Annotated in this window: 99 protein-coding genes and 1 tRNA gene (2 of these 100 only partly in view); 58 read left to right on the forward strand and 42 right to left on the reverse strand. The window is 58.4% G+C overall.

Features of this window, described 5'->3' with window-relative positions; genetic code table 11:
• Together AB4N74_RS20835 and AB4N74_RS20840 are read left to right on the forward strand one after the other, a co-directional pair.
• On the forward strand, window positions 1–1,081 hold the 3' portion of the coding sequence (locus AB4N74_RS20835) for a peptidoglycan DD-metalloendopeptidase family protein (protein WP_460097080.1). 344 nt of this gene lie to the left of the window's left edge; only the last 1,081 of its 1,425 coding nucleotides appear in the window; its start codon lies off the left edge, out of view; its stop codon occupies window positions 1,079–1,081.
• A gap of 3 nt (window positions 1,082–1,084) precedes the next feature.
• Entirely contained in the window at window positions 1,085–2,176 is a 1,092-nt protein-coding gene (locus tag AB4N74_RS20840; protein ID WP_093441839.1) for an anhydro-N-acetylmuramic acid kinase, read from the forward strand.
• A gap of 71 nt (window positions 2,177–2,247) precedes the next feature.
• Here the strand turns inward: AB4N74_RS20840 and erpA are convergent, their stop codons facing one another.
• Window positions 2,248–2,598 carry an iron-sulfur cluster insertion protein ErpA gene (gene erpA / locus AB4N74_RS20845; RefSeq protein WP_008077999.1) on the reverse strand — a complete coding sequence of 117 codons (351 nt, stop codon included), beginning with the start codon at window positions 2,596–2,598 and terminating at the stop codon, window positions 2,248–2,250.
• A 168-nt stretch (window positions 2,599–2,766) separates the two neighbouring features.
• Window positions 2,767–3,801: an N-acetyl-gamma-glutamyl-phosphate reductase gene (gene argC, locus AB4N74_RS20850; RefSeq protein ID WP_034155112.1), complete on the reverse strand. Its 1,035-nt coding sequence runs from the start codon at window positions 3,799–3,801 to the stop codon at window positions 2,767–2,769.
• Between the two features lie 133 nt (window positions 3,802–3,934).
• Between argC and hemJ the strand changes: the two genes are divergently transcribed.
• The 6 genes from hemJ (at window position 3,935) to coq7 (ending at window position 8,484) form a co-directional block, all read left to right on the forward strand.
• Window positions 3,935–4,363, forward strand: coding sequence for a protoporphyrinogen oxidase HemJ (gene hemJ / locus AB4N74_RS20855; RefSeq protein WP_034155111.1), 429 nt, complete (start codon window positions 3,935–3,937; stop codon window positions 4,361–4,363).
• A 33-nt stretch (window positions 4,364–4,396) separates the two neighbouring features.
• Complete coding sequence (locus tag AB4N74_RS20860) at window positions 4,397–5,368, forward strand: NAD(P)H-dependent flavin oxidoreductase (RefSeq protein WP_460097083.1); 972 nt, start codon at window positions 4,397–4,399, stop codon at window positions 5,366–5,368.
• 75 nt (window positions 5,369–5,443) lie between these two features.
• A complete protein-coding gene (locus AB4N74_RS20865) occupies window positions 5,444–6,394 on the forward strand; it encodes a DUF805 domain-containing protein (RefSeq protein WP_093441849.1) in 951 nt (316 codons plus the stop codon).
• Window positions 6,395–6,455: 61 nt separating this feature from the next.
• Window positions 6,456–7,244, forward strand: a complete 789-nt coding sequence (locus AB4N74_RS20870; RefSeq protein ID WP_460097085.1) for an SDR family NAD(P)-dependent oxidoreductase — start codon at window positions 6,456–6,458, stop codon at window positions 7,242–7,244.
• Window positions 7,245–7,301: 57 nt separating this feature from the next.
• Window positions 7,302–7,640 (forward strand): histidine triad nucleotide-binding protein, encoded by a 339-nt coding sequence (locus AB4N74_RS20875; protein ID WP_003228789.1) that lies wholly within the window; start codon window positions 7,302–7,304, stop codon window positions 7,638–7,640.
• A 196-nt stretch (window positions 7,641–7,836) separates the two neighbouring features.
• Window positions 7,837–8,484 carry a 2-polyprenyl-3-methyl-6-methoxy-1,4-benzoquinone monooxygenase gene (gene coq7 / locus AB4N74_RS20880; protein ID WP_008077993.1) on the forward strand — a complete coding sequence of 216 codons (648 nt, stop codon included), beginning with the start codon at window positions 7,837–7,839 and terminating at the stop codon, window positions 8,482–8,484.
• Window positions 8,485–8,602: 118 nt separating this feature from the next.
• Here coq7 and speD read toward each other — a convergent pair whose 3' ends face one another.
• Together speD and AB4N74_RS20890 are read right to left on the reverse strand one after the other, a co-directional pair.
• Entirely contained in the window at window positions 8,603–9,397 is a 795-nt protein-coding gene (gene speD / locus AB4N74_RS20885; protein ID WP_194935305.1) for an adenosylmethionine decarboxylase, read from the reverse strand.
• 237 nt (window positions 9,398–9,634) lie between these two features.
• Complete coding sequence (locus AB4N74_RS20890; RefSeq protein ID WP_016772921.1) at window positions 9,635–10,057, reverse strand: OsmC family protein; 423 nt, start codon at window positions 10,055–10,057, stop codon at window positions 9,635–9,637.
• Window positions 10,058–10,295: 238 nt separating this feature from the next.
• Here AB4N74_RS20890 and crp point away from each other — a divergent pair, with 238 nt between their 5' ends.
• Complete coding sequence (gene crp / locus AB4N74_RS20895) at window positions 10,296–10,940, forward strand: cAMP-activated global transcriptional regulator CRP (protein WP_093441863.1); 645 nt, start codon at window positions 10,296–10,298, stop codon at window positions 10,938–10,940.
• 9 nt (window positions 10,941–10,949) lie between these two features.
• Here crp and AB4N74_RS20900 read toward each other — a convergent pair whose 3' ends face one another.
• The 4 genes from AB4N74_RS20900 to AB4N74_RS20915 form a co-directional block, all read right to left on the reverse strand.
• Window positions 10,950–11,651 carry a lipoate--protein ligase family protein gene (locus AB4N74_RS20900; protein WP_460097089.1) on the reverse strand — a complete coding sequence of 234 codons (702 nt, stop codon included), beginning with the start codon at window positions 11,649–11,651 and terminating at the stop codon, window positions 10,950–10,952.
• A 135-nt stretch (window positions 11,652–11,786) separates the two neighbouring features.
• Window positions 11,787–12,623, reverse strand: a complete 837-nt coding sequence (gene trpC / locus AB4N74_RS20905) for an indole-3-glycerol phosphate synthase TrpC (RefSeq protein WP_460097090.1) — start codon at window positions 12,621–12,623, stop codon at window positions 11,787–11,789.
• Entirely contained in the window at window positions 12,620–13,669 is a 1,050-nt protein-coding gene (trpD, locus tag AB4N74_RS20910; protein WP_095050325.1) for an anthranilate phosphoribosyltransferase, read from the reverse strand. Before trpD ends, trpC begins: the two co-directional genes overlap by 4 nt.
• A gap of 9 nt (window positions 13,670–13,678) precedes the next feature.
• Complete coding sequence (locus AB4N74_RS20915; RefSeq protein ID WP_186619856.1) at window positions 13,679–14,272, reverse strand: aminodeoxychorismate/anthranilate synthase component II; 594 nt, start codon at window positions 14,270–14,272, stop codon at window positions 13,679–13,681.
• Between the two features lie 408 nt (window positions 14,273–14,680).
• Here AB4N74_RS20915 and estP point away from each other — a divergent pair, with 408 nt between their 5' ends.
• A complete protein-coding gene (gene estP, locus AB4N74_RS20920) occupies window positions 14,681–16,588 on the forward strand; it encodes an esterase EstP (protein WP_460097092.1) in 1,908 nt (635 codons plus the stop codon).
• A 174-nt stretch (window positions 16,589–16,762) separates the two neighbouring features.
• Here estP and trpE read toward each other — a convergent pair whose 3' ends face one another.
• The 10 genes from trpE to AB4N74_RS20970 form a co-directional block, all read right to left on the reverse strand.
• On the reverse strand, window positions 16,763–18,244 hold the full coding sequence (gene trpE, locus AB4N74_RS20925) for an anthranilate synthase component I (protein ID WP_116254390.1): 1,482 nt from the start codon (window positions 18,242–18,244) through the stop codon (window positions 16,763–16,765).
• A 71-nt stretch (window positions 18,245–18,315) separates the two neighbouring features.
• The gene (locus tag AB4N74_RS20930; protein WP_034155098.1) at window positions 18,316–19,134 is read right to left on the reverse strand and encodes a phosphoglycolate phosphatase; all 819 of its coding nucleotides are present in this window, start codon (window positions 19,132–19,134) and stop codon (window positions 18,316–18,318) included.
• A complete protein-coding gene (gene rpe, locus AB4N74_RS20935; protein WP_007918813.1) occupies window positions 19,131–19,805 on the reverse strand; it encodes a ribulose-phosphate 3-epimerase in 675 nt (224 codons plus the stop codon). The genes AB4N74_RS20930 and rpe overlap by 4 nt, the downstream gene beginning before the upstream one ends.
• Before the next feature lie 114 nt (window positions 19,806–19,919).
• Window positions 19,920–21,068: an iron-containing alcohol dehydrogenase gene (locus AB4N74_RS20940; protein WP_460097094.1), complete on the reverse strand. Its 1,149-nt coding sequence runs from the start codon at window positions 21,066–21,068 to the stop codon at window positions 19,920–19,922.
• A 289-nt stretch (window positions 21,069–21,357) separates the two neighbouring features.
• The gene (locus tag AB4N74_RS20945; RefSeq protein WP_008084123.1) at window positions 21,358–22,182 is read right to left on the reverse strand and encodes an ABC transporter permease; all 825 of its coding nucleotides are present in this window, start codon (window positions 22,180–22,182) and stop codon (window positions 21,358–21,360) included.
• Between the two features lie 12 nt (window positions 22,183–22,194).
• Window positions 22,195–23,442, reverse strand: a complete 1,248-nt coding sequence (locus AB4N74_RS20950) for an ABC transporter permease (protein ID WP_093441896.1) — start codon at window positions 23,440–23,442, stop codon at window positions 22,195–22,197.
• 181 nt (window positions 23,443–23,623) lie between these two features.
• Entirely contained in the window at window positions 23,624–24,667 is a 1,044-nt protein-coding gene (locus tag AB4N74_RS20955; RefSeq protein ID WP_194935295.1) for an ABC transporter substrate-binding protein, read from the reverse strand.
• A 48-nt stretch (window positions 24,668–24,715) separates the two neighbouring features.
• Entirely contained in the window at window positions 24,716–25,840 is a 1,125-nt protein-coding gene (locus tag AB4N74_RS20960; RefSeq protein ID WP_194935294.1) for an ABC transporter ATP-binding protein, read from the reverse strand.
• A 347-nt stretch (window positions 25,841–26,187) separates the two neighbouring features.
• Window positions 26,188–26,817 (reverse strand): response regulator, encoded by a 630-nt coding sequence (locus tag AB4N74_RS20965; RefSeq protein ID WP_093441901.1) that lies wholly within the window; start codon window positions 26,815–26,817, stop codon window positions 26,188–26,190.
• 85 nt (window positions 26,818–26,902) lie between these two features.
• Complete coding sequence (locus AB4N74_RS20970) at window positions 26,903–29,299, reverse strand: PAS domain-containing sensor histidine kinase (RefSeq protein WP_460097097.1); 2,397 nt, start codon at window positions 29,297–29,299, stop codon at window positions 26,903–26,905.
• A 73-nt stretch (window positions 29,300–29,372) separates the two neighbouring features.
• Between AB4N74_RS20970 and AB4N74_RS20975 the strand changes: the two genes are divergently transcribed.
• Entirely contained in the window at window positions 29,373–30,356 is a 984-nt protein-coding gene (locus tag AB4N74_RS20975; RefSeq protein WP_093441912.1) for an alpha/beta hydrolase family protein, read from the forward strand.
• 126 nt (window positions 30,357–30,482) lie between these two features.
• Here the strand turns inward: AB4N74_RS20975 and AB4N74_RS20980 are convergent, their stop codons facing one another.
• Genes AB4N74_RS20980 through AB4N74_RS20990 form a run of 3 tightly spaced genes read right to left on the reverse strand, consistent with a single transcriptional unit; the run spans window position 30,483 to window position 32,939 of the window.
• Window positions 30,483–31,250: a TerB family tellurite resistance protein gene (locus AB4N74_RS20980; RefSeq protein ID WP_093441918.1), complete on the reverse strand. Its 768-nt coding sequence runs from the start codon at window positions 31,248–31,250 to the stop codon at window positions 30,483–30,485.
• A gap of 1 nt (window position 31,251) precedes the next feature.
• Entirely contained in the window at window positions 31,252–31,923 is a 672-nt protein-coding gene (gene murU, locus AB4N74_RS20985) for an N-acetylmuramate alpha-1-phosphate uridylyltransferase MurU (RefSeq protein WP_093441923.1), read from the reverse strand.
• Window positions 31,920–32,939: an aminoglycoside phosphotransferase family protein gene (locus tag AB4N74_RS20990; protein WP_099757323.1), complete on the reverse strand. Its 1,020-nt coding sequence runs from the start codon at window positions 32,937–32,939 to the stop codon at window positions 31,920–31,922. The genes murU and AB4N74_RS20990 overlap by 4 nt, the downstream gene beginning before the upstream one ends.
• Window positions 32,940–33,069: 130 nt before the next feature.
• On the opposite strand from AB4N74_RS20990, the gene AB4N74_RS20995 reads away from it, so the two are divergent.
• The 11 genes from AB4N74_RS20995 to AB4N74_RS21045 all read left to right on the forward strand — a co-directional run bounded on the left by AB4N74_RS20995 (window position 33,070) and on the right by AB4N74_RS21045 (window position 47,181).
• Complete coding sequence (locus tag AB4N74_RS20995; protein ID WP_460097100.1) at window positions 33,070–35,886, forward strand: LPS-assembly protein LptD; 2,817 nt, start codon at window positions 33,070–33,072, stop codon at window positions 35,884–35,886.
• The gene (gene surA / locus AB4N74_RS21000; protein WP_147307367.1) at window positions 35,867–37,183 is read left to right on the forward strand and encodes a peptidylprolyl isomerase SurA; all 1,317 of its coding nucleotides are present in this window, start codon (window positions 35,867–35,869) and stop codon (window positions 37,181–37,183) included. The genes AB4N74_RS20995 and surA overlap by 20 nt, the downstream gene beginning before the upstream one ends.
• Window positions 37,180–38,169: a 4-hydroxythreonine-4-phosphate dehydrogenase PdxA gene (gene pdxA / locus AB4N74_RS21005; RefSeq protein ID WP_093441935.1), complete on the forward strand. Its 990-nt coding sequence runs from the start codon at window positions 37,180–37,182 to the stop codon at window positions 38,167–38,169. Before surA ends, pdxA begins: the two co-directional genes overlap by 4 nt.
• Window positions 38,166–38,984, forward strand: a complete 819-nt coding sequence (gene rsmA, locus AB4N74_RS21010; protein ID WP_093441939.1) for a 16S rRNA (adenine(1518)-N(6)/adenine(1519)-N(6))-dimethyltransferase RsmA — start codon at window positions 38,166–38,168, stop codon at window positions 38,982–38,984. Before pdxA ends, rsmA begins: the two co-directional genes overlap by 4 nt.
• Window positions 38,985–39,097: 113 nt before the next feature.
• Window positions 39,098–39,478 (forward strand): Co2+/Mg2+ efflux protein ApaG, encoded by a 381-nt coding sequence (apaG, locus tag AB4N74_RS21015; RefSeq protein ID WP_099757326.1) that lies wholly within the window; start codon window positions 39,098–39,100, stop codon window positions 39,476–39,478.
• Window positions 39,478–40,359, forward strand: coding sequence for a symmetrical bis(5'-nucleosyl)-tetraphosphatase (locus AB4N74_RS21020; protein ID WP_460097103.1), 882 nt, complete (start codon window positions 39,478–39,480; stop codon window positions 40,357–40,359). Before apaG ends, AB4N74_RS21020 begins: the two co-directional genes overlap by 1 nt.
• Window positions 40,360–40,392: 33 nt before the next feature.
• On the forward strand, window positions 40,393–40,722 hold the full coding sequence (gene glpE / locus AB4N74_RS21025; RefSeq protein ID WP_016983139.1) for a thiosulfate sulfurtransferase GlpE: 330 nt from the start codon (window positions 40,393–40,395) through the stop codon (window positions 40,720–40,722).
• A gap of 297 nt (window positions 40,723–41,019) precedes the next feature.
• Window positions 41,020–42,942: a PrkA family serine protein kinase gene (locus AB4N74_RS21030; protein ID WP_007910115.1), complete on the forward strand. Its 1,923-nt coding sequence runs from the start codon at window positions 41,020–41,022 to the stop codon at window positions 42,940–42,942.
• Window positions 42,943–43,063: 121 nt separating this feature from the next.
• Window positions 43,064–44,335, forward strand: a complete 1,272-nt coding sequence (locus tag AB4N74_RS21035; protein WP_007910114.1) for a YeaH/YhbH family protein — start codon at window positions 43,064–43,066, stop codon at window positions 44,333–44,335.
• The gene (locus tag AB4N74_RS21040) at window positions 44,332–45,894 is read left to right on the forward strand and encodes a SpoVR family protein (RefSeq protein ID WP_093441957.1); all 1,563 of its coding nucleotides are present in this window, start codon (window positions 44,332–44,334) and stop codon (window positions 45,892–45,894) included. Before AB4N74_RS21035 ends, AB4N74_RS21040 begins: the two co-directional genes overlap by 4 nt.
• Before the next feature lie 63 nt (window positions 45,895–45,957).
• Window positions 45,958–47,181 carry a multifunctional CCA addition/repair protein gene (locus AB4N74_RS21045; RefSeq protein ID WP_460097106.1) on the forward strand — a complete coding sequence of 408 codons (1,224 nt, stop codon included), beginning with the start codon at window positions 45,958–45,960 and terminating at the stop codon, window positions 47,179–47,181.
• A gap of 91 nt (window positions 47,182–47,272) precedes the next feature.
• On the opposite strand, the gene folK is transcribed toward AB4N74_RS21045, so the two are convergent.
• Complete coding sequence (gene folK, locus AB4N74_RS21050; RefSeq protein ID WP_099757328.1) at window positions 47,273–47,788, reverse strand: 2-amino-4-hydroxy-6-hydroxymethyldihydropteridine diphosphokinase; 516 nt, start codon at window positions 47,786–47,788, stop codon at window positions 47,273–47,275.
• A complete protein-coding gene (gene folB / locus AB4N74_RS21055) occupies window positions 47,779–48,135 on the reverse strand; it encodes a dihydroneopterin aldolase (RefSeq protein WP_064390789.1) in 357 nt (118 codons plus the stop codon). The genes folK and folB overlap by 10 nt, the downstream gene beginning before the upstream one ends.
• A gap of 74 nt (window positions 48,136–48,209) precedes the next feature.
• Here folB and plsY point away from each other — a divergent pair, with 74 nt between their 5' ends.
• Window positions 48,210–48,779, forward strand: a complete 570-nt coding sequence (plsY, locus tag AB4N74_RS21060) for a glycerol-3-phosphate 1-O-acyltransferase PlsY (protein WP_093441972.1) — start codon at window positions 48,210–48,212, stop codon at window positions 48,777–48,779.
• 23 nt (window positions 48,780–48,802) lie between these two features.
• Here the strand turns inward: plsY and tsaD are convergent, their stop codons facing one another.
• Window positions 48,803–49,828, reverse strand: a complete 1,026-nt coding sequence (gene tsaD / locus AB4N74_RS21065; protein WP_093441977.1) for a tRNA (adenosine(37)-N6)-threonylcarbamoyltransferase complex transferase subunit TsaD — start codon at window positions 49,826–49,828, stop codon at window positions 48,803–48,805.
• Between the two features lie 199 nt (window positions 49,829–50,027).
• Here tsaD and rpsU point away from each other — a divergent pair, with 199 nt between their 5' ends.
• The 6 genes from rpsU (at window position 50,028) to AB4N74_RS21095 (ending at window position 59,766) form a co-directional block, all read left to right on the forward strand.
• Entirely contained in the window at window positions 50,028–50,243 is a 216-nt protein-coding gene (gene rpsU, locus AB4N74_RS21070) for a 30S ribosomal protein S21 (RefSeq protein WP_002551877.1), read from the forward strand.
• Window positions 50,244–50,728: 485 nt separating this feature from the next.
• Complete coding sequence (gene dnaG, locus AB4N74_RS21075; protein ID WP_093441982.1) at window positions 50,729–52,693, forward strand: DNA primase; 1,965 nt, start codon at window positions 50,729–50,731, stop codon at window positions 52,691–52,693.
• Between the two features lie 67 nt (window positions 52,694–52,760).
• Window positions 52,761–54,605 (forward strand): RNA polymerase sigma factor RpoD, encoded by a 1,845-nt coding sequence (gene rpoD / locus AB4N74_RS21080; protein WP_093441990.1) that lies wholly within the window; start codon window positions 52,761–52,763, stop codon window positions 54,603–54,605.
• A 126-nt stretch (window positions 54,606–54,731) separates the two neighbouring features.
• Entirely contained in the window at window positions 54,732–58,478 is a 3,747-nt protein-coding gene (locus tag AB4N74_RS21085; protein WP_460097109.1) for a bifunctional diguanylate cyclase/phosphodiesterase, read from the forward strand.
• A 15-nt stretch (window positions 58,479–58,493) separates the two neighbouring features.
• A tRNA-Ile gene (locus AB4N74_RS21090) sits at window positions 58,494–58,570 on the forward strand.
• A 128-nt stretch (window positions 58,571–58,698) separates the two neighbouring features.
• Window positions 58,699–59,766 (forward strand): tyrosine-type recombinase/integrase, encoded by a 1,068-nt coding sequence (locus AB4N74_RS21095; protein ID WP_460097111.1) that lies wholly within the window; start codon window positions 58,699–58,701, stop codon window positions 59,764–59,766.
• A gap of 92 nt (window positions 59,767–59,858) precedes the next feature.
• Here AB4N74_RS21095 and AB4N74_RS21100 read toward each other — a convergent pair whose 3' ends face one another.
• A complete protein-coding gene (locus AB4N74_RS21100; RefSeq protein ID WP_460097112.1) occupies window positions 59,859–61,274 on the reverse strand; it encodes a MarR family transcriptional regulator in 1,416 nt (471 codons plus the stop codon).
• A gap of 88 nt (window positions 61,275–61,362) precedes the next feature.
• Here AB4N74_RS21100 and AB4N74_RS21105 point away from each other — a divergent pair, with 88 nt between their 5' ends.
• The 11 genes from AB4N74_RS21105 (at window position 61,363) to AB4N74_RS21155 (ending at window position 73,546) form a co-directional block, all read left to right on the forward strand.
• Entirely contained in the window at window positions 61,363–61,581 is a 219-nt protein-coding gene (locus AB4N74_RS21105) for a DNA-binding protein (RefSeq protein WP_223541374.1), read from the forward strand.
• 9 nt (window positions 61,582–61,590) lie between these two features.
• Entirely contained in the window at window positions 61,591–62,520 is a 930-nt protein-coding gene (trfA, locus tag AB4N74_RS21110; RefSeq protein WP_460097114.1) for a plasmid replication initiator TrfA, read from the forward strand.
• Between the two features lie 152 nt (window positions 62,521–62,672).
• A complete protein-coding gene (locus AB4N74_RS21115) occupies window positions 62,673–62,936 on the forward strand; it encodes an XRE family transcriptional regulator (protein ID WP_460097115.1) in 264 nt (87 codons plus the stop codon).
• A 664-nt stretch (window positions 62,937–63,600) separates the two neighbouring features.
• Window positions 63,601–63,801 (forward strand): hypothetical protein, encoded by a 201-nt coding sequence (locus AB4N74_RS21120; RefSeq protein ID WP_460097117.1) that lies wholly within the window; start codon window positions 63,601–63,603, stop codon window positions 63,799–63,801.
• 381 nt (window positions 63,802–64,182) lie between these two features.
• Entirely contained in the window at window positions 64,183–65,718 is a 1,536-nt protein-coding gene (locus AB4N74_RS21125) for a site-specific DNA-methyltransferase (protein ID WP_460097118.1), read from the forward strand.
• Between the two features lie 10 nt (window positions 65,719–65,728).
• Window positions 65,729–68,476 (forward strand): DEAD/DEAH box helicase family protein, encoded by a 2,748-nt coding sequence (locus AB4N74_RS21130; protein ID WP_460097120.1) that lies wholly within the window; start codon window positions 65,729–65,731, stop codon window positions 68,474–68,476.
• A 427-nt stretch (window positions 68,477–68,903) separates the two neighbouring features.
• The gene (locus tag AB4N74_RS21135; protein WP_460097122.1) at window positions 68,904–69,794 is read left to right on the forward strand and encodes an esterase/lipase family protein; all 891 of its coding nucleotides are present in this window, start codon (window positions 68,904–68,906) and stop codon (window positions 69,792–69,794) included.
• A gap of 184 nt (window positions 69,795–69,978) precedes the next feature.
• Window positions 69,979–70,899 (forward strand): restriction endonuclease, encoded by a 921-nt coding sequence (locus tag AB4N74_RS21140; protein WP_460097124.1) that lies wholly within the window; start codon window positions 69,979–69,981, stop codon window positions 70,897–70,899.
• An 85-nt stretch (window positions 70,900–70,984) separates the two neighbouring features.
• Window positions 70,985–72,325 carry an AAA family ATPase gene (locus tag AB4N74_RS21145; RefSeq protein WP_460097126.1) on the forward strand — a complete coding sequence of 447 codons (1,341 nt, stop codon included), beginning with the start codon at window positions 70,985–70,987 and terminating at the stop codon, window positions 72,323–72,325.
• On the forward strand, window positions 72,312–72,848 hold the full coding sequence (locus tag AB4N74_RS21150) for a hypothetical protein (protein WP_460097128.1): 537 nt from the start codon (window positions 72,312–72,314) through the stop codon (window positions 72,846–72,848). The genes AB4N74_RS21145 and AB4N74_RS21150 overlap by 14 nt, the downstream gene beginning before the upstream one ends.
• Window positions 72,845–73,546: an RNA ligase family protein gene (locus AB4N74_RS21155; protein ID WP_460097130.1), complete on the forward strand. Its 702-nt coding sequence runs from the start codon at window positions 72,845–72,847 to the stop codon at window positions 73,544–73,546. The genes AB4N74_RS21150 and AB4N74_RS21155 overlap by 4 nt, the downstream gene beginning before the upstream one ends.
• A gap of 254 nt (window positions 73,547–73,800) precedes the next feature.
• Here AB4N74_RS21155 and AB4N74_RS21160 read toward each other — a convergent pair whose 3' ends face one another.
• Window positions 73,801–74,085: a type II toxin-antitoxin system RelE family toxin gene (locus AB4N74_RS21160; RefSeq protein WP_460097132.1), complete on the reverse strand. Its 285-nt coding sequence runs from the start codon at window positions 74,083–74,085 to the stop codon at window positions 73,801–73,803.
• Between the two features lie 9 nt (window positions 74,086–74,094).
• Window positions 74,095–74,328, reverse strand: coding sequence for a type II toxin-antitoxin system Phd/YefM family antitoxin (locus tag AB4N74_RS21165; RefSeq protein ID WP_460101198.1), 234 nt, complete (start codon window positions 74,326–74,328; stop codon window positions 74,095–74,097).
• A gap of 1,337 nt (window positions 74,329–75,665) precedes the next feature.
• Between AB4N74_RS21165 and AB4N74_RS21170 the strand changes: the two genes are divergently transcribed.
• The 10 genes from AB4N74_RS21170 to AB4N74_RS21215 all read left to right on the forward strand — a co-directional run bounded on the left by AB4N74_RS21170 (window position 75,666) and on the right by AB4N74_RS21215 (window position 86,586).
• Window positions 75,666–76,127: an Lrp/AsnC family transcriptional regulator gene (locus AB4N74_RS21170; RefSeq protein WP_093429958.1), complete on the forward strand. Its 462-nt coding sequence runs from the start codon at window positions 75,666–75,668 to the stop codon at window positions 76,125–76,127.
• A gap of 222 nt (window positions 76,128–76,349) precedes the next feature.
• On the forward strand, window positions 76,350–78,032 hold the full coding sequence (locus AB4N74_RS21175) for a flavin monoamine oxidase family protein (RefSeq protein WP_460097134.1): 1,683 nt from the start codon (window positions 76,350–76,352) through the stop codon (window positions 78,030–78,032).
• Window positions 78,033–78,044: 12 nt separating this feature from the next.
• Complete coding sequence (locus AB4N74_RS21180; RefSeq protein ID WP_460097136.1) at window positions 78,045–78,839, forward strand: carbon-nitrogen hydrolase family protein; 795 nt, start codon at window positions 78,045–78,047, stop codon at window positions 78,837–78,839.
• A gap of 38 nt (window positions 78,840–78,877) precedes the next feature.
• Window positions 78,878–81,292 (forward strand): pyrroloquinoline quinone biosynthesis protein PqqF, encoded by a 2,415-nt coding sequence (gene pqqF / locus AB4N74_RS21185; protein WP_460097138.1) that lies wholly within the window; start codon window positions 78,878–78,880, stop codon window positions 81,290–81,292.
• 156 nt (window positions 81,293–81,448) lie between these two features.
• Complete coding sequence (gene pqqA / locus AB4N74_RS21190; protein ID WP_003422658.1) at window positions 81,449–81,523, forward strand: pyrroloquinoline quinone precursor peptide PqqA; 75 nt, start codon at window positions 81,449–81,451, stop codon at window positions 81,521–81,523.
• Between the two features lie 81 nt (window positions 81,524–81,604).
• The gene (pqqB, locus tag AB4N74_RS21195) at window positions 81,605–82,516 is read left to right on the forward strand and encodes a pyrroloquinoline quinone biosynthesis protein PqqB (protein ID WP_460089108.1); all 912 of its coding nucleotides are present in this window, start codon (window positions 81,605–81,607) and stop codon (window positions 82,514–82,516) included.
• Window positions 82,517–82,652: 136 nt separating this feature from the next.
• Window positions 82,653–83,405 carry a pyrroloquinoline-quinone synthase PqqC gene (pqqC, locus tag AB4N74_RS21200; protein ID WP_093429953.1) on the forward strand — a complete coding sequence of 251 codons (753 nt, stop codon included), beginning with the start codon at window positions 82,653–82,655 and terminating at the stop codon, window positions 83,403–83,405.
• Complete coding sequence (pqqD, locus tag AB4N74_RS21205) at window positions 83,402–83,677, forward strand: pyrroloquinoline quinone biosynthesis peptide chaperone PqqD (RefSeq protein WP_007910068.1); 276 nt, start codon at window positions 83,402–83,404, stop codon at window positions 83,675–83,677. The genes pqqC and pqqD overlap by 4 nt, the downstream gene beginning before the upstream one ends.
• Window positions 83,670–84,809 carry a pyrroloquinoline quinone biosynthesis protein PqqE gene (pqqE, locus tag AB4N74_RS21210; RefSeq protein ID WP_016983158.1) on the forward strand — a complete coding sequence of 380 codons (1,140 nt, stop codon included), beginning with the start codon at window positions 83,670–83,672 and terminating at the stop codon, window positions 84,807–84,809. Before pqqD ends, pqqE begins: the two co-directional genes overlap by 8 nt.
• Window positions 84,775–86,586, forward strand: a complete 1,812-nt coding sequence (locus AB4N74_RS21215; protein ID WP_460097141.1) for a S9 family peptidase — start codon at window positions 84,775–84,777, stop codon at window positions 86,584–86,586. Before pqqE ends, AB4N74_RS21215 begins: the two co-directional genes overlap by 35 nt.
• 133 nt (window positions 86,587–86,719) lie before the next feature.
• On the opposite strand, the gene AB4N74_RS21220 is transcribed toward AB4N74_RS21215, so the two are convergent.
• Both AB4N74_RS21220 and AB4N74_RS21225 read right to left on the reverse strand, forming a co-directional pair.
• Window positions 86,720–86,878 carry a YqaE/Pmp3 family membrane protein gene (locus tag AB4N74_RS21220; RefSeq protein WP_003228885.1) on the reverse strand — a complete coding sequence of 53 codons (159 nt, stop codon included), beginning with the start codon at window positions 86,876–86,878 and terminating at the stop codon, window positions 86,720–86,722.
• A 194-nt stretch (window positions 86,879–87,072) separates the two neighbouring features.
• Window positions 87,073–88,356: an aspartate aminotransferase family protein gene (locus AB4N74_RS21225; RefSeq protein WP_257356409.1), complete on the reverse strand. Its 1,284-nt coding sequence runs from the start codon at window positions 88,354–88,356 to the stop codon at window positions 87,073–87,075.
• Window positions 88,357–88,525: 169 nt separating this feature from the next.
• On the opposite strand from AB4N74_RS21225, the gene AB4N74_RS21230 reads away from it, so the two are divergent.
• On the forward strand, window positions 88,526–89,440 hold the full coding sequence (locus AB4N74_RS21230; protein WP_460097143.1) for a LysR family transcriptional regulator: 915 nt from the start codon (window positions 88,526–88,528) through the stop codon (window positions 89,438–89,440).
• A gap of 227 nt (window positions 89,441–89,667) precedes the next feature.
• On the opposite strand, the gene AB4N74_RS21235 is transcribed toward AB4N74_RS21230, so the two are convergent.
• From AB4N74_RS21235 to bioB, 11 genes are all read right to left on the reverse strand, one after another.
• Window positions 89,668–91,446 carry an acyl-CoA dehydrogenase C-terminal domain-containing protein gene (locus AB4N74_RS21235; protein WP_460097145.1) on the reverse strand — a complete coding sequence of 593 codons (1,779 nt, stop codon included), beginning with the start codon at window positions 91,444–91,446 and terminating at the stop codon, window positions 89,668–89,670.
• Window positions 91,447–91,660: 214 nt separating this feature from the next.
• A complete protein-coding gene (locus AB4N74_RS21240; RefSeq protein WP_460097147.1) occupies window positions 91,661–93,457 on the reverse strand; it encodes an acyl-CoA dehydrogenase C-terminal domain-containing protein in 1,797 nt (598 codons plus the stop codon).
• A 90-nt stretch (window positions 93,458–93,547) separates the two neighbouring features.
• Complete coding sequence (locus tag AB4N74_RS21245; protein ID WP_093429947.1) at window positions 93,548–94,837, reverse strand: GGDEF domain-containing protein; 1,290 nt, start codon at window positions 94,835–94,837, stop codon at window positions 93,548–93,550.
• Between the two features lie 198 nt (window positions 94,838–95,035).
• Window positions 95,036–97,138: a cytochrome c peroxidase gene (locus AB4N74_RS21250; RefSeq protein ID WP_116254374.1), complete on the reverse strand. Its 2,103-nt coding sequence runs from the start codon at window positions 97,136–97,138 to the stop codon at window positions 95,036–95,038.
• Window positions 97,139–97,409: 271 nt separating this feature from the next.
• On the reverse strand, window positions 97,410–99,215 hold the full coding sequence (locus tag AB4N74_RS21255) for a phenylacyl-CoA dehydrogenase (protein ID WP_175555483.1): 1,806 nt from the start codon (window positions 99,213–99,215) through the stop codon (window positions 97,410–97,412).
• Between the two features lie 274 nt (window positions 99,216–99,489).
• Window positions 99,490–99,786: a pyrroloquinoline quinone biosynthesis protein PqqE gene (locus AB4N74_RS21260; RefSeq protein ID WP_093429944.1), complete on the reverse strand. Its 297-nt coding sequence runs from the start codon at window positions 99,784–99,786 to the stop codon at window positions 99,490–99,492.
• A 107-nt stretch (window positions 99,787–99,893) separates the two neighbouring features.
• Window positions 99,894–100,574: a dethiobiotin synthase gene (gene bioD / locus AB4N74_RS21265; protein ID WP_095050294.1), complete on the reverse strand. Its 681-nt coding sequence runs from the start codon at window positions 100,572–100,574 to the stop codon at window positions 99,894–99,896.
• Window positions 100,571–101,380 carry a malonyl-ACP O-methyltransferase BioC gene (gene bioC, locus AB4N74_RS21270; RefSeq protein WP_099757347.1) on the reverse strand — a complete coding sequence of 270 codons (810 nt, stop codon included), beginning with the start codon at window positions 101,378–101,380 and terminating at the stop codon, window positions 100,571–100,573. Before bioC ends, bioD begins: the two co-directional genes overlap by 4 nt.
• Window positions 101,373–102,104 carry an alpha/beta fold hydrolase gene (locus AB4N74_RS21275; RefSeq protein ID WP_460097151.1) on the reverse strand — a complete coding sequence of 244 codons (732 nt, stop codon included), beginning with the start codon at window positions 102,102–102,104 and terminating at the stop codon, window positions 101,373–101,375. The genes bioC and AB4N74_RS21275 overlap by 8 nt, the downstream gene beginning before the upstream one ends.
• Window positions 102,097–103,275 carry an 8-amino-7-oxononanoate synthase gene (gene bioF, locus AB4N74_RS21280; protein ID WP_093429979.1) on the reverse strand — a complete coding sequence of 393 codons (1,179 nt, stop codon included), beginning with the start codon at window positions 103,273–103,275 and terminating at the stop codon, window positions 102,097–102,099. The genes AB4N74_RS21275 and bioF overlap by 8 nt, the downstream gene beginning before the upstream one ends.
• 161 nt (window positions 103,276–103,436) lie before the next feature.
• A complete protein-coding gene (gene bioB / locus AB4N74_RS21285) occupies window positions 103,437–104,492 on the reverse strand; it encodes a biotin synthase BioB (RefSeq protein ID WP_007910031.1) in 1,056 nt (351 codons plus the stop codon).
• Between the two features lie 91 nt (window positions 104,493–104,583).
• On the opposite strand from bioB, the gene AB4N74_RS21290 reads away from it, so the two are divergent.
• From AB4N74_RS21290 to rarD, 5 genes are all read left to right on the forward strand, one after another.
• Window positions 104,584–105,318, forward strand: a complete 735-nt coding sequence (locus AB4N74_RS21290) for a double zinc ribbon domain-containing protein (RefSeq protein WP_460097153.1) — start codon at window positions 104,584–104,586, stop codon at window positions 105,316–105,318.
• Between the two features lie 187 nt (window positions 105,319–105,505).
• Window positions 105,506–106,270: a TOBE domain-containing protein gene (locus AB4N74_RS21295; RefSeq protein ID WP_099757351.1), complete on the forward strand. Its 765-nt coding sequence runs from the start codon at window positions 105,506–105,508 to the stop codon at window positions 106,268–106,270.
• 70 nt (window positions 106,271–106,340) lie between these two features.
• On the forward strand, window positions 106,341–108,242 hold the full coding sequence (locus AB4N74_RS21300; RefSeq protein ID WP_460097154.1) for a PhoX family protein: 1,902 nt from the start codon (window positions 106,341–106,343) through the stop codon (window positions 108,240–108,242).
• 166 nt (window positions 108,243–108,408) lie between these two features.
• Entirely contained in the window at window positions 108,409–109,383 is a 975-nt protein-coding gene (locus tag AB4N74_RS21305; protein ID WP_093429937.1) for a serine/threonine protein kinase, read from the forward strand.
• A gap of 206 nt (window positions 109,384–109,589) precedes the next feature.
• Window positions 109,590–110,477, forward strand: coding sequence for an EamA family transporter RarD (gene rarD, locus AB4N74_RS21310; protein WP_093429936.1), 888 nt, complete (start codon window positions 109,590–109,592; stop codon window positions 110,475–110,477).
• Window positions 110,478–110,700: 223 nt separating this feature from the next.
• On the opposite strand, the gene AB4N74_RS21315 is transcribed toward rarD, so the two are convergent.
• A complete protein-coding gene (locus AB4N74_RS21315; RefSeq protein ID WP_093429935.1) occupies window positions 110,701–111,219 on the reverse strand; it encodes a glycine cleavage system transcriptional repressor in 519 nt (172 codons plus the stop codon).
• 504 nt (window positions 111,220–111,723) lie between these two features.
• On the opposite strand from AB4N74_RS21315, the gene AB4N74_RS21320 reads away from it, so the two are divergent.
• Window positions 111,724–113,901 (forward strand): malate synthase G, encoded by a 2,178-nt coding sequence (locus AB4N74_RS21320; RefSeq protein WP_460097156.1) that lies wholly within the window; start codon window positions 111,724–111,726, stop codon window positions 113,899–113,901.
• 266 nt (window positions 113,902–114,167) lie between these two features.
• On the opposite strand, the gene AB4N74_RS21325 is transcribed toward AB4N74_RS21320, so the two are convergent.
• On the reverse strand, window positions 114,168–114,614 hold the full coding sequence (locus tag AB4N74_RS21325) for a response regulator (RefSeq protein ID WP_093429933.1): 447 nt from the start codon (window positions 114,612–114,614) through the stop codon (window positions 114,168–114,170).
• A 259-nt stretch (window positions 114,615–114,873) separates the two neighbouring features.
• Here AB4N74_RS21325 and AB4N74_RS21330 point away from each other — a divergent pair, with 259 nt between their 5' ends.
• On the forward strand, window positions 114,874–115,343 hold the 5' end (the start) of the coding sequence (locus tag AB4N74_RS21330; protein ID WP_460097157.1) for a putative nucleotidyltransferase substrate binding domain-containing protein. The gene runs 1,465 nt beyond the window's last position; only the first 470 of its 1,935 coding nucleotides appear in the window; the start codon lies at window positions 114,874–114,876; its stop codon lies off the right edge, out of view.

Raw genomic sequence — 115,343 nt, forward strand, 5'->3', positions numbered from 1 at the left:
TGCCAAGGGCGATACCCTGTCGACCCTGTTCGAAAAGGTCGGCCTGCCTGCCGCCTCCGTTCACGAAGTCCTGGCCAGCGACAAACAAGCCAAACAGTTCAGCCAACTCAAGCATGGCCAGAAGCTCGAATTCGAATTGACCCCTGACGGCCAACTGACCAGTTTGCACAGCAAGGTCAGTGACGTCGAAACCATTACCCTGACCAAGAATGACAAGGGTTATGCCTTCAACCGGGTTACCGCAAAACCAACCGTTCGAACTGCTTACGTCCATGGCGTAATCAATAGCTCGCTCTCACAATCAGCAGCCCGTGCCGGTCTCTCCCATAGTCTGACCATGGATATGGCCAGCGTCTTTGGCTACGACGTCGATTTCGCTCAAGACATCCGCCAGGGTGACGAATTCGATGTGATCTACGAGCAGAAAGTGGTCAACGGCAAAGCCGTCGGCACCGGACCTATCCTGTCCGCTCGCTTTACTAACCGCGGCAAGACCTACACCGCCGTGCGTTACACCAACAAGCAAGGCAACAGCAGCTACTACACCGCTGACGGCAACAGCATGCGCAAGGCGTTCATCCGTACTCCGGTGGATTTCGCCCGCATCAGTTCGAAGTTCTCAATGGGCCGCAAGCACCCGATCCTCAACAAGATTCGCGCCCACAAAGGTGTTGATTACGCTGCGCCGCGCGGCACGCCAATCAAGGCTGCCGGTGACGGTAAAGTGTTGCTGGCCGGACGTCGTGGTGGCTACGGCAACACGGTGATCATCCAGCACGGCAACACTTACCGCACGCTGTACGGCCACATGCAAGGCTTCGCCAAAGGCGTGAAGACTGGCGGTTCCGTTAAGCAAGGCCAAGTCATCGGCTACATCGGCACCACCGGCCTCTCGACCGGCCCGCACTTGCACTATGAGTTCCAGGTCAACGGCGTTCACGTCGATCCGCTGGGACAGAAGCTGCCAATGGCTGATCCAATTGCCAAAGCCGAACGCGCTCGCTTCCTTGCACAGAGCCAGCCGCTGATGGCGCGCATGGATCAAGAGAAAGCCACCATGCTGGCTTCGAGCAAGCGCTAAGTCATGGCCCTGTATATCGGCGTGATGTCCGGAACCAGCCTCGACGGTCTGGACATTGCCCTGATCGAACAGACTTCGGCGATCAAACTGGTCGCCACCCACTACATCCCCATGCCTGAATCCCTGCGCGCCGAGCTGCTTGGCTTGTGCGCCAGCGGTCCTGACGAAATCGCCCGCTCGGCGATTGCCCAGCAGAACTGGGTGACACTCGCGGCGCAGGGCATTCATACCCTCCTCGATCAGCAGCGACTCAAACCGCAAGACATTCGGGCGATAGGCAGCCACGGCCAGACCATTCGCCATGAGCCTGCACGCGGTTTCACCGTGCAGATCGGCAACCCCGCTCTGCTGACCGAACTGACCGGTATCACCGTAGTCAGCGATTTCCGCAGTCGCGATGTGGCGGCCGGAGGCCAAGGCGCTCCGCTGGTACCTGCATTTCATGAAGCGTTATTTGAAGAGCGTACCGGTAACCAGGCCGTCTTGAATGTCGGCGGCTTCAGCAATCTGAGTCTGATTGAGCCGACCAAACCTGTAGCCGGTTTCGACTGCGGCCCCGGGAATGTGCTGATGGACGCCTGGATTCACCAGCAGCGCGGCGAAAACTATGATCGCAATGGCGACTGGGCTAAAACAGGTTCAGTCGAGCCGACACTGCTAAACGCACTCCTCAGCGATCCGTTCTTCGTCACCAAGGGGCCGAAAAGTACCGGCCGAGAAGTGTTCAACCTGCCCTGGCTGGAACAACATCTCTCGCACCTGCCAACCTTTGCTGCCGAGAACGTGCAAGCGACGCTGCTTGAGCTGACCGCGTTGACGATCATTGAATCTTTGCAAAACGCTCAAACCGATACTCAGGAACTGTTGGTCTGCGGCGGCGGCGCGCACAACGCCACGCTGATGAAGCGTCTGGCCGAGCTGCTGCCGACCACCAAAGTCGCCAGCACTGCCACTCACGGCGTTGACCCGGACTGGGTCGAAGCCATGGCCTTCGCCTGGCTGGCCCATTGCTGCCTAGAAGGCATCGCCGCCAACCGCCCAAGCGTCACCGGCGCACGCGGGCTGCGGATACTTGGCGCTATCTACCCTGCTTAAAGATTAAGCACAGCAAAACGCCGCAGAACCGTGAGGCTCTGCGGCGTTTTGTTATCTGGAGCGAGGAGCGATCAGATCGAGAACGAAGACCCGCAACCACACGTCGTGGTGGCGTTCGGGTTCTTGATCACGAAACGCGAACCTTCCAGACCTTCCTGGTAGTCCACTTCAGCACCGGCCAGATACTGGAAGCTCATCGGATCCACCACCAGACTCACGCCTTCGCGCTCGACGATGGTGTCGTCCTCGGCCACATCTTCATCGAAGGTGAAACCGTATTGAAACCCTGAACAACCGCCGCCCGTAACGAATACGCGCAGCTTCAAGCGATCATTCCCCTCTTCATCGACCAGGCTCTTCACCTTGTGCGCGGCACCGTGGGTGAATTGCAAAGCCGTGGGGGTGAAGGATTCGACGCTCATGCTGACTATCTCCCGGCGTTACGCCGCCATAATGCGTGATGACGCGCATTATCCGCTTGTCCGAGAAAATCGGTCAACTATTGTTACGGTATATCAATAAACCCGACGAGCTGTTCAGAATGCAAAAAGGCCCGCTGAACGGGCCTTTTCGCTGTGCTGCTTAAAGTGTTACGGCAGCATACCGGCGTGGGACAGACCGAAACGCTCGTCCAGCCCGAACAGGATGTTCATGTTCTGCACCGCTTGACCCGACGCACCTTTGACCAGGTTGTCGATCACCGACAGCACCACCACCAGATCGCCATCCTGCGGACGATGAACGGCGATACGGCACACGTTGGCACCGCGCACGCTACGGGTTTCCGGATGGCTGCCGGCCGGCATTACATCGACGAACGGTTCGTTGGCATAGCGCTTTTCAAACAGCGCCTGCAGATCCACTGAGCGATCAACCACGGTCGCGTAGAGCGTCGAGTGAATGCCACGGATCATCGGAGTCAGGTGCGGAACGAATGTCAGACCGACATCCTTGCCCGCTGCGCGACGCAGGCCCTGGCGAATTTCCGGCAGGTGACGGTGACCTTTCACCGCATAGGCCTTCATGCTTTCTGACGTTTCGGAGTACAGCGAGCCGACAGCCGCACCGCGACCGGCACCGCTGACGCCGGATTTGCAGTCGGCGATCAAGCGCGAAGTATCCGCCAGACCAGCCTCGAGCAATGGCAGGAAACCCAGCTGCGTAGCGGTTGGGTAGCAACCCGGTACCGCGATCAGGCGAGCCTTCTTGATTTGCTCGCGATTGACTTCCGGCAGACCGTAAACCGCTTCGTCCAGCAACTCCGGTGCGCCGTGCGGCTGACCGTACCACTTGGCCCACTCTTCAGCGTCTTGTAGACGGAAGTCGGCCGACAGGTCGATCACCTTGGTGCCCGCCGCGAGCAATTCACCGGCCAATGCGTGAGCCACACCGTGCGGTGTAGCGAAGAACACTACGTCGCAAGCGCCGAGGGTCTTGATGTCTGGGACGCTGAAGGCCAGGCCGTCGTAGTGTCCGCGCAGGTTCGGGTACATGTCAGCCACGGCCAGACCGGCCTCGGATCGGGAAGTGATCACTACCACTTCTGCCTGCGGATGCTGCGCCAACAGACGCAGCAGTTCGACACCGGTGTAACCCGTGCCGCCGACGATACCGACCTTGACCATAACCTGCCCTCAAAGAACCCACTGGAAAGCCGTCGATAATAGGGGCCGCGCGGCCCTGCGACAACCGTCAAGGTGACGTGCGGACGCTCAAGCCTCTACTATCCGGCTTACCGTGAACCTGGAATAACTAAAAATGCTCTATCTATGGATCAAAGCTTTTCACATTGTCAGCATCGTTTGCTGGTTTGCCGGGCTGTTCTACTTGCCGCGTCTGTTCGTGTATCACGCGCAAAGCGAAGACACGATCAGCAAAGAGCGCTTCAGTGTCATGGAGCGCAAGCTGTATCGCGGCATCATGGGTCCGGCGATGATTGCGACGCTGATCTTCGGCGGCTGGCTGATTTACCTCAACCCGAGCATCTTCAGCATGGGCGGCTGGATTCACGCCAAACTGACCCTGGTCGTCTTGCTGATCGGCTACCACCACATGTGCGGCGCGCAGGTAAAACGTTTTGCCCGTGGCGAAAACACCCGCAGCCATGTCTTTTATCGCTGGTTCAATGAAGTGCCGGTTCTGATATTGCTGGCTATCGTAATTCTGGTCGTGGTCAAGCCGTTCTAACTTCAACAAGTACAGATCCTTGGGGTGTTCATAATGTCGCTGCCCGCTTTGCTCGAACAACGTCTGCGTCTGCCTGTAGTGGCGGCGCCGATGTTTCTGATTTCCAACCCTGAGCTGGTGCTCGCCTGCTGCCGTAATGGCGTGGTCGGCAGTTTTCCTGCGCTGAACCAACGCGAAAGCAGCGGATTCAAAGCCTGGCTGGAACAGATCGAAGCGGGCCTGGCGACACTGGACAACCCGGCGCCGTACGCGGTGAACCTGATCGTGCACAACAGCAACCCGCGCTTGCAGGCAGACCTGAACATCTGCGTCGAACACAATGTGCCGATCGTCATCACCAGCCTCGGCGCGGTGAAGGAGTTGGTCGACGCGGTACACAGTTATGGCGGCCTGGTCTTCCATGACGTCACCACTCGCCGACATGCCGAGAAAGCGGCCGAGGCGGGTGTCGACGGTTTGATCGCCGTGGCGGCCGGCGCCGGGGGGCATGCCGGGACCTGGAGTCCGTTTGCGCTGATTGCCGAGATCCGTCAGTTCTTCGATAAAACCCTGCTGCTTGCAGGATGTCTTAACCACGGGCATGAGATTCTCGCCGCACAGCTGCTCGGCGCGGATCTGGCCTACTTCGGTACGCGATTTATCGGCACCACGGAAAGTCATGCGCCCGACGCCTACAAGGAGATGCTGCTGACAGCCAAGGCGTCCGACATCATCCATACTCCAGCGGTCTCGGGAGTGCCGGCGAGCTTTATGCGACAGAGCCTGGAAGCGGCCGGGTTCGACATGGCCGCTCTGCAAGGCAAAGGCGAAGTGAATTTCGGTGACAAGCTCAAGCCAATCAATGATGAAGCCAAAGCCTGGAAGACGGTGTGGTCGGCCGGACAAGGCGTCGGACAGATCGATGACCTGCCGAGCGTAGATCAATTGATCGCACGGCTGGACGCTGAATACCGGAAAGCCCAGGAACACGCAGCACAATTGCCAAAACGCTGGCCGCGCGAATAAAACCGGGCCAGTCGACTCAAGACTGGCCTTACACTGACGACCTTTCAAACCATTCGCGACAAGGATGCCTCGGCCATGAGCGAACCCCGTTACAAGATCGTATTCGACGGTGCTTTGCAGCCCGGTGTCGATATCACTACCGCCAAGCTCAATCTGGCTGATCTTTTCAAAAGTGAAGTGGCCGCCATCGAACGCCTGTTCAATGGCCGCGCCGTAGCACTCAAACGCGACCTGTCCCACAACGATGCACAGGCTTATCTACAAGCTCTGAGCAAAACCGGGATTGATGCACGCATTGAAGCAGAGACGGCAATCGAACTGAATCTATCGGACGTCCAGGAACACTCCACTGTGGTGGCAGAACCGGACTCCCCGTATGCACCGCCTCGCGCCAATGTGGGGGAAAATCTTCCGGCGTTCGCCACGCTCAAGCCGTTCAGCGTCGAAGGGCGAATCGGCCGCCTGCGTTTTCTGGCATGGACGATGGTCCTGAGTCTGGTGACCCTGCCCATTGTCGGCGTGTTCGCCCTGCTGGCTCTGGGTCTGGTCAGCGGCGACTCCACCACCGGCCTGATCATCGGCGGAATTTTCGCGTTCTTCCTGTTTATCGCCTTCCTGATTGTCAGCATTCTGTTCAGCGTCCAGCGTCTGCACGACATTGGCTGGTCCGGCTGGCTCTGGCTGCTGAACCTGGTACCGTTCGTGGGCAGCTTCTTCCCGCTGGTGATCATGGTCGTACCGGGCAACACCGGCGCCAATCGCTACGGCCCTCCCCCGCCGCCAAACAGCACCGCCGTGAAAGTGCTGTGCTCCCTGTGGATCGTGTTCTTCGCACTGATTTTTGTCGGTGGAATGCTCGGCGGCATCTCAGCCATCCAGCAGGAATATGAAAGCAATCTGGAAAGCAGCTACGAAAGTGGCTCGGTGACCACTGACGAAGTCGAAGTAGAGGTCGAAACGCCTGCGGATTCCGCCGACGAGGCAGCCGAAGCGGCGCAGGCCCCTGTAGACTCTGCGAAAGAATGAACAGCGCTCCCCGCCGTGACACCCGCGTCGCCGGCGCGGAGCTGTTGCGATGGAGAATTGCATGACCCGTTACGCACTGATCACCGGCGCCTCCAGCGGCATCGGCCTGGCCATGGCCGAAGCTCTGGCCCGGCGTGGCCGCAGCCTGATTCTGGTGGCCCGACAGCGTGATCAGCTCGAAAGCATTGCGATCGAATTGACCCAGCGTTTTGGCGTCGAGGTACTGTTCCGCGCCTGCGATCTGGGCGAGCCATTGCGTCTGTCCGGCTTCCTGCTGGAACTGGAAGAAGGTGACCGACAGATCGACTTGCTGGTCAATTGCGCCGGCATCGGCACCTGCGGCCCGTTTCTCGCACAGGACTGGATGACCGAGCAGGATATGATCGAAGTGAACATCCTCGCCCTCACCCGTCTCTGCCACGCCATCGGCAACAGCATGGCGCTGCAGGGTGGCGGGCAGATTCTCAATGTCGCCTCGGTGGCCGCCTTCAATCCCGGCCCATGGATGAGCACTTACTACGCCAGCAAGGCGTATGTGCTGCACTTCTCCGAAGCCTTGCGGGTTGAACTGAAACAAAGTGCGGTGAAGGTCTCGGTACTCTGCCCCGGCCCGACACGCACGGCATTTTTCCGCACGGCGCAGTTGAACAGCGACAAACTCAAAGACGGCAAGTTAATGATGAGCCCAGAGGAAGTTGCGCTGTACACCGTACGCGCCCTCGACAAGAACCGCGCAATCATCATTCCCGGACGACGCAACCGCTGGTTCGCGTTCTTGCCGCGACTGGGCTCGCGCTGGCTCAATCGCACCATCGTCGGTATGGTCAATAAAGCTTACTGCCCGCGCTGAAGAAACCGGATTCAACGCGGTACACTCGATTCAGCCCAAACAGCGGAGAAAACAGCAGTGGATACTCTGTTCACCAAGATCATCAACCGGGAAATCCCGGCCAAGATCATTTACGAAGACGACCAGGTTCTGGCCTTCCATGACATCGCCCCTCAGGCACCGGTGCATTTCCTGGTGATCCCGAAAAAACCGGTGCGCACCCTCAATGACCTGACCGAAGATGACAAGGCACTGGCCGGGCACATCCTGTTCACTGCGCAGCGTCTGGCACTGGAACTGGGTTGCGAAGAAGGTTTCCGCGTGGTGATGAACTGCAATGAAAAAGGTGGGCAGACCGTCTATCACATTCATATGCACGTACTCGGTCAGCGTCAGATGAACTGGCCACCGGGCTGATTCACGACAAAAACTGTGGGAGCGAGCTTGCTCGCGAAGGCGTCGGCAGATTCAAAACCTCCATTGCCTGACACTCCGCTTTCGCGAGCAAGCTCACTCCCACAAAAAAGCATGACCGCGCAGCAAATGACCCAACGCAAACCTTCCCCGGCCGATTCGGTTAAACTGGCCGCCGAGATTCTTCCCGGAGGTCAGCATGACTACCCAACGTCACTACTCGCCGATTGACCGTCTTCTGCTGCAAGCCGATGCTGCAATGCGTACTCTGCTGCCCTTCAGTGGCCAGCCGTACCGTCCGTCGCCGGCGATTTTGCAGCCGGACACGCAGATGAGCGACGAAGACACCCGCCACGTCGCCGGCCTGATGCGTATCAACCATACCGGTGAAGTCTGCGCCCAAGCGCTGTATCAGGGGCAGGCGTTGACCGCCAAGCTGCCTCAGGTGCGCGAGGCCATGGAGCACGCCGCCGAAGAAGAGATTGATCATCTGGTCTGGTGCGAACAGCGTATTCATCAGTTGGGCAGCCATACCAGCGTTTTGAATCCACTGTTTTACGGGATGTCGTTCGGGATCGGCGCAGTGGCCGGGTTGATCAGCGACAAGGTCAGCCTTGGATTCGTCGCGGCGACCGAGCATCAGGTGTGCAAGCACTTGAATGAACACCTGGAGCAATTGCCGGCCGAGGACGAAAAGTCCCGGGCGATTCTGGAGCAGATGCGCATAGATGAAGAACATCATGCGGAAAGTGCGCTGGAGGCTGGGGGTTTTCGGTTTCCGGCGCCGGTGAAGTTCGGGATGAGTATTCTGGCCAAGGTGATGACCAAGAGCACTTATCGGATCTGAGATCTGTGTAGGTGCCGAAGGCCTTATCGCGAGCAGGCTCGCCCCCACAGGGTGCTTTGTTCCAGCAATAAAAAAGGCGACTGTCCTGAAACAGTCGCCTTTTTTGTGCCCGGGAATCTTAGGTCGGCATGTTGCGTGCGTAGAAGATTTCGAGCATTTCGTGTTTCACACGGTCGGTCACCTGAACGCGCTGCTCGGAGGACAGATTGCTGGTGGCGTCGCCGAACAGGTAGTTGTCCAGTTCGAAGTTCTTCAGCAGCATTTTGGTGTGGAACAGGTTTTCCTGGTACACGTTCACGTCAGTCATCTGGTACGCGTCGCGGGTGTCTTCGGAGAGGTAGTTCTGGATCGAATTGATCTCGTGGTCGATGAAGTGCTTGTTGCCTTCAACGTCACGGGTGAAGCCGCGCACACGGTAATCCACAGTCACGATGTCCGAATCGAACTGGTGAATGAGGAAATTGAGCGCTTTGAGCGGTGAAATGACACCACAAGTCGACACATCGATGTCCACACGGAAAGTTGCAATACCGTCATCCGGATGGATTTCCGGGTAGGTGTGCACCGTAATGTGACTCTTGTCGAGGTGGGCCAGGATAATTTCGGGCAACGGACCCGGCGACTCTTCGATCTGGCTTTCAGTCGGGGTTACCGGCTCTTCAGAAATCAGAATCGTGACGCTGGCGCCCTGGGGTTCATAGTCCTGACTGGCAATGTTCAGGATGTTGGCACCAATGATCTCGACAACTTCTGTGAGAATCTGCGTCAGGCGTTTCGCGTTGTACTCTTGATTGATGTACTCGACGTAAGCCTGCTGGTCTTGCGGGGTTTCCGCGTAGCAGATGTCATAGATATTGAAGCTCAAGGTCTTTGTCAGGTTATTGAACCCGTGGAGCTTGAGTTTGCTTTTCACCGTTAAAAACTCTCTATGTATGCGGCCCGGCCGCGTGATCAAGCATGCCCGTCAAGTGCGAACGACGCACCTGCGTAGGACGGTTAACACCTCTTCGCTATGGCGATTTTGGTTATCTGTTCAAGCGGCTGATCCGTCGGCTGACCGATCACTGCCCTGAAAAAAGTGGCGCATTATGCAGACGTCAACGAGTGATCGTCAGAGTCTGCACTGCGTTTATGATAGTTGAATGTCGGTTCAACCGAGTTCGACGATTTCGTAGTCGTGGGTGATCGCCACGCCTGCCGCGCCAAGCATGATCGAAGCGGAGCAGTATTTCTCGGCGGACAGTTCAATGGCGCGCTTGACCTGAGCTTCTTTCAAGCCACGGCCCTTGACCACGAAATGCATGTGGATCTTGGTGAACACCTTCGGATCTTCGGTCGCGCGCTCGGCGTCGAGAAAGGCCTCGCAGCTTTCAACGGCCTGACGAGATTTCTTCAGGATGCTGACCACGTCGAAGTTGCTGCAACCGCCGACACCCAGCAGAAGCATTTCCATCGGACGAACACCCAGATTACGACCACCGGCGTCCGGCGGACCGTCCATCACCACGACATGACCGCTACCGGATTCGCCGAGGAACATGGCTTCGCCAGCCCATTGGATGCGTGCCTTCATCGCCCAGACTCCACTGTAAAAAAAAGGGTCGCCAGCTTAGCACAGGGCTTTGCCCGGACAGCGAGCAACGTTCCTAGGACACGATGCCTCCGCGCTGTAGGTAATTTCTCGAATTTGCGACGAAGTGTCTGTTAAGCTGGCGCCAATTCGCTGGCGCCCATGCCAGCCCGTGTAGCGACCGCCTTCAGCGCCTCATAAAAAATCAAACATCACCGTGCAGTCTTTTCGGGATACAACCATGGTTGCTATTACCCCCACATCCAAAATCAAGAATCTCGACAAGCTGTTGATGCATTGCCAGCGCCGTCGCCATGCGGCCAAGAGCAACATCATCTGTGCGGGCGATCGCTCGGACACGCTGTACTTCATCATCAAGGGTTCTGTGACGATCCTGATCGAGGATGACGACGGTCGGGAGATGATCATCGCTTACCTCAACGCCGGGGATTTCTTTGGCGAACTGGGCCTGTTCGAGCAAGCGGGACAGGAACAGCAACGCAGCGCCTGGGTGCGGGCCAAGGTCGAATGCGAAACAGCGGAAATCAGCTACGCCAAGTTCCGCGAATTGTCGCAGCAGGATCCGGACATTCTTTACGTACTCAGCGGACAAATCGCACAACGTCTGCGCAACACCACGCGCAAGGTCGGCGATCTGGCATTCTTCGACGTGACCGGCCGAGTGGCGCGCTGCCTGCTGGAGTTGTGCAAGCAGCCGGACGCAATGACACACCCGGATGGCATGCAGATCAAGGTGACCCGTCAGGAAATCGGCCGGATTGTCGGTTGTTCGCGGGAGATGGTCGGTCGCGTGCTCAAGGATCTTGAGGAACGTAACCTGGTCGATGTGAAAGGCAAGACCATGGTGGTCTTCGGTACGCGCTAAGCCCGATAGTCAGGCGTTGTAGATCTGCGCCAGCATCAAACGAAACAGTTCATCGAGACGCGCCAAAGCCCCGGGCGCGTTGAACTTTTCATGCAGGCCAATGTGGCTCTCCGCCCGCACCCGCTGCTCCAGGCCGCACGCTCCATTGAAGCGATTGACCGCCGCGACCATCGAGTCGCGCTCGTTATCCATCAGCATCGCACCGTGCACCAGGCCCACCGGACGTTGCCCGCCCTGACTCTGGCGCCAGCGCTGGGCCGTGCCGACCATTTTGCGACCGTCGAGGTTGACGTTGAAACGGCCGTCGCAGAATGCACCGTCGATTTCGCCAAGTGATGACGTGCCGCCCAACTCCTCCAGCAACTGACAGATCGGGTCGCAGAGACGGTGGTAGCCGGTTTCGATGCGGTTCAGGTCGCCTTCGCTGCGTGGTGGTGCATAGACCAGGGCGATGTTGATCGTCGCCGCTGATTGCGGGACGGGTTCGCCACCGGTTTCGCGTAGCAGGACGGGCCAGCCAGCGGCGGCTGAGACTTCGCAGGCGTGGTCGAACGTGGCGAGGCGATTGAGGCGGCGAGGCATGACCAACGCACGATCGCTGGGTTGCCAGAATAGAAGGCCGAATTCTGCATCACCGGCGCAGACCGAGGCCAGCAAGTCTTGTTCGGCTTGCAGGCCGGTTTCGATGGTCAGGGAGGTTGGCAGCGACATAACAGGCTCCGGCAACATGGAAATCTTTAGCGGTTTCGATGGCCCCTTCGCGAGCAAGCTCGCTCCCACATTGGAATGCATTTCCCCTGTGGGAGTGAGCCTGCTCGCGATGGTCTCGACTCGGTCTAGAGCGAATCAGTCGAGGGTCGAACCGCTGATGGAAGTCCCGCGCTCCGGGAAGAACAGACGCTGCAATTCAGTGCCAGGATTCTCGGCGCGCATGAACGCTTCACCCACCAGGAACGAATACACTTCGCTGATTTCCATCAACTCGACATCGGCACGATTGAGAATACCGCTCTCAGTGATGACCAGACGATCGCGCGGAATGCGCGGCAGCAGGTCGAGGGTGGTTTCCAGGCTGACGTCGAAGGTGTGCAGGTTACGGTTGTTGACCCCGACCAGCGGCGTGTCGAGGGTTTTCAATGCACGTTCCAGCTCATCGCCGTCGTGCACTTCGACCAACACATCGAGACCGACGCCTTTGGCGACAGCGGCCAGCTCGGCCATTTTCACGTCATCCAGTGCGGAGACGATCAGCAGCACACAGTCAGCACCCAGCGCGCGGGCTTCGACGATCTGGTAAGGATCGATCATGAAGTCCTTGCGAATCACCGGCAGTTTGCACGCGTCCCGGGCCTGTTGCAGATAAGCATCGGCGCCCTGGAAGTAATCGATGTCGGTCAGCACGGACAGACAGGTCGCCCCGCCCTTCTCGTAGCTTTTGGCGATGTCGGCCGGAATGAAGTTCTCGCGGATCACACCTTTGCTCGGCGAGGCCTTTTTGATTTCGGCAATGACTGCGGGCTGCTTCTTCTTGGCTTGCGCCAGCAACGCTTGGGCAAAACCACGGGGTGCATCGGCCGCCTTGGCCAGACTTTCCAGCTCACTCAGGCTCACACGGGCGCTACGCTCGGCGACTTCCTGAACCTTGCGGGCCAGAATGTTTTCCAGAACCGTCGGTACACTCATCCCTCATTCTCCACTTTGAATACCGCGGTAAAGGCACCCAGCTCCTCGAGTTTTTCTCGAGCGAGGCCGGTGTGCAGGGCGTCGTGCGCAAGCTCCACACCCTGTTTCAAACTACTCGCCACGTCAGCGGCATACAGCGCCGCACCGGCATTGAGCACAATCATTTCGGCGGCTTTCTGGCCGTTTTCGGTCTTGCGCTTGCCGAGGGCATCGCGGATCAGCGCCAGCGACGCTTCCGGGCCTTCGACCGACAGACCGTGCAGGCTCTGGCTCTTCATGCCGAGATCTTCCGGCTCGACCCAATACTCGGTGATTTCGTTGTTCTTCAACTCGGCAACAAAAGTCGGCGCGGCAAGACTGAACTCGTCCAGGCCGTCCTTCGAATGCACCACCAGTACATGCTTGCTGCCCAGGCGCTGCAAGACTTCGGCCAATGGCCGGCACAATGCCTGAGTGAACACGCCCACCACCTGATGTTTCACACCGGCCGGATTCGTAAGCGGGCCGAGCATGTTGAACAGCGTACGCAAGCCAAGATCGCGGCGCGGGCCGGCGGCGTACTTCATGGCTTTATGGTGAGTCTGGGCAAACATGAAACCGATGCCGACGTTGTCGATGCAACGTGCGACTTGCACCGGCGTCAGGTTCAGATAGATGCCGGCGGCTTCCAGCAAGTCGGCGCTGCCGCTCTTGCCCGATACCGCGCGGTTGCCGTGCTTGGCCACGGTGCAACCGGCTGCCGCTACGACAAACGAAGAGGCCGTGGATACGTTGAAGATGTTCGCGCCGTCACCGCCGGTGCCGACCACATCGACCACGCCGTCGAGGGTCTTCAGTTCTACCTGATCGGCCAGCTCACGCATCACCGACACGGCGCCGACGATTTCGTCGATGCTCTCGCTCTTCATACGCATGGCCATCATGAACGCGCCGATCTGCGCGTCGGTGCATTGGCCGGTCATGATTTCGCGCATCACGTCGCGCATTTCATCGGTGCTGAGGTCGAGGTGATCGACGATACGGCTCAGGGCTGTCTTGATATTCATGGGAAGTCCTTAGCGCGTGCCGCCGGTTTGTTTGAGGAAGTTGGCAAACAGCTCATGGCCCTGCTCGGTCAGGATCGACTCGGGGTGAAACTGTACGCCCTCAATGTTCAGGGTCTTGTGACGCAGGCCCATGATTTCGTCGACGCTGCCGTCATCGTGTTGCGTCCATGCGGTCAGCTCCAGGCAATCGGGCAACGTCGCATGCTTGACGATCAGCGAGTGGTAACGGGTGACGGTCAGCGGATGGTTCAGGCCAGCGAAAACGCCCTTGTCCTCGTGGAATACCGGACTAGTCTTACCGTGCATCACCTGCCGCGCACGCACTACGTCGCCGCCAAAGGCCTGACCGATGGACTGGTGGCCGAGGCAGACGCCGAGGATCGGCAGCTTGCCGGCAAAGTGCTTGATCGCTTCGATGGAGATGCCGGCTTCGGTTGGCGTGCACGGGCCGGGGGAAACCACGATGCGCTCAGGCTTGAGTGCTTCGATTTCGGCGATGGTCAGCTCGTCGTTGCGCACCACTTTGACTTCGGCACCCAGCTCGCCGAGGTATTGCACAACGTTGTAAGTAAAGGAGTCGTAGTTGTCGATCATCAGCAACATGGCGTGTCGAACCTCTTGAATTCTGATTTGAAAACAGCCTTCAGATCACTTGCCCGCAGGGCGCTGCACGATGTCGGACGCAGAAAGATGCGTCGGCACAGCGGCATTTCAAACAGGCAAGGAAGGCAAAGCGATAAAGATCCGGCGGGGCCGGCAGAAAAGATTCAGGCGCGCCAACGCCAGCGGGCGTGTGCCTTGATGACTTGATCCAGAAGTTTGCTGGTGATCAACACGGGGAAGGTCTCGTTCATACGTTCCGGCACAGTAACTTAGCTGGGCGGAGCGTGCAATATGGCCGGGGCTGCGGCAGATAAAACCGGGGGAGGATTCGCGACCGATGGCAAAACGCCGGGAGTTTTTGGTACTGTCGTTTCGTTCACCCACAATAATAAATAAACGGACTTGCTCATGATCAAACAGACGTTGTTTGTACCGCTGGCTGGCTGCCTGCTCGCACTGGCCTGTGCTCAGGCCAATGCTGCACCCAACCCTTACTCCAGTTTCATTGTGTTTGGCGACAGCCTCAACGACGCAGGCACCTTCACCGACACTGGCGGACCAGCCGGCTCCACCGAGCGTTACACCAACCGGACCGGGCCGGTGTATCAGGATGGCAGCGGTGAACTGTATTCATTGAATTCCACGCAGTTGCTCGGCGGACGCCTTGGCTTTTCGCCAGACCAGACAGCCTCCTCCAGCTCCGCCGTGCGCGCCGAAAACGGCCAGCCGGACGGTAACAACTGGGCGGTCGGCGGTTATCGCACCGACCAGATCCTCGACTCGATCACCACGCAATCCGCAACCGGCGAACGCACCCGCGCCGGTTACCTGCCATCGAACGGCTTCCGCGCCGACCCGAAGGCGCTGTATTACATTTCCGGCGGCGGTAACGACTTCCTGCAAGGTCGCATTCTCAGCCTGCCGCAAGCCAACGCCGCCGCCGATCGACTGGCCGACAGCGTGCAGACCCTGCAAACCGCCGGCGCCAAGTACGTGATGGTCTGGCTGTTGCCTGACGTTGGCCTGACCCCGGCCATCAACGGTACACCGCTGCAAGCCTTCAGCAGCCAGCTCGCCACGCAGTTCAACAGCCAGTTGGTCACTCGCCTGCAAGGCATCAACGCTGAAATCATTCCGCTGAACATTCCGGTCCTGTTGTCGGAAGTGTTTGCCGATCCAGGACGTTTTGGCCTCGCAACCGATCAGAACCTCACTGCGACCTGCTTCAGTGGCAATAGCTGCACCGAAAACGCCCGTTACGGCATCAACAGCGCGACACCCGATCCGAGCAAGCTGATCTACAACGACGGCGTGCACCCGACCGAGGCCGGGCAAAAGCTGATCTCCGATTACGCCTATTCCCTGCTCGCCGCGCCGTGGGAGCTGACGCTGCTACCGGAAATGGCCCACGCCACCGTGCGTGCGCATCAGGATGAGCTGCGCAATCAATGGCAGGCGGACTGGGAGAACTGGCAAGCGGTAGGTCAATGGCGCGCCATTGTTTCGGCAGGCGGCCAACATCTTGATGTCGACAGCCAAAGCAGCGGCGCCAGCGCCGATGGCAGCGGTTACAACCTCAACGTCGGCGGCAGCTACCGCTTGAATGAAGCTTGGCGCGTCGGTGTGGCAGGCGGTTTCTACCGGCAGAATCTGGAGGCTGGGCATAACGACTCCGACTACAAACTCAACAGCTACATGGCCACGGCATTTGCCCAATATCAGCAAAATCGCTGGTGGGCTGACGCAGCGTTGACCGGCGGCAAGCTCGACTACGACAACCTCAAGCGCAAATTTGATCTGGGCGTCAGCGAAGGTGCAGAAAAAGGCGACACCGACGGTAGCCTCTGGGCCTTCAGCGCCCGCGTCGGTTACGACATTGGCCAGCCGGGCAGCGAGTGGCACCTGTCGCCATTCGTCAGCGCCGACTACGCCAGCGTCGATGTCGACGGCTACTCAGAGAAAAGCAACCGCGCCACGGCGCTGACTTTCGATGATCAGACTCGTGACTCGAAACGCCTGGGGTTGGGCTTGCAGGGCAAGTACAACATCACCCCGCAAACCCAGGTATTCGGCGAGTACGCTCACGAGCGTGAGTACGAAGACGACGTGCAGAAGGTCAACATCGCGCTCAATACCTTGCCGGCCAACGACTTCAAACTTGAGGGCTACACGCCGCAGAGTCATTTGAACCGTTTGAGCCTGGGCGTCAGCCACAAACTCACGGCGGATCTGGCGCTGCGCGGCGGCTACTCGCTGCGCAAGGATGATGACTTTACCCAGCAGGGTGTGAATGTCGGGGTTGTGCTCGACTTCTAAATCGCCGACACAAAAAAAGCGGCGCCCTCACAGGCGCCGCTTTTTTATGGCTGAACACAGATCAAAATGTAGGAGTGAGCCTGCTCGCGATTACGGTGGTTCAGACAACATATCCGTTGAATGTTAATCCGCTATCGCGAGCAGGCTCACTCCTACAGGGGGTTTTGCGTGAGTTCAGGCTTCCGGGGTTTGCTCGGCCAGGGCCACGGCGCGGAACATCGCGCGGCGCTTGTTCAGGGTTTCTTCCCATTCCAGTGCCGGCACCGAGTCGGCAACGATGCCGCCACCGGCCTGCACGTGCAGTTCGCCGTTCTTGATCACCGCCGTACGAATCGCAATCGCGGTGTCCATGTTGCCGTTCCAGGCGAAGTAACCCACCGCCCCACCGTAGACGCCACGCTTGACCGGCTCCAGTTCGTCGATGATTTCCATCGCGCGAATCTTCGGCGCGCCCGACAAGGTGCCCGCCGGCAGAATCGCTCGCAGCGCGTCCATTGCCGTCAGCCCGGCTTTCAACTGGCCGGTGACGTTGGAGACGATGTGCATCACGTTGGAATAGCGCTCGATGACCATCTTCTCGGTGAGCTTCACCGAGCCGATTTCCGAAACCCGGCCAGTGTCGTTACGACCCAGATCGATCAGCATCAAGTGCTCGGCGATCTCCTTGTCGTCTGACAGCAAGTCCTCTTCCAGCGCCACATCCGCTTCTTCCGTGGCGCCACGTGGGCGCGTGCCGGCAATCGGGCGCACGGTGATCAGGTTGTCTTCGACCCGCACCAGCACTTCCGGCGAACTGCCAACGACGTGGAAGTCGCCGAAGTTGAAAAAGTACATGTACGGCGTCGGGTTGAAGCAACGCAAAGCGCGGTAGAGATCGATCGGCGCAGCCTTGAAGTCGATCGACATGCGCTGCGACGGCACAACCTGCATGCAGTCACCGGCAAGGATGTATTCCTTGATGGTATCGACGGCTTTTTCGTAATCGTTCTGGGTGAAACTCGAACGGAACACCGGATCAGCCGACTGCTGCTTGCTGAAATCCAGGCCGCGGCGCGGGGTGATCGGCTGACGGAGCTTTTCCAACAATGCCTGCAACTGCGCCTGACCTTGTTCGAAGGCATCCGCCTGCGCGGGGTCGGCCAACACGATCGCGTGCATCTTGCCGGCGAGGTTGTCGAAGACCACGACGGCGTCGGAAACCATCAGCAGAATATCCGGTACGCCCAGCGGATCCGGGTTCGGGCACTTGCCCAAGCGCTTCTCGACATAACGCACGCAGTCGTAACCGAAGTAACCGACCAGACCACCGTTGAAGCGCGGCAGGCCGGCGATGGTCGGCACGTTGTAGCGCGCCTTGAAGGCCTCAACGAAGGCCAACGGGTCTTCCACATCGTGGCTTTCGGTCTCGACGCCATCAACGGTGATGCTCACGTGATGGTCGTGAACCCGCAACACGGTGCGGCACGGCAGACCGATGATCGAGTAACGGCCCCATTTCTCGCCGCCCTGTACCGATTCGAGCAGGTAGGAGTTGGGCTGGTCGGCCAGTTTCAGGTAGATCGACAGCGGGGTGTCGAAGTCGGCCAGGGTTTCGCAGGCCAACGGAATGCGGTTGTAGCCGTCAGCGGCCAAGCGCAGGAATTCTTCGCGGATCATAAGGTGCCTCGTGGTGTGAGGGGCAAATCAGTCAGGTATGCAAACGCGCCGGCAGGCCGGCCAGGAACAAGTCAGGCGCGCCAACGCCAGCGGGCCAGGGCCTTGATGACTTTCATCCAGAGTTTGCGAGTGACCACCACGATGGCGTTTCCAGAATGGGATTGAGCAGCGTCGGGCAACGTTATCTCAGCGGCCGAACCGAGGCAACCGGGAATTAGCTTGCGCAGATCGTCGATCACCAGCGCCGGGGATTCCTCGGCGATCGGCCTGCCGTGGTTGTAGCCATAACTCAGCGCCACGCATTTGACCCCCGCCGCTTTCGCCGCCAGCACGTCGCTGCGCGAGTCGCCGACGAACAACGATTGCGAGGCCGGGATGTTGGCCATTTTCATCACGAAAAACAGCGCGGCCGGATCAGGCTTTTTCTGCGGCAGGGTATCGCCACCGATGATCCACTTGAAGTAGCGACCGATCTTCATCTGATCCAGCAGCGGCGCGACGAAGCGCTCCGGTTTGTTGGTAATCAGCGCCATGGCCACGCCTTGCTTGTGCAGCCACTTGAGAGTGTCGCGCACGCCGGGATAGACCACGGTCAGCTCATGGCTGGCGCCGTAGGCGTCCATGAATACTTCCAGCGCGTGCTCGGCTTCGACGTCATCCACCGCCGAATGATCGATACCACCGGCCAACGCACGGCGCACCAGTACTGGCGCGCCGTTGCCCACCCACTCGCGCACCGAATCGATGCCCGCCGGTTGCCGGCCGAGAGAGAGCAGCATGGTGTCCACGGCGGCTGCCAGGTCCGGAACCGAGTCGATCAGTGTGCCATCCAGATCGAACATCACCAGCCGTGGCAGTTTCCCCGGGAACAGCTGCTCAAACCCGCTCATGGGCGAGCCAGCGCCAGTTCGGAACGCATCTTGTCGATGACTTCCTGATAGTTCGGCGCATTGAAGATTGCCGAGCCGGCAACAAAGGTGTCAGCGCCAGCAGCGGCGATTTCGCGGATGTTGTTGACGTTGACGCCGCCATCGATTTCCAGGCGGATGTCACGGCCCGAAGCATCGATGATCGCCCGCGCTTCGCGCAGTTTATCGAGGGTGCCAGGAATGAACTTCTGCCCGCCGAAGCCCGGGTTGACGCTCATCAGCAAGACCATGTCGACCTTGTCGATCACATACTTGAGCACGTCCAGTGGGGTCGCCGGGTTGAACACCAGACCGGATTTGCAGCCACCTTCACGGATCAGCTGCAGCGAGCGATCGACGTGCAGCGTGGCTTCCGGGTGGAAGGTGATGTAGGTGGCGCCAGCTTCGATGAAGTCGCCGACAATGCGATCCACCGGGCTGACCATCAGGTGCGCGTCGATCGGCGCGGTAACGCCGTACTTGCGCAATGCCGCGCAGACCATCGGACCGATGGTCAGGTTTGGCACGTAGTGGTTGTCCATGACGTCGAAGTGGACGAAGTCGGCGCCAGCGGCGAGAACGTTGTCTACTTCCTCGCCGAGGCGGGCGAAGTCGGCGGAGAGAATCGACGGAGCAATTACGAAGGGCTGCATGACGCACCTTTTCTGAGCTAAATCACGATGGCGCGCATTGTATACCTCAAGTTTCCAAGCGCGCACCGTGACCGCGATGATTGGGTTATGCCATGACGGATGACCGGCGCTGACTCAATACGCCGCGCGGTAGATCTTCTCGATATCGACAGCACTGAGTTTGCGCGGGTTATTGCGCATCAGCCGCTCAATGCCCGCGGCTTCCACGGCCATCGCCGGGATCGCCTCTTCCGGCACGCCGAAACTACGCAGCCCGGCCGGGATGTCCACGGCCGCGCACAGATCGGTCATCGCCTGCACGGCTTTGTCCGCCGCCTCGGCTGCACTCAGATGAGCAGTCTTCATCCCCATGGCTTCGGCAATATCCTGCATGCGTTCGACGCAGGCCATCTTGTTCCAGGTCATGACATACGGCAGCAGCAAGGCATTGCTCACGCCATGGGCGATATTGAAACGCCCGCCCAGTGGATACGCCAGCGCATGCACCGCGCCAACCCCGGCATTGCCGAACGCCATGCCGGCCATCAGGCTGGCGGTGGCCATGTCTTCGCGAGCCTGCAGGTTGGCGCCGTTGGCATAGGCCTTGGGCAACGCTTTGGCGATCAGCTTGATGGCGCCGATGGCCAGCGAATCGGTGATCGGCGAGGCATTCACCGACAGATAGGATTCGATGGCGTGCACCAACGCGTCGACACCACTGGCGGCGGTGACACTGCGTGGGCAGGTCAGGGTCATTTGCGGGCTGACCAGCGCCACGTCCGGTAACAGAAAGTCGCTGACGATGCCTTTCTTCAACTGCGCGACTTTGTCCGAGAGAATCGCAACATTGGTCACTTCAGAGCCAGTGCCGGCGGTGGTCGGGATGGCAATCAGCGGTGGGCCTTTGCGTGGCACCTGATCGACGCCGAACAGATCTTCCAACGCGCCGTGGTAACCGGCGTAGGCGGCGACGCTTTTGGCGATGTCGATGGCACTGCCGCCACCGAGGCCGATCAAGCCGTCATGCCCGCCTTCGCGGTACACGCGCATGCAGTCTTCGACGATGGCGATTTCCGGATCGGGCAGCACGCGGTCGAAAATCTCGTAGTCGCGCCCACCGAGTTGCACCAGCGCCAGCTCGACGGTGCCGGATTTGACCAGCGCGGCGTCGGTGACGATCAGTGGATTGTCGATGTCCAGGCGCGTGAGCTCAGCGGCCAGTTGTTCGATGGCGGCGGCGCCGGTGATCAGTTTGTGGGCGATTTTGAACTGGGACAGACTCATCGTGCGCAGCCTCTTATAGATGTGGGAGCTGGGCACAAGATTAGCTGGGGATTTGGGGTTGTCTGCTATTCAGGTGGTGAATGGTTGATCGGTTAGAAGATCAAGAGCCCCTCACCCTAGCCCTCTCCCGGAGGGAGAGGGGACTGACCGAGTTGTACTCTCGAAGTACATCGACCTGAAATACCGAGTCGAGCTCCAGCCTTGAAAAGCACGAATATCTGCTCCCTTTCCCCCTCGCCCCCCTTGGGGGAGAGGGCTGGGGTGAGGGGGTAAGCTTTTGATCTGGCCCTTAAACCTGAGCCGTACGCAGTTTTTCGCTACGCCCGCGCAGCCATTCCAGGGTCAGCAGCAAAATGACGGAGAAGGCGATCAGCAACGTGGCAGCAGCGGCAATCGTCGGACTGAGGTTCTCGCGAATCCCGCTGAACATCTGCCGTGGCAACGTCGCCTGCTCAGGCCCGGCAAGAAACAACGTCACCACCACCTCATCAAACGAAGTCGCAAACGCAAACAACGCCCCGGAAATCACCCCCGGCGCAATCAGCGGCAAGGTCACCCGGCGGAACGCCGTCAGTGGCGATGCACCGAGACTCGCCGCCGCCCGCACCAGGTTGTGGTTAAACCCCTGCAATGTCGCCGACACGGTGATGATCACAAACGGCACACCCAACACCGCATGCACCACAATCAGCGAGAAAAAGCTGTTGCCCAAACCCAACGGCGCGAAGAACAGATAACTCGCCACGCCGATGATCACCACCGGCACCACCATCGGCGAAATCACCAGCGCCATCACCAGCGCTTTGCCGGGGAAGTCACCGCGAGTCAGACCAATCGCCGCCAGCGTACCGAATATCATCGCCAGCACCGTCGCCGCTGGGGCAACAATGATGCTGTTCTTCAGTGCCCGCATCCATTCCGCCGAGGCGAAGAAGTCGTGGTACCACTGCAGCGAGAAACCCTGCAGCGGATAGACCAGAAAACTCCCCGAGTTAAATGACAGCGGAATAATCACCAGCACCGGCAGAATCAGGAACAACAGAATCAGGCCGCAGAGGATCCGCAGGCTGTAGAACCACACCCGTTCAATGGGCGACATGTAAGGACTCAGCATTTCGAATTCCCCTTAGCTCAGGCGCAGGCGACTGGCGCCGACCAGCCAGCTGTAAATCAGATAAAGCACCACAGTCGCCAGCAGCAACAGCCCGCCCAGCGCGGTGGCCATGCCCCAGTTGATGCTGGTGTTGGTGTAGAAAGCGACGAAGTAGCTGACCATTTGATCGTTCGGGCTGCCGAGCAGCGCCGGGGTGATGTAGTAGCCGATAGCGAGGATGAACACCAACAGGCAACCGGCGCCAACACCGGCGTAGGTCTGCGGGAAGTACACCCGCCAGAAACTGGCGAACGGGTGGCAGCCGAGGGAAATCGCCGCGCGCATGTAGGTCGGCGAGATGCCTTTCATAACGCTGTAGATCGGCAGGATCATGAACGGCAGCAGAATGTGCACCATCGAGATGTACACGCCGGTGCGGTTGAACACCAGTTCCAGCGGTTTATCGATGATGCCCATGGCCATCAGCCCACTGTTGATCAGACCGCCCGATTGCAGCAGTACGATCCACGCGGCGACGCGCACCAGGATCGATGTCCAGAACGGCAGCAGCACGAGGATCATCAGTAGGTTGCTTTGCCGCGACGGCAGATTGGCCAGCAGGTACGCCAGCGGATAAGCCAGCAGCAGGCAGATCACGGTGATGACCAGGCCCATCCAGAAGGTGCGGGCGAAGATGTCGAGGTAGATCGCCTGATCCGGGGTGGCCGGGGCGATTTCGCCGAGGTCGTCGATACGGTGATCGACCGCTGCCAGCAAGTAGTAAGGCGTGATACTGCTGGTGTTGCGTTTGACCGCTTGCCAGTAGGCCGGGTCGCCCCAACGTTCGTCGAGACCTTCGAGGGCTTCTTTATAAGAGGCCGGTTCGCTGGCAAACGGCAGCGCCCGGGCGGTTTTGGTCAACAGGCTGCGATAGCCGGCCAACTCCATGTTCAAGCGCTTGGACAGATCGCCCAGCGTCTGGTTTTTGCGTGCTTCGGCAAGGTCTTCGCCGGCAGCTTTGTAGACCGGTTCAGCGGGCAGGCCACGGCCGTCCCAACTGGCGATGGCCGCCACGGTGCGCGGCATGCCGCCGACCACTTCGGGGTTGCCGACGCTTTTGTAGAGCAGCGCCACGATCGGCACCAGAAACACCAGCAACAGAAACAGCACCAGCGGCGCAATCAGCGCTTGAGCCTTCCAGCGGTTGACCCGCTCGGCGCGCTTGAGCTTCTGCTTCAAGGTGGGGCTGGTGCCCTCGTTCAGGGGAACGGCGATGGCCATGACGTACTCCGCAAATCTTTGATCGTTACAGAGGTGGCGAACCACCTCGATCGATTGATGCACACAGATCCAAATGTGGGAGCGAGCTTGCTCGCGAAGGCGGCGCATCAGTCGACATCAATGTTCAATGTACTGGCGCTTTCGCGAGCAAGCTCGCTCCCACAGGAGAGCGAGCCCTCGGTTATTTCGCAGCCCAGGAGTTGAAGCGCTGCTCCAGTTGCTCGCCGTTGTCAGCCCAGAAGCTGACGTCGATCTGCACCTGGTTGGCGATGTTTTCCGGGGTGGTCGGCATGTCTTTCAGAACATCCTTGGCCAGCAGCGGTACGGCTTGGGTATTGGCCGGGCCGTAGGCGATGTTTTCCGAGTAGGTTTTCTGCTGCTGCGGCTGTACCGAGTAAGCGATGAATTTCTTCGCCGCTTCGGCGCGCTTGGCGTCCAGACCTTTCGGGATGGCCCAGGCGTCGAAGTCGTAGATGCCGCCGTTCCACACCACTTTCAGGTTGGATTCCTTCTGCACGGCAGCGATGCGACCGTTGTAGGCCGAGCTCATCACTACGTCACCGGAAGCGAGGTATTGCGGCGGTTGCGCGCCGGCTTCCCACCACTGAATGCTTGGCTTCAGCTCATCAAGCTTCTTGAACGCACGATCCTGGCCACCCTTGCTCGCCAGCTCTTTGTAGACGTCTTTCGGCGCCACACCGTCGGCCATCAGCGCGAATTCGAGGGTGTACTTGGCGCCTTTGCGCAGGCCACGCTTGCCCGGGAATTTCTTGGTGTCCCAGAAATCGGCCCAACTGGTTGGCGCGGTTTTCAGCTTGTCGGCGTTGTAAGCCAGTACGGTCGACCACACGAAGAAGCCCACGCCGCACGGCTGAATCGCGCCTTTGACGTAGTCTTCAGCCTTGCCGAACAGTGCCGGGTCGAGTTGTTCGAACATGTCTTCGTCGCAGCCACGGGACAGCTCTGGCGATTCAACTTCCACCAGATCCCACGACACGCTCTTGGTGTCGACCATGGCTTTGACCTTGGCCATTTCGCCGTTGTATTCGCCGGCGACGATCTTGCCGTTGCCCGCCGCTTCCCACGGTGCATAGAAGGCTTTGACTTGCGCCGCCTTGTTCGCCCCGCCAAACGACACCACGGTCAAATCCGGGCCGGCGGCCATCGCGCTGGCCGCACCCATCAGGCCCAGGGTCAGGGCGGTGAACTTCAGGGATCTCAACATTTATTGTTCTCTCCACGTGCAGGGTTGGTGTTGGTATTGCCGGGGCGATCAGTTCGCCTCTAAAAGCGGATCAAGCGCGCGTACGTGCTCGACCTGCCAGCCAAGCGGTACCACGTCACCGACGGCGAGCGCAGGATCGAGCTCGGCAATCGGTTGTTTCACGAAGAAGTCGGTCTTGCCGCAGACTTCCAGGCGCACCCGGACGTGGTCGCCCAGATAGATGAATTCCGCCACCCTCCCTGAGAAGCGGTTAACGCATTGATCACTCGAACCGTTGAGGCTGACGCGCTCCGGACGGATCGACAGGGTCACCGGTTCGCCGGTCTGGCCGACGTTGACCGCCAGCGCCTCGACCTTTTCGCCACGGCCCAACTCGACCACGCAACGCTCACCGGTCTGGCTGAGCAGGCGGCCGTTGAGGCGGTTGTTCTCGCCGATGAAGTTGGCGACGAAGGTGTTTTTTGGCTCTTCGTAAAGGGTGCGGGGCGGGGCGATCTGCTGGATTTCGCCTTGATGGAATACCGCCACGCGGTCGGACATGGTCAGCGCTTCACCCTGATCGTGGGTCACATAGACCACGGTCACACCGAGGCGCTGGTGCAGGTGTTTGATTTCCATCTGCATGTGTTCACGCAGTTGCTTGTCGAGGGCGCCAAGAGGCTCGTCCATCAGCACCAGTTGCGGTTCGAACACCAGCGCACGGGCCAATGCCACACGTTGTTGCTGACCGCCGGACAGTTGCGCCGGATAACGCGAGGCGAACGCGTCGAGCTGAACCATGCTGAGGACTTTTTTCACGCGGTCGCTGACGTCGCTTTTGTTCAGGCCACGGACGGTCAGTGGAAACGCGAGGTTTTCCGCCACGGTCATGTGCGGGAACAGCGCGTAGTTCTGGAACACCATGCCGATGTCGCGCTTGTGCGGCGGCACGTTGTTGATCGAGCGCCCGGCCAGCAGAATTTCGCCGGCGGTCGGTGTTTCGAAGCCAGCGAGCATCATCAGGCTAGTGGTCTTGCCGGAACCGGATGGCCCTAGCAGGGTGAGAAATTCGCCTTTGCGGATGTCCAGGTTGAGGTCTTTGACGATCAGGTTCTCGCCGTCGTAGCTCTTCTGCACTCCACGAAAGCTGACCAGCACATCACTGGCCCCTGCGTTTGTTTCGACCTGGCTCATACCCACACCTTTGTTGTTGATGACTGCTTGTGGATTAAGCCTAGTGGTTGCTGACAGGCACGCAAATCGGGGCGCAGGAGAGAATCGCCTCAGCCGGATGGAAGGTTGGGGGTAGGGATTGCCCTACAAGGATGGCGCTAATGGATAAGGCAGTGGCGAGGGTTGAGTTGCAGGCTGCAAGAACAAGCAAAAGCGCCTGTCGTTAATGGATATGCGCACATCGAGAGCTGAACAAAGAACCCTGTGGGAGCGAGCTTGCTCGCGAAAGCGGTGGGTCATTCAACTCATTCTGTGACTGATACACCGCATTCGCGAGCAGGCTCGCTCCCACAGGGGAACAGTGCTGATCAGAGGAGTTTGTGTTCCATCGCGTACTTGACCAGTTCGGCCAGCGAGGTGATGTTGAGTTTCTGCATCAAACGCGCCTTGTGGGTGCTGATGGTTTTGCTGCTCAGCGCCAGTTGCTGGGCGATGTCATTGACGTTGGCGCCTTGGGCCAAGCGTTCGAACACCGAGAACTCGCGTTCGGACAACAAAGAATGCAGCGGCCGCGCATCGGTCAGGCCGACTTCGAAGACCATGCGATCCGCCAGATCCGGATCAATGTAACGCCCACCGGCCGCGACCTTGCGAATGGCGGTGAGCAACAACGCCGGATCACTGTCCTTGGTCGCATACCCGGCCGCGCCCACCTTCAGCGCGCGTGCGGCCATTTGCGCTTCGTCGTGCATCGACAGCACCAGAATCGCTGGCGGATTGTTCAGAGCACGGATGCGCGGGATCGCTTCGAGGCCATTGACCCCGGGCATGGAGATGTCGAGCAGCACCACTTCGCACGGCACATTGCGCAGGGTTTCGAGCAGTTGCTCACCATTGCTCGCCTCGCCCACCACTTGCAGATCCTTGGCCAGGCCAATCAATTGCTTGATGCCTTCGCGGACAATGGTGTGGTCTTCGGCTACCAGTACACGGATCAAATCTTTTCTCCAGATTTCAGGTACACACCAATCCCTGTGGGAGCGAGCCTGCTCGCGATAGCGTCAGCCCAAACACCACAAATTTTCAAACCTCACTCACCGGCACCCGCACCACCAGGCTGGTGCCCTCCCCCGGCTCAGTCTCCAGCGTCAACCTCCCGCCCATGATCAGCACCCGTTCGCGCATGCCCACCAGACCAAACGAAGTCGGCCGACCGCCAGCGGGGGCAAATCCTACGCCATCATCACTGACCGTCAGGCACAATTCGTCGCCCTCCAGTGCCAGCGTCAGTTCCACAGTATGCGCCTGGGCATGGCGCATCACATTGGTCAGCGCCTCCTGCAAGATCCGGAACAGGCCAATCGCCTTGGCATCACTGAGCGCCGGCAGATTGTCCGGCACCTGCACCAGACACGGAATCTGCGTACGCGCCTCGAAGCGCCGCGCCTGCCACTCGATTGCCGACGCAATCCCGGCATCGAGAATCGGTGGTCGCAGCGCCGTCGCCACATCACGCACCAATTGAAATAACTGGGCGATCAGGCGCTTCATGCTGTTCAACCGTTCGTTCAGACCGGGATCGAGTTGCGCGTAGGCCAGTTCGCACATCGATGTTTCCAGTTTCAGCACCGTCAACATCTGCCCCAATTCATCGTGAACCTCGCGGGCAATTCGCGCCTTCTCTTCTTCACGCACGCTTTCAAGGTGCGCCGACAGTTCACGCAATTGCTCGCGGGAGGCCGCCAGTTCCAGCTCGATACGCTTGCTCTCGCTGATGTCCCAGACGATGCCGTCCCAGACATATGCGCCGTCCTCCAGTTGCCGGGTGATCGCTTTGATCTCGGCCCAGCGCTGCTCGCCCTGGCGCGTGAGGATCCGGCCTTGCCATGACCAGTCACTGTCGGTGTCCAGCGCCTGATCCTGAGTGCGGTGATAACTCGCCTTATCGTCGGGATGCACCAGGCTGCGCAGGCCCATGTCGCGATGGGCAATGGCGGCCGGGGCATAGCCGACCAGACTTTCGCTGCCCTCGCTGATATAGGCAAAGTCGATCTGCCCGGTCACCGGCGCCCGCTCCAGACGGAACACCAGCCCCGGCACATTCGCCGCAATGCCTTGCAGACGCGCCTCGCTTTCCTGCAACGCCGCCAGAGCCCGGCGGCGCTCGGTGACATCGGTGAGGTAAACCACCAGGTATTCGCTGTCGCGAAAGCGCAGGAAACTCAGCGACACGTCCGCGGGCAAAACACTGCCGTCGGCGCGCACGCAACTGGTTTCGAAACTCAGCGGCCCTTCTTCGCTGGCCCGCGCGCGCTTCCACAGATTGAGCCAGCGATCCATGTGCAGCCCCGGCTCGAAGTCGATCAGGGGACGCTCGATCAACCCGCCTGAGGGGTAACCGAGCATGTTTTCCGCCGCGCGATTGGCGTAGCGCACATGGCTGTCCCAGTTGACCCAGAGGATGCCGACGGTGCTTTGATCGATGGAGAACTGCGTCAACCGCAGCGCTTCTTCGCTGGCCGCGCGCAAGGCGATGTCTTCCCGGGCGGCCAGCAATCGCTGCTCCAGGCTATGCTGTTGGCGGCGCTGCCAGAACACGATCGCGACACAACTGAGCAGCATCACCGCAAACAACAGACTGAGGTTCTGCCAGAAGCCGGGCGACTCCGACAGTCGCGGGTATTTCGGTTGCAGCCATTGGTTGTGCAGTTGCTCCAGATCTTTGGCCGGAATCGCGCGCAAAGCACTTTGCACAATACCGGCCAGCTCCGGCCAATCACGGCGCGAACCGACTCGCAGCAGTTGCGGCAGGCCGATATCGCCGACCACCACCAGTTCGGCGAACTCCGGCTCTACCGACAACCGCCCGAGTTGTGCCTCGTCGACCACGGCGTAGGCAGCCTGCTGCGTCAACAGCAACTGCAAGGCTTGACGCTCCAGCGGCACGCCTTGCAGGTTCAGATGTGGATAGTTGCTGCGCAGGTAATCGGCAGTACTGCTGGGCATGCGCACGGCGACGCGGACCTGGCTGTCGAGTTTCTCCAGATCGATCACGCCACTGGCCTTCTGATCACTGACCACCAGTTGCGGCACGCGCATGTAGGGATCGGAGAACTGCCACAGACGCAACGCACTCGGGGTTTGACTCAGGCCCGGAGCGATATCGATCTCGCCCTCGCGCACGGCGGTTTCCAGTTGTGCGAGATCCTGAAAGTTACGCCAGCTCAGTTCGACATTGAGCGTCTTGGCCAACAACTTCATCAGTTCGACATTGGCCCCGGACAGCCGCTGCAAACGCCGGTCGTATTGCGCATACGGTGCTTGCAGGACCAGACCCACGCGCAGTTCATTGTGCTGCGCCAGCCATTGCTGCTGGCCCGCCGACAATTGCGCAACGTGGGCCGGGGGCGCAGGCGCCGCCCAGCCCATCAAGGGAAACCACAAACAGCCGATAACCCACAGGCAGCAAAATCGCTTCATTGAAGTCTCATACACTGACAAATTCTGACCAACCCATTAGGCTGCCGGGATACTTTCTGGCCTGGAATAACCGATGCCCTCTGTTTACCGCCTGGCAATGCCAGCATTGTGCCTGTCGCTGATCCTGCCCTGTGCGTTTTCCGTCAACGCCGCCGACCCCACTCCTGCGGCGGAAAAACCGGCAGAAGAAAAACCGGCCGAACGCCAGCCACTGCTAGAGCGTAGTCAGGAAGAGGCCGCCGCACTGGAACGTAAAGTCCCGGCGCAAGAACAGCAACAATTGCAGGCCGGCAGCGACAGCTTCCTCGCCCTGTGGAAACCGGCCAACACCGCCGAGCCCAAAGGCGCGGTGATCATCATCCCTGGCGCCGGCGAAACCGCTGACTGGCCGCAGGCAATCGGCCCATTGCGGCGCAAACTGCCGGATGCAAAATGGAGCAGCCTGAGTATCACCCTGCCCGACCTGCAAAGCGACGCCATCGCACCGCGCGTGGTTGAAGCGCCGGTTGCGCCGAAAGCACCGGAGTCGGGTAGCAAGGACTCCACCACCGCGCAGCCAATTGAACAAGCCGCTGGCGGTGAAGCCGAAGTGGCGGATCAAGTGGTCGCCGAAACCACTGAAGAACAATCCAAGGCTGACGCCGAACGCATCTTCGCGCGCATCGACGCCGCGATTGCCTACGCCGAACAGCAGAGCGCACGCAGCATTGTCGTGCTCGGACACGGCACTGGCGCCTATTGGGCCGCGCGATACCTGGGCGAGAAACAAACCGCGCAGGTAGAGAAGTTCGTCATGGTCGATGCGCAGATGCCAGCCAAGGCCAAACCGCCACTGGCCGAGCTGACGCCAACGCTGAAGCTGCCGACCGCAGATATTTTCTACATGGACAAGCCGTTGGATCGCAACGCCGCGCTGGAGCGCATGCAGGCGAGCAAGCGCTTGAAGACTTCGGCGTTCAGCCAAGTGGCGCTCAGAGCTTTGCCAGACAGCAAGGCTGAGCAGGAACAGTTGTTCCGTCGGGTGCGTGGCTGGTTGAATCCGCAGAACATGGACTGACCGAATAAGACCGAGTCGCCCGCATTCGCGAGCAAGCTCGCTCCCACAATGGATTGTGTGCACAGATCCAATGTGGGAGCGAGCCTGCTCGCGAAGGTGCCATCACCGCCAACACAGCTCTAACGACTAGCGAAAATCCCGCCGCTCACGAATCAACGTGTAAGCATTGTGCAGCTCCCGGGTTCTATCAGTCGCTTCACGCACCTGCGCTGGCGTCGCCCCCGTTCCGGCAATCTTGTCCGGATGATGACGACTGAGCAGGCGCCGATAGGCCCGTTTGATCTGCGCCGGTTCACTGGAGGCCGACACGCCCAATAAACGCATCGCCTCCTGATAGCTCACTGCAGCACTGACGATCGGACGCTTGCCCGGTTCGTAATCACTGGCCAGCGCCTGCACCTGATGCGTTGTCCAGCCCAGCCATTTGCCCCACTGCGCCAACAATTCACGCTCGCTGACGCCAGCACGACCATCGGCCCAGACCATCCGCCAGCACGCACGCAAGACACCCTCGGCCGCATGGGGCTGCGCGCTCAAGCGCCGCAGATAACCGCGCAGATTGTCATTTTCAGACTTGCCACGGTTGAATGCCGCGATGGCGCGGCGCGTTGCCGGCTCACTCATCTCCAGCGCACGCATCTCGTTGCGCGCCTGCTGGATATGCCCGTCGGTAACCCGACCATCACTCTTGGCCAGACGCCCGAGCAACACAAACAACAGTTCGTCGTTGCGCAGCATCGGCCGACCGCCGAGTTTTTCCCGCAAGTGTCCCCAGCTCTGCAAGTGCAGACGCCGATCCAGCGCCTGCCCCAACAATGCCCCAAGCATGGCCCCCGGAATGCTGGCGATTGCAAATCCCGCTCCGGCTCCAATCAGAGTCCCTGGCCACAACATGTCAGCGACTCGCTTCTATCAATGTTTCAGCTTCAGCCAGACGCTCATGCGTACCGACATCGACCCAGTGCCCTTTCAGGCGCTCGCCACTCACTTCGCCAGCCGCCATGGCTTTGCGCAGCAGCGGTGCCAGCTTGAACGCGCCGTCGACGCAGCCATCGAACAGTTGCGGATGCAGCACAGCGATGCCGCTGTAGGTCAGGGTTGCAGCATCAGGCTGGCCATCGATCACCTGGCCGTCGGCCAACGTGAAATCACCGTTCGGGTGATGCGTCGGGTTGTCCGCAAGGACCAGATGCGCGAGTCCGTTGATCGGCTGGTGCAGGACGCTGAAGTCATAATCGGTCCAGATATCACCGTTGACCACCAGGAACGCATCATCGCCAAGCATCGGCAGCGCCCGGAAAATCCCGCCGCCGGTTTCCAGTGGCTCGCCTTCGGGCGAGTACTGAATGCTCACACCAAATCGCGAACCGTCACCCAGATAATCCTCGATCTGCTGACCGAGCCAGGCGTGGTTGATCACGATCTCGTTGAATCCTGCGGCCGCGAGGGCGCGCAGGTGATATTCGATCAAGGGAACACCGCCGGCACGCACCAGTGGTTTCGGCGTGGTCAGGGTCAGCGGACGCATCCGCTCGCCTTTGCCTGCCGCCAGAATCATTGCCTTCATGCTGTTGCTCCACCCCGCAGGCTGGTGAACAGCGCTTGCAGTTCGGCCAATTCAGGACGACGCGCAATCACCGCTTCTATATAGGAGAAGAAACGTGGCACGTCGGCCAGGTAACGCGGCTTGCCATCACGATGACAAATGCGCGCGAAGATGCCGATAACTTTCAAATGACGCTGCACGCCCATCAGATCGCTGGCGCGCAGGAAGTCTTCGAAGTCCGGCTGCACTGGAATGTTCAACGCCAAAGCTTGCTGCCAGTAATTTTCCAGCCAGCCGCGCACGCGCTCTTCGGGCCAGCTGAGGAAGGCGTCCTTGAACAGGCAGGTCACGTCGTAGGTCACCGGGCCATAAACCGCATCCTGGAAATCCAGCACGCCGGGATTCGGTTCGCTGAGCATCAGGTTGCGTGGCATGTAGTCGCGGTGTACCAGCACTTTGGGTTGAGCGAGTGCGCTGTCGATCAGCAGATCACTAACCTGCTGCCACTGCTGTTGCTGAGTCGAATCAAATTCGACACCGAGTTCACGCGTCACATACCACTCGGGGAACAGTTCCAGCTCACGGCGCAGCAAGGCAACGTCGTAGCTCGGCAACGGTGCAACCATCGGCAATTGCTGAAAAGCCAGCAGCGCTTGCAGGGCATCGGCGAACAATGCGTCGGCATTTTCGCCATCGATCACGTCGAGATAGGTCTGGTTGCCCAGGTCATTGAGCAAAAGAAATCCGCGCTCGAGGTCCTCGGCATAAATTTTCGGCACATTTATTCCGGATTTCGCCAGCAAAAAAGCGATATCCACGAACGGTTTGCAGTTTTCCTGGGGCGGCGGTGCGTCCATCACGACGAAGCTGCGCCCCTCGCCTTCCCAGCGGAAGTAACGGCGGAAACTCGCGTCGCTGCTGGCCGCAGTCAACGTGGCCGGGGGCACGGTGCCCCAGCCCTGATCTGCAAACAGGATTGCCAACTGCTCATCGAGCCAAACTTTCAGGTGTTGCAAGCGTACATCTTGGTCAGGCATTGCAAGGGTCTCCGACGGCGCTAGCCGTCAAGCGGGTCATGCTTTATTATCCAGCATCTTTTTCAGACCATCGAGAGGCGTGCGGCCCACACCGCGGGCAGATGGCACGCAGGAAGCCCGGACTAATAAGATGGCATTGAAATCCCCCGCGTTTCGTAAAAAATTTCCGTTGTTGGTAACCGGCAGTCTGCTGGCTATGCAACCTCTGGCCAGTCAATTCGTTGTTGCCGCCGAGCAGTATGACTGCTCCGTCTCGGCTTCGGGTGGTTGGGCCTGTGCGCCCAAATCAACCGCTGCTGCGTTGCCGCCGCGTCCAGTGCATGACGGCAGTGCCGTCAGTGCTACGGGCGAAGCGGCGACCGAGAACGGTTCGGCTGCCGACACAGCGCCTAAAACGGCGCTGGTCACCGAAGCCAAGGGCCGCGGTTTGAAATCCCGTAGCGAAGACTTCAGTCACCTCGACTGGGTTCCGCGCGAGAAGCTCACCGCCGCTCAATTGGCCGAGACCGGGCCTTACTGCTCTGGTGCCTACATCGAACCGGTTCGTCCTGGCATGAATGACAAGACGAACAAAAGCGATGCTCCGACCTTTATCGGCGCAAAAGCCTCGCGCTATAACACCGATGATCAAGTCGGTACGCTGGCCGGTGATGTTGTCCTGCGTCAGGGCAGCATGCAGGTCGAATCCGACGAGGCCAGCCTGTATCAGGCCGAGAGCCGCGCCGAACTCAATGGCGATGTACGTATCCGCGACAACGGCGCGCTGATCGTCGGCGACCACGCCGATGTGCAGCTCGACACCGGTGAAGCCAAGGTCGACAACGCCGAATACGTGATGCACAAATCGCGTATCCGCGGTAACGCGCTGTACGCCAAGCGTGCCGAGAACGCGATCATCCGTTTGAAGGACGGCACGTACACCACGTGCGAACCGAACAGCAACGCCTGGCAGCTCAAGGGCAACAACATCACCTTGAACCCGGCCACCGGCTTCGGTACCGCGACCAACGTGACGCTGCGCGTTAAAGACATTCCGATTCTGTACACGCCGTACATCTACTTCCCGATCGACGACCGTCGCCAGTCGGGCTTCCTGCCGCCGACCATTGGCAGCGGCAGCGATACCGGCTTCATGCTGGTCACCCCGTACTACTTCAACCTGGCGCCGAACTACGATGCCACGTTGTACCCGCGCTACATGAGCAAGCGTGGCATGTTGGTGGAAGGCGAATTCCGTTACCTGACCAAGTCGAGTGAAGGTCAGTTTGGTGCGGCGTATCTGAACGATGACGATACCGAGCGCAGCAAGCAGACCGACTACGAAAAAACCCGTTACATGTACAACTGGCAGCACAAGGGCGGTCTCGACTCCCGCGTGCTCACCGAAGTCGACTACACCAAGATCAGCGATCCTTATTACTTCCAGGATCTGCAGACTGATCAGATTGGCGTGAAAAGCAGTGACTACGTGAACCAGCAGGGCGCGATCACTTACCGTGGCGACAGCTACACCGCCCGCCTGAATGCGCAGCAGTACCAGTTGGCAACCGTTTCCAACATCACGCCGTATGGCCGTCTGCCGCAGATCACCTTCAATGGTCAGCTGCCATATCACCCGGAAGGTCTGAACTTCGACTACGAGACCGAGCTTGTCCGGTTTGATCGTGATCTGAAAACCGGCACTTTCACTCAGGAAGACGGTATTACGACTGAGTCTAGACTGGACAACAACGTTCAAGGCCTTGCACGCGCTAACGGCGACCGTCTGAACCTGAAGCCTGGTGTCAGTCTGCCAATGAACTGGACTTATGGCTTCCTGAAGCCGTCGCTCAAGTACCAGTACACCCAGTATCAATTGGATCTGGACGGTACCGGCAAATCCCAAATCGTTGATCAGCAAAATGCCGCAGCTGCGGCAGGTACTGATTACGTAGGCGGCAAGTTCGGCAGTAACCAGAACCGTGGCGTACCAATTGCCAGCATCGACAGCGGTCTGTACTTCGACCGCAATACGTCTTTCTTCGGCAAGAACTACCGTCAGACACTGGAACCGCGACTGTTCTACCTCTATGTACCTGAGGAGAATCAGGAAGATATTCCAGTATTCGACACCAGCGAATACACCTTCAACTACGCCTCGCTATTCCGCGACAACCGTTTCTCCGGCTCCGACCGTGTCGGCGACGAGAACAAGCTGTCGCTGGGCGTGACCAGCCGCTGGATCGAAGACGACGGTTTCGAACGTCAACGCATCAGTGTCGGCCAGGCTCTGTACTTCAAGGATCGCGAAGTTCAACTGCCAGGTATCGACGCCAAAACCCGTGACGATGCGAAGTCCAACGTTTCGCCATATGCACTGGAATACGAATACCGCTGGAACCGCGACTGGCGCACCACGGCCGACTACAACTGGGATCCGGACAGCCGCAGCCCACGTTCCGGCAGCGCGATGTTCCACTACCAGCCTGAAGACAACCCGAACAAGGTTATCAACGCCGGCTATCGCTATCGCAATGACCAGGTTCGTTACGACCAGAACACCGGTAAATGGTCGGTGGGCGGTGGTGACTACGGCACCCCTGGCCAGCCTGGCTACGTGAAGGACTACTACAAGATCCAGCAGCATGACTTCTCGGTCATCTGGCCGATCGTTCCACAGTGGAACGCGATCAGCCGCTGGCAGTATGACTACAACCGTAACCGTACCCTGGAAGCCTTCGGTGGTTTCGAGTACGACAACTGCTGCTGGAAACTGCGCCTGATCAACCGTTACTGGGTTTCCTATGACGAGTTCAGCCAGGAAGCTCCGCAAAACGAAAAAGGCGACCATGGCGTCTTCCTCCAAATTGTTCTGAAGGGACTCGGCGGCCTCACTGGCGCCAAGGTAGAGAGCTTCCTCGACAAAGGCATTCAAGGTTATCGTGAACGTGAAGACCAAGCTTTCTGATTGTCTGCGCCCGCTGATGCTGGGCGCGCTGTTCCTGGGTACTGCGGCGAACGCCGCAGTTCAATCCATCGACAAAGTGGTAGCGATCGTCGACAACGATGTGGTCATGCAGAGCCAACTGGACCAGCGCGTCCACGAAGTGCAGCAGACCATCGCCAAGCGTGGTGGCGGCCTGCCGCCTCCTGGCGTACTGGATCAACAGGTGCTTGAGCGCCTGATCGTCGAAAACCTGCAACTGCAGATCGGCGAACGCTCCGGCATCCGCATCACCGATGAAGAACTGAACCAGGCGGTCGGCACCATTGCCCAGCGCAATAACATGTCGGTTGAGCAGTTCCGTGCTGCTCTGGCTCGCGACGGCCTGTCCTACGACGACGCCCGTGACCAGATCAAACGCGAAATGGTCATCAGCCGCGTACGTCAACGCCGCGTGGCAGAACGCATTCAGGTCTCCGAGCAGGAAGTGAAGAACTTCCTCGCCTCCGACCTGGGCAAGATGCAACTGTCCGAAGAGCTGCACCTGGCCAACATCCTGATCCCGACGCCGGAAAGCGCCAACTCTGAAGCGATTCAGAACGCTGCCCGTCAGGCCATGGAGGTTTACCAGCAACTCAAGCAAGGCGCTGACTTCGGCCAGATGGCCGTTGCCAAGTCCGGCAGCGACAACGCACTGGAAGGCGGCGACATGGGCTGGCGTAAAGCCGCGCAACTGCCTCCGCCGTTCGACCGCGAGTTGAGCAGCATGGCTGTTGGCGACATCACGCAACCTGCACGCACGCCGGGTGGTTTCATCATCCTCAAGCTGCTGGCAAAACGTGGTGGCGAAGCGCAGATGCGCGATGAAGTGCATGTACGTCACATTCTGGTTAAGCCGAGCCCGATTCGCGATGAAGCGAAGACCAAGGCACTGGTTCAATCCTTGTACGAGCGCATTCTGGCCGGTGAAGATTTTGCCACTCTGGCGAAAAGCTATTCCGAAGACCCGGGTTCGGCGCTCAACGGCGGCGACCTGAACTGGATCGACCCGAACGCACTGGTACCGGAATTCCGCGAAGTGATGGCCAAGACCCCACAAGGTCAGCTGTCCAAGCCATTCCAGACTCAATATGGCTGGCACGTTCTGGAAGTCCTTGGCCGTCGCGCCACTGACAGCACTGAACAGGCCCGCGAGCAGCAAGCCATGACCGTACTGCGTAACCGCAAATACGACGAAGAGCTGCAAACCTGGCTGCGTCAGATCCGTGACGAAGCGTACGTAGAGATCAAACTCCCTGGTGCAGACCAGGCAGCGCAGTGAAACCCAAGCGTTTCGCGCTGACACCCGGCGAACCAGCCGGCATCGGTCCCGACCTGTGCCTGCTGCTCGCCTCGCAAGCCCAGCCACATCCCCTGATTGCCATCACCAGCCGCGACTTGCTCCTTGAGCGGGCCGCGCAGCTGGGGCTGGCCGTCACTTTGCTGGATGTTGCGCCTGATCACTGGCCGGACGCTCCGGCGCCCGCAGGCAGCCTGTATGTCTGGGATACGCCGCTCAGCGCCCCCGTGGTTGCCGGGCAACTGGACAAAGCCAACGCCGCATTCGTCCTCGAGACCTTGACCCGCGCCGGCAATGGCTGCCTGAACGGTGATTTCGCCGGAATGATCACCGCGCCTGTGCACAAAGGCGTGATCAACGAGTCCGGCATCGCCTTTTCCGGGCACACAGAATTCCTCGCCGACCTGACTCATACCGCCCAAGTGGTGATGATGCTCGCCACGCGTGGTTTGCGCGTGGCACTGGTCACCACTCACCTGCCCCTGCGCGAGATTGCCGACGCAATCACACCAGAACGGCTGGAGCGCGTGACGCGGATTCTGCACAGCGACCTGCAACACAAATTCGGCATCGCCCAGCCACGCATCCTGGTCTGCGGACTCAACCCGCACGCCGGTGAAGGCGGCCACCTGGGCCATGAAGAAATCGACATCATTGAACCGACATTAGAGCGCCTGCGCGGCGAGGGCATGGACCTTCGTGGCCCGCTGCCTGCCGACACTCTGTTTACCCCCAAATATCTGGAGCACTGCGACGCAGTGCTGGCGATGTACCACGACCAGGGTTTGCCTGTGCTTAAGTACAAAGGCTTCGGCGCTGCCGTCAACGTGACCCTGGGTCTGCCGATCATCCGCACGTCGGTCGATCACGGCACCGCCCTCGATCTGGCCGGCAGCGGCAAGATCGACACCGGCAGCCTGCAAGTCGCCCTGGAAACCGCCTACCAGATGGCCGAGACCCGTTTATGACCGAGCAATACCAACACAAGGCGCGCAAACGCTTTGGCCAGAACTTCCTGCACGATGCCGGCGTTATCGACCGCATCCTGCGCTCCATCAGCGCCAAGTCTGAAGACCGCCTGCTGGAAATCGGCCCGGGCCAGGGCGCACTGACCGCCGGCCTGCTGTCCTCCGGCGCACAACTCGACGTGGTGGAACTGGACAAGGATCTGATCCCGATCCTCAACCAGCAGTTTGCCGGCAAGGACAACTTCAATCTGCATCAGGGCGATGCACTGAAGTTCGACTTCAACACGCTCAACGCCGCGCCAAACAGCCTGCGTGTGGTTGGCAACCTGCCGTACAACATCTCCACGCCGCTGATTTTTCACCTGCTGAACAATGCCGGCATCATTCGCGACATGCACTTCATGCTGCAGAAAGAAGTGGTCGAGCGTCTGGCCGCAGGTCCTGGCGGTGGTGACTGGGGTCGCCTGTCGATCATGGTTCAGTACCATTGCCGTGTGGAACACCTGTTCAACGTTGGCCCGGGCGCGTTCAACCCGCCGCCGAAGGTCGACTCGGCCATCGTCCGCTTGGTGCCGCACGCCGTACTGCCGCACCCGGCCAAGGATCACAAGCTGCTGGAGCGCGTTGTGCGCGAAGCGTTCAACCAACGCCGCAAGACCTTGCGCAATACCCTCAAGCAACTGCTCAGCAATGCCGAGATTGAAGCCGCCGGCGTCGATGGCAGCTTGCGTCCGGAGCAACTGGATCTGGCCGCGTTCGTACGTCTGGCCGACCAGCTCGCGGTACAAGTCCCGGCCTCCCCCGCCGCCGACTGATAAACGATGAACGCTATCGGGCAGGACGCCACTCTGGTTTACTGCCCGATACTTGCCTAGACTGAATCCCCATCAGCTACGCCCCGCGTTCCGCTTCGTTTAAGGCCTCTTGCATGTCCGATTCCCGTTACCAGGTCGATGTCAGCGTCGTCACCCGCTATCTGGCAGACCAATCGCAACCCGAGCACGACCGCTTCGCCTTCGCCTACACCATCACTGTGCAGAACAATGGCGCCATCCCGGCCAAGCTACTTTCGCGGCACTGGGTGATCACCGACGGTGATGGCCATGTAGAGGAGGTGCGCGGCGCTGGCGTGGTCGGCAAACAACCGCTGATCGAGGCCGGCGAAAGCCACACCTACAGCAGCGGTACAGTGATGACCACCAAGGTCGGCACCATGCAAGGCACTTACCAAATGGTTGCCGACGACGGCAAACATTTCGACGCCATCATCAAACCTTTCCGCCTGGCGGTGCCCGGAGCCCTGCACTGATGGCGACGTATGCCGTCGGCGACCTGCAAGGCTGCCTTGAGCCGCTCAAGTGCCTGCTCAAGCAAGTAGCGTTCGACACGAAACTCGATCGGCTATGGCTGGTGGGTGATCTGGTCAACCGTGGCCCGCAATCACTGGAAACTCTGCGCTTTTTGTATGGCATGCGTGAATCGCTGGTCTGCGTGCTGGGCAACCACGATCTGCACCTGCTGGCTGCGGCCAAGAACATTGAGCGTTTAAAGAAGTCCGACACCCTGCGCGAGATTCTCGATGCGCCAGACAGCGCCGAACTGCTGGAGTGGGTTCGCCAGCAGAAACTGATGCATTACGACGAGACACGCGATATCGCCATGGTGCATGCCGGCATACCACCACAATGGTCGCTGAGCCGCGCACTGAAGTGCGCCGCCGAAGTCGAAACGGCCCTGCGAGACGACAACATGCTGCTCGCCTACCTCGACGGCATGTACGGCAACGATCCGGCGAAATGGGACAACGATCTCAAAGGCGTGACTCGCTTGCGCGTCATCACCAACTACTTCACCCGCATGCGCTTCTGCACCACCGAAGGCAAACTCGACCTCAAGAGCAAGGAAGGCCTCGACACAGCACCCGCCGGATATAAACCGTGGTTTCAGCACAAGGATCGCAAGACCAAAGGCCTGCGCATCATCTTCGGCCACTGGGCGGCACTCGAAGGCAATATCCATGAGCCAGGTATCTCGGCGCTCGACACCGGTTGTGTCTGGGGCGGCAGCCTGACCCTGATGAATATCGACAGCGGCGAACGGCTGTCGTGCAAATGCGACGAACACGGCGGACTCGCACCAACTGTCGCACCACTTATCCCCGAAACTTCGCCAGTCAGCGCACCGCGTTAGACTGCGCTTTCAGCCGAGCAACAGGAACCCGCCATGAGCGAATTCAAACGAATCCCCCCGGAACAGGCCCAGGCCCTGCGTGAACAAGGTGCTGTCGTCGTCGACGTGCGCGACCCGGCGACTTTCGCCGCCCTGCACATCAGCGGCTCGAAGCATCTGGACAACCATTCCCTGCACGCTTTCATTCAAGGCGCTGACCTTGATGCGCCGACCGTCGTCGTCTGCTATCACGGCAACTCCAGCCAGGGTGCTGCGGCCTACCTGATCAGCCAAGGCTTCTCCGACGTCTACAGCATGGACGGCGGCTTCGAGCTGTGGCGTACGACTTATCCTGCGGAAACTGCGCAAGGCACCGCCGAATAATTTTTTTGTCACGCGCAGGCCCCGGCTGCCGTGGGCCCGCGCTGGCAGACGAACGGTCTTGCCACAACTAATTACGTATCTCGCCTTTACCTCCCGAATTCCCAACTATCCTTAAGCCCAGGCCATCCAAAACAGGGGAGAGCCGGTACACCGGCGCACGGGTCATCGGGAGTGACTTTCACGATTGTCGATCGTGAAAGTGTTCTGGGGGGTAAACAAACAGCTGCCTAAACGGTTGTTTGCCAGCATCGACTGAGTGATCCGGCGTCGGCTCCACGTATCGAGCGAGGTGACGTCATGAGTATCTTTAGCCACTTCCAACAACGCTTCGAGTCCACACGCCAGGAAGAACTCTCGCTGCAAGAGTACCTGGAGCTGTGCAAAAAAGACCGGAGCGCCTACGTTTCTGCCGCCGAGCGTCTATTACTGGCCATCGGTGAACCGGAACTGCTCGACACCTCGACCAATTCGAGGCTGTCACGCATCTTCTCCAACAAGGTGATCCGTCGCTATCCGGCCTTTGAAGACTTCCACGGGATGGAAGAATGCATCGACCAGATCGTCTCGTATTTCCGCCATGCCGCCCAAGGCCTGGAAGAGAAGAAACAGATCCTTTATCTGCTCGGTCCCGTCGGTGGCGGTAAATCGTCCCTGGCCGAGAAGCTGAAACAACTGATTGAAAAAGTGCCCTTCTACGCCATCAAGGGCTCGCCAGTATTCGAATCGCCTCTGGGTCTGTTCAACGCCACCGAAGATGGCGCGATCCTCGAGGAAGACTTCGGCATTCCACGGCGCTACCTGAACACCATCATGTCGCCTTGGGCGACCAAGCGCTTGGCCGAATTCGGCGGCGACATCAGCCAGTTCCGCGTGGTCAAACTGTACCCGTCGATCCTCAACCAGATCGCCGTAGCCAAGACCGAACCGGGCGACGAGAACAACCAGGACATCTCCGCACTGGTCGGCAAGGTCGACATCCGCAAACTCGAGGAATACCCACAGAACGACGCCGACGCCTACAGCTACTCCGGTGCGCTGTGCCGGGCCAACCAAGGCCTGATGGAATTCGTCGAAATGTTCAAGGCACCCATCAAGGTGCTGCACCCATTGCTGACTGCGACGCAAGAAGGCAACTACAACAGTACCGAAGGCCTCGGCGCGATTCCGTTCACCGGGATCCTGCTCGCCCACTCCAACGAATCGGAATGGCACACTTTCCGCAACAACAAGAACAACGAAGCGTTCATCGACCGGATCTATATCGTCAAAGTGCCGTACTGCCTGCGCGTCAGTGACGAAGTGAAGATCTATGACAAACTGCTGTTCAACAGCTCTCTGGCCAAAGCGCATTGCGCGCCTGACACCCTGAAGATGCTCGCGCAGTTCACTGTGCTGTCGCGCCTCAAGGAGCCGGAGAACTCCAACATCTATTCGAAGATGCGCGTCTACGACGGCGAAAACCTCAAGGACACCGATCCGAAGGCCAAGTCGATCCAGGAATACCGCGACTCGGCAGGCGTCGACGAAGGCATGAACGGTCTGTCGACCCGGTTTGCCTTCAAGATCCTGTCCAAGGTCTTCAACTTCGATCCGCATGAAATCGCTGCCAACCCGGTGCACCTGCTCTACGTGCTGGAACAGCAGATCGAACAGGAACAATTCCAGGCCGAAACCCGCGAGCGCTACCTGCGCTACCTGAAGGAATATCTGGCGCCGCGTTATATCGAATTCATCGGCAAGGAGATCCAGACCGCGTACCTCGAGTCTTACAGCGAGTACGGCCAGAACATCTTCGACCGCTACGTGCTGTATGCGGACTTCTGGATTCAGGACCAGGAATACCGCGATCCGGAAACCGGCGAGATTCTCAACCGCGTCGCGCTGAACGAAGAACTGGAGAAAATCGAAAAACCGGCCGGCATCAGCAATCCGAAGGATTTCCGCAACGAGATCGTCAACTTCGTACTGCGCGCACGCGCCAACAACAACGGCAAGAATCCGACCTGGCTCAGCTACGAGAAACTGCGGGTGGTCATCGAGAAGAAAATGTTCTCCAACACCGAGGACCTGCTGCCAGTCATCAGCTTCAACGCCAAGGCCAGCAAGGAGGATCAGCAAAAGCACAACGACTTCGTCACTCGAATGGTCGAACGCGGCTACACCGACAAACAGGTACGGCTTCTTTCCGAATGGTACCTACGGGTACGGAAGTCGCAGTGAAGCAGCTGCAAGCTTCTAGCTACGAGCTGCAAGAACAAAGCGCGTAACCCACTGATGCCCGGGAACCTGCTTTTACTTGCAGCTTGAAGCTCACAACTTGAAGCTGCCCGGAGGGCTTCCTATGAGTTATGTGATCGACCGACGTCTCAATGGCAAGAACAAGAGCACGGTGAACCGCCAGCGTTTTCTGCGGCGTTACCGTGACCACATCAAAAAGGCCGTCGAAGAGGCGGTCAGCCGCCGTTCCATTACCGATATGGAACACGGCGAACAGATCAGCATTCCCGGTCGCGACATCGACGAACCGGTGCTTCACCATGGCCGCGGCGGCAAGCAGACCGTGGTGCATCCGGGCAACAAGGAGTTCACCGCCGGCGAACACATCGCCCGCCCGCCGGGAGGCGGTGGCGGACGCGGCCCGGGCAAGGCCGGCAACTCCGGCGAGGGCATGGACGAATTCGTCTTCCAGATCACTCAGGAAGAATTCCTCGAATTCATGTTCGAAGACCTCGAACTGCCGAACCTGGTCAAACGCAACCTGAGCGGCACCGACACCTTCAAAACCGTACGCGCCGGGATCAGCAACGAGGGCAACCCGTCACGGATCAACATCATCCGCACCCTGCGCTCGGCCCACGCACGGCGCATCGCGCTGTCTGGCAGCAGTCGCGCGAAACTGCGTGAAGTCAAAGAAGAACTTGAGCGACTGAGGCGCGAAGAGCCGGACAACTTCGGCGATATTCAGGAACTCGAGGCCGAAATCGAAAAACTCAGCGCGCGCATCCATCGCGTGCCGTTCCTCGATACCTTCGACTTGAAGTACAACCTGCTGATCAAACAGCCCAACCCCAGTTCGAAAGCCGTGATGTTCTGCCTGATGGACGTCTCCGGCTCCATGACCCAGGCGACCAAGGACATCGCCAAACGCTTTTTCATCCTCTTGTACCTGTTCCTGAAACGGAACTACGACAAGATCGACGTGGTGTTCATCCGCCACCACACCAGTGCCCGGGAAGTCGACGAAGAAGAGTTTTTCTATTCACGGGAAACCGGCGGCACCATCGTATCCAGCGCCTTGAAGCTGATGCAGGAAATCATGGCCGAGCGTTACCCGAGCAACGAGTGGAACATCTACGCGGCGCAGGCTTCCGACGGCGACAATTGGAACGACGACTCGCCGATCTGCCGCGACATCCTGATCAACCAGATCATGCCGTTTGTGCAGTACTACACTTACGTGGAGATCACCCCGCGCGAACATCAGGCCTTGTGGTACGAGTACGAACGCATCGCCGAAGCCTTCTCTGACACTTTTGCCCAACAGCAACTGGTCTCGGCCGGGGATATCTATCCGGTCTTCCGTGAACTCTTCCAGCGCAGGTTAGTGACATGACCGCCAAAGAGCAGAAGCGCCAACCCATTTCCACCGGCTCCGAATGGACGTTCGAGCTGATCCAGACCTACGACCGCGAAATAGCCCGGATCGCGGCCCGCTATGCGCTGGATACCTACCCCAACCAGATTGAAGTGATCACCGCCGAGCAGATGATGGATGCGTATGCCTCGGTGGGCATGCCACTGGGCTACCACCACTGGTCCTACGGCAAACACTTCCTCAGCACGGAAAAGTCGTACAGCCGTGGGCAGATGGGCCTCGCCTACGAAATCGTGATCAACTCTGACCCGTGCATTGCCTATCTGATGGAGGAAAACACCATCTGCATGCAGGCGCTGGTAGTGGCGCATGCCTGTTACGGGCATAACAGTTTCTTCAAGGGCAATTACCTGTTCCGCACCTGGACCGACGCCAGCTCGATCATCGATTACCTGGTGTTTGCCAAGCAGTACATCATGCAGTGCGAGGAGCGTCACGGCATCGATGCAGTAGAAGACCTGCTCGACTCCTGCCATGCGTTGATGAACTACGGCGTCGACCGCTACAAACGTCCTTACCCGATTTCCGCCGAAGAAGAACGGCGTCGGCAGAAGGATCGTGAAGAGCACATGCAAAAGCAGATCAACGATTTGTGGCGCACCATTCCCAAAGGCGCGGATAAATACAGCGACAAGGACAACGCACGCTTCCCGGCCGAGCCGCAGGAAAACATCCTGTACTTCATCGAAAAACACGCGCCGTTACTGGAACCGTGGCAGCGCGAGATCGTGCGGATCGTGCGCAAGATCGCCCAGTACTTCTACCCGCAACGCCAGACCCAAGTGATGAACGAGGGCTGGGCAACATTCTGGCACTACACGCTGATGAACGACCTGTATGACGAAGGGCTGGTTACCGACGGCTTCATGATGGAATTTCTCACCTCGCACACCAGCGTGGTGTTTCAGCCAGGTTTCGATAGCCCTTACTACAACGGCATCAACCCCTACGCGCTGGGTTTCGCCATGTATCGCGACATCCGGCGCATGTGTGAAGAACCTACCGAAGAGGATCGTCACTGGTTCCCGGAAATTGCCGGGAGCGACTGGCTGTCGACCATCAAATTCGCCATGAGCAGCTTCAAGGATGAGAGTTTCATCCTGCAGTATCTGTCGCCCAAGGTGATCCGTGACCTGAAACTGTTCAGCATCATGGATGACGATCAGAAGGACGACTTGTTGGTGCCTGCGATTCATGACGAACCCGGCTACCGGATCATCCGCGAAACACTGGCCGCGCAATACAACCTCGGCAATCGTGAACCGAACGTGCAGATTTACAGCATCGATCGGCGCGGCGACCGCTCACTGACCTTGCGCCACCAGCAGCATGACCGCAAACCACTGGGTGATTCCACCGACGAGGTGCTTAAACACCTGCATCGCTTGTGGGGCTTCGATATCCATCTGGAAACCCTGCAAGGCGACCAGATCATGAAAACCCACCACGTACCGCCACGCAGTGAACACAGCGAAGGGGATTACGGTCGACTTGACCTTGCCGTCATTCATCTTTGATCCGGTTTCGGCCTCCGAAAGTCTGACGCAAGGGTTATTCTGTCGGGCTAACGGAGGTTTTTTATGCAGATTTTCAAGGTTGGCGGTGCCGTACGTGATCGCTTGCTGGGCAAACCAGTCACCGACATCGATTGGGTCGTGGTCGGTGCCAGCACGGAAGAAATGCTCGCCCAGGGTTATCGCCCGGTTGGCGCGGATTTCCCCGTATTTCTTCATCCCAAAAGCGGCGAGGAGTACGCCCTCGCCCGCACCGAACGCAAGAGCGGGCGCGGTTATGGCGGTTTCACTTTTCACGCCAGCCCCGAAGTGACGCTTGAAGAAGACCTGATTCGTCGCGACCTTACCATCAACGCCATGGCCGAGGACAATGAGCAAAATCTGACCGATCCCTACCATGGCCAGCGCGATCTTGAAGCACGGATTCTGCGCCACGTTTCTCCGGCGTTCGCCGAAGATCCCCTCCGTGTATTGCGCGTTGCCCGCTTCGCAGCGCGCTATGCCGGGCTGGGTTTTACTGTCGCACCGGAGACGCTGGAATTGATGCGTCAGCTCAGCGAGTCCGGTGAGCTGGAGGCGTTGACCGCTGAACGTAGCTGGAAAGAAATCTCCCGGGCACTGATGGAAGATCAGCCGCAAGTGTTCATTCAGGTGCTGCGCGACTGCGGCGCACTGAAAGTACTGATGCCAGAAGTCGACGCGCTTTTCGGTGTGCCACAACCGGAAGCGCATCACCCGGAAATCGATACCGGCCTGCACACCCTCAGCGTCCTGGAGCAATCGGCGCGGCACAAACAACCGCTGACGGTACGCTGGGCTTGCCTGCTGCACGACCTCGGCAAAGGTCTGACCCCAGAGGAAGAGTGGCCGCGACACATCGCCCATGAGCACACGGGGTTGAAGCTGATCAAAGCGGTCAACGAACGCTTTAAGGCACCAAAGGATTGTCAGGAGTTGGCCTTGTTGGTCGGCAAGTACCACACCCACAGCCACCGGGCGCTGGAGTTGAAGGCCTCGACGCTGCTTGAGCTGTTGCAGAACTTTGATGTGTATCGCCGACCGCAGCGGTTTGAAGAGTTTATCGCGGCATGCGAAATGGACGCCCGAGGCCGTAAAGGGCTGGAACAGAGAAGTTATCCACAGGCGGATTATTTGCGCGGTGCGGCGAAGGCTGCGCGAGAGGTTGCGGTGCAGCCGTTACTGGAGAAGGGATTCAAGGGCCCGGAACTGGGCGAAGCGCTGAAACGTGAGCGACTGAAGGCGTTGAAGGCTTACAAAGAGAACGCCTGACGCAAGATCAGAAGATCGCAGCCTGCGGCAGCTCCTACAGAGAAACGCATATTCCCGTGTAGGAGCTGCCGCAGGCTGCGATCTTTTGCTTTTAAAGATTCGGCGGGGTCAATTGCGCACCACGCCACTCGAACGCAACTGGCGCTAAAACCTGGTCAATCTGCGCCTCTGCCCACAACGTCGCGAAGCTTTTTCCCACACCCGGATGCATGCGATCCGGCGCAATCAGCGACAACGGCCACAACACAAAGGCATTTTTCAGAATTTCCGCACGCGGCAGAACCAAACCGTCAAAGTTGCCCGCCAGATCGCCATACAGCAGCACGTCAATATCCAACGGCAAGCCCTTGCGATCCGGTGCGTAGCGACCGTTATCCGCCTCAATGAATTTCAAGCGGCGATCCAGTTCCATCAACGGCAGGTCGGTATACGCCGACACCACGAAATTGAAGAACGGCCCGCTCTTGATGCCCACAGGCGCGCTTTCGAACACCGCCGAACAGCGGACATCCACCAGAAACGTCGCCAAAGCGTCGAGTCCAGCGCGCAAATGAGTTTCGCGCTCGATATTGCTACCGAGCCCGAGGTAGACCTGAGTCAGCGACATCCGCGCTCGATCTCCACACCCACGCCGCCCTTGGCAGCCGGAACGGCGCCGGGTTTGGTCAGCTTCAGGCGCACCCAAGTGATCTTGAATTCGCTCATCAGCACTTCAACCAGACGTTCGGCGAAGGTCTCGACCAGTTGAAACTGCGCTTGCTCGGCAAACGCCTGAATTCGCGTGGACACGCTGGCGTAGTCGAGCGCCAGGGTCAGGTCATCACCGGCGGCGGCCGGGCGATTGTCCCAGGCGAAGCTCAGATCAAGGCGCAGGCACTGGCGGATGCCGCGCTCCCAGTCGTAGGCACCAATCACGGTGTCGACTTCCAGGCCTTCGATAAACACTCTGTCCAAGCACTTCTCTCCGCTGCACGACAAGGGCGCAATGCGCCGTTAGAATCAGGGCGTCCTCGCCCGGAATAGTTAGCATGTTTTGGTTACTGGCGACTCTCGCCTACCTGCTCGGCTCGCTGTCCTTCGCCATTTTGCTCAGCCGCCTGACCGGAAACCCGGATCCGCGAATGAGTGGCTCGGGTAATGCCGGTGCCACCAACATGCTGCGCCTGGCCGGTCGCAAACTGGCGATCCTGACCCTGCTGGGTGATCTGTGCAAAGGCCTGGTGCCGGTGCTGATCGCTTCGACTGCCGGCCTTTCGCTGCAGGATCAGGCGTGGATCGGCGTGTGCGCCGTGATCGGTCACCTGTTCCCGCTGTACTTTCGCTTTCGTGGCGGCAAAGGTGTCGCCACCGCTGCCGGCATGCTGCTGGGCCTGTATCCGCCCGCCGCGCTGCTGGCAGTATGCGCCTGGTTACTGACGTTTTACCTGACCCGCACCAGCTCGCTCGCAGCACTGATCGCAACCCCCTTAACCCTGCCTTTGCTGGCCTGGCAGGAACCGGAAGCGCTGCTGCCGATGAGCGCGCTGACACTGCTGATCGTCTGGCGCCACCGCGGCAATCTACGCGACCTGTTTGCCGGGCGCGAACGGCATTTTTAGATACCGGCCATGAGCGCCACTCATCACAACGCCGACAATTGCTCCATCGGCCAGCGCGCCTGCACGCTGATCGCCAGACTTTCCTGCTGACCGGCCTGCAAACGCTGGCAACCGGCAAAGGCGATCATCGCGCCATTGTCGGTACAGAACTCCGGGCGTGCATAAAACACATCGCCCTTCATGTCGCCGAGCATCTTTTCCAGCGAAACACGCAACGCCTTATTGGCGCTGACGCCGCCCGCAATCACCAGACGCTTCATGCCGGCCTGCTTCAGGGCACGCTTGCACTTGATGGTCAAAGTCTCCACCACGGCCTGCTGGAACGCCAGCGCGATGTCGCAACGGGCTTGCTCGCTGTCGTCCCCGGCGTTGACGCACTGCTGCCAGGCGTTGAGCGCAGAGGTTTTCAGACCACTGAAGCTGAATTGCAGACCCGGGCGATCACACATCGGACGCGGGAAGGTAAAACGTCCTGCGACGCCCTTCTCGGCCAGCTTGGCGATTTCCGGCCCACCCGGATAATTGAGACCCATCATCTTCGCGGTTTTGTCGAATGCCTCACCGGCGGCATCATCCAGCGTCTCGCCGAGCAAACTGTATTGGCCAATGCCATCGACCTGAACCAGCTGCGTATGACCGCCGGAGACCAACAAAGCGACGAACGGGAATTCGGGCGGTTTCGGCTCCAGCATCGGCGCCAGCAAGTGGCCTTCCATGTGGTGCACGCCGAGCGCCGGAATGCCCCAGGCAAACGCCAGTGCCTGAGCGCAGGAAGCGCCGACCAGCAATGCGCCAACCAGGCCAGGACCCGCGGTATAGGCGATTGCATCGATCTCGGTCGGTACGCAGTCAGCCTCGGCCAACACCTGACGGATCAAGGGCAGCATGCGTTTGACGTGGTCACGCGAGGCCAGCTCCGGCACCACGCCGCCATAAGCGCGGTGCAGGTCGATCTGGCTGAACAGTGCGTCGGCCAGCAGGCCGCGTTCGCTGTCATATAATGCGACGCCGGTTTCGTCGCAGGAGGTTTCTAATCCCAGTACTAGCATGGGTTTGCGCCTTGTTTAGGCTGAATTCGAAGGCGCGCATAATAGTCGCCGCGTGATGCCCCGACCAGCGGTTTTCGATCAGAGGCTTTGCATTCCGAGCGATGAGGGGTTAACATCCGCAACCCTTAAAAACCGACGTCTTCAAGTGCTCTTTTGCCGCGAGGATGTTGACCCCGGTAATGAATGAAGGTAGCTCTGGATGCCAGCCGTCAAAGTTAAAGAGAACGAACCCTTCGACGTAGCTCTGCGTCGTTTCAAGCGCTCCTGCGAAAAAGCCGGTGTACTGGCTGAAGTTCGTAGCCGCGAATTTTACGAGAAGCCAACTTCTGAGCGTAAGCGCAAAGCAGCAGCCGCTGTTAAGCGTCACGCCAAGAAAGTTCAGCGCGAACAGCGCCGCGCCGTTCGTCTGTACTAATACACAGACGTTCGTAGCAAGCTTCTTGCCTAAGCCCGGCTCTCAGCCGGGCTAATGGCATTTGCGTAAAACGCTTGATGCTTCACCGTCGAAGCCGCACACGCGACCAAGACGAATCTGCTTCACACGTCAGACCTGGCTCTTTTGCCAGCGGTGCACGTCTTTTCTGACGAGCCTTTCAAGGCTACTGACGAGCACACCCACTGATTCCTCTTACGACGATCAGCCCAAGGCACCTGCATGCGTGCCCGCTTTATTGAGCGATCCGAGGCCCTGAACCGGCCGTCAGCGGATTCAGCGCAACACTTTCAAATAGTCGACGACTGATGAGTACTAACGTCAGTGGATTTTCGGCAGATACACTTCCCGACAGCGATTACGCAGACGACACCGGTCGAGCCGCACATTTTGCGTGCTTCAAACAATGACCCGCGTCCGGCAGCCTTTCGCATCGGACTTATTACAGCGCAGACGACGAGAACGCCATGGCCGGGCTGATTCCCCAGAGCTTCATTGACGACCTGCTGAACCGCACCGACATCGTCGATGTGGTCAGTTCGCGCGTGCAATTGAAGAAGGCCGGCAAGAACTACACCGCCTGTTGCCCGTTTCACAAAGAGAAAACGCCGTCTTTCAGCGTCAGCCCCGACAAGCAGTTCTATTACTGTTTCGGCTGCGGCGCCGGCGGCAATGCCCTCGGCTTTCTCATGGATCACGACAACCTGGATTTCCCCCAGGCTGTCGAAGATCTGGCCAAAGCCGCCGGCATGGAAATCCCCCGCGAAGAAAGCGGCCGCGAGCGCAAGCCACGGCAGCCGACCGATTCGCCGCTGTATCCACTGCTCACCGCCGCCGCCGACTTTTACCGGCAGGCGCTCAAGAGCCATCCGGCACGCAAAGCTGCAGTGGATTACCTCAAGGGACGCGGCCTGACTGGCGAGATCGCCCGGGATTTCGGCCTCGGTTTCGCGCCGCCGGGCTGGGACAATCTGTTCAAGCACTTGAGCAGCGATACATTGCAGCAGAAGGCCATGATCGACGCAGGCCTGCTGATCGAGAACGCCGAAACCGGCAAACGCTATGACCGCTTCCGCGATCGCGTAATGTTCCCGATCCGCGACACCCGCGGGCGGATCATCGCTTTCGGCGGCCGCGTACTCGGCGACGACAAGCCGAAATACCTGAACTCACCGGAAACCCCGGTATTCCATAAAGGCCAGGAACTCTATGGCCTCTATGAAGCACGCAAGAACAACCGCAACCTCGACGAAATCATCGTCGTCGAAGGTTACATGGACGTCATCGCCCTCGCACAGCAGGGGCTGAAGAATGCCGTCGCGACGCTGGGCACCGCGACCAGCGAAGAACATTTGAAGCGCCTGTTCCGCGTCGTACCGAACGTGTTGTTCTGTTTCGACGGCGACCAGGCCGGCCGCAACGCCGCGTGGCGCGCCCTGGAAGCAACGCTTTCAAGCCTGCAAGACGGCCGCCGGGCGCGCTTTTTGTTTCTGCCCGAAGGCGAAGACCCGGATACCCTGGTGCGCGCCGAAGGCACTGACGCCTTCAAGGCCCGGATCAATCAGCACGCTCAGCCACTGGCGGATTATTTCTTCCAGCAATTGACCGAAGAAGCCGATCCGCGCTCGCTCGAAGGCAAGGCCCACATGGCCACCCTCGCCGCACCGCTGATCGACAAAGTGCCGGGCGCCAACCTGCGTATTCTGATGCGTCAGCGCCTGACCGAAATCACCGGCCTGAGCAGCGAAACCGTCAGTCAGCTGGCACAAAGCGCGCCACAGGAAGCGCCGCCCGCCTACGATCCGGGCATCGATTACGATGCGATGCCGGACTACAGCGACTACCATCAGCCGCAAGCACAGGATATGTATGTGCCGCAGCAGGAGTGGACGCCGAAAAAGCCCGGCGCTGGCGGCAAGAAGTGGGACAAAAAACCCTGGGACAAGAACGGCAAACGTGGCGGTGATCGCGATCAGCAGCGCCCGCGCACACCGATTGGCGTCGAGTCGCCAACCCTGACCGCCCTGCGCACACTGCTTCATCACCCACAATTGGCCAAGCGCGTCGAAGATGCCGGGCACATTGCGGACGAGAATCAGACCAACGCCCAGTTACTTGTGGCCCTGCTCGAAGCTGTACAGAAGAATCCCAAGCTAAACTCATTTCAGTTGATCGCGCGATGGCACGGCACTGAACAGGGACGCTTGCTCAAGGCTTTGGCAGAAAAGGAGTGGCTGATTGACGGCGATAACCTTGAACAACAGTTTTTCGACACCATTACTAGCTTGTCAGCCCGCCAACGCGAGCGAAATCTGGAACAGTTGCTCAGGAAAGCGCGTCAAAGCGAACTGAGCGTTGAAGAGAAAAACCAACTGCGCGACCTACTAAGTCGCAATGTTTCCGCATCAAACCCGACCTCAACTGGCGCGTGAGGTCATAGCTCAGGTATAATCCTCGGCTTGTTTTTTGCCCGCCAAGACCTTCAGTGGATAGGGTGTTATGTCCGGAAAAGCGCAACAGCAGTCTCGTATTATTGAGTTGATCAAACTGGGTCGTGAGCAGAAGTATCTGACTTACGCCGAGGTCAACGACCACCTGCCCGAGGATATTTCAGATCCTGAGCAGGTGGAAGACATCATCCGCATGATTAACGACATGGGGATCCCCGTACACGAGAGTGCTCCGGATGCGGACGCCCTTATGTTGGCCGACGCCGATACCGACGAGGCCGCTGCGGAAGAAGCAGCCGCTGCGTTGGCAGCGGTGGAGACCGATATCGGTCGCACCACTGACCCTGTGCGCATGTACATGCGTGAAATGGGTACGGTCGAGCTTCTGACTCGTGAAGGCGAAATCGAAATCGCCAAGCGTATCGAAGAGGGCATCCGTGAAGTGATGAGCGCAATCGCGCACTTCCCTGGCACGGTTGACCACATTCTCTCCGAGTACACCCGCGTCACCACCGAAGGTGGTCGCCTGTCCGACGTTCTGAGCGGTTATATCGACCCGGACGACGGCATTGCGCCGCCTGCCGAAGTGCCGCCGCCTGTCGAAGCTAAAGTGGCGAAAGCCGACGACGACACCGACGACGATGAAGCCGAATCTTCCGATGACGAAGAAGAAGCCGAAAGCGGTCCGGATCCGGTCATCGCTGCCCAGCGTTTCGGCGCCGTGGCTGACCAGATGGAAATCACCCGCAAGGCCCTGAAAAAGCACGGTCGCAACAACAAGGCAGCGATTGCCGAGTTGCTCGCACTGGCCGAGCTGTTCATGCCGATCAAACTGGTGCCGAAGCAATTCGAAGGCCTGGTCGAGCGTGTCCGCAGTGCCCTGGATCGTCTGCGTCAGCAAGAGCGCGCGATCATGCAACTGTGCGTACGTGATGCACGTATGCCACGCGCCGATTTCCTGCGTCAGTTCCCGAGCAACGAAGTCGACGAAAGCTGGTCCGACGCCCTGGCCAAAGGCAAAAGCAAATACGCCGAAGCCATTGGTCGCGTGCAACCGGACATCATTCGTTGCCAGCAGAAACTGATCGCGCTGGAAACCGAAACCGGTCTGACCATCGCAGAAATCAAGGACATCAACCGTCGCATGTCGATCGGTGAGGCCAAGGCCCGCCGCGCGAAGAAAGAGATGGTTGAAGCCAACCTGCGTCTGGTGATCTCGATCGCCAAGAAGTACACCAACCGTGGCCTGCAATTCCTCGATCTGATCCAGGAAGGCAACATCGGTCTGATGAAAGCGGTAGACAAGTTCGAATACCGTCGTGGTTACAAGTTCTCGACTTATGCCACCTGGTGGATCCGTCAGGCGATCACTCGCTCGATCGCCGACCAGGCCCGCACCATCCGTATTCCGGTGCACATGATCGAGACGATCAACAAGCTCAACCGCATTTCCCGGCAGATGTTGCAGGAAATGGGTCGCGAACCGACCCCGGAAGAGCTGGGCGAACGCATGGAAATGCCTGAGGACAAGATCCGTAAGGTATTGAAGATCGCTAAAGAGCCGATCTCCATGGAAACCCCGATCGGTGATGACGAAGACTCCCATCTGGGTGACTTCATCGAAGACTCGACCATGCAGTCGCCAATCGATGTCGCCACTGTCGAGAGCCTGAAAGAAGCGACTCGCGAAGTGCTGTCCGGCCTCACTGCCCGTGAAGCCAAAGTACTGCGCATGCGTTTCGGTATCGACATGAACACCGACCACACACTCGAAGAAGTGGGCAAACAGTTTGACGTAACGCGTGAGCGGATCCGTCAGATCGAAGCCAAGGCGCTGCGCAAGCTACGCCATCCGACGCGAAGCGAGCATCTGCGCTCCTTCCTCGACGAGTGATACCAGAACCCCCGGCCCAGGCCGGGGGTTTTGTTTATATGGCAGATTAAATCCCTCGCAACACCCCTCCCCCGCATACCCCGTCTACACTCGAAACAATCATCCCCGAGCCATAACGAGAGCGTTATGCCCAGATTGGCGTCCGTGCTTTTTTTGCTGTCACTGATGATCTGGACCGCAACGGCTGACGCGCTGACTCTGACCGATGAAGAACGTAGCTGGCTGGCGGCTCACCCGGACTTGCGCCTGGGTGTCGATGCGTCGTGGCCGCCCTTTGAGTTTCGCGACGATCAGAGCCGCTATCAGGGCCTGGCTGCCGACTATATCGACGTGATTCGCCAACGCCTGGCAATTAAATTGACGCCCATCGAACCGGTGAGCTGGACGGTGGTGCTCGAACAGGTCAAATCGGGCAAGATCGACCTCCTACCCGGCATCATGTCCACCCCCGAGCGCCAGACCTACCTGTCGTTCACCCGCCCGTATCTTGATTTTCCGATCGTCATTCTCGCCCACATCGGCGGCGCGCAACCGCGCAAGCTCGACGACCTGTACGGTTTGAAGATCGCCGTGGTGGAAAACTACGCGCCCCACGAACTGCTGCGCACCCACCACCCCGATCTGAACCTGGTGGCCATGCCCAATGTCAGTTCGGCATTGCAGGCGTTGGCGACCGACGAAGTGGACGCCGTCGTCGGTGACCTCGCGTCCAGCGTCTGGAGCCTGCGCCAGCTCAAGCTCGACGGTCTGTACGTCAGCGGCGAAACCCCTTATCGCTACCAACTGGCGATGGCCGTCCCCCGCGATAACAAGATGCTGGTGGGGATTCTCGACAAAGTCCTCGCAGACATGAGCCCTGATGAAATCAGCAGCATTCAGGAGCACTGGGTCGGCAACGTCCTTGATCATCGGACATTCTGGTCAGACCTGCTGATCTACGGTTTACCGGGTCTGTTGCTGTTGGTGACGATTCTCGCCGTGGTGATCCGCATCAACCGCCGCCTGAGTTCGGAAATCGCCCGACGTATCGACCTCGAACAGGAACTGCGCAGCAGCGAATACCACTATCGTGGCCTGGTCGAGAGCCTGTCGGCCATCGCCTGGGAAGCGCGGATGAGCGACTTCACCTACAGCTATGTGTCGCCCCACGCCGAAGACTTGCTTGGCTATCCACAATCGCACTGGCTGATTCCCGGTTTCTGGCACAACATCATTCACCCGGCCGATCTGACCCGTACACAAAGTTACTGCAAAGAAGCGCTTCGCCAGGGTCGCGATCACATCGTCGACTATCGGGTGATAACCGCTGATGGCCGCTGCCTGTGGGTGCGCGACATCGTCAGCCTGATCGAGCATGGCCATGAGCCGGTGATGCGCGGCCTGATGATCGACATCAGCGAAATCAAGCGCACCGAAGAGGCGCTGCGACTCTCGGAGCAAAAGTTCGCCTCGGTGTTTCAGCAATGCCCGGACATTCTGGTGATTGCACGACTGTCCGATGGCTGCCTGCTGGAGGTCAACGAAGCGTTTGAAGAACAGATCGGACTGAAAGCCGAAGAAGTGCTGGGCCAAACGGCGACCGAGCTGAATATCTGGGGGATTCCCGGCGTCGGTCCCGGATTGCTGCAGCGCCTGCAGGCAGGCAGCATTCGTAATCTGGAGATGCCGTTTCGCCGCAACAATGGCCAACTCTTTACCGGCCTGATTTCCGCCGAGCCGTTTGATCTGGACACTACACCCGCGCTTGTCGTCGTAGTACGAGACATTACCCAACTCAAGGAAACCCAACAGCAACTGCAAACCTCCGAAGAGAAATTTGCCAAAGCCTTCCATGCTTCGCCGGACGGTTTGCTGCTGTCACGCCAGAGCGACGGCCTGCTGCTGGAGGTCAACGAAGGATTCAGCCGTATCACCGGTTTCAATAGCGCCATGTCGGTGGATCGCTCGGCACTGGATCTGGGAATCTGGGTCAACCTCAACGAACGCAAACAGATGCTCGATCTGTTGCATCGCGACGGCTTCGTCCGTGACTTCACCTGCCATATCCGCCGCAGTGACGGGCAGATCCGCCTCTGTGAAGTATCTAGCCGTCCACTGCCGATTGGCGAAGATGACTGCATGCTGACCATCGCCCGCGACATTACCGAGCGGCATCTGATGCAGGAAAAACTGCAACAGGCCGCCACCGTGTTCGAAAGTACCGCTGAAGGCGTATTGATCACCGACACCCAACAACACATCAGTGCGGTCAATCGCGCTTTCACCGAAATCACTGGTTACAGCGAAAGCGAAGCGCTCGGGCATACGCCGCGCCTGCTCGCCTCCGGCCTGCATGACAGCGCGTTCTACGCGGCAATGTGGCACCAGTTGACCGACGAAGGTCACTGGCAAGGCGAGATCTCCAACCGACGCAAGAACGGCGAGCTGTACCCGAGCTGGCTGACCATCAGCGCCGTGCGCAATCGAGACAGGTTTATTACCCACTTTGTCGCGGTGTTTGCCGACATCTCCAGCCTCAAACATGCACAAGCCAAACTCGACTATCAGGCGCACCACGACCCGCTTACCGGTCTGCCAAACCGCACGCTGTTCGAAAACCGCTTGCTGATGGCACTGAACAGCCAGCAGGAAAACGGCAGTCAGGGCGCCGTGCTGTTTCTCGATCTCGACCGCTTCAAACACATCAATGACAGCCTCGGCCACCCGGTCGGCGATCTGCTGCTCAAGGGCATCGCCGTGCGCCTGAAGGAGCAATTGCGAGACATCGATACCGTGGCGCGTCTGGGCGGTGACGAATTCATCATTCTGTTACCCGGCCTGCAACAGGCCAGCGACGCCGACAACATCGCCACCAAACTGCTCAACTGCTTCGGTGCGCCATTCCAGGCCGGTGAGCATGAGTTCTTCATCAGTGCCAGCATCGGCACCAGCCTCTATCCTCGAGACGGTTGCGACGTCGCCACGCTGGTGAAAAACGCCGACGCGGCGATGTACCGCTCCAAGGCCAAGGGTCGCAACCGCGTCGAGAGCTACACCCGCGACCTCACCGCCCAGGCCAGCGAGCGCATTGCGCTTGAGCATGAACTGCGTCGGGCCATTGAACGTGATGAACTGTTTCTCTACTACCAACCAAAAATCAGCCTCGACGATCATCGTCTGGTCGGTGCCGAAGCGCTGATCCGCTGGCGTCACCCGACCTTCGGCGACGTGCCACCAGAACACTTCATTCCGCTGGCCGAAGAGAACGGCATGATCCTGCAGATTGGTGACTGGGTGCTCGAGACGGCGTGCCGGCAAATGTTCGAATGGAGTCAGGTCTACGACAGCCTCGGCCCGCTGTCGGTGAACCTCGCCGGTGCGCAATTGCGTCAGCCGAATCTGCTCGGACGCATCGAACAGCTGCTCAACGACAACCGCCTGCAACCGGATTTACTGCAACTGGAAATTACCGAGAACTTCATCATGAGTCAGGCCGAAGAGGCGTTGGCGGTGTTACACCAGCTCAAACACCTCGGCGTTCAATTGGCGATTGATGACTTCGGCACCGGATATTCTTCGCTCAGTTACCTCAAACGGCTGCCGCTGGACATCCTCAAAATCGACCAGTCGTTTGTCCGCGGACTGCCCGATGACCCCCACGATGCGGCCATCGTCCGGGCGATCATCGCACTGGGCCGGAGCATGCAGTTCACGGTTATCGCTGAAGGTGTGGAAACCCAGGCACAACAACAATTTCTCGCCGCCGAAGGCTGTGAACAGATCCAGGGCTACATCGTCAGCCTGCCGCTGCCGCCGGAAGAATTCGCAGCAACGTTTCTTCGTGTAACCGTATCGGATTTTTCGGATAGCACAGCCGAGAAACCGTCGCTATAATCCGCGACCTACTGAGGGCCTATAGCTCAGTTGGTTAGAGCAGAGGACTCATAATCCTTTGGTCCACGGTTCAAGTCCGTGTGGGCCCACCATACTCAAAGCCGCGCATTGCGCGGCTTTTTAATGCCTGCAACAAAAACCGCTAGACCAGTCCTATAGTCCAAAGGTACAAATTCGGTACAGTGCCGGCACAGCGGCATGCCTTTGGAGTAGAAAAATCATGGCCACCCTCGTCAAAACAGCTGCCGGCACCTGGAAAGCTCTGGTGCGCAAAACAGGCTGGCCGACCAACACCAAAACGTTCCGTACAAAACGCGACGCCGAAGACTGGGCACGCCGCACCGAAGACGAAATGGTCAGAGGCGTCTACATCCAACGTAGCGGCTCCGAGCGCATGACCTTGGAAATGGCACTGAAACGCTACCTGAAGGAAATCAGTCCAACCAAGAAGCCAACCACCCAACGCGCCGAAGCGACTAAAGCTCAACAGCTGATTAGCCATCTGGGTAAATACTCCATGGCTGCTCTCTCCGCTGAAATTATCGCCGGCTACCGCGATACCCGCTTGGCATCGATCACCAATCGCGGCAAGCCCACCAGCAACAACACTGTGCGCCTGGAGCTGGCCCTGCTCAGCCACCTGTTCACTGTGTCGATTCAGGAGTGGGGCTTGGGACTCAGCTTCAACCCTGTGCTGAATATCCGCAAACCAAGCCCCGGCGAAGGCCGCGACCGCCGCCTATCTGCAGAAGAAGAGCGTCGCCTTCTGACGGCCGTAAACAATCACAGCAACCCCATGCTTGGCTGGATCGTTCGCATCGCCCTGGAAACCGGCATGCGTTCATCTGAGATCACATCGCTACACAGAAATCAGGTCGACATGAAAAAGCGTGTGGTGCGCCTTTCAGACACCAAGAATGACAGCGCACGCACTGTCCCACTCAGCAAGTGGGCCACAGAGACCTTCCAGATAGCACTGAACAACCCTGTACGCCCCATCGACTGCGACCTGGTGTTCTTTGGCGAGCGAGGTAAAAACGGCAAGCGTAGCCCCTACGCATTCACCAAGACATGGGGATTGCTGAAGGCCAAGCTAGGCATGCCCGACCTGCGCTTCCACGATCTGCGCCACGAAGCGGTCAGTCGGCTGGTCGAGGGTGGCCTATCCGACCAGGAGGTGTCAGCCATCAGCGGCCACAAATCAATGCAGATGCTCAAGCGCTACACGCACTTGCGGGCCGAGGATCTAGTAAGCAAGTTGGATAAGCTGGACGCCAGGAATTCCTGACTTCATCGTCAGTCATTAGAAGCTCTAGCCACTTTTCCCCCGGCTGAGAATCCGCCGGGTGAAAAGCGGCTCACACTAGACGCCATTTTGGACTAACGCATGCCCATCAGACGAACCAATCCATCTACTGTGCCTTTGCTAAGTCCCACCTCTTTAGCGATAGCTGCGACCGGCAGTCCACGCCGCAGTGCGCTCCGAATATCGTCCCTAACGCGCTCAGGCACCTGCGCTTCGCCTATTCGCGGGTCAATGTAACTACCAGCATGGTGAGCGTTAACCAGCTCCACTAGGCTTTTCTTGGCTTTTGATATTGCCTGGCGCGAAACACCCAAGCGCTTTGCCATATCAGACTGACGGAGCCCCTCACCATGCATAAGCCAGACTTTCTCACGCAGCCCCATAGCAGCACCGCTGCTTGACGCTATTGCATGCAGGCCTGAATGCACCTGGTCATAGGCTGTCTTTCGCACTTCTTGCATATCAGCGGCCTCGGGAGGCCGAAAATTAACCGCAAAATCAGACCTAGCTAACCCCATCAGCACAGAAAGGTGGCGTTGAAACGCTGCCTTGTAACGGAGATCCGCATGATATTTAGATGAGCCAGGTTTATGGATCGAGCAATATCGATTGCTTAAATTCCCAGCAATCATTCTCTCGGCGCGCAACCTTTCAAATACACGACCAAGCTTTGTAGCCTCTGCTGTCGAGATCAAAGTGGCTGCAGGAGGAAGTTGCCGGTTTGTTTTCAGCATCAGAGCCTGTGCCCACCTTACGTCCTGCTCATCCTCAGCGAGACTGCTAGAACGAAACACCGCGCCAATCTCCTGCCGCTCTTGAGCATCAATCTCCTGCAGCCTTTTAGACCTGATGCTTTCTCGCCAACAGAGTTCGCAGAACACCGTACCCTGCGGACGGGTACGGTCATCTACAAGTGCATCAAAATCCCTCAGCGCCTTAGTGAGCTTGGGCCTGAAGTGCCTCAACAATCGAAACAACTCACGCACCGACTCGAGAGCACCGAGTAAAACACTAGCGTCGGGAAGCGGAGCACCCGACGGATCAAGCAAGCTGCGAATGGCAAACCTCAAGTTTGAATCCCACCGCTCCAAGTTCAAAAGCTGCCAGTCGATCTCAGGCATGCTTTCTGGCTTAGCACCGACAAAATCACTCACAACAATCTCTATAGCCAGCGTGGTATCGCCATTTCCAGCTGGCGTCATGTAGGGGATCACTCCGAAAAGCGGTGGCCGCTGCGCCACCTCCGACAAACGAATTCCCGCCAGCAACGCCCTTGCCCACTCGCCTTTGTAGCTCTCGATGCAGTCGTCAACGACTCCATCGAGGTGCTCCCGAATTAAAGACCAGATTGGGTAGCGCCTGGAGGTAAGACTTGAAGATGCAGAAAGGCTCGAAAGAACCTCCTTGAAGCCCGAAGCGAAATCAGGCGAGCAGCGGGGATCGCTAGCGAAGCTAGTCAACAGGTGATCGAGGTAATCAGCGCGCGCCATGTCAACCTATAAGTTAAAAATACTCACCTCATTCTAGGAGTAATTACTCGTAATGTTCCACCTACATTACTCAAGTAGGTGCAGGGACATGACAACCGAAGAACTAATTCTTTCCAGCAATGGCGGGTCTCCACTTCTCTCGTTATCGCAGGTAGCTGAGATCCTTCACCGCAGCCCTGAGGGCCTGCGCATTACGCTGTCCGGGGATAATGAAATCGCCCGAAACCTAAAGCCATGCAGAATAAAAATTGGTCGCCGCGTTTACTTCCGCGTCACGGGCATCGCTCGTTTTATTGACGAAGCGTGAGGCGAGCCCGTGTCTGCGTTGGCCGCACTGACGCGATTGGGAGAGTCGTTTTCCAACCGATCGCCCAACCTGCCGGCAATACAACAGGATGCGCCTCAGACTGAAATCCTGCTGACTAGCTGGCCAGATGAAGTCCGGGGCATACCCAATATCACACTCCGCTCAGCGCTCTTTGGCTCCAGTCGATCCAGTAGCCAGGCGTACCTCCAACGCGCCGAAATTTACACTCAAAGGCCTACGCAGATGCGATACACCGGTCCGCGACTAGATCAAGGCGACTTGGATGTCTGGATTACACTACTGCATATCGCACGCCGGAAAGCGATGGGGAAAGCCTTCAAAACCAGCGCGTATGAGCTACTGAAACAGCAAGGGAAGACAGACGCCGGCAACAATCGGAAGACGCTCTACAAACGCCTTTTCCGCCTCGCAGCGGCCACGCTTGAGATACGCGCCTCTCGACACTCCTACACCGGCGGCCTGATTGACTCAATGTACAGGGACGAGATTACACATGAGCTCGTCATCACGCTAAACCATGAGCTTTGCAAACTGTTTGGGCCAAATGACTTTACTCACATTGACTGGTCCGTTCGCCGGAGCCTGAACTCAAAACCCCTCGCGCAATGGTTGCATGGCTATTTATCGAGTCATGCCGAGCCCATACCAGTATCAGTTAACACGCTCATGCTGATGGCCGGCAGCCTGGACGAATCAGCATCCAGCCGAGAACAGAATCTCCGAAGAGCATTGGACTCTCTGCAACGAGCCAGCGATCTTCATGGACAGCCGTTCAGCTATGAGATCCGAGGCGGCAACGTACACATTAGGAAAACACCAAGCAGTAGCCAATCCAGGCACCTAGGAAGGAAAGGCAGTGGCTCCAAACGGAAAATAGATACCGTACCGTTGGCTAGGCAGTCCCGTACTCTCGACTAGGAATTACCGTGCCGTCGGCTAGAAAATGCCGTACCGTTGGCTAAATTACCCACAACCGAAATCCTCTACACCCCCCGGATCTGCTGGGCTCTACAAAAAGCGTGCGCGCCCTTAATCCTTTCTAATCATTTTAATCCGGCTCGGTGATTACTATGAGCAAGGTCGAAACAAGCAGCGGGAACGTCTATGACGATCTTGGCGTCCCCGAAGCCGAGGCCATGCAGGCCAAAGCACAGATAGTGGCGTTGATGTGCCAGGCAATTGAGGCAAAGCGGATGTCGCTCGATCATGCAGCCAGGGCGCTAGGAACCACCAAGAATGAGCTGGATAGACTACTGGCCGGTCACTTTCAGGCTTCCTCAATCGACGAACTGAAACGCATGCAAAAGGAGATCCAGGAGTTCACGAAGACTTGACTAGCGTGTCCGTCGATCAGCCCTGCTACTGGTGCCCCGCTGAACGCCCAACGCACTTCACCCGCAGCGAAAAAGGGAAAGATTCCGGCTAGTCCAGGATGAGCCAATAAAACCAACGGTTTCAGGGCCGATTATGAGGGAAGGATTCCGGCTCAATCGCTTAACGTTCTGAAGCCTGGATTTAGATACACCGGCCCAGTCAGATGACATCGGCAGCGGGGACAGTTCGGATCGATTGTCACATTGGTGATAATTAGTAATCAGCCCTGAGAGCTCGGTAGTCACCACTATCAACTGATAAATGGCCCTACTATCCCCATTGACCTGCGCGCCTTCTCCACTCAGCACGTGCCAAGAGATAGCCGGAATCTTTCCCCCTTTCCATGATCCGCGCATCAAGCATACTTTGGCTCTTAAATTTAGCTAAGAATGACAAACACATGACAATGTCCCCACAAATGCCTGACAAATGCCTGACAGCGCATTCGATTCCTGACAAATGTCCTGCAAAGGCCTGACAAACACATGACAGCCAGACAAAAGCAACAACTCAATAAAAAATACAGGCACGCCATGGATGTATACACATCCCGTACCAAAGGGGTTCCCTTTGAAACCCTGGCTCTACGAGCCAAAATCAGCACCAGCGTCGACGGAGACCGCCATGGGCGACATGGAGATAAGCGTGGGCAATGGGAGTTTTTATCGAGACATAGGCTTAGCCGCATCTGAAACCCACTTACTCAAAACAGGGCTGGCCACAGCCTTAATGCATTACCTGAAAGTGAAGGGCTGGGATGCTTCCAAAGCAGCAACGAGCGCTGTGTTTTTACTGCTCGATTCTCAACAAGCTCGCCCCGAATGAGCAATCCCCTGAGTAAAACCGCATCGCAAACTGTACTCAGCTACTCAGATTTACGATGCCATACCCTAGACCTGACCTCTCCGTTAAAATGCCAGCCTTTCTCGCAGTCGGAGCAATGCAGTGATGGAACACTCGGACACCTTCCTCACAAAACCGACGGTACTGAACGCGCCAATTACCAGCTGCTCCTCACCGAGCTATGCAGTCCACTTCATCCCGCCGCCGATCACTGAAAAAGCATCGAAACGTGCGACACAAAGCGCCATTGGTTGCGTACCATGCTTTGCCTAATCAGCATGAGCTAAGAATCTACCAAAGCCTTGCACCGACTAAAAACGTCGAGACAGATTGTCCGGCATAGCTTGAATAGAAGGGGGCTTAATGCCGTTTCTCGATTGGGTCAACAAGAACCAGGCCAAAGGCACGCCGCGCGAGGTGCCATATCACCTCCTCAGACGTCAGAGCACTTACGGCGATAACGCCGACGCGACTGAAAGCCTTATTATCCAGGGCGACAACCTGCTGGCTCTAAAAGCGCTACTGCCCTTTTATGCCGGCCAGGTGAAGTGCATCTTCATTGACCCACCGTACAACACAAAAAGTGCTTTCGAGCATTACGACGATAACCTGGAACACAGTCAGTGGTTGTCTATGATCTATCCGCGTTTAGTGCTACTACGCGAGCTACTGGCCGAGGACGGCAGTATCTGGGTGTCGATTGATGACAACGAAGCTCATTATCTCAAAGTCGTCATGGATGAAGTATTTGGCCGATCCAATTTCGTCACTACTGTAGTTTGGGAAAAAACGACAAGCGCCAGAAACGATGCTCAGCTCTTTTCTGCCGATCAAGACTACATCTTGGTGTATTCCAAAAACCCAACTCAGTTTTCTCTAAATCGACTAGAAAGAACTGAAAGCTCTAACAAAGCTTATAAAAATCCTGATAACGACCCTCGCGGGCCTTGGCGCGAAATCGATTACAAATGCGCAAAAACTGCTGATGAGCGCCCAAATTTGTACTATCCGATAACCCACCCAGTAACTGGGGAGGATGTTTGGCCAAGGCGAAGTCGCGTATGGGCATACGGGCAGCCAGAGCATCAGCGCCACCTACAGGAAGAACTATTATGGTGGGGAAAAACTGGCAACTACACCCTGCCGAAGCTCAAAAAATTCCATACGGATGCTCCCGCTGGACTTGTACCACGAACTCTTTGGTTCGCCGCTGACGTAGATCAGACTCGTACAGCCAAAAAAGAAATGAAAGACCTATTCCCAGATGATCCTTTTACGACCCCCAAACCTGAGCGCCTACTTCAACGAGTTATCCACCTTGCCACAAATCCGGGTGACCTAGTTCTGGATTCCTTCCTTGGCTCAGGTACAACAATTGCTACCGCCCACAAAATGGGTCGCCGTTTTATTGGCATCGAGATGGGGGAGCATGCCAAAACCCATTGCGTTCCTCGCTTGGAAAAAGTCGTCGCAGGCGAGCAAGGTGGAATCAGCCAAGCAGTCAACTGGCAGGGTGGTGGTGGATTTTCTTTTTACACTTTAGGCGACCCTGCCTTCGATGAAGATGGCCGGCTCAACACAGCGGTGAAGTTCGCCACCCTAGCGGCCTATGTCTGGCATGTTGAGACTGGGATTCCCGGTCAACAGACTTTTAATAGTCCGTTATTAGGCGTACATGATGGAGTTGCCTACTTCTTGCTCTACAACGGTATTCTGGGTGACCGGCGACCGAGCGGCGGTAATGTGCTGACCAGCGCCATCCTTACTTACCTTCGCGATATATGCCCGGCTGACCTTCCCTTTATGGTGTATGGCGAAACCTCACGCATTGGCCCTGCACGACTAGCAGCAGAGAACATCCGCTTCAAACAAATCCCTTACGACGTGTCGATGCGCTGAGACCAAGTCCATGTTGCAGCTGAAAAAATATCAAAATGATGCGTTGACGGCTTTGGTCAACTTCCTCAAGCGTTGCCGTAATATTCCTGTTGCCGAGGCGTACCAAGAGGCGATGCAGTCGCAAAAGCGCGCTGGCGAGGCTTATCACGAAATCTTCCCCGAGATCCCCTGCGTCTGCTTGCGTGTGCCCACGGGCGGCGGCAAAACACTACTCGCTGCGCACTCGGTAGCTTTGGTCGGCAAAGCTATCAAGGACAGCGATGCACCGATTGCCCTCTGGCTAACGCCCTCAGACACGATTCGCTCACAGACACTGGAGGCACTATCCAACGCTAAGCACCCTTACCGGCAGGCACTGGCACATTACTTCGGTGATCGAGTGCAGGTATGCGACCTGGATAGCCTGCAAAGAGTCAGTAGCCACGATATTGGCAAAGCCTGCATCATCGTAGTAGCTACCATCCAGTCTCTCAACGTATCAGACACCAGCAAACGCAACGTCTACTCATTCTTTGAGGAACTAGGCGAGCACTTTCGCGACCTCCCCCCTGCACTCTCGACAGGATTGGAGAAAGTAACCGAAGCCGATCTGACCAATCAGACTTTTCTGACCGAAAAAGATCTCGGCCGGGTGAAGTGGTCGGTAGCGAACTGGATTCACCTACACAGACCGTTGGTTGTAGTAGATGAGGCCCACAACAACCGTACTGACCGCTTCTTCAAAACCCTGGGCCGGCTTAATCCGAGCTGCGTGGTCGAGATGACCGCTACCCCGGTGGCCGGTAACAACGTCCTCTATCACGTATCTGCGCAGGAGCTGCGGGCCGAGCAGATGATCAAACTGCCCATCGTGCTAGCTGAACACCCTGAGGGTTGGCGCGAGTGCCTGCGCGACGCCATTTTGACCCGCAATGGCCTGGAAATAGTTGCCCAGAAGGAAGAGGACTACATCCGACCTATCGTACTGATTCAAGCCATGCCGAAGGGCGGCGAAGCGACAGTTGATGTAGTTAAGCAACACCTGGTTGAGCAGGAAGGTATTCCGGCAGAACAGATTGCGATTGCCACCGGTTCACAAAAAGAACTGGATGGGATAAATCTGTTCGACCGCGCTTGCGTTGTGCGCTACGTCATCACTATCGAGGCATTAAAAGAGGGCTGGGACTGCTCCTTCGCCTATGTACTCTCCAGTCTGCAGTCCGTCGAATCAGCCAAGGATGTGGAACAGCTACTGGGCCGGGTATTGCGCATGCCTTATGCCAAAGACCGCAGCCAGGCACCTTTGAATAAAGCCTATGCCCATATTGTGGCCACCAATTTTGCCCAGGCAGCCAGCAACTTGAGAGATCGCCTTGTCCAGAACATGGGCTTTGAGCGCCTGGACACTGCCAGCATCCTGATTCCCCAACAACCGCTCGCACTGACTGGTGGCTCGGGCGGAACAGCGCCAACAACTGGCCAACACGCGCAATCCTCAGTCCTCCCGGACTGCCATGTTGAATTACCTGCCATCCCACAGACCTCACATTGGCCGGAGGAGCTGAAAACCCTAGTTGAGATTCATCCAACGTCACAGGGGGCCACCCTAGTACTCAAAGGGGATGTGGATAGCGAAACACTGAAGCAGGCCGAAGCATTTATCAGCGCAACACTAACTGCCAAGGCTAAAGCCAAGGTTGCCCAGCAATTTGCTGACCACCGCGCGATACGCCAAGCGATGCGCGCCCCTGCGCAACTGGGTATCCAGTTTCAACCGATTCCACAACTTTGCCTGAACTTGGAAGGCTACCTGGAGGTGATTGAGAGAGACACCCTAGCCGAGCTAGGTGACTGGAGCTTGCTGGACTACCCGGTGCAGCTAGCCAATTTTGCTATTCACGAGACCGTCAACTCGTTCGAGATCGATGTAAACGGCGAGAAGGTCAAGTTCAAGCATGTCGACACTCAGCAGCTCAAACTTAATGAGGTAGCCAGCCATATTAGCGAGCAGGACTTGATCCGCTGGCTGGATATCCAGGTTCGACAATCTTATGTATCGCAGCTTCAGCTCCAGGCTTACCTAGTAAAGATGGTTAGCCACCTTATCCACGAACAACACCTGAGCCTCACCTCACTGGTGCGCGCCCGCTTCCAGTTGGCGGACGCTATCAAGTCCGAAATTGAACGTCTGCGCCAGTTGGCAATGCGCAAAGGATTTCAGGGGCGCTTATTTGAGATGGCCGTTCCAACGCTGGAGGAAATGGCGCAGTACAGTTTTACGTTCGACCCTGGTAAGTACCCAGCCCGGAACCTGTATCAGGGCAGCTATGAGTTCGACAAGCATTTCTATCCAGTCATCCACGATCTGCGGGAGAAGACTGGTGCAGGCAAGCCTGCCGAGGAATACCGCTGCGCAATGGCCATTGATGCCCACCCCAAAGTTAGGCATTGGGTACGCAACATCGAACGGCAGCAGCAATGCTCATTCTGGCTACCAACCTCGACTGACTACTTCTACCCTGACTTCGTGGCCGAATTGGATGATGGCCGCGTTCTGGTAGTAGAGTACAAAGGCGAGCCCTATAAAACCAACGATGATTCCAAGGAAAAAATTCAGGTTGGTCAGCAATGGGAAAAGTCTAGCAACGGACGCTGCCTATTTTTGTTTGCAGTTGAGGTCGACGATAAAGGTCGGGATGTATTCAAGCAGGTTTCAGACAAAATCTCAGATAAAGGTCATAAGGTACCCTCACAGACCAAGTCCCCCCCAAAAAACTGAGCACCACAACCCCGAAAGCGACAGCTTTATCTGAATCTGACGCAGACTCCAAACTTTTTTCGTTTCCTGAATGGGCCATCGAACAACAACGAACAAAAATATTTAGAGTTGATGTCCCTATTGAGGGTATCGAGTCCGCTAGCGAACTAGTAAACATCTTGGCGGAGCATCCTATCCCAACCATTCTGTTGCCAAACGCATCCCTCTCTGCAACATGGTTAGAGGGGGCTAAATACACTGCACTTGGAAGATTCCCAAGTGGAGCCGTTCGCACAGTCGGCAGTATTACCACTGCCAGCGGGGGGGTAGCATTCCTAGAACCATTTGGACTTTGGAGCCTAATAGACCCTGAAGCCGGCGATCTGCCTCAAGGCAAGATCTTGGGTTTTACCCTTACCCTTGATGTCTTCGCAGTGGAGGTGCCCTGATGACTACGTACAGAATTGCATCGCAGGCCAAGGCTGCGAAGGTAGGAGCTGCTTTGCTCAAACTCTCGGGGCTAAGCGGAGCAGATTTCGAAACAGCAACGTCAGATGATTTCTTGCCCCAAAAGGTGGCGCTGTTCATACACGGCTTCACGGCGGATGCTTCGTATATGCGTCCCCTAATGGAGGAGTTTGTGAAAAACGGGTATAGCGCAATAGCTTTCAACTACCCCTGCTACAACGGGATCGACTATGCCGCCAGCAGCCTGTTTCAACTCCTTGCGGAGTTCGATGCATTGACTAACTCAAGAATCTCTAACAATCGTATAGTAGTTGTGGCGCACAGTATGGGCGGTCTTGTTGCTCGAGCGCTAGTAGGTCCAGAGGGTGGGCATAAGTACGTTCGCAAGGTTTTCACTCTAGGGAGCCCTCACGCTGGCACGCTGCAAGATAGTCGAATGATTCAGTGGCTAGTCGCTCAATACGAAAGTATTTCAGGGCTAGTGCATGGGGGCTTTTCGATGTCTTCTAGGTCAGCCTTACAGCTGATGAAAGCTGATGGGCCGACACCATTTCTCAGTAAACTACAACTAACCCCTATACCAGCGCACACAGTTGAATTCCATAGCTTTTCAGGAGGGAAGAACTATCTGACCTTCAATGGAGGGCTACTCGAGCGAGTGCTAAACATTGTCATCCAACGACAATTAAATAACCCTGAGAATGATGGGCTCGTGCTGGAGACAAGCACTGATCTATCGAATCCTCAGCTTGCGTCTTGCGTGGGAGAATGCACTCATCACAACAGCTATGCTGACCACAAGATACTGAACCATAGCCATCTCTGCGAGAGCCAGATACTGAACCTTAAGATCCTCTCTCTCGCCGACTAACTGGCTAGACATACTGAACCGCCCCAGAATAAATGCGCCATTTTCCGGTCCTTTGGTTAAGACCTGCCAACCCTAAGAGCGAAAGCGGGACAGCAACTCTGGAGCTGCTCCGCTTACCCAAGTGCCGAACCATGCAGGGCCTTTAACACGCAGACATACCAACCACCCTTCGCCTGGAGTCGCAATGTCAGTCCCAACCTACGACCAGTTCATTGAGCCGATCCTGCGCTACCTGGCGGCCACACCTGAAGGCGCGACAGCACGTGACGCCCATGAAGCAGCTGCCGATGCATTGAACCTTTCGGAAGCACAGCGCCAAGAGCTGATTGCCAGCGGCCAGGCCACGTACAAGAACCGTGCTGGCTGGGCACATGACCGACTCAAGCGCGCGGGCCTGTCCAGCAGCGCCAAGCGCGGATACTGGAAGTTGACTGACGCTGGCATTACCTATGCTGCACAGCACCCCTGCCCTCTAGCGGCAGACAAAGTCGAACAGCTAGCGATCGCTTTTATGAATGTTAAACTCAAGAGCCCAACTGACGCTGTCCCTCTCGATGGGCAAGAGCAGCCTGCGCTTGCAGCCAACTCAGCCACTGTCAGTCCTGACGACCGCCTAGATCAGGCTTTGCGTGAACTGCGAGAAGCAACGGCTGCAGACTTACTGGATAGCCTTCTGCAAGTTAGCCCCAACCGCTTTGAAGTGATTGTCCTGGACATGCTGCATAGCCTTGGCTATGGCGCTAGCCGCAACGATCTTCAGCGCATCGGTGGCAGCGGTGATGGCGGAATCGACGGAGTGATCTCGCTCGACAAACTTGGCCTAGAAAAAGTCTACGTCCAAGCCAAGCGCTGGCAGGGCACGGTTGGCAGGCCAGAGTTGCAAGCTTTCTATGGGGCTCTCGCTGGGCAGAAGGCCAAACGCGGAGTGTTTATAACCACCTCAGGCTTCACCGCGCAGGCCATAGACTTTGCCCGTTCAGTGGAAGGCATAGTGCTGGTTGATGGCAGTCGACTGGTGAACTTGATGATGGATCACGAGGTAGGCGTGACTTCACGCCTACTTAAGCTACCAAAGCTAGATAGCGACTACTTCGATGAGGAATAACCATGCAGAGAAATAACTCTGTCTCCTTTTTCAGCGAAAATGGAAAATACGGCGAACTTCGCACGCAGCGGCCTGTGCTGAATACGTGGAAGCAATTAAAAAATGGGGTTGTGTGCTGATGTTTACTCGTCTAAAGCTTTCTAATTTCAAAGCGTGGCAAGACACAGGTGACATTGACCTGAAGCCCGTCACTATGTTGCTTGGTACCAACTCTTCAGGTAAGTCTTCACTAATCCAAAGTCTGCTTCTCCTCAAGCAAACGATACAGTCGCCTGATCGCAGCATCCATTTGAATTTGGGTGGTGATGAAATAAACGATCTCTTTAATTTCGGCGATTTTGACAATATTTTGCACCAAGGCTTTGTTGGCACGAGGGAATTTTCACTTAGCTTTGACTTTCAGTCACTCGCTCCCGCTCGTGTTAATCACGGTGAATTTTCTTCCAGCTATCGCCAGAACTCGGCAGGTGGAGTGGTGATTCAGGATTGGCTTGTTAAAACCGATAATCGCCAATTCAGATCCATTCGACGCGAAAGAGGTGCGTACTCAATAATGGTTGATGACGAGAGTCAGCCGAGAGATAAAGGGCGCCATCTATTACCTGAGCGCTCCGTATCGTTATCGGCAGAAGCGATTGTCATGCTGGGACAGGATGGGAATTTGCTGGAGGATTTAAGTCTATCCATTCGCCGCGAGCTGGAAAATATTGTTTATCTAGGCCCTCTACGCCGAAAGCCGGAGCGCGACTATGTTTGGAATAAGTCAAAGCCCGGCGAGTTGGGAAGCGATGGCCATCGTGCCATTGATGTACTTCTAGCTAGTACCTTGATGAGGGGTGAGGATCAAAACCGCATCATCGAAGGCGTCTCCAGGTGGTTGGTACGCATGAAGGTGGCCGACAAGTTGGAAGTCAAACAACTAGGGCGTTCAACACGCTACGAATTGGTGGTGCATCGCGATGGCGTGGAAGCAAACTTGCGCGATGTTGGTATCGGTATTTCACAAGTCTTGCCAGTGTTGACCATCGCCTACTTCGCACCGCGGGGAAGCACAATCATGTTGGAAGAGCCGGAAATCCACCTTCATCCTCTGGCACAGTCGGTATTAGCTGAGCTATTCGTAGAAGTCAGCAAAGAGCGTAACGTACAGTTCATCATCGAGACTCACTCCGAACACCTGTTCCGGCGCATGCAAACTCTAATTGCTAGGCAGCAGATCACTACTAATGAAGCGGCTATGTATTTCGTCGAACGAGAAGGCAAAGCGGCAAATATGCGGGTTTTGGAGTTAGATGATTTCGGTCGCGTGAAAAATTGGCCAGAGGGCTTCTTTGGCGATGCGCTGGGAGAGACTCGAGAACAAACAGCGCTGGTCATTAAGCGCGCAAAAGAGTTAAGGTCGAGGGATAGCAATGTATCTGGTTGATACCAATGTGATGCTGGCGGCAAGTGCACTGCAGGATCTTTCGAACCTGGCTATACGGGCCATGCCACAGGAAATTGAGCTTCGTGAAATTGTCTATGAGTGGCTTGCCGGCTTTGACCAGTCGGATGCTCGAATCATTCTCGATGAAGAAGGCTTAGTACGTGCCGAGTACGAACGAAACATGCCGTTCAACCAATACCACCAGGAATACGGCTTGCAGGTTTTACAAAGCAAGCTCGACAGAAATCTTGTGGAGTATGTACCCATCGATTCGATTGAGGCCAATGGTGAGCACATCGCTGTGCTTGAGCCAGACCACGAAGTGCTAGTCACGGATCGAGAGGACCGAAAATGGGTTGCGTGCGCACTGGCTACGAAGATACTTTTCGATCAAATGCCGCCCATTGTTTACGGTGCTGAATCTGACTGGTTTATTGCGGAGGAACAGTTGAAAGCAATTGGACTCAGCTTCCGGCGATTGTTACCCGATGATTGGTATAACGTAAGGGTTGCTGCCAAATGACTGTTGAGTTTTTCCGCTTTCCTCACACGCCGCACCTTGCCTGGTTAGGCGAAGGCGCTCCGCGCGATGACAAGGTGTTGTCATCCACTGAAGTGTCAGCACTGCTTGCCGGCAAGGTGGTGGTTGAAGAAAAGCTGGATGGCGCGAATATGGGAATATCACTAGCGCCAAACGGCAGTCTGCGCGCACAAAACCGAGGTCAATACCTAGTTGAGCCCCACTCTGGTCAGTTCGCGCGTATGCCCGCCTGGCTGGCGCAACACGAGGAAGACTTACGTAAAGTGCTCACGCCAAACCTAATCCTCTTTGGCGAGTGGTGTGCCGCGCGCCATTCGCTGGACTACGTTGCGCTTCCGGACTGGTTCCTGCTTTTTGATGTATATGACCGCAGCTTAGGCCGCTTTTGGAGTACGCCGAGACGCCACGCATTGGCCAGCTCAGGAGGTTTGGCTACAGTTCCGCTTGTCCTACAAGGTGTCACAACAGTTGCTGCACTGAAACAACTTGTCACCGCCACTTCCAGCAACTATCGCACTGGTGCGCTGGAAGGAATTGTCATTCGCCACGAGTCACCCGAGTGGTGCGAAGCACGCGCCAAGCTGGTCCGCCCTGACTTTACCCAGGCCATCGACACTCACTGGCGAAAGCGAGCGATAGAGTGGAACCGCGTTGATTACTCGGCAGATGTACCTGAATGAATCCGATGCAGCGCACCTATAGGAGCTCAGCGAAGCTGTCTATTTTCTCGATAAGTTGTCTTCAGTAGCGCTCGATCAAAGACCAACGTCCCCTGGGGCTGGCCTTTTTTCGCTCAAAATTGGACATTGGAGATCGGCTGGTTACCGGCCTACCTGTACTTGCGAACATGCTCCACTCTCCCCCTGTTAATGATTAACCGTTTTCCCGCAGGCTTCGGATGGAATGAAAAAACCCCGCCGAAGCGGGGTGTAAGTCAGACTCGCCGAGTTGCGGTGACATAAACTTCATCGTCGCGCCTGGCACCAACACACAGGACAAGAACGATCTCGGTGCCGTCAAAACGGTAGACGATGCGTACATCGCCTATCCGTATCCGGCGGTAACCGGCGAGAGCTCCACGAAGGGGCTTGCCGATCTTATCTGGCTCTCCTTCAGCGATACGATCGCGTATCACTTTAAGGACTCTCCTCGCTTCAGCCGTTCCCAGCTGCCTGAGGTCTTGCTCTACTTCGGGGTGAAACCGGACGCTCAAATTCATTGCTGTTGCCTACCTGAAGCGAGCCTCCATGTCCTCAAGGCTCACCATATTCTGCTCGTCCAGGGTCGACAGGCGCTCAATGGCCAAGCGTTCGGCGCGAAGGTCTTCAAGCTCATCCTGCAGGGCTTGATAGGCATCTACACCTACCAGCACAGCAGCCGGCTCGTTGTCCTTGAAAATCACCAAGTGGGTTACCTCACCGCTGGTGACTTCCTTCAACTTCGCACTGAAGCCGCGGACCATTGCTGTAGCGGACACTGCCTGCTCAGCCCGGTCTAGGAGTGCACTCATGCGCTTGATGCCTCGATTCAGTAGTCAGATTCAGTAGTCAGATTCAGTAGTCAGATTCAGTAGTCAGATTCAGTAGTCAGATTCAGTAGTCGGATTCAGTAGTCAGATTCATTGTGTGGCAGCGCCCTTTTATCATACGCAAAATAATGCGTAATACAATACGCACATAAGGATGGTGACGAACGGTGGCGGCAAACCCTGCGTATCTCATGCGCTAGAACCATCCCCCCTCCCCTCCGGCAAATATGCCGAGGCTCAAGGCATCCTAGTGCCACCATTTCCCTACAGCGTGAGTAAAAGCGTCGCGCACCGACTCAGCCATGTGAGGCTGGATACTTTTTTGACTCGGTGGGGAATCCAATCAATTTTGAGAGATCGGCTCCGGCAAGCCCGATTTTTTTGGTCACTGCCTGATATTTTGGAGGCTTGAGCCCACATAGCTAAAACCTGTCTGTCCCGCGGTCAGATAGGTACACCAGCAGTACAGCTGCTAGCTTCTGCCATTTTTACCAAATTACGCTCAACGCCAGTAACCATGTGACTTTCAGCTCACTGTACCTGCGCTAAGCTACGTACGATTTCTCTAAGCTTGCAGCGTTTCTAGGCAACTCATAATCCTTTGGTCCACGGTTCAAGTCCGTGTGGGCCCACCAAATTGAAAGCCGCGCTAAATGCGCGGCTTTTTCTTGGGCGATGGATTAGGGTTCGACGTCTTGGCGAGCGCAATGTACGAAGGGCATTGTTAGGAATACAACCGCAAGATCTGTAGGAATGTTCCCAAACTAGGTTTTCTCCCCTCTCCGCGCGTTGTTGACCGTTTCTCCAGACGAGTAATCTCCGGACGCCTCAGCCCGTCCAGGATCGATTTCATGCTCGTGAATGCTGCGCCACTGATAAAGGAAGCAGCCGACCAGCAAACCTGGATCGACCTCGCCTTACCCGATCTCTGAAGACAAAGAAAAGGGCAGCCATTTGGCTGCCCTTAATATTTGAATCCTGATATTTGCATCCTCAGGAAATGGGATGAAGAGGTCTCACCTTACACCGATGTTGCAGCATCGCTGAGGTACCTACGTCCACTAATGCCCTGCAAGGCAGCGGATTTCGCGCTCTTGCTGGCATTCTTGATAAATAGGCCAACCAAGTCAAATCAAATATCCGATGTATTGTTTCAGCGCAACGATGGCATCGATTCTTGGGTGAACAATTCAAACATCGCCTGCAAGCGTGTTGCTGACAGTGTCTGTAACATGCGTACTCACCGCCCCCACACCCATGGAGCCGCCCCCTTGCCCGACACCCGCACGCCCGTGCTTGATGAAATCGACCGCCAGTTGATCGCCGCCCTGCAGATCAACGCCCGCGAAAGCGTGGCCATGCTCGCCCGGCAGTTGGGCATCGCGCGCACCACCGTGACTTCACGCTTGGCGCGGTTGGAAAAGGCCAAAGTGATTACCGGTTATGGCGTGCGCCTGGGTCAGCGCGTGGTCGATGGCGGGTTGCAGGCGTACGTCGGGATCAAGGTGCAGCCGCGTTCCGGAAAAGAGGTGTTGCGCCGCCTGAGTGCGATGGCGCAGGTGCAGCAGTTGTGTGCGGTGAGTGGCGAGTTTGATTATGTGGCGTGGTTGCGCACCGATTCGCCGGAGCAGCTGGACCAGTTGCTGGATCAGATCGGGAGTGTAGATGGGGTCGAGAAGACCACGACTTCGATCATCTTGAGCAGCAAGATTGATCGGGGGCAGCCGGTTTAAGGTCTTGATCGGGCTTCTCGGCTGGATTTCAGGGCCTCTTCGCGAGCAGGCCCCTCCTAAACCTTGGTCAATATGCAGCCTTTGATCGTCATATTGATCTGCTAACTGGCAAAACGACGACACTTTGCGTCTTATTAACGTGTTCTACGCTCCCTAGAATGGCAGGCATCTTTTCCCATACTCAGACGCGCATCCTGCGTCGGGTCGCCAGCAAGGTCAGCCATGAACAAGAACAATCGCCATCCTGCAGACGGTAAGAAACCAGTCACCATTTTCGGCCCGGACTTTCCGTTCGCGTTCGACGACTGGATCGTGCACCCGGCCGGTCTCGGCACTATTCCTGAACATCATCATGGCGCTGAAGTGGCGATCGTCGGCGCTGGCATCGCCGGCCTGGTAGCGGCTTACGAGCTGATGAAGCTCGGCCTGAAACCGGTGGTCTACGAGGCTTCGAAGCTCGGCGGACGTCTGCGCTCGCAAGCGTTCAACGGCACTGACGGCATCGTCGCGGAACTGGGCGGCATGCGCTTCCCGGTGTCCTCCACCGCGTTCTATCACTACGTCGACAAGCTCGGCCTGGAAACCAAACCTTTCCCGAACCCGCTGACGCCGGCCTCCGGCAGTACCGTGATCGACCTGGAAGGCAAAACCCATTACGCACAAAAACTGGCGGATCTTCCTGCACTGTTTCAGGAAGTGGCTGACGCCTGGGCGGACGCACTGGAAGCCGGCTCGCAGTTCGCCGATATCCAGCAAGCCATCCGCGATCGCGATGTGCCCCGGCTGAAAGAGCTGTGGAACACGCTGGTGCCGTTGTGGGACGACCGCACCTTCTACGACTTCGTCGCCACCTCAGAGGCCTTCGCCAAACTGTCGTTCCATCACCGCGAAGTGTTCGGTCAGGTCGGTTTCGGCACTGGCGGCTGGGACTCGGATTTCCCCAACTCGATGCTGGAAATCTTTCGTGTGGTGATGACCAACTGCGACGATCACCAGCACCTGGTGGTCGGTGGCGTCGAGCAAGTCCCACAAGGCATCTGGCGGCATGTGCCGGAGCGTTGCGTGCACTGGCCGGAAGGCACCAGCCTGAAATCCCTGCACCGTGGTGCGCCACGCTCGGGGGTGAAGAAAATCGCTCACGCGCCCGATGGCCGTTTCGCGGTCACCGACAATAATGGCGACACTCGCGAATACACCGCTGTGCTGACCACTTGCCAGAGCTGGCTGCTGACCACCCAGATCGAATGCGACGAAACCCTGTTCTCGCAGAAGATGTGGATGGCCCTCGACCGCACCCGTTATATGCAATCGTCGAAGACTTTCGTGATGGTCGACCGGCCATTCTGGAAAGACAAAGACCCGGAAACCGGCCGCGACCTGATGAGCATGACCCTCACCGATCGCCTGACCCGTGGCACTTATCTGTTCGACAACGGCGACGACAAACCGGGGGTGATCTGCCTGTCGTACTCGTGGATGAGCGACGCCTTGAAGATGCTTCCGCACCCAGTGGAAAAACGCGTTGAGCTGGCGTTGAACGCGCTGAAAAAGATCTACCCGAAAGTCGACATCGCCGCGCGCATCATCGGCGATCCGATCACCGTATCGTGGGAAGCCGATCCGTACTTTCTCGGTGCGTTCAAGGGCGCCCTGCCCGGCCACTATCGCTACAACCAGCGCATGTACGCGCACTTCATGCAGGACGAGATGCCCGCCGAGCAGCGCGGGATTTTCATCGCTGGCGACGATGTGTCGTGGACACCGGCGTGGGTTGAAGGCGCAGTGCAGACATCGCTCAACGCGGTGTGGGGGATCATGAAGCATTTCGGCGGTTCGACACATAAAGCGAACCCGGGCCCGGGTGATGTGTTCAAAGACATCGGCCCTATCGCCCTGCCCGAGTAAGAGGAATCCCTGATGCGTGTAGCCCTTTACCAATGTCCACCGCTGCCCCTGGACCCCGCCGCCAACCTGCAACGCCTGCATCAAGTGGCGATGGAGGCCAAAGGCGCCGATCTGCTGGTGCTGCCGGAGATGTTCATGACCGGCTACAACATTGGCGCCGAAGCGGTCGGCACCCTAGCCGAGGTCTACAACGGGGAATGGGCGCAACAGATCAGCCGCATTGCCAAGTCGGCCGGTTTGGCGATTCTCTACGGTTACCCCGAGCGCACGGCGGACGGGCAGATCTACAACGCCGTGCAGTTGATAGACGCCAACGGTGAGCGCCTGTGCAATTACCGCAAGACGCACCTGTTCGGTGACCTTGATCGCTCGATGTTCAGCCCCGGTGAAGGCGATTTTCCGGTGGTTGAACTGAACGGCTGGAAACTCGGTTTCCTGATCTGCTACGACCTGGAATTCCCGGAAAACGCCCGACGCCTGGCCCTCGACGGCGCCGAGCTGATTCTGGTGCCGACGGCGAACATGATTCCGTTCGATTTTATCGCCGATGTCTCCGTACGCGCCCGCGCCTTCGAAAACCAATGCTACGTGGCCTACGCCAACTACTGCGGCCATGAAGGCGATATCCATTATTGCGGGCAAAGCAGCATCGCCGCGCCTGACGGCAGCCGTATCGCTCAGGCCGGTCTGGACGAAGCGTTGATCGTCGGCGAACTGGATCGGCAGTTGATGGTCGATTCCCGCGCGGCCAATCGCTACCTCAGCGACCGCCGCCCGGAGCTTTACGGCGCGCTGAACAAGCGCTAATCCGCTAGCATGGGCACTTCACTGTTCTGGAAGTGCCCATGCCTGCGCCGACTCACCCCCGCCCCCACACCGAAACCCTGGCCAACGGCTTGCGCGTGACCCTGCGTCATGTGCCAGGCCTCAAGCGCAGTGCCGCTGCCCTGCGGGTGGCTGCCGGTAGTCATGACGCGCCATTGGCGTGGCCCGGGCTGGCGCATTTCCTCGAGCATTTGCTGTTTCTCGGCACTGAGCGTTTTCCGGCGGACGAAGGGTTGATGGCCTACGTGCAGCGCCACGGTGGCCAAGTGAATGCCAGCACTGGCGAACGCACCACTGACTTTTTCTTTGAGCTGCCGACGCGCTCGTTCAGCGAGGGGTTGGAGCGTCTGTCAGACATGCTCGCCAAGCCGCGTATGAATCTGGACGATCAGCTGCGGGAACGAGAAGTGTTGCAGGCGGAATTTGTCGCCTGGTCGCAAGATCCTGCGGCTCAGCAGCAGTTTGCGTTGTATGAGGGTTTACCGGCAGAGCATCCGTTGCGCGGATTTCATGCGGGGAATCGGGATAGCCTGAAAGTGGAATTGCCAGCGTTTCAACAAGCGTTGAAGGATTTCCACCAGCAGTTCTATCGCACCGGACAAATGAGCTTGAGCCTGGTGGGGCCGCAGAGCCTTGAAGAGCTGCGTGCACTGGCCGAGCAGTTCGCAGCGGCTTTACCGGCTGGGGATAAAATTGTGCAGGCTGCGCCCCTGCAACTGGCGGTGAAAAGTTATCAACAGGCCGCTGAGCGACGCGCCAATCTGCTGTTTGCGTTCGATGATTTGCCGGAGTCTTCCGCCGAGGCAATGGCATTCCTCTGCCACTGGCTGAACAGTGCCAAGCCCGGTGGGTTGCTGGCGCATCTGCAGGAGCAGAATCTGGCGGATGATCTGAAAGCCGCACCACTGTACTGCTTTGCCGGGCAAGCCTTGCTGCATCTGGCATTCATCGCACCAGCCGAATCGATGAACGTCATTAGCGAACGCGCAAAGGATTGGCTGAGCTTCTTCGCGCAACAGGATTGGACGCCGCTGCGGGCGGAATACATGGCCCTGGTTCAGCGCCAGCAACAAGTCAGCGGTGCGCTGCAACTGGCACGAGTCGACAGCGAGCGACAAGAGAGTGGGCTGTCCGACAGCGGCATCAGCGCCCTCAAACACCTGCTCCGTGAAATCGGTGTTGTGGATAACTTCAGCGCTCACTGGCGATTACCTGCTGCCAATCCATTTCTGCGCGCCAGCGAACCGCTCGCCAATGCGGGCCTGATTCGCGGCCAGACCAGCGCCCACCGTGGCCTTCGTACATTTGCTCAGGATCGCTCGCGCGGCCGTCGCGAACGCTCGCCGATGCAGTTCAGCCAGGTCTTGCCGGACAGCGGCGATGAAGGCGCGATTTATCTGCGTTGGCAGGTTGAGTCTGCCGCCAGCCCTGATCTGCACTCGAGATTGCAACGCAGTCTCCGGCAAACTCAGCAAGACGCGCGCGAGGCTGGAGTCGAGTTGTCTTTCAGCACCACAGGGCATCAATGGTTGCTCAAGCTCAATGGCCTGCAGGAGCCAATGCCCAGCGTCCTGGAGCATGCGCTGAAATGTCTGACGCAAGTTGACGCCGATTCGTTGCGTAGTGAGGCGGAAACGCCGCTGATCCCCATTCGCGAGTTGCTGAAAGCGCTGCCGGAACAGGCGCTGGAATCAGCTGAAACCGGCGACGACGCCCCACAGCTGTGGACAACTTCGCATTGGGACGGCCTCGCATTGGGACTGAGCCAACAGACCCAGTCCGCCATGGGCCTGGCCCTGAGCCGGGTTCCCGGCATCCCGGACAACCATCTGGCAGCGCCGGCGGCAATCACCGCGCAAAAACACTGGCGCCATGTCGATACCGCCTCCAGCGAACACGCCGTGCTGTTGTTCTGCCCCGGCGCCAGCCGCGACATCGTCGAGGACGCCGCGTGGCGACTGTTGGCGCAGGTGTGCCAGACGCCGTTCTACCAGCGCCTGCGCGTCGAATTGCAATTGGGCTACGCGGTGTTCAGTGCGCTTCGCGAGATGAATGGCCAAACCGCCCTGCTGTTCGGCGTGCAATCTCCGAGCGCCAGACCTGCGGAGTTGCTCGAGCACATTCAACAGTTCCTCAAAGGTATGCCCGCGCTGATCGAACAACTTGATGAGGTCAGCCTCAACCAGCGGCGGCAAAACCTCGCGGATCAATTCGACGACGCCAATCTATCCAGCAAAGATGCTGCCGAGTTGCTCTGGCAGGCCAGACTCGCAGGCCACTCGTCGGATTATCTTGGGCAATTGCTCGCCGCCATTGGCCAACTCGATCGCCAGGCGTTGTTTAACGCAGCACAGCGCTTGATCAACGCCGAAGGCGGCTGGCTCTGTCTCGCCAGCGACCCCGCACCCGGTAACCCATGGCAAACGACAAACTGATCATTACCGAGGCTGCAAGGAGCTTTCTCGAATATTCACGGGCAAACCCGGTGAAATTTTGAGTAACATAGCCGCCTAACTATTTGGAACATCTTTGCGCTGCCGTGGACTATACCTATGGACAGCGCTATCCCACCCACCCTGAAGGAGACACCCATGTCCTGGACAAAACCTGCTTACACCGACCTGCGTATCGGCTTCGAAGTCACCATGTACTTCGCCAGCCGCTGAGTTCTGCTTACGTAGAATTGCAGTGCAACGCCTCGGCTCGCCGGGGCGTTTTATTTTCCGCGTAGAAATGATGGAGCGTTCATGTTCGTCCAGATTCTGGGTTCGGCCGCCGGTGGCGGTTTTCCGCAGTGGAACTGCAACTGCGTCAACTGCGCAGGCTTTCGCGACGGCAGCCTGAATGCCAAGGCCCGCACCCAATCGTCCATCGCGATTTCCGATGACGGCGTGAACTGGGTGCTGTGCAACGCCTCGCCGGACATCCGCGCGCAGCTGCAAAGCTTCGCCCCGATGCAACCGGGCCGCGCCCTGCGTGACACCGGCATCAGCGCGATCATCCTGATGGACAGCCAGATCGACCACACCACCGGCCTGCTCAGCCTGCGCGAAGGCTGCCCGCATCAGGTCTGGTGCACGGACATGGTTCACGAAGACCTCAGCACCGGTTTCCCGTTGTTCAAGATGCTTACCCACTGGAACGGCGGCTTGAACTGGAACCGCATCGAACTCGACCAGAGCTTCACCGTGGCGGCGTGCCCAAACCTGCGTTTCACCCCGCTGCCGTTGCGCAGCGCCGCGCCGCCGTACTCCCCGCATCGCTTTGATCCGCACCCGGGCGACAACATCGGTTTGATCGTTGAAGACCTGACCACCGGCGGCAAATTGTTCTACGCGCCGGGTCTGGGCAAAGTCGATGCGCCGTTGCTGGAGATCATGGCCGGCAGCGATTGCCTGCTGGTGGACGGCACGATGTGGGATGACGATGAAATGCAGCGCCGTGGCGTCGGCACCCGCACCGGTCGCGAGATGGGCCATCTGGCGCAGAACGGCCCTGGCGGCATGCTCGAAGTGCTGGAGCAGTTGCCTGAGCAGCGCAAAGTGCTTATCCACATCAACAACACCAACCCGATTCTCGACGAAGATTCGCCGGAGCGTGCCGAGTTGGCCCGGCGTAATGTTGAAGTGGCGTTCGATGGCATGAGTATTGTGCTGTAGCCACCGGCCTCTTCGCGAGCAAGCTCGCTCCCACATTGGATCTGTGGCGTTCACAAACCCTGTGGGAGCGAGCTTGCTCGCGAAAGCGTCCGAATAAACACCCAGGATTCCAACGGTTGTTCCCCGGAGAACCGCAATGACCGACACCCCGCTGTCCCCCGCCGAATTCGAAGCGGCCCTGCGCGCCAAAGGCGCCTACTACCACATCCACCACCCCTACCACGTGGCGATGTACCAAGGCCGCGCCACCCGCGAACAGATTCAGGGCTGGGTCGCCAACCGCTTCTACTATCAGGTGAACATCCCCCTGAAGGACGCGGCGATCCTCGCCAACTGCCCCGATAGGGAAATCCGCCGCGAGTGGATTCAACGTCTGCTCGACCATGACGGCGCCCCAGGCGAAGACGGCGGCATCGAAGCCTGGCTGCGACTCGGTCAAGCGGTCGGCCTCGACCCGGATCAATTGCGCTCCCAGGAACTGGTACTGCCCGGCGTACGTTTCGCCGTCGATGCCTACGTCAACTTCGCCCGCAGGGCCAGTTGGCAGGAAGCCGCCAGCAGCTCGCTGACTGAACTGTTCGCGCCGCAGATCCATCAGTCGCGCCTCGACAGCTGGCCACAGCATTACCCGTGGATCGATCCGGCCGGTTACGAATACTTCCGCACCCGCCTCGGTCAGGCCCGGCGTGATGTCGAGCACGGTCTGGCGATCACGCTCGAGCACTACAAGACCCGCGAAGGCCAGGAACGCATGCTGGAAATTCTCCAGTTCAAACTCGACATTCTTTGGAGCATGCTCGATGCCATGAGCATGGCCTACGAACTGAACCGCCCGCCGTATCACAGCGTCACCGAACAACGCGTCTGGCATAAAGGAATCACCTTATGAGTTTCGACCGCAGCAAAGTCCCGACCTGGCGTCCCGGCTACCGCTTCCAGTACGAGCCGGCGCAGAAAGGTCACGTGCTGCTCTACCCCGAAGGCATGATCAAACTCAACGACAGCGCCGCGCTGATCGGCGGCTTGATCGACGGCGAACGCGACGTTGCGGCGATTATTGCCAAACTCGATGAGCAGTTCCCCGGCGTGCCCGAGCTCGGTGACGACATCGAGCAATTCATGGAGGTTGCCCGTGCGCAGCACTGGATCGAACTTGCCTGATCTGCCGCCCAAGCCTGAAGTCGGCCTGCCGCTGTGGCTGCTCGCCGAGCTGACCTACCGCTGCCCGCTGCAATGCCCGTACTGCTCCAATCCGCTGGATTTCGCCGAGCAGGGCAAAGAGCTGAGCACCGAACAGTGGATCAAAGTGTTCCGCGAAGCGCGGGAGATGGGCGCGGCGCAACTGGGCTTTTCCGGCGGCGAGCCGCTGGTGCGTCAGGATCTCGCCGAGCTGATTCATGAGGCGCGGCAGTTGGGTTTCTACACCAACCTGATCACCTCCGGCATCGGCCTGACCGAGCAGAAAATCAGCGACTTCAAAAAGGCTGGCCTGGATCACATCCAGATCAGTTTCCAGGCCAGCGATGAGCAAGTGAACAACCTGCTGGCCGGCTCGAAAAAGGCTTTCGCGCAGAAGCTGGAAATGGCTCGGGCGGTGAAGGCCCACGGCTATCCGATGGTGCTGAACTTCGTCACCCATCGGCACAACATCGACAAGATCGACCGCATCATCGAGCTGTGCATTGCACTTGAGGCCGACTTTGTCGAACTCGCCACCTGCCAGTTTTACGGTTGGGCGCAGCTCAATCGTGTCGGCCTGTTGCCGACCAAAGAGCAACTGGTCCGTGCCGAGCGCATCACCAACGAATACCGCGCGAAACTGGAAGCCGAAGGGCATCCGTGCAAGTTGATTTTCGTCACCCCGGATTACTACGAAGAACGCCCGAAAGCCTGCATGAACGGCTGGGGCAGTATTTTTCTGACAGTCACACCGGACGGCACCGCCCTGCCTTGTCATGGCGCCCGACAGCTGCCGGTGCAATTTCCCAATGTGCGCGATCACAGCATGCAGCACATCTGGTACGACTCGTTCGGCTTCAACCGCTTCCGTGGTTACGACTGGATGCCCGAGCCGTGCCGCTCGTGCGACGAGAAAGAAAAAGACTTCGGCGGCTGCCGCTGTCAGGCGTTCATGCTCACCGGTGATGCGAGCAATGCCGACCCGGTGTGCAGCAAGTCCGAACATCACGGCGTGATTCTCAAGGCCCGCGAAGAAGCCGAGACTGCCACTCAAACCATCGAACAACTGGCCTTCCGCAATGAACGAAACTCGCGCCTCATCGCCAAAGGCTGAGCCTTTCAGCGCCTCGCAAGCCGTCGCTGCCGGGATGGACTTTGCCGAACTGCAGCTCGGTGCCAACGGGCTGTTCTGGAATGAATATCGTCCTGAGGATGCCGCCTGCCGGATCTGGCATTGGCGCGATGGATTGGCGAAATGTCTGACGCCGAATGGTTTTAGCGTGCGCAGTCGGGTGTACGAATATGGCGGCGGTGCGTTTTGTCTGACACCCGATGGGGTGGTTTTCGTTGCTGAGGCGGATCAGCAGTTGTATCGCCAGACGCTGGGTGGTGAGCCAGAGGCGCTGACGTCGGGCGAATGCCGTTACGGCGATGTGCATTTTGCCTACGGCCAGGTTCTGGCAGTTGAAGAACAGCTGGATCAGCATCGGCTGGTGGCGATTGATCTGGCTGATGGCCGTCGACATTTGTTGGCTGAGGGCGCGGATTTTTATGCGGCACCAATCATCAGTGTGGATGGCCAGCGTTTGGCCTGGATCGAGTGGAGTCGGCCGCATCAGCCGTGGACGTCGACCCGGTTGATGGTGGCTGAGCGTTCGACCAATAGCGCTTTTGGTTCGCCGCGATGCGTTGCCGGCGCCGAGTTTGAAGAGTCCATCCAACAACCACGATTCGATGCCGACAATCGCCTTTATTGCCTGACCGATCGTGGTGGATTCTGGCAGCCGTGGGCTGAGACTTCCGACGGTTTGGAGCCATTGCCTGCTGCGCAAGCCGATCACGCGCCGGCACCGTGGCAACTGGGCGGCTGCACTTGGCTGCCTGTTGAGAATGCGTTTTTGGCGAGCTGGAGCGAAGGTGGTTTTGGTCGCCTGACGCTCGGTGACGAAGATTTCACTGGTGACTACAGCCGCTTCCGTCATCTCGCTGTGGATGAGCGATTTATCTACTGCATCGCCGCCTCACCGATCAGTCCTTCGGCGGTCATCGCCGTTGATCGAACCACGCGAGAAGTGAACGTGCTGGTGGGTGGCGTAGCGCCCTTGCCTGCTGAGCGCATCAGTCGTCCGCAAACACTGCGCTACCCAAGTGGTTCGGGCCAAGCACATGGTTTCTTTTATCCGGCCATGAGCGGCGAGACAAACCCGCCGCTGATGGTGCTCATCCACGGCGGCCCGACATCGGCCTGCTACCCGATGCTTGATCCGCGCATTCAATACTGGACGCAACGCGGCTTCGCCGTGGCCGATCTCAACTATCGCGGCAGCAGTGGTTATGGCCGCGAATATCGGCAGGCCTTGCATCTGAGCTGGGGTGAGGTGGATGTCGAGGATGCTTGTGCGGTGGTGAGTCATCTCGCCGGCCAGGGTTTGATCGACGGTGATCGCGCATTCATTCGTGGCGGCAGCGCAGGTGGCTACACCACGTTATGTGCGCTGGCGTTCAAGCAAGTCTTCCGCGCTGGAGCGAGTTTGTACGGCGTCAGCGATCCGGTTGCATTGGCTCGAGCTACGCACAAATTTGAAGGTGATTATCTGGACTGGCTGATCGGCGATCCCGAGCAAGACGCCGAACGCTACGCCGCCCGCACGCCGTTGTTGCACGCAAACAATATCCGCGTACCGGTGATTTTCTTTCAGGGTGAGCTGGATGCCGTGGTCGTGCCACAACAGACCCGCGACATGGTCACGGCGCTGGAGCAGAACGACATCCCCGTCGAAGCGCATTACTACCCCGACGAACGCCACGGCTTCCGCCGCGCGGCCAATCAGGCGCATGCGCTGGAGCAGGAGTGGAAGTTCTATCGGCGGGTGATGGGATTGGCGGACTGAGCACCGCGCCCCGTTCAAAACCGAATTGCCCCATTCGCGAGCAGGCTCGCTCCCACATTGGATCTGTGTTGTTCACAAATCCCCTGTGGGAGCGAGCCTGCTCGCGAAAGCTATCTATCAGGCGCAGCAGTACTCAACGCTTGGCGATGATGTACACCGCATGCACGATCCCTGGAATATACCCGCACAACGTCAGCAGAATGTTCAACCAGAACGCCCCGCCAAACCCGACCTGCAGAAACACACCCAGTGGCGGCAACAGAATGGCGATGATGATGCGAATGAAGTCCATGGGTCAGCTCCTGAATGGGGGTTGGCTCACATGAGCCATACAAGCTAATCGACCTGCGCCGTTCGTCAGGGTTCAGTGCAACTGCCATTTGATCGCCATCACCTCACAAAAAAACGCCCCACGCCAAAAGAATCAGGCGTGGGGCGTGCGTTATACCGCGAGACGGTTCTGGAAATCGGGTAGGAAAGTTCAGCTCAGACGGCAATCCCCTTGCGGCATTGCAGTTGTGCGGTTCGCACTCGCGAGAAGGCGCGGCCCAGGCGCAGGAGCATTTCGTCGATGTTGGTTTTGCTGACGGTAAGGGCCGGGGTGAAGCGCAAACAGTTGGCTTGCGGGGCGTTGAGCAGCAGGCCTTCGTGCAGGGCTGCATGGACCACAGCATCGGCGGAATCGTCCGACAGGGTCAGACCATAGAACAGGCCTTGGCCGCGCAATTCGCCGTGGTCGTAGCGGTGCGCCAATCGGGCCAGGCCTTCGCGCAGATGCTGGCCATTATCGTTGACCTGCTGCAGGAAGCTGCGGTCGTACACGCTGTCGAGCACCACGAGACCAGCCGCTGTCATCAGCGCATTGCCGTGATGCGTGCCGCCCAGTTCACCCGCGTCGAAACAACACGCCTTGCCTCGCGCCAGCAGCGCCGCCAAGGGCACACCGCCGCCAAGGCCTTTGCCGAGCACGACGATATCGGCGCGTACGCCATAGGACTGTTCGGCAAGCAAGGTGCCGCAGCGACCGATGCCGGTTTGTACTTCGTCGAGGATCAGCAGAATGCCCAGCTCTCGGCACAGACGTTCAACACCTTTTAGATAATGCCCGGTCGCCGGCACCACCCCCGCATCGCTCTGGATCGGTTCAAGCATGATCGCCACGGTTTGCGCATCGACCGCCGCGTGCAGGGCCGGCAAGTCGTTGAACGGCACCAGATCGAAACCCGGCAGCAACGGCGCGAAACGGTTGTGCAGGTTGCAGCTGTCGGAGGCAGAAATCGTCGCCAGACTGCGGCCATGGCAACCCTGCTTCGCGACAATGATTCGCGAGGCGCCGCCACGACGCAGTTGGCCCCACTTGCGCGCGAGTTTGATCGCCGCTTCACAGGCTTCGCTGCCGCTGTTGAGTAGATAGGCCTGATCGCTACCGGTGCTGGCGCACAGACGTTCGGCGAGGCTGAGCATGCCGCGATTGTGCAGATTGAAGCCGGGATTGATCAGTGCCTGCGCCTGACTGCTGATGGCTTTGACCAATGCCGAAGGACTGTGACCAAGACTATTCGCGCCACCGGCCTGGGAAAAGTCGAGGTACGCACGATCGTTGCTGTCCCACAACCAGGAACCCTGACCACGAACGAACACCTGTTGCGGCCGTTCGACGCTGGGCATCAGGCGTTCGGTGCTCAGATTTTCGTTGATATCAGAAGGATCAACCTCAAAGGCGAGGTCATCAAGACTCGGCGTCTGGCGCCGCAAACTGAACAGATTCATTGAAAAACACCGCGTTTAAGGTGTTTTGAACTGCCTATGCAAACACTGTCGAAGCGAACGCTATTCATCGCGCTTTCTGGCCCTGTAAGCCTTGTGAATGCGGTTAGACTAGGCTCACTGAGGCCTGCAGGCCATTTCGATTTACCAGCATTTTCGATAAGCATTACTTATGGATTTTAAACAACTGCGTTATTTCGTCGCGGTCTACGAAGAAGGCCATGTCGGTCGCGCCGCCGAACGCCTGTCGATCTCGCAACCGGCACTGTCGCAGCAGATCCGCCAGCTCGAACAGAACCTCGACGTTACCCTGTTCGAGCGCAGCAGCAAGCGTCTGCTGCCAACCCTCGCCGCGCACACGTTGTACAACCACGCCTTGCCGCTGCTCGACGGATTGCAGCGGGCGCGTGAGGCATTGGGCAACTTCAAGGGCCAGGCCTTGCGCACGCTGGCAATCGGCGTGCTGCAAACGGTTCACACCAGTCTCGTTCCGCAAATGCTTGAGCGGGTGCGCAAGGCACAGCCACATCTGGTGGTGCAGATCTATGAATTGACCGGACTTGAGATCGAGCGGCGGCTGCTCAACGGCTCTTTGGACATCGGCATCAGTTACCTGCCGCCGCGCCAACCCGGCCTGCACGGCGTGATGCTCTACGAAGATGAGCTGACGCTGGTCATCCCGGCGGATCATCCGCTGCGTGAATTCAAGAAAGTTTCGATGCGCCAGGCGGCTGAACTGCCGATGTTGCTGCTGGGCGAAGAGTTTCAAATCCGCCAGATCTGGCAGGCGCAACTGACCAACCTCGGACGACGCCCGCAGGTGCAGGCCGAACTGAACAATATGGTGGGGATACTCGACAGTCTGCCGCACACCAAACTGGCGACGGTGCTGCCGGGGCGTTCGCAAAAGGAGTACGACGATCAGGATCTGCTCTGGAAACCGCTGAGCGAACCGCGCGTGCCGCTGAAAGTTGGGTTGGTCTGTCGCGATGTGCAGCGCCAGCAGGCACCTTTGGCGCTATTGCAGACATTGCTGGAGAAAGTGATGGAGCGTGAAGTGCGGCCAGAGAGAGATCCTCTGGTCTGAGCACTTTTCTTCAGGCAAAAGAAAACCCCGCCGAAGCGGGGCTTTGCAGACTGTTTCCCTGACATCCATTTCACTCCGCCACCCTGGCAGAATCCTACGTGTCCGTGTTGTTGCTTTGCGCTTCCTGCGCGACGTCCATGAAATGTAGATTAGCCGTGGATCCAATCTACGCATATGGGAGAACAGCAGCACGTCATGTAAGAGAATGCTTACATGACGTCATCGCATCAGAATTGCGCCGCATCCAGCAGGAACAGCGACTCGCTACCGGCCTTCACCGACGCACTCAACGAGTGGATACGCGGCAGCAAACGGGCGAAGTAGAAGCGCGCGGTGCCCAGTTTGCTGGCATAGAAATCGTCTTGCGCTTCTTTGCCCAGCGAAGCTTTGGCCATCAATGCCCACATGTAGGCGTACGCTGTGTATCCGAATGCTTGCAAATATTCGACCGAAGCCGCGCCGATTTCGTTCGGATTGGTTTTCGCCCGGTCCAGCAGCCACGAGGTCAGCTCGTCGAGAGTGTCGACGGCATCGTTCAGCGGCTTGGTGAATTCACCCAGATCGGCGCTGGCCGTCGCGGTGAAATGGCGGATCTCGTCAGCGAACAGCTTGTAGAAAGCGCCACCGCTGCCGACGATCTTGCGCCCGACCAGGTCCAGCGCCTGAATGCCGTTGGTGCCTTCATAGATCTGGGTGATGCGCACGTCACGTACCAGTTGCTCCTGACCCCACTCGCGGATGTAGCCGTGGCCGCCGAAAATCTGCTGGCCGTGCACGGTGGTTTCCAGACCCAGGTCGGTGAGGAATGCCTTGGCCACCGGCGTCAGCAACGCGACCAGATCTTCCGCACGTTTGCGGGTGGTGGCGTCTTCGCTGAACTTGGCGGTGTCGAGCTGCATCGCTACGTAGGTGGAGAACGCACGGCCGCCCTCGTTCGAGGCTTTCATGGTCAGCAACATGCGCCGCACGTCCGGATGGACGATGATCGGGTCAGCGACTTTTTCTTTGTTCTGCGCGCCAGTCGGCGAACGGCTTTGCAGACGGTCGCGGGCGTATTCGACGGCGTTCTGATAGGAGCGCTCGCCGGTGGCCAGACCTTGGATGCCCACGCCCAAACGCTCGTAGTTCATCATGGTGAACATCGCGGCCAGACCTTTATTCGGCTCACCGACCAGATAGCCCACGGCTTCATCGAAGTTCATCACACAGGTCGCGGACGCCTGGATGCCCATTTTGTGTTCGATCGAACCGCAGTTCGCCGGGTTGCGCGCGCCCAGGCTGCCGTCGGCGTTGACCATGAACTTCGGCACCAGGAACAGCGAGATGCCCTTAGGACCGGCCGGGGCGTCCGGCAGCTTGGCCAGCACCAGGTGAATGATGTTTTCGGTGAGGTCGTGTTCGCCACCGGTGATGAAGATCTTGGTGCCGCTGACTTTGTACGAACCCTCGGCCTGAGGCTCGGCCTTGGTGCGAATAATCCCCAGGTCGGTGCCGGCGTGCGGCTCGGTCAGGCACATCGAGCCGGCCCAGACGCCAGCGTACATGTTCGGCAGGTACGCGGCTTTCAGCTCTTCGCTGGCGTGAGCGTTGATCGACAGGCAGGCGCCGGCGGTCAGCATCGGGTACAGACCGAACGACAGGCTGGCGGAGTTGACCATTTCTTCGACTTGCGCCGACACGGCTTTGGGCATGCCCATGCCGCCGTATTGCGGATCGCCACCGACGCCAACCCAGCCGCCTTCAGCGTACGTCTGATAAGCCTGTGGGAAACCGGCCGGCGTGGTGACGGCACCGTCCTTCCAGTGGCAGCCTTCTTCGTCGGCAGCGCGGCTCAGAGGTGCGATGCTTTTGCTGGTGACTTTGCCGGCCTCTTCGAGAATGGCTTCAACGGTTTCGGCGTCGACAGTCTCGGCCAGGGCCGGCAGTTCGGCCCAGAGCTTGGCGACCTCGAACACTTCATTGAGGACGAAGCGCATATCGCGCAGCGGCGCTTTGTAGTCAGCCATGGCAAACCTCGCAAGATCTAAACAGGTGATTCGTGGAATGATGTTTTCGTTGAGCCCGAGTGTACCTCAACAACTTTTTCGACACATAGGGTCAACCCGTGACCGTTTTGTTATTTTTAGTCATCACAAAAAAGATCGCAGCCTGCGGCAGCTCCTACAGATAAAACTCGGTCCCATGTAGGAGCTGCCGCAGGCTGCGATCTTTTGATCTTCCTTAAAGCGCAAACATTTCAGCCGGCAACTTCATCAAGCAATCACTGCCCGCCTCGATCGCCGCACGATGCGCCGCCGTACGCGGCAACAAGCGCTTGAAGTAAAACTCGCAGGTCGCCAATTTCCCGCGCAGGTAATCCCCCTCGCCCTCGCCCGCCTCCAGTTGCGCCTGCGCCACCAGGCCCATGCGCAACCACAGATAGCCAAGGATGATGTAACCGCTGTACATCAGGTAGTCCACCGACGCCGCGCCCACTTCATCCGGGTTCTTCATCGCCGCCATCCCGACCTTCACGGTCAGGTCGCCCCACTGCTGGTTCAGCTGATTGAGCTGCGCAACGAAACTGCCCAGCTGCGGGTGCTCAGCGTTGGCTGAGCAGAACTTATGGACGATTTTGGTGAAACCGCGCAGCAACTTGCCCTGACTGCCCAGCACCTTGCGTCCGAGCAGGTCCAGCGCCTGAATGCCGTTGGTGCCTTCATAGATCGGTGCAATCCGGCAATCGCGCACCAGTTGCTCCATGCCCCATTCGCGAATGAAACCGTGGCCGCCGAACACCTGCATGCCGTGGTTGGTCACCTCCAGGCCAGTGTCGGTCATGAAGGCCTTGCAGATCGGCGTGAGAAACGCCAACAAATCCTCGGCCTCCTGCCGTGCTTCGGCATCACCGCTCAGATGCGCGACATCGAGCAACTGCGCGGTGAAGTAGGTCAGCGCCCGATTGCCTTCGTTAAAGGCTTTCATGGTCAGCAGCATGCGCCGCACGTCCGGGTGGACAATGATCGGGTCGGCAGGTTTATCCGGGGCTTTGGCGCCGGTCAGCGCGCGCATCTGCAAGCGGTCGTTAGCGTATTTGACCGCGCCCTGGAAGCTTGCTTCGCCCAGACACAAACCCTGCATACCGGTGCCTAGCCGCGCGTGATTCATCATGGTGAACATGCAGTTCAGGCCCTTGTTCGGCTCACCGATCAGATAGCCCTTGGCGCTATCGAAGTTCAGCACACAAGTGGCTGAAGCCTTGATGCCCATCTTGTGTTCGATCGAACCACAGGAAACACCGTTGCGCTCGCCCGCTTCACCCGCCGTATCCGGCAAGAACTTCGGCACGATAAACAGCGAAATCCCTTTGGTTCCGGCTGGAGCGTCGGGCAATTTGGCCAACACCAGATGGATGATGTTGTCGCTCATGTCGTGCTCGCCGGCAGAGATGAAAATCTTGCTGCCGGTGACCGCGTAACTGCCGTCAGCCTGGGGCACAGCGCGGGTCTTGATGATCCCCAGGTCGGTGCCGCAGTGGGCTTCGGTCAGGCACATGGTGCCGGTCCATTGCCCGGCGGTGAGTTTGCTCAGGTAGGTGTCTTTCTGCTCGGCGCTGCCATGGGCATGGATCGCCGACATCGCGCCGTGGGTCAGGCCCGGGTACATGCCCCAGGAAGTGTTGCTGGAGCCGACCATCTCGCTGATCACCAGCCCAAGCGAACTCGGCAAACCCTGGCCGCCGTAAGCCGGATCCGCCGCCAGACCGTGCCAGCCGCCTTCCACGTATTGTGCGAAGGCTTGCTTGAAGCCTGCAGGCGTTGTCACCACGCCGTTGTCGAAATGGCAGCCCTCTTCATCACCGCTGCGATTGAGCGGCGCCAGAACGTTCTCACAGAACTTCGCGCCCTCTTCGAGGATCGCGTTGATCATGTCCGGGCTGGCGTCGTGCGCGCCAAGGGCAGCGTAATTGCTGTGGAAGTCGAAGACGTGATCGATCAGAAAGCGCATGTCGCGCAGGGGGGCTTTGTACTCAGGCATGGTGGCTTCTCCGTCAGCAGATTTCTCCAACCTACTGCTGGCCACCACACCCCACAATCACTGTGCAGACGCTGAATGCGCCGTCATCACTCAACCTGCGGCCGTGTCCATGCGCACCGCGCCACGGCGGTTTTGTCCGTATGCCATCACGCAGTTACGCCCCGCGCCTTTTGCGGCATAGAGCGCCTCGTCGGCGGACTTCAGCACTTGTTCCGGGTTGCGCTGCTCCACTCGTTCGGCAACGCCGATGCTGACCGTGACCGAAACGCTGGAAGCACCAGAGCCGGCGCGGCGCTGACGACCTTGCTGATCATCCTGCGGGCGGTTTTCCTGATTGCGCAGTTGAATGTTGTAGGACGCAATCGACTCGCGGATCACCTCAAGGTGCGGCATGCACTCCTCAAGGGTTTTGCCTGCAAACACCAGGGCGAATTCCTCACCGCCATAGCGATACGCCCTACCGCCACCGCTGATTTTCGACAGCTTGCTGGCGACCAGACGCAAAACCTGGTCACCAACATCGTGGCCGTGGGTGTCGTTGAATTTCTTGAAGTGATCGACGTCGCTCATCGCCAATACGTAGTTGCGACCGAGGCGTTGCATGCGTTCGTTGAGCGCGCGGCGGCCCGGCAGACCGGTGAGTTCGTCGCGGAAGGCCATCTGATAAGCCTCGTGCGCAACCGCGGCGGCGATCATCAACATCACCTGACTGCACATGATGTTCAGGGTAAACGGCAGGATGAACGTTTTCGGCAGCATCCAGAACACGCCGAGCAGGCCAACCAATTGCGCCGCATGCAGCGGACGTGGATTGCGCCAGTATTGCCAGGCCAATAGCAGGAACGCCGAGATGAACACTGGATACGAGAGCTGGATCAAACTCATCCACGCGCCGTGCAGCGCCGGCCAGCGAATTTCCGAGAGCCACATCAGCAATGCCTGGGGATAACTTTGCTCAAGCCCCAATGCCACGCTGCCAAAGGCCAGTAACACGGCGAAACGCGCGACCATGTCCTGGAATAGGTGTGTACGTTCCTGCCATGCGGCGAACAAGCCGAACAACAACGGCAACAGCAGGCAGACGAGGTGGAAGACCACCGCAGCGTCTTCGCGGACCTTGCCGTTGTCGCGGTAATAGTCGGTCTGGGTGTCGAGCAGAAAGTAGGCGATGTACACCGTGAGCATCAGAAACAGCTCGCGCTGACGACGATAAACCGCGCAATACGCGCCGCCCAGCAACAGCACCAACGTCGGCAACACATTGAACAGCGACGTGAAGAACACGCTGAGGTCTTTGACGTACGCAGCCGCCAACCCCGCTAGTAACAACAGCAGTGATGGCAGGAAATGACTGAAACGTACAGCGGAAGAACGCGGCAAGGGTAAAGCTCCGACCCGTCATAGCAAATAGATGGCATTGTGCCTGCAATGCGTGCAGTTAAGCACACACAATGTGATCCAGATCACACGCAGTCTCTTTAACGGCAGAAAACCTGACTATCTGAGCGATTTGCCAAGTTTTTTGCCCGATTTGCCGTGCTGGCCACCATCACTGATGGCCAGGCTTGAAAATATCCCTCACAGATCGTTGTAGAACGGCAACAACGGCCCCTCCGCCGAACTCCGGCCCTCGGCCCCGTATGGCTTGAGCGAGAACAAAGCGTCGGTCGCTTGCCGGGTGGTGACTTTCGGACTGGCCGGCCGCTGGGTCACGGCGTTTTCATCGCCGATCTCGCCCTGCGGAAGAACCAGCGACGGATGATCGAACGGTGCGCGCTCCCAAGCTACGCGCGGATCGGTGAGGCCGACTTCCATGAATTTCACCAGTGCGTCGATCTCATCCGGCGTCAGGTTGAGATTGGTCATGTCCGGATCGAGATTTGAGGTGTTGTGCTGATTTGCCGAAGGATGCTCGAAACCGCTGGTGTTGTTGGCGTCTTCGCCACGACGGTCGCCGCCACGGTTGTAGAACTCCATCACCTGTTTAAGCGTGGCGCGGCTGCCGTTGTGGAAGTACGGCCCGGTCAGCGCGATGTTGCGCAAGGTCGGCGTCTTGAAGGCGCCGTCGACCGAATCACGGAAGTTGACGTTGGGCTTGAGCGTGGCGTCGCACGGAATCGCTGCGCTCAGCGGCGCCTCGAAGGTGCAGACATCGACGTCCAGCGGATCGGGGATGCTGCCGCCTTGCAACAGCTTGTTGTACTGGCGGCTGAACGACCATGGGTTACCCCAGGCATCCGAGCCACCGAGCGCGAGGTCTTCTGAGGTCGGACGCACACCGGTGTTGTAGAAGCCGTTGTCGTAAAGGGTGATCAGGTTATCGGCCATGACCATGCGTTCGATGCGTTCACGCGGGTGCATCAGCAGGCGGCTGGCCGCGTTGGTCAGCTCCGCGCCGCCGTGGCAATTGACGCATTTGCCCTTGCCGAGGAACAGATTCATGCCCTGAACCTGCTGCGCGTTCATCGCGGCTGAATCGCCTTGCAGATAGGCATCAATCGGCGCCTGGTCAGAGATCAGGGTGGATTCGTACATCTGAATCGCCAACCCGAAGAACAGCGGGAAGTTGGCTTCCATCTGTGTATACGGTGCACCGCCCACCAGCACATTTTGCGTGGCGTTCCACAGGCGTGGCTGGAAGGCATTTTTGATCAATTCGCGATAAGTCGGACGCCGCGCGCCGGATACCGAAGCGAGCACGGAGTCGTTGGAAGAAATCCGCTGTTGCTTGAGCATCAACTGATCAAGCATGCGCCGGCCGATGTCGGCGAAAGTGCGGCCACCGCAGGACATTTCCACCCCGCTCCCGGGCGGACCTACTGCTTGCGACGCCGCAGAAGCATCGTTAAGCGCCAGCCGGACTTTGCTTGCCACGGTGCTGCGCTCGCTGGTCACGTAAATCGCCGCATCAGGGTCGCGATTGCCGAACGGCGAGAAGCCGTTAAACACGTTATTCGCCCGTCCGTCCCAAAAGTTGCGCACATTGAACGCTGCGTTGATCACCGACGGCGCGTTGCGCCCGGTGCTGCGGCGCACGTTGATGCCGCCGACCTGGAAGATGCCGTCAGGCTGCTGGGTGCATTTGTCGAAACGTGGCTGGTTGGGTTTGACGAAATTGGCGTCGAACACGCCTTGGGAGCCGATCACGTCGTCCGTCGAGTAAACAATCGGCGAGTTGCGCTCCAGTGGATTACTCAGCACATGGGTCGGAAAGTCGTTTTTCTTCAGTGTGTAGTTCGGCCCGCCCTTGCCGCCGGACAGCGTCGCGTAGGACGCCACATCGCCGGGAATATCCGACGCTACAAAGGGTTTGTTGAAGATCGAAGCGACGTTGGCATTGGTGTGCGCCTGGCCGGGGTTGAGCTGGTTGGTGATGCGGTGATCGACGCCGGCGTGGTAATGGCAGGACGCACACGCCGTGGCGCCGTCGCTGCCGACTTCCATGTCCCAGAACAGCGCTTTGCCCAGCAGGATTGCGGCGGACCGGTTGAGCACGTAGTCGGTCATCAGGTCGACTTTACGGCCACCCTCGGTTCCTGAGGGATCGGGCGGAACCATGCCTCGCAGTGATTGCAGGCTCGGCACTTGCGGCACCGGCGGATCCACTTCCACAGGATCAGCCGCCATGGCGCCGCAGGCACTTAGCGTGAGGGTTAACCCGACAAGTCGACAGATGTTCATATGCTTCACCCTGACGTTGTTGTTATGAGTTCGCCGGGCGAGAGGCGTCGTGAAACAGGACAGGATTTCTCGTGAGCGCCGGTTAATCTGCGCAGTGCAATTAATTGGCCACCCTTCCGAGAAACATTTTGAATCAATAAACGCTCGGGCTGCGCGCTGTCAGCTCACCGTTTCTGCTGGGGAAACGTCCCCAGTGTTGGGGGTAAATCCAGCGCAAAAAAAACCGCTGCCCCCGAAAGAGCAGCGGTTTTTCAAAAGACCGCGTTAAGGCTTAGTAGCCCAGTGCGAAGTCTTCTTCTTTCATGTCCATCAGGTTGTTGGCGCCCGACAGCATGGTGGCCACGTGAGTACGGGTGCGTGGCAGGATGCGCTGGAAGTAGAAGCGCGCGGTTTGCAGCTTGGCGGTGTAGAACGCCGCGTCACCACTGCCTTCTGCCAGCTTCTCGGCTGCTACACGCGCCATGTCGGCCCAGAAGTAAGCCAGGCAGGCATAACCGGAGTACATCAGGTAATCCACGGAGGCCGCGCCGACTTCTTCGCGATCTTTCATGGCAGCCATACCGACCTTCATGGTCAGCTCGCCCCATTCCTTGTTGATCGCGGCCAGCGGTGCGACGAACTCTGCAACGGCTTCGTTGCCTTCGTTGTTCTGGCAGAACTTGTGGACGATCTTGGTGAAGCCTTTCAGGGCCTCGCCTTGCGTCATCAGCACTTTACGGCCCAGCAGATCGAGTGCCTGGATACCGGTGGTGCCTTCGTACAGCATCGAAATGCGGCTGTCGCGAACGTTCTGCTCCATGCCCCACTCGGCGATGAAGCCGTGGCCGCCGTAGATCTGTACGCCGTGGTTGGCGGATTCAAAACCGACTTCGGTCATGAACGCCTTGGCGATCGGGGTCATGAAGGCCAGCAATGCGTCGGCTTTCTTTTTCTCTTCTTCATCGACGCCGTATTTGACGATGTCGACCTGTTTGGCGGTGAAGTACACCATCGCACGGTTGCCTTCGGCGAAAGCCTTCATGGTCAACAGCATGCGGCGTACGTCAGGGTGCACGATGATCGGGTCAGCGGCTTTGTCCGGCGCTTTCGGGCCAGTCAGGGAGCGCATTTGCAGACGGTCGCGAGCGTATTTCAGACCGCCCTGGAAACCGATTTCGGCGTGGGCCAGACCTTGCAGCGCGGTACCCAGACGTGCGGTGTTCATAAAGGTGAACATGCAGTTCAGGCCTTTGTTCGCCGGGCCGATCAGGTAACCGGTGGCGCCGTCGAAGTTCATCACGCAAGTGGCATTGCCGTGGATGCCCATCTTGTGTTCCAGCGAGCCGCAACTCACTGCGTTGCGTGCACCGACGGTGCCATCAGCATTGGGCATGAACTTTGGAACGATGAACAGCGAGATGCCTTTGGTGCCGGCCGGTGCATCCGGCAGGCGGGCCAGTACGATGTGGACGATGTTATCGGCCATGTCGTGTTCACCGGCCGAGATGAAGATCTTGGTGCCGGAAACCTTATAGGAACCATCGGCCTGAGGTTCGGCCTTGGTGCGCAGCATGCCCAGGTCGGTGCCGCAGTGCGGTTCGGTCAGGCACATGGTGCCGGTCCATTCGCCGGAAACCAGTTTGGTCAGATAGGCTTCTTGCTGCTCAGGGGTGCCGTGCTCGGAGATGGTGTTCATCGCACCGTGCGACAGGCCTGGGTACATGCCCCACGACCAGTTGGCTTCGCCAACCATCTCGCTCACTGCCAGACCCAGCGACTCCGGCAAGCCTTGGCCGCCGTGCTCAACGTCGTGCGCCAGGCTTGGCCAGCCGCCTTCGACGAATTGCTTGTAAGCCTCTTTGAAGCCGGTCGGGGTTTTCACGCCGGACTCGCTCCAGGTGCAACCTTCGAGGTCGCCCACGCGGTTCAGCGGTGCCAGTACCTGCTCACAAAACTTGGCGCCTTCTTCGAGAATGGCGTCAACCATGTCTGGAGTTGCGTCTGCGCAAGCCGGAAGGCTCTGATAGTGCGCTTCGTAGCCGAGCAGTTCGTCACGAACGAAGCGAATATCACGCAAGGGGGCCTTGTAGTCAGGCATAGCGATAAACCTCTGCTGATGTAACCGGGAATGAACGACCGTGTTGATTTGTTGTGACGGTCAAACAGTTGTTTGAAACATACGTTTACGCCGAAATCTTGTCAAGCGTCGATCTTTTGCCGTTCGTCATCGCATCTTTCAAACGCCGGACACAGCAAACCGCCATGCGCTCGATCAAGTCACGGGTGCTGAAAAAAGATTAGTTGAGGGAGAAGGACTTACAACGAAAAACGCCGCGACAAAGCGCGGCGTTCAGGGGGCAGATGGCGAAAAATCAGGCAAAGGTGTCGATGATCGTACCGAGCATTTCGTCGGAAGCTTTGGCAACTTTTACGCCCAGCTCCACTTGAAACTTGCCTTGGGCCATTTGCACCATGTCGCTGCCCAGGTCCATTTGCTGGCTGCGATCAACGCCACGCAGACGATCGACCTGCGCTTCCGAAGACTGGCTGGTGACCGAACGCTCAATGGTGTTGTTGGCAATCTGGCTGGCGGCCTGATCAACGCGGTTCTGCCCGCTCTGAATCGAGCTCAGACCTGCATAAAAAGCTGTGTTACCGGAGATTTCCATAACAGTTCTCATCCTTGGGAAGGATCAATGACGCCATTGAACCAGAGGCGCCAGAAAAACACCCGTCAAAAACACTAATGGCACAGTGCCTGCCCATAGAGAAAAGCTTAGTCGAGCAGATCCAGTTGCAAATGATCCGCTACCGCTTCGGCACTCAAGCTCTTGAGTTTCGGCACGCGCCCAAGGCATGGCGCCGGAATTCGCTCGGCCAATGTGGCGAGGTTCTCCTCAAGCCGCGAAGTCTTCGGATCGATGATATTCGCCACCCACCCGGCCAGTTGCAGGCCATCACGGGCAATCGCCTCGGCCGTCAGCAAGGCATGACTGATGCACCCCAGCCGCACACCCACCACCAGAATCACCGGCAGCTTCAACGCAATCGCCAGATCCGACAGATTGTCCTGATCCGCCAACGGCACCCGCCAGCCACCCGCGCCCTCGATCAAGGTGAAATCGGCGTTCATCGCCAGAATCTCGCGCATCGGCGCCAGCAACGATTGCACGGTCAACGCTACTCCGGCCTCACGCGCTGCCAGGTGTGGAGCGATCGCAGGCTCGAACGCCACGGGATTGACCTGTTGATAAGTCAGCGGCAGCGAACATTCGGCCAACAGCGCCAACGCATCGGAATTGCGCAGCCCCTTCGGCGTCACTTCGCACCCTGAGGCCACCGGTTTGCCCGCCGCGGTACTCAAGCCTGCTGATCGCGCCGCATGCAGCAACCCGGCAGCCACGGTGGTCTTGCCGACGTCAGTGTCCGTTCCGGTGATGAAATAGGCTGCGCTCATACGGGTTTCTCCAACACGGCGTAGACCACCTGATAAGTCGCCGGCAATCCCGACGCTTCACGGAATTGCTCGTAAGCTTCCACCAGCCCGAGAATCCGCGCCCGTCCGGTCAAACCACCGGGCCGTCCGGGATTCAGATTGTGCGCACCCAAGGCCTTCAATTCATGGGTCAGGCTGCGCACATCGGGGTAATGCAGCACGTGAGGCTGATTATCCAGGCTCAACGTACGCAAGCCACTGGCCGTACACAGTTGCTCATAACGGGTGAACTCGCGGAAGCGGTTGACGTGCACCATCCCGTCGACCTGCCGCCAACTGTCGCGCAACTCGAACAGCGTCCCTACACAAAGACTAGCAAACGCAAAAATCCCACCCGGTTTCAGTACGCGAAAGGCTTCGCTGAGCACCGCATCGAAGTCCGCGCACCATTGCACCGCCAGGCTAGAAAAGATCAAGTCGCAAGTCGAGTCCTGCAACGGCAGACGCTCCGCATCGCCAGCAATGAAGTAATCAGCGCCGCCCAACGGCCGCGCGTGATCGAGCATGCCCTCGGCAATGTCCAGCGCCAGACCATGGCCCTCGGCAAAATGCGCGGCCAGTGCCCGGGTGAAATAACCGGTGCCACAGCCCAGATCCAGCCAGCGCGACGGTGAAAAATCCGCCGGCAAGCGTTGAAGCAATTGTGTACCAACATCACGTTGCAACTCGGCGACGCTGTCGTAACTGGCCGCAGCGCGGGAAAAAGAGGCCGCGACCTGACGTTTGTCAGGCAAGCCGCCGGGCAGCACAAGAGACAAATCAGTCATCACCGCACTCATGTAGAAAAGCCTGGATAGCGCCCGCCAGTCCGTGGGGGTCTTCCAGAAGAAAGGCATGGCTGGCCTGTTCGATCAGACCGATTTCGATATCCGGCAACAGGACGAACAACGCCCCCGCCACTTCCGCCGGGACCAGGCCGTCCTGTCCGGCGAACAGATGAAATTGCGGGCCGCGAAATGCTTGCAGTGCTTCGCGGGTGTCCAGTTGCGCGAGCAATTCCAGGCCCGCCATCAACGCCGACGGCGCCGTGTGCGGTGCGCCGCCGAGCATCAACCGCGACAAGCCGCGCGCATCTTGTGCACCTTGAGCACAGAGCAGCGAAAAACGTTTGAGGGTCAGCCGGGGATCGGCTTGGCAACCGGCGAGAAACGCATCGAAAGTCTCGCCGGGCATCGCGGTTGGCCACTGTTCATGGGCAACGAAGGAAGGGTTGCTCGCCAGAGTCAGTAAACCGCAGCAGCGCTCGCCACGGCGTGCCGCCAGTTCGGACGCGAGCATGCCGCCCAGCGACCAGCCACCGAGCCAGACGTCTTGTGGAATGCGTTCATCGAGTTCATCGAGCCAGTCTTGCAGGTCACTGGAATCCAGCTCCGGCAGCGGCTCGATTTCCACTTTCAGATGCTCGTCGAGCCCTTGCAAAGCGGCGGCCAGAGGCTCCATCGGCGACACACCGAGGCCCCAGCCGGGCAGCAGAATCAGGCGATCACGCATGGCTTGGCTCCGACGACAGTTGGGCAAAGCAATCGGCCAGTCCGTCTAACAATAGCTGCACCTGCGCCTCGCTGTGGGCGGCGGTCAGGGTCACGCGCAAGCGCGCGCTGCCGGCGGGCACGGTCGGTGGGCGGATGGCGGTGACCATCAGCCCACGCTCGCGCAACATCAGCGAAAGACGTACCGCGCGCCCGGCATCGCCAATCATGATCGGCTGGATCGGCGTGAAGCTGTCCATCAGCTCCAGACCGATCTGCTCGGCGCCCTGGCGGAACTGGCGGATCAAGGTCTGCAGATGATCCCGGCGCCAGTGTTCAGTGCGCAGCAACTCCAGACTTTTCAGGGTCGCGCAGGCCAGCGCCGGCGGTTGGCTAGTGGTGTAGATGTAGGGACGGGCGAACTGGATCAGGCTTTCGATCAACTCTTCATTGCCAGCGACAAATGCCCCTGCCGTGCCGAACGCTTTACCGAGGGTGCCAACCAGTACCGGCACATCTTCCTGGCTCAAACCGAAATGCTCGACGATGCCGCCGCCGCTCGCACCGAGCGGCCCGAACCCATGAGCGTCATCGACCATCAGCCACGCGCCTTTGGCCTTGGCTTCACGAGCCAATGCCGGCAGGTCAGCGAGGTCGCCGTCCATGCTGAACACACCGTCAGTGACCACCAGCGTATTGCCGCTGGCTTTCTCAAGGCGCTTGGCCAGGCTCACCGCGTCGTTGTGCAGATAACGATTGAAACGCGCGCCGGACAACAGACCCGCGTCCAGCAGCGAAGCGTGATTGAGGCGATCTTCCAGCACCGTATCGCCCTGCCCGACCAGCGCCGTGACCGCGCCGATATTAGCCATGTAGCCGGTGGTAAAGAGCAATGCACGCGGTCGACCGGTGAGATCGGCCAGCGCTTCTTCCAGAGCGTGGTGCGGGCCGCTGTGGCCAATCACCAGATGCGAGGCACCGCCACCGACGCCCCAGCGTTCAGCACCGGCGCGCCAGGCTTCGATCACTTGCGGATGATTGGCCAAGCCCAGGTAATCGTTGTTGCAGAACGCGAGCAATGGTTTGCCGTCGACCACCACTTCAGGCCCCTGCGGGGACTCAAGCAGCGGTCGCTGGCGATAGAGATTTTCGGCACGACGGGCAGCAAGGCGTGCGGCGAGATCGAAAGACATGCAGGCCTCGACTTTCAAGTGACACAGATCCCTTGTGGGAGCGAGCCTGCTCGCGAATAGGCCTTCACATCCAACATCAATGTCGACTGAGGCACCGCTTTCGCGAGCAAGCTCGCTCCCACAGGGGTTTTGCATTCCTTCAGAGGAATCCGCGCAGCTTTTTACACTGCGGCGTTGTAGAACTGCTCACTGCTCTTCTGCTCCACCAGCGCCTGCTCGATCGCGGCCTGATGCACCTCATCGGAATGCTCTTCACGGGCTTCCGGTTGAATACCCAAACGCGCAAACAACTGCATGTCCTTGTCCGCCTGCGGGTTGGCGGTGGTCAGCAGTTTGTCGCCGTAGAAAATCGAGTTGGCGCCGGCGAAGAAGGCCAGGGCCTGCATCTGCTCGTTCATCGCTTCGCGGCCGGCGGACAGGCGTACGTGGGATTGCGGCATGAGGATGCGAGCCACGGCGAGCATGCGGATGAAGTCGAACGGGTCGACGTCTTCAGCATTTTCCAGCGGCGTGCCGGCAACTTTCACCAACATGTTGATCGGCACCGATTCCGGATGCTCCGGCAGGTTGGCCAACTGGATCAGCAGATTGGCGCGGTCATCCAGCGACTCGCCCATGCCGAGAATGCCGCCGGAGCAGATCTTCATCCCCGATTCACGCACATAGGCCAGCGTTTGCAGACGTTCGCTGTAAGTACGGGTGGTGATGATGCTGCCGTAGAACTCCGGCGACGTGTCGAGGTTGTGGTTGTAGTAATCGAGCCCGGCCTTGGCCAGTGCTTCGGTCTGATCCTGGTCGAGACGGCCAAGAGTCATGCAGGTTTCCAGGCCCATGGCCTTCACGCCTTCGACCATTTTCAGCACGTACGGCATGTCTTTGGCCGACGGATGTTTCCACGCCGCGCCCATGCAGAAACGTGTCGAACCGATGGCCTTGGCGCGTGCTGCCTCTTCGAGGACCTTCTGCACTTCCATCAGCTTTTCTTTTTCCAGGCCGGTGTTGTAGTGACCGGACTGCGGGCAGTACTTGCAGTCTTCCGGGCAGGCGCCGGTCTTGATCGACAGCAGTGTCGACACCTGAACGCGGTTGGCGTTGAAATGTGCGCGGTGCACCGTTTGCGCCTGGAACAGCAAGTCGTTGAATGGCTGTACGAAGAGTGCTTTGACTTCGGCCAGAGACCAGTCGTGACGCAGGGTGGCGGTGGTGCTCGCGCTCATGGGTAGTTCCTTGGTTATGCTTGGCTGGCGGCTGCGGGAACGGAATACCCACAGGCGCGACACGGATGTTCGGCATATTTAAGGAAGAGTCATGCGCTGTCAACCACGATACGAAGGACAGGTTTACATCTGTTTAAATAATGTACAGACCTGCTTACTTTGCGATGAGCCGGCAGAAGCAGAAATGCCAATCTGCGTGGCCTGCGAAACGGATTTGCCCTGGCTCGGCGACCACTGCCAGACCTGCGCCCTGCCACTCTCTGCCGCCGACCTGACCTGTGGCGAGTGCCTGCTAGAGCCGCCGGCGTTCGAACAGGTGGTGGTGCCGTGGCGCTATGGCTTCCCGGTCGACAGTTTGATTACGCGTTTTAAACACAACGCAAAATGGCCGTTTGGTCACCTGCTCGCCGACGTTCTCGGGCAATACCTGCAACATCGCTTCGATGAGGGGTTGCCGAGGCCTGATGTGTTGTTGCCGGTGCCGCTGGCGAACAAACGCCTGCGTCAACGCGGGTTCAACCAGGCTGCGATGCTGGCGCGGTGGTTGAGTCAGTCACTGGATCTGCCGTGCGAAGAACGGGTTCTGCGGCGAATCAAGGATACCGATGCCCAGCAGGATCTCGACGCCAAGGCGCGTAAAGGTAATCTGCGCAATGCTTTCAGCCTCATGCCGGATGCGCAGATAAAAGACCGACATCTCGCGCTGGTTGACGACGTATTGACCACTGGCGCGACCGCACAGGCTCTCGCACGGTTGCTGATGAACGCAGGCGCTGCGCGGGTTGATGTCTATTGCCTGGCCCGCACGCCAAAACCCGGAAACTGAAGCCAACGCAATGTTCATGTGGGAGCGAGCTTGCTCGCGAAGGGGCCAGCACATTCAAAATCAATGTTGACTGACAAGCCGCTTTCGCGAGCAAGCTCGCTCCCACAGGGTTCTGCGTCAAGCTTGACTCTCGCGTTGCGAGCGGCCAACTTCCTCCTCCACCGCCACAGCAAAAAAGCACCCATTCATGTCCATGCCTTCCCTGCTCTCCCAGCACATCGTCCGCCGTCCGCAGCGCATCGCCCTGCTGCAACATATCGCCGAACAGGGCTCGATCACCCGCGCGGCGAAAAGTGCTGGCCTGAGCTACAAAGCGGCATGGGACGCCATCGATGAGCTGAACAACCTCGCGCAGAAACCGCTGGTCGAGCGCGCCGTCGGCGGCAAGGGTGGCGGCGGTGCGAAACTCTCCAGCGAAGGCGAGCGCGTTTTGCGCCTGTACCAAAAACTGCAGGCCTTGCAGGCCCAGGTGCTGGAGGCAGCGGAAGACGCCAGTGATCTGGATCTGCTCGGTCGTTTGATGCTCAGAACCAGCGCACGCAATCAGTTGCACGGCAAGGTCGTGGCGATCGAAGCGCAGGGCCGCAATGACCTGATCCGTCTCGAACTGGCCGAAGGCCTGTGCCTCGACGCGCAGATCACCCATGACAGCACCGTGCACCTGGAGCTGCAAGCCGGCACCGAAGTGGTCGCCCTGATCAAGGCCGGCTGGCTGGAATTGCTCAGCAATGAGCAGCCTGCAACGTTTGGTCACAATCTTCTCAACGGCACCATCGAAGCGATCCTCGACGCCGAGGATGGCCCGAGCGAAGTGCGCATTGCCCTGCCCAACGGCCATATCCTCTGTGCCCTAGCGGAACCGTTGGACCTGCGCACTCGCGGGTTGGGCATCGCACAACCAGTGCAGGTGCAGTTTTCGCCGTCCAACGTGCTGCTCGGCACGCCGCTGTAATCAGGCGCTGCAACGAAAGCGTCATCGACGCTCATTAAGGTGGCTGCCAAAACCAAGCAGGGAGCCTGATGTGAGCCTATTAGAAGAAAACCAATCCACTGACCTGGAAAAAATGGTCGGCCTCAGCCGTCGCGGTTTCATCGGCGCCGGCGCGCTGTGCGGCGCGGCGATGTTCCTCGGCGGCAGCCTGTTGAGCCGCAGCGCGCTGGCCACTGGCGTCAGTGCCGGCAACAGCCGTCTGCTCGGTTTCGAGAGTATTCCGGCGGCAACCACCGACGTCATCACACTGCCCAAAGGCTACAAGTCTTCGGTGCTGATCAGTTGGGGCCAGCCCCTGCAAAAGAACGGCCCGGCCTTCGACCCGAGTGGCAACGGCACCGCTGCCGCACAGGAAGTGCAATTCGGCGACAACAACGACGGCATGAGCCTGTTCGCCTTCCCCGACGACCGCAATCGCGCGCTGATGGCGATCAACAACGAATACACCAACTACCGCTACCTCTATCCGCACGGCGGCATGCCGCAATCGGCCGAAGACGTGCGCAAGGCGCTGGCCTGCGAAGGCGTCTCGGTGATTGAAGTGCAACGCAAGAACGGTCAATGGCAGTTCGTTCAGGGTTCGCGCTACAACCGCCGCATTCACGGCAACTCACCGCTGCGCATCAGCGGCCCGGCTGCCGGTCACGACTTGATGAAAACGGCGGCCGACAAACACGGCAAGAAAGTCCTCGGCACCTTCCAGAACTGCGCCAACGGCAAAACGCCGTGGGGCACTTACCTGACCTGCGAAGAAAACTTCACCGACTGTTTCGGCAGCAGCAATGCCCAGCAACAGTTCGACCCGGCGCAGAAGCGTTACGGTGTCTCCATCGCCAGCCGCGAGATCAACTGGCACCCGTACGACCCGCGCTTCGACATGGCGAAAAACCCCAACGAACTCAACCGACACGGCTGGGTGGTCGAGATCGATCCGTTCGATCCGCAATCGACCCCGGTCAAGCGCACAGCGCTGGGCCGCTTCAAGCATGAAAACGCCGCACTGGCCGAGACCGACGACGGTCGCGCCGTGGTGTACATGGGCGACGACGAGCGTGGCGAGTTCATCTATAAATTCGTCAGCCGCGACCGCATCAACCATCGCAACGCCAAGGCCAACCGCGACATCCTCGATCACGGCACCCTGTACGTGGCCAAGTTCGATAATGGCGACAGCAACCCCGACCACCCGAAAGGCCAGGGCCAGTGGATCGAACTGACCCACGGCAAAAACGGCATCGACGCCAGCAGCGGTTTCGCCGATCAGGCCGAAGTGCTGATCCACGCGCGCCTCGCCGCCAGCGTGGTTGGCGCGACGCGCATGGACCGTCCGGAGTGGATCGTCGTCAGTCCGAAGGACGGTCAGGTCTATTGCACCCTGACCAACAACGCCAAGCGCGGCGAAGACGGGCAGCCGGTGGGCGGGCCGAACCCGCGCGAGAAAAACGTCTACGGGCAGATTCTGCGCTGGCGCACCGACCGTGAGGATCACGCCTCGAAGACGTTTGCCTGGGATCTGTTTGTGGTCGCTGGCAACCCGGGCGTGCATGCCGGGACGCCGAAGGGTGGCTCGAAGAACATCACCCCGCAGAACATGTTCAACAGCCCGGATGGTTTGGGTTTCGACAAGGCTGGGCGTTTGTGGATTCTCACCGATGGTGACTCGAGCAATGCCGGGGATTTTGCCGGGATGGGCAATAACCAGATGCTCTGCGCCGATCCGAAGACCGGTGAAATTCGCCGGTTCATGGTCGGGCCGATTGGTTGTGAGGTGACGGGAATCAGCTTCTCGCCGGATCAGAAAACCCTGTTTGTCGGGATTCAGCATCCGGGTGAGAACGGCGGGTCGACCTTCCCCGAGCATCTGCCGAATGGCAAGCCGCGGTCTTCGGTGATGGCGATTACGCGTGAGGATGGCGGGATCGTCGGCGCCTGATACACCGCTTTCGCGAGCAGGCTCGCTCCCACAAGGGATCGCATTCCAAATGTGGGAGTTGGCTTGCCAGCGATGGTGTCAGCACAGACACCAACCAACTCCCCCGCTGCCATCTGCGCTACCATGCTGGGCCGGACGCGGCAGCCTGCTGCGCGCAGGAGTCAGCATGGCCCACCCGTTTGAAACCCTTACCCCCGACCTCGTGCTCGATGCCGTTGAAAGCATCGGTTTCCTGAGCGATGCGCGCATTCTCGCGCTCAACAGCTACGAAAACCGCGTCTATCAGGTCGGCATCGAAGACTCCGAACCGCTGATCGCCAAGTTCTACCGCCCGCAACGCTGGACCAACGAAGCCATCCTCGAAGAACATCAATTCACCTTCGAACTGGCCAACGTCGACATCCCGGTGGTAGCGCCGCTGATCCACAACGGCGAAACCCTGCACGAACATGCCGGTTTTCGCTTCACTCTGTTCCCGCGTCGCGGCGGTCGTGCGCCGGAGCCGGGCAACCTTGATCAGTTGTATCGCCTCGGCCAGTTGCTCGGGCGCATCCACGCGGTCGGCGCGACCAAGCCGTTCGAGCACCGTGAAGCCCTCGCCGTGCAGAACTTCGGCCACGCTTCGCTGAACACCTTGCTCGAAGGCAACTTCATTCCGAAAAGCCTGCTGCCGGCCTACGAGTCCGTCGCCCGCGACCTGCTTAAACGCGTGGAAGATGCCTACGCCAATACGCCGCACCAGAACATCCGCATGCACGGCGATTGCCACCCCGGCAACATGATGTGCCGCGACGAGATGTTCCACATCGTCGACCTCGACGACTGCCGCATGGGCCCGGCGGTGCAGGACATCTGGATGATGCTCGCCGGTGATCGTCAGGAATGCCTGGGGCAGTTGTCGGAATTGATGGATGGCTACAACGAGTTCCACGACTTCGATCCGCGAGAACTGGCGCTGATCGAGCCGCTGCGCGCCTTGCGCCTGATGCACTACAGCGCCTGGCTGGCGCGGCGCTGGGATGACCCGGCGTTCCCGCACAGCTTTCCGTGGTTTGGCACCGAGCGTTATTGGGGTGATCAAGTGTTGGCGTTGCGTGAGCAACTGTCCGCGCTGAATGAAGAGCCACTGAAACTCTTCTGATCACCACCTCCTCCTTGTAGGAGTGAGCCTGCTCGCGATAGCGCTTTGTCAGTCGACGTAAATGTTAAATGTCAGACCGCGATCGCAAGCAGGCTCACTCCTACATTTGTTCGGTGTTCACAATTTCCCGACCATTGCGCTACGGCATTCGTAGACAAATCTCCTTACAATCCCTCCTTTGTTAGCTGCCTAAGCAAGGATTCTGCATGCAAGCCGCCAACCCGCGTCGCGGGTACATTCTGGGCCTGAGCGCCTACATCATCTGGGGCCTGTTCCCGATCTACTTCAAAGCCATCGCCGAAGTGCCGGCCGTTGAAATCATCATCCATCGAGTGCTGTGGTCGGCGCTGTTTGGTGCGTTGTTGCTGATGGTGTGGAAACATCCGGGCTGGTTGCGCGAACTGCTCGACAACCCTAAACGTTTGGCGATTCTGGCCTTGAGCGGCACGTTGATCGCGGCCAACTGGCTGACCTACGTGTGGTCGGTGAATAACGGGCGCATGCTGGAAGCGAGCCTCGGTTACTACATCAACCCGTTGGTAAACGTGCTGTTGGGCATGTTGATTCTCGGCGAACGCTTGCGCCGGATGCAGTGGCTCGCGGTCGGCCTGGCGGCGGTTGGTGTGGCGCAGCAGGTGTGGCAGGTCGGCAGTCTGCCGTGGGTATCGCTGGTGCTGGCGTTGACGTTCGGCTTCTACGGTCTGATCCGCAAACAGGCGCCGGTCAAGGCGTTACCGGGGCTGGTGGTGGAAACCTGGATGCTGGTACCGATCGCAATTGCCTGGTTGCTGTTCAATCAGACCGCGACCAGCGCCCAACCGGAGTTCTGGACCACCTCGCAAGCCTGGTGGCTGGTAGCGGCCGGCCCGGTGACATTGGTGCCGCTGGTGTGTTTCAACGCTGCCACGCGTCACTTGCCCTACACCACCATCGGCTTCCTGCAATACCTGGCGCCGACTTTGGTGCTGCTGCAAGCCGTGCTGCTGTTCGGTGAGCATCTATCGTCCAGCACATTGGTGGCGTTTATCTTCATCTGGGCCGGCCTGGCCGTTTACAGCGTCGACGCGGTGATCAGTTTACGCCGGCGCAGCTGATCAAAAAACGTACAAACCCTCACAGGCCATGGTTCTCGTGGCCTGCATCGTTCCTTCCCAAGGTTATCCACAGCGTGATCCCCGCCGTTTGTGTGCAAGTCACTGAATGTTGGCGATTTTTTGATCAGCTCCGCGCAAGCCCCGGCCGGCCTGACGCTGCGCCCGGTCTCTACAGGTTATCCACAGGCAGGTGCACGTTAAAACTGGATAACCCGGTAAGCGCTTAACTGTCTGTGCGTAACACCAGTTCGACCATCAGATCATCGGCCAGGGTTTCCAGCCGCGACTGCAATACATCCAGCGAAAGTGTCAGCGGTACCGCGAGAATCGCTTCGGCGTGGAACAGCGGTTCGCTGCTCATCGGTGCCGGACGCACTTCAGTCACCAGCCGCTCAAGGTTGACGCCCTGCTCGCTCAACAGCCGGGTGATGTCGCGGACGATACCGGGCCGGTCATTGCCCACCAGTTCCATGGCGATCGGTTTCCAGGTACAGGATTGTTCGATACCGCTCTCGGCGATCAGCACGCGAATGCCGTGCGTCGACAATGCTTGTAAGGCATCGACTAATTCGTCGTAAGCCTCTGCCGGCACCCCCACCCGAAGAATCCCGGCGAACTGCCCGGCCATCCGCGACATGCGGCTTTCCAGCCAGTTACCGCCGTGTTCGGCAATGCATTGGGCGATGCGCTCGACCTGCCCGGGCTTGTCCGGGGCGAATACGGTGAGTACGAGATGGTCCATGGCGCAGCCCTCTTGTCATGACTTTTGTTATAGAAGGGGGAAGTATAGGCAAGGGTCGATTTTGCGTTGAGGCGACCGACGCTTTCGCGAACAAGCTCGCTCCCACAAAAACCGGTGCCATAGCAGCCAATTACTATTTATGTGTACAACTTTTTATATTTAGCTGGAACAATCCATCTGTTTTTTGAGAACATCCCGTTCCGCGATGTGACCGCAATGCGACATGAGGTCGCAGAACGACGTAATTAGTCTGATTTTCACAAGCGCAACTCATCATGTAGTATGCCGCAGCGCGCACTACATAACGCTGGATCGATGTCTGCCCAAAGCCTGTTCGCAACCCTGAAAGCCCCGTCAGCAAGGCCCCAAGCCGTTGATTGGTCCCAGCCCAGCCGCCAGCAATGGCATGTACTGGTCGGCAGGTTTGTGGTTTAAATGGCCAGAGGCTTCATTGTCAAATTGAAGAGCTGAAAAGCGAAATAGCTGAGCAGAGTGAGGCAAGCAATGACTGAACACGTTCAAGTCGGTGGCCTGCAGGTCGCCAAAGTCCTGTTCGACTTCGTGAACAACGAAGCCATTCCCGGTACCGGCCTCACCGCCGAAAAATTCTGGGAAGGTGCCGACAAGGTCATTCATGACCTGGCGCCGAAGAACAAAGCCCTACTCGCCAAACGCGATGACTTCCAGGCTCGCATTGATGCCTGGCACCAGGAACGCAACGGTCAGGCGCACGACGCCGTGGCCTATAAAGCCTTCCTGCAAGAAATCGGTTATCTGCTGCCAGAAGCGGCTGATTTCCAGGCAACGACACAAAACGTCGATGATGAAATCGCCCGTACCGCCGGTCCGCAACTCGTTGTGCCGGTGATGAACGCCCGCTTCGCTCTCAATGCCTCGAACGCCCGCTGGGGTTCGCTGTATGACGCCCTCTACGGCACCGACGCGATCAGCGAAGACGGTGGCGCGGAAAAAGGCAAAGGCTACAACAAGGTGCGGGGCGACAAAGTCATCGCCTTCGCCCGTGCCTTCCTCGACGAAGCCGCACCATTGGCTGCTGGCTCCCACGTCGATTCGACCGCCTACAAAATCGCTGACGGCAAACTGCTGGTGACCCTCAAGGGCGGCAGCAACACCGGCCTGCGCGACGACGCACAACTGATCGGTTTCCAGGGCGACGCCAACGCGCCAATCGCCATTCTGCTGAAACACAACGGTCTGCACTTCGAAATCCAGGTCGACGCCAGCACCCCGGTTGGCCAGACCGACCCGGCCGGCGTCAAAGACATCCTGATGGAAGCGGCCCTGACCACCATCATGGACTGCGAAGACTCCGTGGCTGCCGTCGATGCCGACGACAAAGTGGTGATCTACCGCAACTGGCTCGGCCTGATGAAGGGCGATCTGTCGGAATCCGTTTCCAAGGGCGGCCAGACCTTCACCCGCACCATGAACCCGGATCGCACCTACACCGCGCCAAATGGCGGTGAAGTGACGTTGCACGGTCGTTCGCTGTTGTTCGTGCGCAACGTTGGCCACTTGATGACTATCGACGCGATCCTCGACAGTCAAGGCAACGAAGTGCCGGAAGGCATCCTTGACGGTCTGGTCACTTGCCTGGCGGCGATGCACAACCTCAACGGTAATACCTCGCGTCGTAACACCCGCACCGGCTCGGTCTACATCGTTAAACCGAAGATGCACGGCCCGGAAGAAGCAGCGTTCACCAACGAACTCTTCGGCCGCATCGAAGACGTGCTGAGCCTTACGCGCAACACTCTGAAAGTCGGGATCATGGACGAGGAGCGCCGTACCACGGTCAACCTCAAGGCCTGCATCAAGGCAGCCAGCGAGCGCGTGGTGTTCATCAACACCGGTTTCCTCGACCGCACCGGCGACGAAATCCACACCTCCATGGAAGCCGGCCCGGTTGTGCGCAAGGCTGACATGAAGGCTGAGAAGTGGATCGGCGCCTACGAAAACTGGAACGTCGATATCGGTCTGAGCACCGGCCTGCAAGGTCGCGCGCAAATCGGTAAAGGCATGTGGGCGATGCCCGACCTGATGGCCCCGATGCTTGAGCAGAAAATCGCGCACCCTCTGGCCGGCGCCAACACCGCTTGGGTGCCATCGCCGACCGCCGCTGCACTGCACGCGCTGCACTACCACAAGGTCGACGTGTTCGCCCGTCAGGCCGAACTGGCCAAACGTACTCGCGCCTCGGTGGACGACATCCTGACCATTCCGCTGGCGGTCAATCCGAACTGGACTCCGGAGCAGATCAAGAACGAACTGGACAACAATGCCCAGGGCATTCTTGGTTATGTGGTGCGCTGGATCGACCAGGGTGTGGGCTGCTCGAAAGTGCCGGACATCAATGACGTCGGCCTGATGGAAGACCGTGCCACGCTGCGTATCTCCAGCCAGCACATCGCCAACTGGCTGCGCCACGGTGTCGTCACCGAAGCGCAAGTGATGGAAAGCCTCAAGCGCATGGCGCCGGTGGTGGATCGTCAGAACGCCAACGACCCGCTGTACCGTCCGCTGGCACCGAACTTCGACAGCAACATCGCCTTCCAGGCGGCGGTCGAACTGGTGATCGAAGGCACCAAACAGCCGAACGGTTACACCGAGCCGGTGCTGCACCGTCGTCGTCGCGAGTTCAAGAAGGCCAACGGCCTGTAACTTGCGCTGAATGCAGGACATGAAAAAGCCCTGATCGAAAGATCAGGGCTTTTTTGTTTGTGTGGTGTGGGCTGGTATTTGTGGAGGGCTTGAGATCCATCCCCCTCACCCCAGCCCTCTCCCCCAAGGGGTAGAGGGGGAAAGGGAGCCGATATTGGTGCTATTCAAAACCTGAGTTCGACTCGGGAATCTCAGGTCGGTGTACCTCGAACATTCACCGCGGTCAGTCCCCTCTCCCCCTGGGAGAGGGCTAGGGTGAGGGGCTTTTAAGGATCAATACCCAACTCGTGTTTGACCAGACCGAGCAACTTACCCGTATCAATCGGCTTGAGCAAAAAATCCACCACGCTCAGATGCATCGCCGCAATCGCATCTTTCACATCCGCATCGCCGGACACGATGATGATCGGCAGCGCCGCCCGCACCGATTCGCGCACCTGGCGAATCAGCTCAAGGCCACCGACATGGCCCATGCGCAGATCGGTAATCACCAGCCCGATCGACGGTTTTTCTTCGAGCATCTTCAGCGCCGTTTCGCCACTGGCTGCGGTCATGCAACGAATGCCATCCAACGCGAGAATCTCCGACAACAGCTCCCGGGCGTCCTTGTCGTCATCGACGATCAGTACACGCTGCGGCGGCAAATCGGGTTCGAGCATTACAGCGCTGAGCGCTTCACGCTCGGCGTCGCTCAAAATATCGTGGTCGGACATGGCGTTCTCTACGTTTTCAAATCAATCACCTGGCACAGTCGTCAGACATCGCTAAGCAGAGCTTCAATGTGCACTTCGTCGGATTTTTTTCCAAGAGGCTGGCGGGCGAATTTCCGACTGTTTTTGTAGGGCACTTCCCAAATGTGCCCAACGGCAGCTCAAACCTAGACTTACGTCCAATGGGCACCCCGCCCGCAGGGGTCGACCATGGTCAGAACGATCCGACAACAACAATTCGAAAAAGACTGCGGTAATGGTTATGAGTAAAGCGGACGCCTTCACCCAGGCAGGGAAAACCGCGGTATTGCAGAACATTCAGGGCACCCTGCAATTCCTCCAGCGCTTCCCGCCCTTCAATCAGATGGAACACGCCCACCTGGCTTATCTGGTGGAACAATGCCAGCTGCGTTTCTACGGCCAGGGCGAGAGCATCATCAAACCCGCCGACGGCCCGGTTGAACACTTCTATATCGTCAAGCAAGGTCGGGTGGTCGGCGAACGTCAGCACATCACCAAGCCCGGCACCGAGACCACGTTTGAAATCACCACCGGCGAATGCTTTCCGCTGGCCGCGCTGCTCGGCGAACGCGCAACCCGCACCGAACACTTGGCCGGCGAAGACACCTTCTGCCTGCAACTGAACAAACTGGCGTTCATCAAGCTGTTCGCCCTCTCCAACGCCTTTCGCGATTTCGCCTTGCGCGGGGTAAGCAGTCTGCTCGATCAAGT

This window comes from Pseudomonas sp. H3_C08 (genome assembly GCF_054669455.1).

Bases quoted from the DNA above. Each gene is read 5' to 3' on its own strand.
- AB4N74_RS20890 (WP_016772921.1), bottom strand. From the start codon at position 10,057: ATGAAGGCACGCATCCAATGGGCTGGCGAAGCCATGTTCCTCGGCGAA.
- AB4N74_RS21095 (WP_460097111.1), top strand. From the start codon at position 58,699: ATGGCCACCCTCGTCAAAACAGCTGCCGGCACCTGGAAAGCTCTGGTG.
- plsY (WP_093441972.1), top strand. From the start codon at position 48,210: ATGTTTTGGTTACTGGCGACTCTCGCCTACCTGCTCGGCTCGCTGTCC.
- trpD (WP_095050325.1), bottom strand. From the start codon at position 13,669: ATGAATATCAAGACAGCCCTGAGCCGTATCGTCGATCACCTCGACCTC.
- folK (WP_099757328.1), bottom strand. From the start codon at position 47,788: ATGTCGCTGACTCAGGTCTACCTCGGGCTCGGTAGCAATATCGAGCGC.
- AB4N74_RS21235 (WP_460097145.1), bottom strand. From the start codon at position 91,446: ATGGCTGACTACAAAGCGCCGCTGCGCGATATGCGCTTCGTCCTCAAT.
- pqqB (WP_460089108.1), top strand. From the start codon at position 81,605: ATGTTCGTCCAGATTCTGGGTTCGGCCGCCGGTGGCGGTTTTCCGCAG.
- tsaD (WP_093441977.1), bottom strand. From the start codon at position 49,828: ATGCTAGTACTGGGATTAGAAACCTCCTGCGACGAAACCGGCGTCGCA.
- AB4N74_RS20870 (WP_460097085.1), top strand. From the start codon at position 6,456: ATGACCCGTTACGCACTGATCACCGGCGCCTCCAGCGGCATCGGCCTG.
- AB4N74_RS21260 (WP_093429944.1), bottom strand. From the start codon at position 99,786: ATGGAAATCTCCGGTAACACAGCTTTTTATGCAGGTCTGAGCTCGATT.
- bioF (WP_093429979.1), bottom strand. From the start codon at position 103,275: ATGTCTTTCGATCTCGCCGCACGCCTTGCTGCCCGTCGTGCCGAAAAT.
- AB4N74_RS21135 (WP_460097122.1), top strand. From the start codon at position 68,904: ATGACTACGTACAGAATTGCATCGCAGGCCAAGGCTGCGAAGGTAGGA.
- AB4N74_RS21180 (WP_460097136.1), top strand. From the start codon at position 78,045: ATGCGTGTAGCCCTTTACCAATGTCCACCGCTGCCCCTGGACCCCGCC.
- AB4N74_RS20950 (WP_093441896.1), bottom strand. From the start codon at position 23,442: ATGGCCATCGCCGTTCCCCTGAACGAGGGCACCAGCCCCACCTTGAAG.
- AB4N74_RS21140 (WP_460097124.1), top strand. From the start codon at position 69,979: ATGTCAGTCCCAACCTACGACCAGTTCATTGAGCCGATCCTGCGCTAC.
- AB4N74_RS20840 (WP_093441839.1), top strand. From the start codon at position 1,085: ATGGCCCTGTATATCGGCGTGATGTCCGGAACCAGCCTCGACGGTCTG.
- AB4N74_RS21115 (WP_460097115.1), top strand. From the start codon at position 62,673: ATGAGCAAGGTCGAAACAAGCAGCGGGAACGTCTATGACGATCTTGGC.
- rpsU (WP_002551877.1), top strand. From the start codon at position 50,028: ATGCCAGCCGTCAAAGTTAAAGAGAACGAACCCTTCGACGTAGCTCTG.
- AB4N74_RS21160 (WP_460097132.1), bottom strand. From the start codon at position 74,085: ATGAATTTGAGCGTCCGGTTTCACCCCGAAGTAGAGCAAGACCTCAGG.
- AB4N74_RS21295 (WP_099757351.1), top strand. From the start codon at position 105,506: ATGTCCATGCCTTCCCTGCTCTCCCAGCACATCGTCCGCCGTCCGCAG.
- AB4N74_RS20915 (WP_186619856.1), bottom strand. From the start codon at position 14,272: ATGTTGCTGATGATCGACAACTACGACTCCTTTACTTACAACGTTGTG.
- AB4N74_RS20970 (WP_460097097.1), bottom strand. From the start codon at position 29,299: ATGAAGCGATTTTGCTGCCTGTGGGTTATCGGCTGTTTGTGGTTTCCC.
- AB4N74_RS21215 (WP_460097141.1), top strand. From the start codon at position 84,775: ATGAACGAAACTCGCGCCTCATCGCCAAAGGCTGAGCCTTTCAGCGCC.
- AB4N74_RS20975 (WP_093441912.1), top strand. From the start codon at position 29,373: ATGCCCTCTGTTTACCGCCTGGCAATGCCAGCATTGTGCCTGTCGCTG.
- AB4N74_RS21225 (WP_257356409.1), bottom strand. From the start codon at position 88,356: ATGAATCTGTTCAGTTTGCGGCGCCAGACGCCGAGTCTTGATGACCTC.
- AB4N74_RS21240 (WP_460097147.1), bottom strand. From the start codon at position 93,457: ATGCCTGAGTACAAAGCCCCCCTGCGCGACATGCGCTTTCTGATCGAT.
- trpE (WP_116254390.1), bottom strand. From the start codon at position 18,244: ATGATCCGCGAAGAATTCCTGCGCTTGGCCGCTGACGGCTACAACCGC.
- hemJ (WP_034155111.1), top strand. From the start codon at position 3,935: ATGCTCTATCTATGGATCAAAGCTTTTCACATTGTCAGCATCGTTTGC.
- AB4N74_RS21165 (WP_460101198.1), bottom strand. From the start codon at position 74,328: ATGGTCCGCGGCTTCAGTGCGAAGTTGAAGGAAGTCACCAGCGGTGAG.
- AB4N74_RS21320 (WP_460097156.1), top strand. From the start codon at position 111,724: ATGACTGAACACGTTCAAGTCGGTGGCCTGCAGGTCGCCAAAGTCCTG.
- AB4N74_RS21020 (WP_460097103.1), top strand. From the start codon at position 39,478: ATGGCGACGTATGCCGTCGGCGACCTGCAAGGCTGCCTTGAGCCGCTC.
- pqqD (WP_007910068.1), top strand. From the start codon at position 83,402: ATGAGTTTCGACCGCAGCAAAGTCCCGACCTGGCGTCCCGGCTACCGC.
- AB4N74_RS21100 (WP_460097112.1), bottom strand. From the start codon at position 61,274: ATGGCGCGCGCTGATTACCTCGATCACCTGTTGACTAGCTTCGCTAGC.
- AB4N74_RS21045 (WP_460097106.1), top strand. From the start codon at position 45,958: ATGCAGATTTTCAAGGTTGGCGGTGCCGTACGTGATCGCTTGCTGGGC.
- trpC (WP_460097090.1), bottom strand. From the start codon at position 12,623: ATGAGTGTACCGACGGTTCTGGAAAACATTCTGGCCCGCAAGGTTCAG.
- bioB (WP_007910031.1), bottom strand. From the start codon at position 104,492: ATGAGCGCGAGCACCACCGCCACCCTGCGTCACGACTGGTCTCTGGCC.
- bioC (WP_099757347.1), bottom strand. From the start codon at position 101,380: ATGACTGATTTGTCTCTTGTGCTGCCCGGCGGCTTGCCTGACAAACGT.
- AB4N74_RS21305 (WP_093429937.1), top strand. From the start codon at position 108,409: ATGGCCCACCCGTTTGAAACCCTTACCCCCGACCTCGTGCTCGATGCC.
- AB4N74_RS21085 (WP_460097109.1), top strand. From the start codon at position 54,732: ATGCCCAGATTGGCGTCCGTGCTTTTTTTGCTGTCACTGATGATCTGG.
- rpoD (WP_093441990.1), top strand. From the start codon at position 52,761: ATGTCCGGAAAAGCGCAACAGCAGTCTCGTATTATTGAGTTGATCAAA.
- AB4N74_RS20940 (WP_460097094.1), bottom strand. From the start codon at position 21,068: ATGAGTCTGTCCCAGTTCAAAATCGCCCACAAACTGATCACCGGCGCC.
- erpA (WP_008077999.1), bottom strand. From the start codon at position 2,598: ATGAGCGTCGAATCCTTCACCCCCACGGCTTTGCAATTCACCCACGGT.
- AB4N74_RS21030 (WP_007910115.1), top strand. From the start codon at position 41,020: ATGAGTATCTTTAGCCACTTCCAACAACGCTTCGAGTCCACACGCCAG.
- crp (WP_093441863.1), top strand. From the start codon at position 10,296: ATGGTTGCTATTACCCCCACATCCAAAATCAAGAATCTCGACAAGCTG.
- AB4N74_RS21105 (WP_223541374.1), top strand. From the start codon at position 61,363: ATGACAACCGAAGAACTAATTCTTTCCAGCAATGGCGGGTCTCCACTT.
- AB4N74_RS21255 (WP_175555483.1), bottom strand. From the start codon at position 99,215: ATGCCTGACTACAAGGCCCCCTTGCGTGATATTCGCTTCGTTCGTGAC.
- pqqC (WP_093429953.1), top strand. From the start codon at position 82,653: ATGACCGACACCCCGCTGTCCCCCGCCGAATTCGAAGCGGCCCTGCGC.
- apaG (WP_099757326.1), top strand. From the start codon at position 39,098: ATGTCCGATTCCCGTTACCAGGTCGATGTCAGCGTCGTCACCCGCTAT.
- AB4N74_RS21125 (WP_460097118.1), top strand. From the start codon at position 64,183: ATGCCGTTTCTCGATTGGGTCAACAAGAACCAGGCCAAAGGCACGCCG.
- AB4N74_RS20900 (WP_460097089.1), bottom strand. From the start codon at position 11,651: ATGTCGCTGCCAACCTCCCTGACCATCGAAACCGGCCTGCAAGCCGAA.
- rsmA (WP_093441939.1), top strand. From the start codon at position 38,166: ATGACCGAGCAATACCAACACAAGGCGCGCAAACGCTTTGGCCAGAAC.
- AB4N74_RS21120 (WP_460097117.1), top strand. From the start codon at position 63,601: ATGGGCGACATGGAGATAAGCGTGGGCAATGGGAGTTTTTATCGAGAC.
- estP (WP_460097092.1), top strand. From the start codon at position 14,681: ATGATCAAACAGACGTTGTTTGTACCGCTGGCTGGCTGCCTGCTCGCA.
- AB4N74_RS20930 (WP_034155098.1), bottom strand. From the start codon at position 19,134: ATGAGCGGGTTTGAGCAGCTGTTCCCGGGGAAACTGCCACGGCTGGTG.
- AB4N74_RS20990 (WP_099757323.1), bottom strand. From the start codon at position 32,939: ATGCCTGACCAAGATGTACGCTTGCAACACCTGAAAGTTTGGCTCGAT.
- bioD (WP_095050294.1), bottom strand. From the start codon at position 100,574: ATGAGCGCAGCCTATTTCATCACCGGAACGGACACTGACGTCGGCAAG.
- rarD (WP_093429936.1), top strand. From the start codon at position 109,590: ATGCAAGCCGCCAACCCGCGTCGCGGGTACATTCTGGGCCTGAGCGCC.
- glpE (WP_016983139.1), top strand. From the start codon at position 40,393: ATGAGCGAATTCAAACGAATCCCCCCGGAACAGGCCCAGGCCCTGCGT.
- AB4N74_RS21230 (WP_460097143.1), top strand. From the start codon at position 88,526: ATGGATTTTAAACAACTGCGTTATTTCGTCGCGGTCTACGAAGAAGGC.
- rpe (WP_007918813.1), bottom strand. From the start codon at position 19,805: ATGCAGCCCTTCGTAATTGCTCCGTCGATTCTCTCCGCCGACTTCGCC.
- AB4N74_RS21315 (WP_093429935.1), bottom strand. From the start codon at position 111,219: ATGGACCATCTCGTACTCACCGTATTCGCCCCGGACAAGCCCGGGCAG.
- AB4N74_RS21150 (WP_460097128.1), top strand. From the start codon at position 72,312: ATGTATCTGGTTGATACCAATGTGATGCTGGCGGCAAGTGCACTGCAG.
- AB4N74_RS20955 (WP_194935295.1), bottom strand. From the start codon at position 24,667: ATGTTGAGATCCCTGAAGTTCACCGCCCTGACCCTGGGCCTGATGGGT.
- AB4N74_RS20945 (WP_008084123.1), bottom strand. From the start codon at position 22,182: ATGCTGAGTCCTTACATGTCGCCCATTGAACGGGTGTGGTTCTACAGC.
- AB4N74_RS20995 (WP_460097100.1), top strand. From the start codon at position 33,070: ATGGCATTGAAATCCCCCGCGTTTCGTAAAAAATTTCCGTTGTTGGTA.
- AB4N74_RS21175 (WP_460097134.1), top strand. From the start codon at position 76,350: ATGAACAAGAACAATCGCCATCCTGCAGACGGTAAGAAACCAGTCACC.
- pqqF (WP_460097138.1), top strand. From the start codon at position 78,878: ATGCCTGCGCCGACTCACCCCCGCCCCCACACCGAAACCCTGGCCAAC.
- murU (WP_093441923.1), bottom strand. From the start codon at position 31,923: ATGAAGGCAATGATTCTGGCGGCAGGCAAAGGCGAGCGGATGCGTCCG.
- AB4N74_RS20980 (WP_093441918.1), bottom strand. From the start codon at position 31,250: ATGTTGTGGCCAGGGACTCTGATTGGAGCCGGAGCGGGATTTGCAATC.
- AB4N74_RS20960 (WP_194935294.1), bottom strand. From the start codon at position 25,840: ATGAGCCAGGTCGAAACAAACGCAGGGGCCAGTGATGTGCTGGTCAGC.
- dnaG (WP_093441982.1), top strand. From the start codon at position 50,729: ATGGCCGGGCTGATTCCCCAGAGCTTCATTGACGACCTGCTGAACCGC.
- AB4N74_RS21035 (WP_007910114.1), top strand. From the start codon at position 43,064: ATGAGTTATGTGATCGACCGACGTCTCAATGGCAAGAACAAGAGCACG.
- AB4N74_RS20865 (WP_093441849.1), top strand. From the start codon at position 5,444: ATGAGCGAACCCCGTTACAAGATCGTATTCGACGGTGCTTTGCAGCCC.
- AB4N74_RS21130 (WP_460097120.1), top strand. From the start codon at position 65,729: ATGTTGCAGCTGAAAAAATATCAAAATGATGCGTTGACGGCTTTGGTC.
- AB4N74_RS21290 (WP_460097153.1), top strand. From the start codon at position 104,584: ATGCGCTGTCAACCACGATACGAAGGACAGGTTTACATCTGTTTAAAT.
- AB4N74_RS21325 (WP_093429933.1), bottom strand. From the start codon at position 114,614: ATGTCCGACCACGATATTTTGAGCGACGCCGAGCGTGAAGCGCTCAGC.
- AB4N74_RS21275 (WP_460097151.1), bottom strand. From the start codon at position 102,104: ATGCGTGATCGCCTGATTCTGCTGCCCGGCTGGGGCCTCGGTGTGTCG.
- coq7 (WP_008077993.1), top strand. From the start codon at position 7,837: ATGACTACCCAACGTCACTACTCGCCGATTGACCGTCTTCTGCTGCAA.
- AB4N74_RS21220 (WP_003228885.1), bottom strand. From the start codon at position 86,878: ATGGACTTCATTCGCATCATCATCGCCATTCTGTTGCCGCCACTGGGT.
- argC (WP_034155112.1), bottom strand. From the start codon at position 3,801: ATGGTCAAGGTCGGTATCGTCGGCGGCACGGGTTACACCGGTGTCGAA.
- AB4N74_RS21250 (WP_116254374.1), bottom strand. From the start codon at position 97,138: ATGAACATCTGTCGACTTGTCGGGTTAACCCTCACGCTAAGTGCCTGC.
- AB4N74_RS21155 (WP_460097130.1), top strand. From the start codon at position 72,845: ATGACTGTTGAGTTTTTCCGCTTTCCTCACACGCCGCACCTTGCCTGG.
- AB4N74_RS21040 (WP_093441957.1), top strand. From the start codon at position 44,332: ATGACCGCCAAAGAGCAGAAGCGCCAACCCATTTCCACCGGCTCCGAA.
- AB4N74_RS20860 (WP_460097083.1), top strand. From the start codon at position 4,397: ATGTCGCTGCCCGCTTTGCTCGAACAACGTCTGCGTCTGCCTGTAGTG.